The sequence below is a fragment of the Pseudoxanthomonas sp. z9 genome, assembly GCF_006542425.1.
Classification (GTDB): Bacteria; Pseudomonadota; Gammaproteobacteria; order Xanthomonadales; family Xanthomonadaceae; genus Pseudoxanthomonas_A.
In genome coordinates this window covers 224,716-338,249 of sequence record NZ_VFID01000012.1, presented here as the reverse complement: position 1 = coordinate 338,249, position 113,534 = coordinate 224,716, and the positions used below count along the sequence as shown (strand labels likewise).

The following is a 113,534-nucleotide window of genomic DNA, read 5'->3' as shown; positions in this document are numbered from 1 at the left end:
CGGTACCAGCCGCAGCGTGTCCCATACGATCCGTTGCCGCGGCTCGTCGCCCCAGCGGGTGGTCAGGCGCAGACGCAGCAGTTCCGGCGCCGAAGGATCCCGGATTGGCGTCAGCGCCTTGATCGGATCGTCATAAGGCGCGATCTCCAGTTCCCAGCGATAGCGGCCGTTCTCGAACTCGCCCTCGCGGTGGCCCGGCTGCAGGAACTCGCCCACGCCGATCTGCGCCAGCAGCGACTGGGTATGCAGCGAGGCGCGGGTCGCGTCATCGGCCGCGCGGATCTGGCGGGTGGCGCCGGACAGGGAGCCCAGCAGCAGCGTCAGCGCGAGCGCCATCAACGCGAACGCCACGATCACCTCCAGCAGCGTGAACCCGTGCGGACGCCTCATGTGCCACCGCCTCCGCGCACCACCTGGACCTCGCCGGTCAGCCACGCCACGTCGACGCGCCACACGGCCTGGCCGCTGCTCAGCCGGATCTGGCCGCCGCTGGAACCACCGTCATGGAAGAACATGATCGCGCCCACGCCCGGCTTGGGCTGGACCTGGCGCGCGCCGACGAAAGCGATGCGCAGAGAAGCCGGTACCGTGCCGCGATGCTGGTTGGGCGCCTGCCAGCGGCGGTTCTCCGGATCGATGACGAAGCGCTGCGGCTTGCCGGTCGCCATCGCCTGGGCGCGCGTATAGCGCAACTGCGCGGCGATCTCGCGCACTTCCGAACGCAGGCGCATGCCGTCCAGCCCACCGGTCAGCACCATCGCCGCCAGCGTGCCGGCGATGGCGATCAGCATCACCACCAGCAGCATTTCCAGCAGCGACACGCCGCTGGCGTCGCGCGGCGTGCGGAAGCAAGTGCGAAGACCGCCGCGCATCGCGCCGAGCCTGGTTTACTGGAACCGGATGTCGGCGTCGTAGCTTTCGCCGCCGGGTTTGCCATCCTTGCCGTAGCTCATCAGATCGAAGGGCTGGGATTCGCCCGGCGCGCGATATTCGATCACATGGCCCCACGGGTCCTTCAGTTCAGCCGGCTTGGCATAGGGCCCCAGCCAGCCTGCGGTATTGGCCGGCGCTGTCACCAGATCGTCCAGCCGGGACGGCAGGCTGCCGGTGTCGAGCTGATAGTTCTCGACCTTGCCGGCCAGGGTCTGGATCTGGGTCTTGGCGAGGTTTGCCTTGCCGCGATCGGCACCCCCCAGCAGGCGGCTGCCGACCAGCGCCATGATCCCGCCGATCAGGATCAGCACGATGATGATTTCCAGCAGGCTGAAGCCGGACTGCGAGGCCGGCGAACGGAAACGGGGGCCGGAACGGGTTCGGAAGGGCTGGCGCATCGGTGTATTCCTGTCGTACGCGTTGATGGAGTGAAGGGAAAAAGTCTGGTGGATGGTGCCTGAACCGGTTGTTCGGCCAACCGGGCTCAGCCGATGGCGTTGGTCAGACCATACAACGGCAACAGCACCGCCAATATGACCAGGCCCACGACCAGCGCCAGCACCAGGGTGATGACTGGGACCAGCAGCGCCAGCAGTCGTTCCATCGCCTGCCCGGTTTCCTGCTCGAAGGTATCGGCGGTCTTGAGCAGCATGCTGTCCAGCGCGCCGGATTCCTCGCCGACCTGGATCATCTGCAGGGCCAGGCGCGGGAAGCGTTTGCCCTTGCCCAGCGAGGCAGCCAGCCCATGGCCGTTCTTGACCTGGTCGGCGGCGGCGTCCACGTCCGCCCACAGCGCCCGGTTGAACAGCACGTTGCGGGAGATGCCCAGCGCGGCCAGCAGCGGCACGCCGTTGCGCAGCAGGGTGCCGAGGGTGCGCGCCAGGCGGGCGGTCTCCAGCCGGGCCACCAGCGGGCCGACCAGTCTCCGTTCGAGGATCCAGCGATCGAAGCGATCACGGAACGCCGGATCCCGGCGCTTGCGGTCGAACCAGAGCAGCAGCACGGCGGGCACCGCAATCAGCACGAACCAGCCCTGTTGCACGAACGCACCCGTCGCCATCACCCCGCGGGTGAACCAGGACAGTTCGACGTCCAGGCTCTCGTACATCTGCGAGAACTGCGGCACCACGTAGCCCAGCAGGAACAGCAGCGCGAACCCGACCACCACCACCAGAATGGCGGGATAGATCAGCGCGTTGATCACGCGGCCGCGCAGGTTGCGGCTGCGCTCCAGGTAATCGGCCAGCCGGGCCAGGGTGTCCTGCAGGCTGCCTCCGGCCTCGCCGGCGCGGACCATGTTGATGTAGAGCCGGCTGAACACGCCATGCTGGCGTTCCAGCGCCACCGACAGCGGCGCGCCGCCGCGCACCGCGTCGCGCACGTCGGCGATGATGTCTCGCGCGCGTCCTTCTTCCGGCATGTCCAGCAGGATCGACAACGCCCTATCCAGCGGCTGCCCGGCACCCAGCAGGGTCGCCAGCTGTTGGGTGAACTGGACCAGGCGATCCCCGGCCAGCGGCTGCTGGCGCAGCAAACCGCGCAACGACGTCCCGCCGCGCACTTCGGAAGCCAGCCGCGCCTCGACCGGCAGGTGCCCCTGTTCCTGCAGGCGCGTCGCCACTTCGGCGTCGCTGCTGGCCTCCATCTGGCCTTCCAGCAATTCGCCGCGCGGGTTCAGGGCCTTGTAGCGGTACAGGGGCATCGGCAGGGGCTTCCTTGGCGTCCGAGCCCCTAAGCATACGCGCGCAGGATTTCCGCGCTACGGGATCGGAACCGCTTCGCTCAGGGAAGAGACCCCGTTCTCATCGAACGCCTCGACCGCGACGTGGTACGGGACACCGGCGTTCAGCGCCCGGATCTCCAGCCGCGTCGGCTGGTCCGCGAACACCTGGTAGGTGGAATGCAGGCGATCCGCGGCGATGCCCCAGCGCACGTTGTAGCCCACCGCACCGGCCACCGGGCGCCATTGCACGGTCATCTGGCGTGGATCGGCATCGCGCCTGGCCTGTACCTGTTGCGGGGTCGCGGGGGATTTTCCGTCTGCATGGCCGAACACCCGCAAATCGCTGATCGCCAGGTGCGCGGCGCCGACATGCCCATGCACGTAACGCACGTGCCGTGCGCGTACCGGCGCGGCCAGGGGAAGGTAGGCATTGGGGCGATCCCGGCGTGGCCCGTCGGTGGCGGCCAGTGGCTGCCAATGGCGGCCGTCGAGCGAGTACTCCAGGCGAAATTCGGTATAGATGTCATCAGAATCGCCATAGAGTCCGGACTGGTAGTCGGCGAAATTGACCTGCACCGCACGCACGCTGCGTACGCCGCCCAGATCCACGCTCAGTGTCTGCCCTGCCGCGTTGTCCGCGGCGACCCAGAACGTGCGCGGATTCTCGTCGGTAACGTTGGCTGCGGCGAAATCCCCGTGCATCGACGATGCAGTGGCGCGCTTGCGGTAGGACAACAGCATCCAGCCGGTGAACAGGCTTTCGGGATCGGCATTGGCGGCGTCGGGCACGTAGTGCGGGAAGTCGCCGAAACGCGTGGAGACGGACATTTGCCCGTCCGCGCCGAACGCCGCCGGGAACATCGCGATGCGCCGCTCGAAGTTCCAGTTGTAGCCCAGCCAGGGCGTACCGGTATTCCACCAGTTGCCATGCGCGTCCTGGAAAGTGGAGCCGTGGCCGGCGCCATGCACGAACCCGCCGGGCTTGTAGCCCACCGGGTTGTAGGGCGCGTACTCGAACGGCCCCAGTGGACCGTCGCCGACGTAGACGCCGGTCGCGTAGGCGTTGTATTCGGTGCCGGGCGCGCCGTATTGCAGGTAGTAGCGGCCGCCGACCTTGTTCATCCACGCGCCCTCGATGTAGCTGGGGCTGTTCTCCTCGCGATGGTCCTGGCCGAAACGCTCCCAGCCATGCCGCTTCGGATCCAGCAGGATCAGCGCGCGTGGCTTGCCGATGTAGCGCATGCCGCGATCCATGTCGAGCTCGATGCCGTAGAGCGGGAACGTATCGGAAGATCCCCAATACAGGTACCAGCGGCCATCGTCGTCCTTGAAGAAACTCGGATCCCACGGTCCGGGCGGAACCTCGGTGGGTTGCGGATCGCCGACATGCCAGGGTTGCATGAACTGATCCATGCCGGGGCGCACCGCGTTGGGCAGCTCCGGCGTCCGGCGGGTGAAGAAATCGAAAACGCCATGTTCCGGATCACGACTGACCAGCACCGCGCCGGGATCGAACATCGAGCGCATCAGCAGCAGGCGGTCGCCATCGGAAATCGCCGCCGGCGCGACCATGCTGTCGAAGGGCCAGCGACTCGGCTCGATGAAGCGCCAGTCCACCAGATCGGTCGAGCGCCAGTAACCATCAGCCAGGGTCTGGAACAGGTAGTAGGCATCGCCATGCCGGACCACCACCGGATCGGCGCCGGTACGATAGGAAATTCCCTGGTTCAGCTGTTCGAAGTTGTAGCGGTAATCGATATCGATCGGATTGGCATAGGTCCGCCTCCCCTCCACCGCCGGGGACGCCCCGGTCGCCTGGGCCGCCGCGGCCAGTGAAAACAGCAGGGCGCCGGCCAGCCGGCGGGAAGCGGTGCGTGCCACGACTCCTCCAGGAACGAACGCTGAAAACGTTTTCACGCCCGGAGTATTCCCTGCCCGCCCATCCGGGGAAAGCCGCAGTGCAGCGAAGAGGCCCGCGTCCGCATGGAAGCCCGGGCAAGGCCCGCGGCGGGCCTCAGGCAGGAAGAATGCGCCGACAGGGTCAGGATCCGGCCCGACAGAGGACGCGGCCCGCGGGACGAAAACCCGCTGCGCGGCGTTGCGCCCGGAGATTTCAGATTCGGCGCTGGACCGTGCGCCCCGACCGGGACGCGGCGCCGCCCGTGGCGGCGCTCAGGCTTCCTCGGTGACCCGCAGGACTTCCTCGATCGTGGTCTGCCCGGCCAGCGCCTTGGCGATGCCGTCCTCGTACATGGTCTGCATGCCGCCGGCCCGCGCGATCTCCTCGATCTCGCCCATGCCGGCATGGCGCATCACCGCGCGCCGCAGTTCGTCGTTCATCACCAGGAATTCGACGATCGTGGTCCGGCCCAGGTAGCCGGTCGGCGCGGCGGCCGACGGACGCGGCCGATACAGGACGATGTCGCCTTCCGGCTGGAAGCGGCGCAGGCCGAACTTCTCGATTTCCTCCGGCGAGGCGCGGTACGGCTCGGCGTGGGTGGGTTCCAGCCGGCGCACCAGACGCTGGGCGAGGATGCCGTTGATGGTGGAGGTGAGCAGATAGTCCTCCACCCCCATGTCGAGCATGCGGGTGATGCCGCCGGCGGCGTTGTTGGTGTGCAGCGTGGACAGCACCAGGTGGCCGGTCAGCGCGGACTGGATCGCGATGCGCGCGGTTTCCAGATCGCGCATTTCACCGATCATGATGATGTCCGGATCCTGGCGGACGATGCTGCGCAGCGCATGCGAGAAATCCAGGCCGATTTGCGGCTTTGCCTGGATCTGGTTGATGCCTTCGATCTGGTATTCGACCGGATCCTCGACGGTGATGATCTTGACGTCGCTGGTGTTGAGCTTGCTCAGCGCGGTGTACAGCGTGGTGGTCTTGCCCGAGCCCGTCGGCCCGGTCACCAACAGGATGCCGTGCGGCTGCTCCAGCACCTTCTGGAACTGCGGCAGGAACGCGTCGGTGAAACCCAGCCGCTTGAAGTCAAACACCACGGTCTCGCGATCCAGCAATCGCATGACCACGCTCTCGCCGTGCGCGGTGGGCACGGTGCTGACGCGCAGATCCAGTTCCTTGCCCTGCACGCGCAGCATGATGCGGCCGTCCTGCGGCAACCGGCGTTCGGCGATGTTGAGCTTGGCCATGATCTTGATACGGCTGATCACGGCGGCGGTAAGGTTGGCGGGCGGGCTCTCGGCTTCCTCCAGCACGCCGTCCACGCGATAGCGGACCTTCAACCGGTTCTCGAACGGCTCGATGTGCACGTCCGAAGCGCGCAATTCCACCGCGCGCTGGATGATCAGGTTGACCAGCCGGATCACCGGCGCCTCGGAGGCCAGATCGCGCAGGTGTTCGACGTCGTCCAGATCGCCGGCGGTCTCGCCGTCGGCATTCTCCACGATGGCGCCCATCGCGCTGCGTCCCTGGCCGAAGTAGCGTTCGATCAGATCGTCGATTTCCGAACGCAGCGCCACCTGCCGGCGCACCGCCTTGCCGGTCGCCAGTTGCACCGCCTCGACCGGGTAGCCGTCCTGCGGATCGGCCACCAGCAGATCCACGCCGGCCTCGTCCTCGCCCACCGGGCAGACATGGAACTGCTTGAGGAAGCGCACCGACAACGGCGTCGCCTCTGGCGGAAGTTCGGGCAATTCCTTGACGCTGACCAACGGCAGGCCCAGCACATCGGCGGCCGTCTCGGCATGATCGCGCTCGGACACCAACCCCAGTCGCGACAGCAGCGACAGCAGGCTGCCGCCGGTCTCCTCCTGCACCCGCCGCGCCCGCGCCAGATCGGGCTCCTTGAGCTTTCCACGCGACAGCAGCGCTTCGACCATCCGCTCCTCGGCGCCGGCTTCGGTGGTCTGGGATTCAATCAGGGCGTTCACGTCGCACTCCCGTTGCAGGCGTCCACTTTACCAATGTCTACCATCGACCGGAGTCGCCCGCGTGACCGGCCACCGGCGGCGGCGGGCAGCGACAGTCCAGCCGGCTAGGCCTTCGCCGACGCCACCGCCATTGTCCCGACCAGCCCGGCGATCCGGGTCACCACGTCCCGTGACAGGACGGTGTGGCCCAACCGGCGATGCAGGGCTTCACGCGCCACCGCGAAGGCAATGGCCTGGCCGAGAATGGCGTGCGCCCGCAGGATGTTCTCGTCCACTTCCGGTTGTTCGCCACGGAGCACCGCCACCAGGCGGGTGACCGTTTCGTGCAACGGCCGGAACAGAAGGAGGTAGATCCTGTCGAAGCTGCCGGTCGGCTGGAGTTGCTCGCGTACGAGCAGCAGGCTGTGCGCCGCCGATGTGTCGGAATCAAGCAGCGCCGAGACGAAGTCCTGCATCAGCTTGCGCAATGCTTCCTCCGCCGCCGCGGCCGAGGTGACCGATAGACGAGGCAGGCCGAGCCTGCCCGCAATGCTTTCAGCGGTGCGTTCGAGCACCGCTGCGTACACACCTTCCTTCCCGCCGAAGTGATAGGGAATGGCCGACTGGTTCACCCCGGCCTCCTCGGCAAGCTGGCGCGTCCGCACCCCTTCCAGACCTTGGCGGCTGAACAAGACCAGGCCCGCGCGGATGAGTTGCTCCCGCGTCTCCGTCGCGCGTTCGTTGGGGGTTTCCCTGTCCTGCGTCGTCACTGTCTCGCTCCCTTGCCGCCTTGGCACGGCTATGCGTGCGCGTGCATCAATCGCGTCGAATTCTCGTTGAGTGCCACGCCCTCGTGTTCGCCGACGATGACGGTGCCGCCGATGTTGGCGAGATGACGACCGAACGCACAGTTCGGTTCGAACGCGAAGCACATGCCCGCCTGCAACGGCAATTCCCGGCCCACCGTGGGCAACCGACTGAGCTGCTGGTAGGCAGCCGCCTCGGGCAACGATTCTATGCCAGGCGCAGTACCGAAACCGACGGGACCATAGGGGTTGATGCTGTGGACCAGCGGATGGACATGCCAGCCACCCGATGCAAGCAACGGGGCTTCCATGGCATCCACCAGATCGCCGAACGTGTTGCCAACGCGCAACGCCGCGAGGCCGGCCTCGTAGCTCTCGCGCGCCACTTCGGCGGCGCGCAGGATGTCCGTATGTACGTCGCCGATCGCGACGGCGGCCTGATGCTGGGTTTCCAGCATGCCGTAAAGCGCGAAGATCTCGGACAGCACGACATCGCCTTCCCGCAGGACCCGCGGGCGCTGCGCGCGGTATTGCCACGCCGGCGGCCCCCAGCCGACGTAGTCCGGGCCGGAGCCCAGCAGGATCTCGGCCGTGTAACCGCCCATGGAGAAACAGGTGCTGGTCACTGCGGCCACCAGTTCGGCTTCGGAAACACCGGGCCGAGCGGTTGCCCTGAGCGTTTCGCTCATCGCCTCGCCGATATGCGCCGCGTAACGCACCAGGCCCAGCTCTTCCTCGCTCTTGATCGACGCACGCTGGAAGAACGGGCGATAGACCGGCACGAATTCCGATCGCGGCAGCGCCTCGCTCAGGCCTTGCATGGTCCGGGCCGGCAGCGCACCGTCGAAATAGAACGGCGGATAGGGTTCCAGGCCGATCACGCCAATGCGCGCACCATCCAGTTTCCGGCTGGCCAGCCAGACGCCGACATCGCGACCGGTCTTGCCTACGAACAGTTGCTCGGGCGGCACCCATTGCAGGTCTCCACGCAAAGCCGCCTGGATGTGATCGGCCACCATGAGTGAAGCGAAGGTATGGACCCGGGGCGCCTCGTCGCCGACGAACACCACGATCGAGCCTGGCCTGTCGTTGGTGAAATAGCAGTCGGGCGAGAAGTTGGCGGGTGCGGCGGCTTCCCGATCTCCATAGACGATCAACGCTTCGAGGCGCTCGGCCTGCATGAGTGTTCGTGCGAGGTTCCAGCGCCGGTCCCGCTCTGCGAGCGACAGGGGTTCGGGAATGAGGGACATCGTCTTGCTCCGTTCGTGGGTATCGGGATCCGAAGATTAATTCATTTGAATGAATTAAACAAAGCGCCTGTTGTTCGCTGGATTTGCTCCCATTGCAATCTGCGCCGTGCAGGGACTGCTTTCCCGTCCTCCGGACGGCAAAGCGGCGCCTGCGGGCGCCGCTTTGTCATCGCGATGACGGGACTGGATCACCCCGACCTGTGTGCCGGATGCCCGGACAGCCATCCGCCGGGGGTCGGTTACTGGCGGACCTGCAGGTTGACTCCGCTGAAAGGGGTTTCACCCACCACCAGGACGTAGTAGGTCCCCGCACGGGCTTCGGCGGGCGCGATGCGGATGGTTTCGACCGTGCCGGGACGCCGCGAACCGTACTGGTGCGCGCTAGCGGTCGGCACCCGGCCGAAGCCCGCGTACACCGAAACATCGCCCTGCCCGCCGTAACTCATGATGCTGATCAACCGTCCGGGCGCCGCCTCGAAGCGGTACAGCCGCTGACTGCCGGCACCGCCATTCATGCCGGTCACCGGCACCCGGTTCCGCACCGGGCTAGCCTGTGGTCCGCAATCCACGCACGCAGGCTTCAGCGCCTCATCCAGCGCGGCACGCGCATCCAGCAGACCGATCCCGATGGGCGTTGTCGCCGGTATCCGCGCGGGAAACGGGCGCGCGGTCCTGAGCAGCAGGCTCTCCATTTCCGTGGGTGTAAGCGGAACCCGACCCGCCTGCGCGCGCGCCCCCTGGACCAGGGCCGCCACTGCGGAAACGTGTGGCGTGGCCATGGAGGTTCCGATCTTGCCGAAGTAGCCGTACTCGCCCGCGGCCGGCTCCGTCCTGCTCGAGGAACCGGCCTGGAGCACATACCCATCCCAGCCGGAATTGCCAGTGTCCTCCACCCCGCCACCACCCGGCGCCGCGATATCGACCGCCGCGCCGAAGTTGGAGTAATAGGCCTTGCCACCGGTGATGCGCGAGGCGCCGACGGTGATCACGCCGTGGCAGCTGGCCGGGCTGAAACCCGCCGCGTCGGCGTTGCTGTTGCCCGCCGCCACCACCACCACGCTGCCGTTGGCGGTCGCGATGTCGATGGCATCCTGGGTAACGCGCGGACACGAGCGACTTCCTCCCAGGCTGAGGTTGATGACTTCGGCGGGATGGGGATTGTCGGGTACGCCCGGAACCTGCCCGCCCGAGGCCCAGACGATTGCGTCCGCGATGTCCGAGGTCAGGCCGCCGCAACGACCCAGCACCCGGACCGGAAGCACCTTGGCCCGGTACGCGACGCCCGCGCCGCCCAGCCCGTTGTGGGTGACTTCGGCGATGGTGCCGGCCACGTGGCTGCCATGCCAGGTGCTGTTGCGCACCGGCGAGCCGCCGTAGCACTCGCCCGCCACCGGACTCCAGTCCCCCAGATCCAGCGCGCCCGCCACCCGGGCGTCGGTGGGTCTGCGCGATATCCAGGCATTGCTGATGAAGTCGTAGCCGGGCAACAGGTTCGCGGACAAATCCGGATGATCGGTCAGCACCCCGGTATCGAGCACCGCGACCACCACGCCCTCACCCTGCGCGATGTCCCAGGCCCTCGGCGCGCCGATGCCTCCCACCGGATGATGGAAATGCCACTGGAGGTCGAACAGCAGGTCATTCGGCGGGTCATTCGGTGCGTACAGCGGGTACATGCGTTCGTCCGCCTCCGCGAGCAGCACGCCGGGATCGGATCTGAGTTCAGCCAGCAACCGCGCCATTTCCGCCTGGGAAAGCGCACGCGAGAGCGAGAACGCGTCGCCGCCGCTGGCCAATGGATGCAGCATCCTGACGCCAAGCATGCCGCCATTCCCGCGCTGCCGTGGCGGTGTATCCAACAAGCGTGCGCGCGCCACGGCCGCGCGCACGACCGCAGCCTTGTCGTGGCTGCGCGTGCCGGCGATACGCTGGCGCACGATGATGCGGTCTCCCTCGATGCGCCTTGGCGGCGTCGACTCGACTTCCGCCGTCCGCGCCAGCGGAATCGCCGCCAGGCTCGACTCCGCCACCATCACCCAGACCAGCACCGCGATGGCGGTCATGATCCCCTTCACTTTGCATTTCATGTTCGTGGTTCCTTCTTCAAGAGTCGCCCGACGCGGTGTCGTGTATCCATCACCGTCACCAGCCGAAACCGGCGCCCATGCCGACCGAGCGTTCGTCCCCGCTGAGTGCGCCGCCCAGACTGAGCGTCGCCCGTTCGCCGAAGGCGCGCTGGTAGCCCACGGAGAGCGCACGTTCGCCACCCTGGAAACCCACGCCCACGCCGACCCGGTTGTCGGCGCGAACGCCCGCGGCGCTGACCGCCATGTTGAGCATGGCCGCGCCCATCGCTCCCTGCCGATCGATGCGGCGGTCCTGGGCATGGAAGCGGCGATCCAGGTCCCCCTTGAACCGGCTGAAGTCGTCGTTCCAGGCGGCGAACCGGGTATCCGTATAGGCGTTGGCGCTGGCCAGGGTCTTCGTCGCGGTGGCCTCGGTATGGGCATTCGCATTCGCCTCTGCCCGCGCTCCCGCCGCGTCGGCGTGCGCGTTTGCATCGGCCAGCGTCCGCACCGCGCGCGCATCGGTGTAGGTGTTCGCATTCACCTCCGCACGCGCTCCCGCCGCGTCGGCGTGCGCGTTTGCATCGGCCAGCGTCCGCACCGCGCGCGCATCGGTGTAGGTGTTCGCATTCACCTCCGCACGCGCTCCCGCCGCGTCGGCGTGCGCGTTTGCATCGGCCAGCGTCCGCACCGCGCGCGCATCGGTGTAGGTGTTCGCATTCACCTCCGCACGCGCTCCCGCCGCATCGGCGTGCGCGTTTGCATCGGCCAACGTCCGCGCCGCGCGCGCATCGGCGTAGGTGTTCGCGTTCGCCTCCGCACGCGCTCCCGCCGCATCGGCGTGCGCTCGCGTGTCCGCCAGGCTGGCGTCCATCTGGCCCTTGTTGACGGCGTCGGTTTCCACTACACCCGCTGCCACATGGACAATCTGTCGTTCCTGGCCGATGCGTCCCACCGACACGCTGTTGCCGCGCTCACTGACCGCACCGGCACCCAGCGCCACGCTGTTCTCCGCCAGGCTCCGCGCGCCATTGCCGATGGCGATGCTTCCGTGTCCGGTGGCCTGGCTGGCGCTTCCCATCGCGGCGGCACCATTGCCGGAAGCATGGGCATGGCTGCCGGCCGCCGTCGAACCCTGTCCATCCGCGAGGGCGCTGTAACCCGTGGCTGTGGCATCGTCCGCAAGCGCACTGGCACCGTTGCCTGAGGCGGACGCGCGCTGGCCATAGGCGGAACTGGTTGCGCCCAGTGCGACCGAATAATCGCCCAGCGCCGCCGCGTCGGAACCCAACGCCACCGCATCCTCACCTTCCGCATAGGCCAGGCCGGACCCATTGGACTGGACGTGATGTTGAATCGCGACCGCCATCGGACCGGCACCGAACATGGTTGTTCGGGAGTTGCTCCCCTGCACCGGCGATGACTCCACGGGAGTCCGGCCTTCGGTTCCGGTCGCCAAGGCGTTCCCCGCCATCAACAACGATGCGAACGCGATTGCGAACGTCGAGGCCCAGCGCGCTCCCCATGACGACGAACGGCGCGCCTCTGCCGGGGAAGTCGGGCTGTGATTGCCCGTGGTGTGGTTCCGGCGAATGGCAGGCATGGAATGGCGCATCTCTGAGACTCCTTTTTCTTGGGCAAAAAAAAACCGCGACCACCGGATGCGCCGGTTGCCGTTTGTCATAGGCGTAAATGAACCCCCAGGTGGACGGAAACACGCTTCGGCGAGGTATCCGTTGCAGGCTCGGGTAGCGGATCCTTCAAACCTGTGCCGTCGGATAGTCCGCAGACGGGATGACGCCGTCAACTAACATTGACATTCCGTCGGCATCGCGCAGGCCACCAAGCCATGCGCAGCATCCGGACGGTGCCGTGGCGGATAAAAAAAAAGCGGCGCCGAAGCGCCGCTTTCCCATCAACGCGATGAAGGCGTCGCTCAGCCCACCCAGACCCGCGCATTGCGGAACATCCGCAGCCACGGCGAGTCCTCGTGCCAGTCGGACGGCGCCCAGCTCAGGTTGACACTGCGCGGGGTGCGCTCGGGATGCGGCATCAGGATGGTGGAACGTCCGTCGTCGCTGGTCAGGCCGGTGATGCCGTCGGGCGAGCCGTTCGGATTGAGCGGGTACTGCGTGGCTGCATTGCCATCGCCATCGATGTAGCGCAGCGCGACCCGCGCCGCGGCCTGGTCGACGGCGCTGTCGAACTCGGCGCGTCCCTCGCCGTGCGCGACCGCGACGGGGATGCGCGAACCGGCCATGCCACGCAGCAGGATCGAAGGCGACTCCAGCACTTCCAGCAGCGAGGTGCGGGCTTCGAACTGTTCGCTGCGGTTGCGCAGGAAGCGCGGCCAATGCGTCGCGCCGGGAATGATGTCCTTGAGCTGGCTCAGCATCTGGCAACCGTTGCACACGCCCAGCGAGAAGGTGTCGCCGCGCGCGAAGAATGTGGCGAACGCGTCGCGCAGCACGGCCCGCTCCAGCACCGAGGTGGCCCAGCCGCGCCCCGCGCCGAGCACGTCGCCATAGCTGAAACCACCGCAGGCGGCGAAGCCCTTGAAATCGGCCAGCGACACCCGGCCGGCGATCAGGTCGCTCATGTGCACGTCGTAGGCATCGAATCCGGCGCGATCGAACACCGACGCCATCTCGATCTGCCCGTTGACGCCCTGCTCGCGCAGGATCGCGATCTTCGGACGCGCGCCGGTGGCGATAAACGGCGCGGCGACGTCCTCGGACGGATCGAACGCGAGCTTCGGCTTGAGTCCGGCGGCGGTGAACTGGCGCGCCACGTCGCGCTCCTGATCGGCCGCCTCCGGGTTGTCGCGCAGCTTCTGCATCGCGTGGGTCACCGACCACCAGGCATCGAACAACGCTTCCCAGCGCCATTCACTCAGGGTCTCGCCGTCCTGCTGCACGCGGATCACCGAAGCCGTGCTCGGGCGGGCGATGCGCTGCGCGCATTCGGTAAGCGCATGGCGCTCGACCAGATCGGCGAACGCCGCGCGATCCTCGTCGGCCACCTGCACCACCGCGCCCAGTTCCTCGGCGAACAGGGTGCGGAACGGATCGTCGCCCCAGCCGTCGAGGTTGATGTCCAGTCCCAGGTGCGAGGCGAACGCCATTTCGCACAGGGTCGCGAACGCGCCGCCATCGCTGCGGTCATGATAGGCGAGCAACAGGCCGGCCTCGCGCGCGTCGCGGATCAGCGCGAAGAAATCACGCAGCCGCTGCGGATCGTCCAGATCCGGCACGCCGTCATCGGCTTCGTCGCCAGCGAACGCCGGCAGCCCGTCGCGATGGCCGGCTTCCGGATGGACCTGCGCCAGGATCGAACCACCCAGCCGCTTCTTGCCCGCGCCCAGGCCAATCAGCCACAGATCGCTGGCCTCCTCGCGCTGCAGCAGCGGAGTGAGCTGCCGGCGCACGTCGGTCACCGGCGCGAACGCGCTGATCACCAGCGACACCGGCGACACCGATTTCTGCGGGCCGTCCGCGCCCTGCCACTGCGCCTGCATCGACAGCGAGTCCTTGCCGACCGGAATGCTCAGGTCGATGTCCGGGCACAGTTCCATGCCCACCGCGCGGACCGCGTCGAACAGCAGCGCGTCCTCGCCGTCATGGCCGGCGGCGGCCATCCAGTTGGCGGACAACTTGATCCGGTCCAGTGATTCGATCGGTGCGGCGCACAGGTTGGTGATCGCCTCGCCCACCGCCATGCGGGCGGCGGCGGCGGCGTCCAGCAGTGCCAGCGGCGTGCGTTCGCCAATCGCCATCGCCTCGCCACTGAAGCGGCCGTAGTCCGACAGGGTGATCGCGCAGTCGGCGACCGGCATCTGCCACGGACCGATCATCTGCTCCCGTGCGGTCAGGCCACCGACGCTGCGATCGCCGATGGTGATCAGGAATTGCTTGGCCGCCACGGTGGGATGCGCGAGTACGCGCAGGCCGGCATCGTGCAGGTCGAGCTTCGCCGTTTCCAGCGCCGGCCACGGCGCGGGCGCGGGATGACGGGCTTCGCGATGCATCTTCGGTGCTTTGCCGAACAGTACGTCCATCGGCAGGTCGATCGGCGCGTCGGCGGGAATCGCATCGACGGTCGCACCGTAGGCCACCACCAGGCGTTCCTCGGTCGTCGCCACGCCGACCGCCGCGAACGGGCAGCGCTCGCGCGCGCACAGCGCCGCGAACTCGGCCAGGCGCGCCTGCGGCACGCCGAGCACGTAGCGTTCCTGGGATTCGTTGCACCACAGCTGCATCGGCGACAGCGAGGGATCATCGGTGGGCACCTTGCCCAGATCGATCACGCCGCCGACGCCTGAATCATGCAGCAGTTCCGGAATGGCGTTGGACAGGCCGCCCGCGCCGACGTCATGGAACCACAGGATCGGATTGTCCTCGCCCATCGCCACGCAGCGATCGATGACTTCCTGGCAGCGCCGCTCCATTTCCGGGTTGTCGCGCTGCACGCTGGCGAAATCCAGTTCCTCGGCGCTCTCGCCGGAGGCAACCGAACTGGCCGCGCCGCCGCCGAGGCCAATCAACATGGCCGGACCACCAAGCACGATCACCGCGTCTCCGGCGGACAGCGTCTTCTTCTGCACCTGGCTGCGATCGATCGCGCCCAGGCCGCCGGCCAGCATGATCGGCTTGTCGTAGGCGCGCGCCAGCGCGTTGCCCTGCGCCAGCTCGAAGCTGCGGAAGTAGCCCAGCAGGTTGGGCCGGCCGAATTCGTTGTTGAACGCGGCCCCGCCCAGCGGGCCGTCCAGCATGATTTCCAGCGCGGGCGCCATGCGCGGATTGAGCGCGCGCTCGGCTTCCCATGGCTGCGGCAGCGTGGGGATGCGCAGGTGGGAAACGCTGAAGCCGGTCAGGCCGGCCTTGGGCTTGCCACCGCGGCCGGTCGCGCCTTCGTCGCGGATCTCGCCGCCGGCGCCGGTGCTGGCGCCGGGGAACGGAGCGATCGCGGTGGGATGGTTGTGGGTCTCGACCTTGATGCAGAACGCCGAATCCAGGGTCGCCTCGACCCGGTAGCGGCCTTGCCCGTCCGGGCGGAAGCGGGCGGCCGGATAGCCTTCCACCACGGCCGCGTTGTCGCGGTAGGCCGACAGCGTGTACTGCGGCGTCTGCGCGTGGGTGTGCTTGATCATCCGGAACAGCGACTGCGGGCCGCCGTTGACCAGCATGTCCTTGCCGTCAATGGTCCAGGACGCGTTGAAGATCTTGTGCCGGCAGTGCTCGGAATTGGCCTGCGCGAACATCATCAATTCGACGTCGGACGGATTCCGGCCCAGTTCCCGGTAACGCTCGCGCAGGTAGGCGATCTCGTCGTCGGCCAGGGCCAGGCCCAGGCGGGTGTTGGCGGTTTCCAACTGGTCCAGCGGGATGCGTTCCAGCTCGCCGCGCGCCGGCGTGGTGAACAGCGCCGCCGCCTGCTCGCGGGCGGCCAGCAGGGATTGCGTCATCGGGTCGTGCAGCGCCTTGGCCAGCGCGGGCATGTCGTCGGTCCAGCCTTCCAGATCGATGCGCATGCCGCGTTCGACCCGGTGCAGATCCAGACCGGCGCCGCGCAGCAGTTCGGTGGCCTTGCTGGCCCACGGCGACAGGGTGCCCAGACGCGGCACGACGAAGCGGGAGACCCCGCCCGCGGCCAGTGGCTCTGGCTGTTCATGCGCCTGCAGGATGCGGCACAGGGTCGCTTCGTCGAGGCTTGCCGAGGCATCGGCATCGATGAAATAGACATGCCAGGCACCGCGGATGCGGACGTGGGGGACCAGGGACTGGAGCTTGCTTTCGAGCCGCGCGCGGCGGAATTGCGACAAGGCCGGCTGGCCTTCGAGGACGATCATGTCCGGAACCGTGGGAGCGTGCCGTCAGGACGGGGCCCGCTATTGTAACGGAGGCCGGGTTCCCGGACCCGACCCAGCCCGGATCCGGCTCCTGGCCGGACCTCTGGCGCCCGCGGGCCGGCGCCCGGGCATGAAAAAGGCCGGCCCCTGCAAGGGGACCGGCCTTCGGGCATCCCAAAAGACGGGAGCTTCGGTCAGGGCGCGCCGCCGGCCTTGGCCTGCTCGGCGGCCAGGTCGTCCAGTGCCTTGCGCAGGGCGGCCGGCGGCAGGTAGCCGCCCAGTTGGGTGCCGTCGGCGGCGAAGATCGCCGGGGTCCCGTCCACGCCTACCCGCTGGCCGATGTTGTATTCCATGGTGACCGGATTGGTGCAGTCGCGCGACTGCACCGGGCGGCCGGACTTGGCTTCCGTCAGCGCCTTCTTGCGATCGGTCGAGCACCAGACCGAGATCATGTCCTTGTGGTCCTGGCTGCCCAGGCCCATGCGCGGGAACGCCAGGTACTCCACCGCGATGCCCTGCCGGTTGATCTCGGCAATCTCGCTGTGCAGCTTGCGGCAGTAGCCGCATTCGATGTCGGTGAACACGCTGACCGTGTACTTGGCGTTCGGCGGCGAGAACACGATGCGATCGGCGTGCGGCACCGACTTGAGCAGGTCGGCACGATAGCGCGCCATCGCCGGGCTGCCCTTCATCAGTTCGCGGTTGCCACCCTGCAGGTCGACCACCGCGCCCTGCACCAGGTAGCGGCCATCGTCGCTGATGTAGACCAGCTGGCCGCCGGCGATCACTTCGCGGAAGCCTGGCAGCGGCGCCACGCCGACATATTCGACGCTGATCTGCGGATTGAGCCGCTTGATCGCCTCGCGCACCTTGGCATCGGCAGGACCGCCGCTGGAAGCCGCGTTGGCGGAAGCCGGCGCGGACTTGTTGTCGGCGCCCGGCGCCTGCGGTGCCTGCGCGCATGCGGTGAGGCTGAAAGCGCCCAGCAGCGCGATGGAAAGAAGGCGGGTCATCGGCATCTCGTTTCAATTCCGCCAGGGCGGTCAGTCAGGATGCGGGCAATTCTCGCACAGGCCCGAGTCAGTTCGATTAACGGGTCTCAGGCGCGCGGATGGTGCTTGCCATGCAGTTGTTTCAGATGCTCGCGGGCGACCAGGGTGTAGATCTGGGTGGTGGACAGCGAACTGTGGCCCAGCAGCAATTGCAGCGCACGCAGATCCGCGCCGCGATTGAGTAGATGGGTGGCGAAACTGTGGCGCAGACCATGTGGGCTGATCCGGACGGGATCGATGCCGGCCACGGCGGCGTAACGTTTGACCAGGGTCCAGAATTGCTGGCGGCTCGGCGCTTCACCCTGCGGCGTGAGGAACAACGCCGCCAGGCTGCGCTTGTTGGCGAGCGCCGGACGCGCCTGCGCCAGATAGGTTTCGAGCCAGTGCTGCGATTCCTCGCCCAGCGGCACCAGCCGCTCCTTGCTGCCCTTTCCGGTTACCCGGATCACGCCCTGGCGCAGATTGACCGCAGTGGCCGGCAGATTGACCAGTTCACTGACGCGCAGCCCGGCGGCGTACATCAGTTCCAGCATCGCGCGATCACGCAGGCCCTCGGGCGTGTCGGTCAGCGGCGCGGCCAGCAGTGCGTCGATCTCAGACTCGGCCAGCGCCTTGGGCAACGAGCGCGGCAGCTTCGGGGGATCCAGCAACGCGGTCGGGTCATCACCGCGATCGCCGCGACGCAGGCGATGGGCGAAGAAGGCGCGCAGCGACGACAGCAGGCGCGCGTTGCTGCGCGGCGAATAGCCTTCGCGGGTGCGCCACGCGAAATAGTCGAACAGGGCGGCGCGATCGGCCTGCGCCAGGCCGCCATGCGCACCGTTGCGCCAGCGCGCGAAGCCCTCCAGGTCCCGCCGGTAGCTGTCCAGCGAAGGACGCGCCAGGCCGCTCTCGGCCCACGTGGCATCCAGGAACGCCGCGATGACCGCGGCGTCGGCATCCGGAACGGGCGGCAGCGCCTGCACTTGCTGGCGACGTTCGGCGGGCGTGCGGGAAGTCATCGTGCAAGCTTAGGCCAGATTCGCGTATGGACGCATGCGGGAATGCGGGTCCATCGCACCGCGCGCGTGGCGGCGCGCTATCCTTTTGCGATGACCGCGTCCGCCGCACCCGCCGAAAGACCCCGCGCCCTGATCGGCTGGCGCCTGCTGTCGCTGCTCTACGACGTATGGCCGGTCCTTGCGCTGTGGATGCTCATCTCCCTGGCCTTCACCCTTGGCTACACCTTCCTGGGTCACCACGGCGCGCGCGAGAACATCGCGCCCTACAGCCCGCTGCAACTCCTGCTCTGGCTGTGCTGCTGGAGCGTGGCCGGGCTGTACGCCACCCTCAGTTGGGCCCGTGGCGGACAGACCCTGGGCATGCGCCCGTGGCGGCTGAAGGTGGTGGACATGCAGGGCGGACCGCCAACGATGCGCGCGTTGTGGCTGCGGTTTGCCGTCGCCACGCTGTCGCTGGGATTGGGCGGATTGGGGTTCTGGTGGGGCTGGGTCGATCGGGACCGGTTGACGTGGCATGACCGCATCAGCGGCACGCGGCTGATCCGGCTGCCCAGGCAGAAGCGCTGACATTTCCTTTCACCGGCGCGCTGCGGCGCGTTCGATACCCCGTCACGGAAAGTGGGTCGGGGCGCGGCATGACCGCATCAGCGGCACGCGGCTGATCCGGCTGCCCAGGCAGAAGCGCTGACATTTCCTTTCACCGGCGCGCTGCGGCGCGTTCGATACCCCGTCACGGAAAGTGGGTCGGGGCGCGGCACGACCGCATCAGCGGCACGCGGATGATCCGATTGCCGAAGCAGAAGCGCTGACGCATTGTTTTCCCGGCGCGCTGCGGCGCGTTTGATACCCCGTCACGGAAAGTGGGCCGGGGCGCGGCGCAAATGCTATGCGCTGCGCCGTCGGAACATCCAGGCCGACACCGCCAGCAGCAGGATCGGCGGCATCGCGTAGGCGAGGCGGAAATCCATGTGGAACGCGCTGGCCAGGCGCACGAACTGCAATTGCAGCGCCCAGAAGCTGACCGCGAAGATGATGCCCAGGAACAGGCGCTTGCCCATGCCGCCACTGCGCAGGCTGCCGAACGCGAACGGGATCGCGGCCAGGCACAGCGCCAGCACGTTGAGCGGATAGAACCAGCGGCTCCAGTACAGATCCTCGTACTCGCGCGCATCCAGCCCGTTGCGCTTGCGGTAGTCGATGTTCTGGCCGAGTTCGCGGGTCGGCAGGTTGCGCGCCTTGGTCAGGCCGGACGACAGCACCGCCGCGTCGAGCTTGGATTCCCAGCGCTCGCCCAGCACCTGCTGCTGGGTTACCGAACGCGCGTGGAAGGTGGTCCGGCGCACGTTCTTCAACAGCCAGTGGCCTTCCAGGTGCTCGGCGGTCGCCGCGTGGGCGATCGAGGCCAGGCGGCCGTCGGGAGCCAGTTCGTACAGGCGGACATCGCGCAGCTGCAGCCAGTTGCGGCCGTCTTCCTTGCGCTCCTCGCCGCTCTGCGCGTACATGAAGGTATTGCCCTCGCGCGCCCACAGGCCGGAGAAGCGGTCCACCGCCACGTCGCCGCTGCGGGCGCTGTTCTTCAGCACGTCGGCCTGGCGCTGGCCCCACGGGCCCAGGGTCTCGCCGCTGAACACCATCAGCGCGGTCAGGATGCCGAGCGCGGCCGCCACCGAGATGCTCAGGCGTCGCCGCGACAGGCCCAGCGCGCGCAGCGCGGTCAGCTCGGAGCTGGCCGCCAACTGGCCCAGACCCATCAGCGAACCGATCACCGCCGCGGTCGGGAACATCGTGTAGGCGCGGCGCGGCACCGTGTAGGCCAGCCAGGCCACCGCGTGGCCGAAGGTGTAGTTGCCCTTGCCGATGTCGCTGACCTCGTTGGACAGGGCCATCACCAGGTCCAGGCCGACCAGCACCGCCCAGGTCAGCAGCACCGTGGCCAGCACCACCCGGCCGACGTACAGGTCGTGCAGATTCGGACGCAGCCTCATGCGCGCGCCCTCGGCCGGCCCAGCTTGCCGTCACGCAGATAGAACCAGATGGCCGCGGCCAGCAGCGGCAGGGTCAGCCACCACAGGCCGACGAAGCCCGGCAGCTTGCCGTCGGTCAGCAACTGGGTGCCGTTGAACATCAGGCTGACGCCGACCAGGTAAGCCAGGAACCCCAGCATGACCCGCCCGTAGCGTGCCTGCCGCGGCGAACTGCGCGACAGCGGCAGGGTCAGCAGCGCGAACGCCAGCGCCAGCAGCGGCGGGGTCAGGCGGGCATGCAACTGGGCATTGGCACCCGGCCGGTCGTCGCCCAGCAGGGCCGGCGTGGACAGCACCTCGGGATCGTTCTGGTCCAGGGTGTCGGTGCGATCCGGCAGCGCCGATTCGTTGCTGGCATAGCGCATCAGCCGGTAATCCAGGCCCTCCCCGGCCGGGCCCTCGACCCGGAATCCGTCGGTCAGGCGCAGATAACGCTTGCGCTGGCCCTCGAAGAACATCTGCCCGTGCTGGGCGGTGACCACGTCCAGGCGGTCATCCTTCTGCCGGTGCATGAACACGCGTTTCAGGGTGGTGCCGTCGGCGGAAATGCCGCTGACGTAGACCACGGTGCCGTTCGACAGCACGGTGAACTTGCCCGCCTCCAGCCCGGACACGACCAGGCTGCGATTGGCCTGGTCCAGCATGTTCTCGGCGGTCCGCTTGGCCCAGGGGCCGAGCCACAGCGAGCACAACGCCACCGCGGCCACCACCGGCACGACCAGCAGCAACAGCGGCCTCAGCAGGCGGCGCGGGCCCACCCCGGTGCCGGTGAACACGGCCATCTCCGAGTCGCGATAAAGGCGGGAAAAGGCCAGCAGCAGCCCCAGCATCAACGCCAGCGGCAGGATGTAGGGCAGATAGCCCAGGAACTGCAGCCCCAGCTGGGACAGCAGCAGCCGGGCCGGCACCTTGCCGTCGGCCACCTTGCCCAGGATGTCGGCCATCACCCCGCCCACGCTGACCATCAGCAGGATGATCAGGGTGGCCAGGAAGCTCTGGGTGAATTCTCGGAACAGGTAGCGGTCCAGCTTCGGCATCGTGCTTGTTTTACAATCCGGGGTTCGTTCGCTGGCGTCGGCAGACGGCGGTCTTGCGCTTCCGCACGGGAAGCCCGCCCTTCGACAGGACCCGCGATTGTACGGAACTGGCCATGGAATCTGCTCAATGACCCTGGAATTCACCCTGAACCATGACGCCCCGGCCAGCGCCGGCGTCGATTGCGTGGTGGTTGGCGCCTATGGCGACAAGACCCTGACCCCGGCCGCCCAGGCCATCGACGCCGCCAGCGGCGGCCGTCTGGCGGCCCTGGTCGCGCGCGGCGACATCAGCGGCAAGACCGGCAAGACCGCGCTCCTGCACGACCTGCCGGGCGTGGCCGCGCCGCGCGTGCTGGTGGTGGGATTGGGCGAGGCGGCGAAGTTCGGGGTGCCGCAGTACCTGAAGGCGGTCGGCGACGCCGCCCGCACGCTGAAGGCCGGCCCCTCGGCCAGCGCGCTGTTCACCCTGGCCGAGGTCGAGGTCAAGGACCGCGACGCGGCCTGGAAGATCCGCCAGGCGGTGATCGCCGCCGACCACGCCTGCTACCGCTACACCGCCACCCTGGGCAAGAAGAAGAACGACGAACCCGGCCTAGCCCGTTTCGCCATTTCCGGCGAAGACGCGCAGGCGCTGGCGCAGGGCGCGGCGATCGCGGCCGGCGTGCAGTTCACCCGCGAGCTGGGCAACCTGCCGCCGAATATCTGCAATCCCGCCTACCTGGCCGAGCAGTCGCAGAAGTTCGCCGCCGGCAACGGCGCCGAATGCGAGGTGCTGGACGAGGCGCAGATGGAAACCCTCGGCATGGGTTCGCTGCTGGCGGTGGCCCGCGGCTCGGCCAACCGGCCGCGCCTGATCGTGCTGAAGTGGAACAACGGCGGCGACGCCAAGCCCTTCGTGCTGGTCGGCAAGGGCATCACCTTCGATACCGGCGGCGTCAACCTGAAGACCCAGGGCGGCATCGAGGAGATGAAGTACGACATGTTGGGCGCCGGCAGCGTGCTCGGCGCCTTCGTGGCGGCGGTGAAGATGCAGCTGCCGCTGAACCTGGTGGTGATCGTGCCGGCGGTCGAGAACGCCATCGACGGCAACGCCTACCGCCCGTCCGACGTCATCACCAGCATGTCCGGCAAGACCATCGAAGTCGGCAACACCGACGCCGAGGGCCGCCTGATCCTGTGCGACGCGCTGACCTACGCGCAGCGTTTCGAACCGCAGGCGCTGGTCGACGCCGCCACCCTGACCGGCGCGTGCATCGTCGCCCTCGGCCGCTACGCCACCGGTCTGATGAGCAAGCACGACGATCTGTCCAACGAACTGCTGGCCGCCGGCGAACAGGTCTTCGACCGCGCCTGGCGCCTGCCGCTGTGGGACGAGTACCAGACCCAGCTGGATTCCACCTTCGCCGACGTCTACAACATCGGCGGCCGCTGGGCCGGCGCGATCACCGCCGGCTGCTTCCTGGCCCGCTTCACCGAAGGCCAGCGCTGGGCCCACCTGGACATCGCCGGCGTCGCCAACGACGAAGGCAAGCGCGGCATGGCCACCGGCCGCCCGGTCGGCCTGCTGGCGCAGTGGTTGCTCGACCGCGCCGCAGGCGCGGCCGGGAATTGATCAACGGGAATAGAGAATCGTGAAAGCAAACTCCTGCACGACTGGAACGACCGGCGCACGCGTGCTGCTTACCGCTGTTCTCCGATTCCCGATTCTCCATTCCCGATTCCCGGCCTGATGCGCGCCGATTTCTACCTCATCGCCAAGCCCCGGTTCCTGGAGGAGCCGCTGCGGCTGGTCTGCGAGCTGGCGCGCAAGGCTTACGACGGCAACCACTGGACGCTGATCCTGGCACGTGACGCCGCGCAGGCCGAGGAACTGGACGAGCTGTTGTGGGCATTCGACGAGGAAGCCTACATTCCGCACCAGATCGCCGGCACCGACGACGAGGATGATCTGACTCCAGTGCTGATCGCCACGCCGGACTTCGATGCGCCATCGCGCGCGCTGGTGATCAACCTGCGCGACGATGCCTACGCCGGCGCCTGCGAGCGGGTGCTGGAAGTGGTGCCCGCCGACCCGACCGCACGCGATCCGCTGCGCGAACGCTGGAAGCAGTACAAGGCGCGCGGCTTCGACGTGAACAAGTACGACATGTAGCACGGGAATCGGGCATCGAGAATGGAGAATCGTCAAAGCAAACAGCCGATTCCCCGCTCCTTCCCATTCCCCATTCCCTATTCCCGATTCCCGCCCCAATGACCGATCTCGCCTCCAGCTACGACCCGAAAACCTTCGAATCCCGCCTGTACACCGAGTGGGAAAGCGCCGGCCATTTCAAGCCGCGCGGCGAAGGCGAGCCGTACACGATCCTGCTGCCGCCGCCGAACGTCACCGGCACCCTGCACATGGGCCATGCGTTCCAGCAGACCATCATGGACGCGCTGATCCGCTACCACCGCATGCGCGGTTTCGACACGTTGTGGCAGGTCGGCACCGACCACGCCGGCATCGCCACCGAGATGGTGGTGGCGCGCAACCTGAGCCAGGAAAACCTGACCCGCGACGGTCTGGGCCGCGAAGGCTTCATCGGCAAGGTGTGGGAGTGGAAGGCCGAATCCGGCGACATCATCGAGCGGCAGATGCGCCGCCTGGGCACCTCCGGCGACTGGTCGCGCAGCACCTTCACCATGGATCCGGAGCCCTCGCGCGCGGTGATCGAAGCGTTCGTGCGCTGGCACGAGGAAGGCCTGATCTATCGCGGCCAGCGACTGGTCAACTGGGATCCGGTGCTGAAGACGGCGATTTCCGATCTGGAAGTGGAGAACGTCGAGGAAGACGGCTTCCTGTGGTCGATCGCCTATCCGCTGGCCGATGGCAGCGGCAGCGTGACCGTGGCCACCACCCGCCCGGAAACCATGCTCGGCGACGTCGCGGTGATGGTGCATCCGGAAGACGAGCGCTACGCGCACCTGATCGGGAAAAGCGTGAAGCTGCCGCTGACCGATCGCGAGATCCCCGTGATCGCCGATGACTACGTGGACCGCGAGTTCGGCACCGGCGTGGTCAAGGTGACCCCCGCGCACGATTTCAACGACTACCAGGTGGGCGTGCGCCACGAACTGCCGCTGATCAACCTGTTCACCCCCACCGCCGCCATCAACGACAACGCGCCGGAGAAGTATCGCGGCCTGGATCGCTACGACGCGCGCAAGGCGGTGCTGGCGGACCTGGAGGAAGCTGGCCTGCTGGTGGAAACCAAGCCGCACAAGCTGCAGGTGCCGCGCGGTGATCGCACCGGCCAGGTGATCGAGCCGTACCTGACCGACCAGTGGTTCGTGAAGATGGACGACCTGGCCCGCCGCGGCCTGGAACTGGTCGAGAGCGGCGAAGTGAAGTTCGTGCCGCCGAACTGGATCAACACCTACCGCCACTGGATGGAGAACATCCAGGACTGGTGCATCAGCCGCCAGCTCTGGTGGGGCCACCGGATTCCGGCCTGGTTCGACGCAGAAGGCCGCTGCTACGTCGGCCGCGACGAAGCCGAAGCGCGCGCCAGGGCCGGGTTGTCCGCCGACGTGGCGCTGACCCAGGACAGCGACGTGCTGGAAACCTGGTTCTCCTCGCAGCTGTGGCCGTTCAGCACCCTGGGCTGGCCGGATCCGGAGGCGATGGCTGCGCGCGGTTATGACCGCTACCTGCCCTCCTCGGTGCTGGTCACTGGCTTCGACATCATCTTCTTCTGGGTCGCGCGCATGGTCATGGCGACCGACCACTTCACCGGCAAGGTGCCCTTCCGGGACGTCTACATGACCGGCCTGATCCGCGACAAGGACGGGCAGAAGATGTCCAAGTCCAAGGGCAACGTGCTGGATCCGCTCGACATCATCGACGGCATCTCGCTGGAGGATCTGGTCGCCAAGCGCACCCGCGGGTTGATGCAGCCGAAGATGGCCGAGAAGATCGAAAAGGCCACCCGCAAGGAGTTCCCGGACGGCATCGCCCAGCACGGCGCCGACGCGCTGCGCTTCACCATCGCCGCGCTGGCCACCCATGGTCGCGACATCAAGTTCGATCTCGGCCGCGCCGAAGGCTACAAGAACTTCTGCAACAAGCTGTGGAACGCCAGCCGCTTCGTGCTGATGAACACCGCCACCTTCACTCTTCCCCCGCAAGCGGGGACCGTTCCGCCTGCTCTTCCCCCGCAAGCGGGGACTGTCCCCCCTGCTCTTCCCCCGCAAGCGGGGGAAGATGCCCGAAGGGCAGATGGGGGCCACCCGGCAGCAATCCCCACTCCCGTCACCGACGCCGAAAAGTGGATCCTCGCCCGCCTCGCCACGGCAACGGCCGAAGCCGAGACCCACTTCGCCAACTACCGTTTCGACCTGCTGGCGCAATCCCTGTACGAGTTCGCCTGGAACGAGTTCTGCGACTGGTTCGTCGAACTGGCCAAGCCGGCGCTCAACGGCAGCGACGCGGCGGCCGCCGACAGCACCCGCCACACCCTGCTGCACGTGCTGGAAACGTTGTTGCGCCTGCTGCACCCGCTGATTCCCTTTGTCACCGAGGAACTGTGGCAGCAGGTGGCGCCGCGTCTGGGCATCACCGATGAAACGATTTCGCTGCGTCCGTATCCCGCCGGCGCCGATTTCGCCGGCCAGGACTTCGGTCGTGCCGAAGCGGACGTCGAGTGGCTGAAGACCATGGTCACCGCGCTGCGCCGCGTGCGCAGCGAACTGAACGTCGCGCCCTCGCGCAGCGTCCGCCTGCTCCTGCAGGCCGGCATCGCGCAGGATCGCGAGCGGATCGAGCGGCATGCCTCCTCGCTGTCGTTCCTGCTAAAGCTCGAAGCCATCGAATGGCTGGCGGTGGACGCCACGGCCCCCGCCTCCGCCGCCGCGATGGTCGGCGAACTCAAGCTGCTGGTGCCGCTGGAAGGCCTGGTCGACCTGGACGCCGAACGCGCCCGCCTGGACAAGGAAATCAAGCGCGTGGAAGCCGAGATCGGCAAGTGCAACGGCAAGCTGGGCAATGCCACCTTCGTGCAGAACGCGCCGGCGGCAGTGGTCGAGCAGGAGCGGCAGCGCCTGGCCGAATGGACCACCCAGCTCAACGGCCTGCGCGAACAACGCGCCAAGCTATAGCCCGGCGGGGTGGGCCAAGGCCCGCCCTACAGCGGCGGCATCTTCTCGATGTCGTCGGCGACCAGTTCGATCGCCATCACCAGCGCATCCTCGCGCCCGTCGCGGGCGGGGTAATAGCGCGGCCGCCGGCCGATCTCGTTGAAGCCTTCGCTGTGGTACAGCCGGATCGCGCCCAGGTTGGACGGGCGGACCTCCAGGAATACGCGGCCCGCGCGCAGATCGCCCGCCTGCTTCACCAGCGCGCGCAGCAGGTACCGGCCCAGGCCACGTCCCTGCCGTTCGGGCGTCACGCAGACATTGAGGATATGGGCTTCGTCGGCGGCGATGCTGATCAGGCCATAGCCGATCACCAGGCCATGCTCGACCATCACCCAGGCCGGATAACCGGCCTTGAGGCAGTCACGGAAAATGCCACGGGTCCAGGGAAACGGATAGGCGCGTTGTTCAATCGCCATCACCGCGTCGAGATCGCCATCGCGCATCGGCCGCAACGAGGCCGACGGGGCGATGCCCGGCTCGACGCTGACCGCGCTCACGGTGCCGAGGGCCGGCGCAATGCCCGCAACCGCGGCCACAGGGCGCGCTTGGCGGCCGGGTTGCCGCGCAGTTCCGAGGAAGCCGGCCACTGCGCGAAGATCTCCGCGGCGCCTTCCGCGTTCGGATTGCAGCCCGATGCGCGGATCAGGGCGAAATGCAGCCGGTCCGGCAGGCGCGATGCCGGACGCGGGCGGACCGCCGGCGCCCGCGGACGTTCGCTCGCAGGTGCCTGATCGAACGCGGGCGCCCTGGGTGACGCGACGTCGCGGCGCGGCACGTGCATCGGGGGTGCCGGCGCCACCGTTTCGGACACCGTCGCCGGCGCACCCGCATGCGTGGCGACCACCGGCTCCGGTTCGTCGGTCGCCGCGTCCCCGGCCAGCCACACCGTGTAACCCAGCGCTGCCAGCCAGCCCTGCTGCTCGGCCGACCAGGGCGAGGCTTGCGGCGACAGGCTCACGCCCGCGCCTCGCCGCGCCGGGAACGCTGCCACAACCAGTAGCCCGGGCCGGACAACGCGTACACCACGCCCACCGCGAACAGTACGCGGGGCAGATCGATGAACAGCACCGCGATCGCCACGGCCACCAGGAACAGCGCCACGAACGGCACCCGGTCCCCGCGCGCACCGCCTTCGCCGCTGCCCTTGAAGCTCCAGAAGCGGATCCGGCTGACCATCAGCAATGCCGCCACGATCGTCACCGCCAGCGCCACGTAGCGCAGTTCGTCGCCGTTCCAGCCCAGGCTGCCATCGGCGAAGGCCCACACGAACGACATCATCAGCCCGGCCGCGGCCGGACTGGCCAGGCCGACGAACCAGCGCTTGTCGACCGTGCCGACCTGGGTATTGAACCGCGCCAACCGCAGTGCCGCGCAGGCCGCATAGAGGAATGCCACCGCCCAGCCCACCCGCCCCATCGCGGCGTTGTCCAGCTTCAGCGCCGAAAGCGACCAGTGATACATCACCAGCGCCGGTGCCAGGCCGAAGCTGACCAGATCGGCCAGCGAGTCGTACTGCACGCCGAACGCGCTGCTGGTGCCGGTGAGGCGGGCGACGCGGCCGTCGATGCCGTCCATCAGTCCCGCCACGAACACCGCGATGGCGGCGTTGACGAACTGGCCGTCGGCGGCGGCGATGATCGCGTAGAACCCCGCGAACAGGCCGGCGGTGGTGAACAGGTTCGGCAACAGGTAGATGCCGCGGGAGCGCGGCGGCGGCTTGATTTCGTCCATGCGTCCCAGTTTAGCCCAAGCCCCCCCGCCTCCGGCTTGCCAGGCCGGCGGGGGGATGCTGCAATCCGGTTCCTGCCGTTTCCGCCTGGAGCCGACCGTGCGCGCACCGCCCCGACTGTCCACCGGCCTTCTGCTGGCCCTGGCCGCGGCCAGCCTGCCGTGCCTGGCCACTCCGGTCTACCAGTGGAAAGACGCCAAGGGCGTGACCCACTATTCGGACAAGCCTCCTGCCGGACAGCAATACCAGGACCGCCGCATCGCGCCGCGCGGAGAACCGGTTCCCCAGGCCGACGATGCCGCGGGCAAGTCCGTCGAACACCCGCAGTGCACCACCGCGCGCAGGAACCTGGAAATCCTGCGTGGCAGCGGCCCCGTGCTGCAGGCGGATGCGGACGGCAAGCCCGGGCAGGCGATGGACGAGAGCCAGCGCGCCAACCAGCTGGCGCTGGCCCAGGCGGCCGAAAAGGCGTACTGCGTCCCGCCCGCGAATTGATCTTTCGCCGCGCCGCGGCGCCATTGCCGACAGCGCAGGAAGCCGCGCCACCACCATGGGCGCGGGCGCGGACTGCGCAAGGCTGGCAGAATAGGCCGCTCATTCCCCCGAAAAACCGAATCTCGATGCGCCTGTCGCAATTCCATCTCCGCACCGCCAAGGAAACCCCGGCCGACGCCGAACTGGTCAGCCACCAGTTGATGCTGCGCGCCGGCATGATCCGCAAGCTGGCCGCCGGCCTGTACACCTGGTCGCCGCTGGGCCTGCGGGTGCTGCGCAAAGTGGAAACTGTCGTGCGCGAGGAGATGAATCGCGCCGGCGCCATCGAAATGGTCATGCCGACCATCCAGCCGCGCGAGCTGTGGGACGAAAGCGGGCGCTGGGACAAATTCGGCGATCAATTGCTCAAGCTCAAGGATCGCAAGGAGCAGGAGTTCTGCTACAGCCCCACCGCGGAAGAGGCCGTCACCGACTTCGCCCGGCAGGAGCTGAACAGCTACAAGCAGCTGCCGGTGAACTTCTACCAGGTCCAGACCAAGTTCCGCGACGAAATCCGCCCGCGCTTCGGAGTGATGCGCGCGCGCGAGTTCATCATGAAGGACGCCTACTCGTTCCACCTGACCGACGAGGATCTGGTGCGCGAGTACCGCAACATGCATGCGGCCTACACCCGCATCTTCACCCGCCTGGGCCTGGACTTCCGCGCGGTGCAGGCCGACAGCGGCGCCATCGGCGGAGACGCCTCGCAGGAATTCCACGTGCTGGCCGAATCCGGCGAGGACGCACTGGCCTTCTCCACCGGTTCGGACTACGCCGCCAACGTGGAAGCCGCGCAGGCCGCGGCGCCCGGGCCGCGTCCGGCCGCTGCGGAAGCGCTGCGCAAGATCGACACACCCACCCAGAAGACCTGCGAGGACGTGGCCGCGCTGATGGGCATCGCGTTGCAGCGCACGGTCAAGTCGGTCGCGCTGATGACCGAGGGAGGCTTCGTGCTGGCGCTGGTGCGCGGCGATCACGCGGTCAACGAAATCAAACTGGCGAAGGTGGCCGGCATGACCGGATACCGCCTGGCCAGCGAAGCGGAAATCCTGGACCACCTGGGCAGCGAGCCGGGTTTCCTCGGCCCGATCAATCCGCGCCAGGCCATCCGCGTGATCGCCGACCGCGACGTCGCGGCCATGGCCGATTTCGTGGTCGGCGCCAACGAGGCCGGCTTCCACCTTGCCGGCGTCAACTGGGACCGCGATCTGGCCGAACCTGAAACCGTCGCCGACATCCGCAACGTGGTCGAGGGCGAAGCCGCCGCTGATGGTGGCCAGATCCGCCTGGCACGCGGCATCGAGGTCGGCCACGTGTTCCAGTTGGGCCGCAAGTACAGCGAGGCCATGCAGTTCACCGTGCTGGATGAAAACGGCAAGGCGGCGACGCCGGCGATGGGCTGCTACGGCATCGGCGTGAGCCGCATCGTCGCCGCGGCGATCGAGCAGAACCATGATGCCAACGGCATCATCTGGCCGGCGCCGATGGCGCCCTGGTCGGTGGCGGTCTGCGTGATCAATCCCAAGAACGATCCGGCGGTGGCCCAGGCGGCGAATGAATTGCTGGCGGAGTTGATCGGCGACGGCGTCGACGCGGTACTGGATGATCGCGGCCTGCGTCCGGGCGCGATGTTCGCCGACATCGAACTGATCGGCATTCCGCATCGCGTGGTCGTGTCCGAACGCGGACTTGCGGCCGGAACCTATGAATATCGCTTCCGCAAGGCCAGCGAAGCGGAAAATCTCGACAAATCGGAATTGATTCGCCGCCTCGCGGGCTGAACGATAATCCGGATGACGTTCGGGGCGGATATATGTCGACTCACTGACATTATCCGCCCCGATTTGTTTCTGCAAAGCCGCATGGCTAAGATGCAACTCCCGCCATGGACAGGTGATATTCCCTTTCCATACATCCGGAGAACTAGATGTCGATTGATTTGCGTGGCCTGTCGGCCAAAGAACTGGGCAGCCTGATCGAGAAAGCCCGCCAGCAGCAGACGAAACTGGCCAAACGCACTCCCATCGCTGCCATTCGCAGCAGAATCACCAAGTTCGCCAAGGCCGAGGGTTATACGATCGAGGAACTGTTCGGTACGGCAGGCAAGGCTCCCGCGGCACGTGGCCGCAAGGCCGCCGCCAAGTCCGCTCCGCGCGCCGGCCGCAAGCTCGGCAAGGTGGCACCCAAGTACCGCAACCCCGCCAATCCCAAGGAAACCTGGACTGGTCGCGGCAAGCAGCCGCGCTGGCTGGCCGCGCATACCGCCAAGGGCAAGAAGCTGGAAGACTTCCTGATCAAGAAGAAGTAATCCGCTTCACCGCAAGACAGGAACGCCACGCGCTTCGGCCCGTGGCGTTTCTTGTTTCTGGGGGCTGATTCTACGCGCCGATGCACCGCCCTGCCGGAGTCCCGGCGCAAACCGGCTACCGTTCAGATTCAGAGATTCTTGCGTGCCGATACCACCAGGTTGCCGAACAGCAATCCCGCGATCAGCGCCATCACGATGTTGGTCACGCCCAGCAGCGCCGACTGGCCGACGCCGACGTCCTGCTGCTGGACCAGCGTCATCAGCCCACGCAGGCTCGCGCTGCCCGGGACCAGCATGAGGATGCCGGGCACCCGGATCAGCGCGCCGGGCCGGTTGGCCCAGCGCGCGAAGGCGTTGCCCGCGGCGGTTAGCACCAGTGCCGACAGGAAGATGCCCACCGGCGCACCCCATGCCTCGCCGGCGAAGCGCGAAATGCCGTAACCGGCGAAAGCGGCGGCCATCACCCAGGGGTAATCGCGGCGATGCGCCTTGAACAGCACCGCGAATGCGTACGCGGCCAGCACCATCGACGACCATTCCACCCATTCCGGCTGCGGCCGCGACGCACGCACCTCCGGATACAGGCCCACCAGTTCCGCCAGCGTGACCGCGATCAGGCTGCCGACGGTAAGTTTCAGAATCGTCGCCATCGCACCCGCGAAACGGGCCACGCCGGACACCAGATGCTGGCTGGTCAGCTCGTTCACCGAATTGGTCAGCGCCATGCCGGGCAGCAATACGATCAGCGATGCGATGATGACCGTGTTGAGATTCAGCGGCGCGATGAAGTTGGCGATCAGGATCGCCACGAAGCCGGCCAGCAGCGCCGAGAGCGCATCGCTGGCCTCCTTCATCTGCGGCCGTCGCGCGATCAGATGGCCCAGCAGGCCAATCAGCAGGCCGATCAGGCCGGCGGTGGCGATGTCCAGCCACGGCAGCCGCCACAGACCGGCGACCGCGCCGGAGGCCAGCCCCGAGGCCAGCACCTGCATCGCCCGCCAGCGGGCGCTGGGCCTGCGATCCAGCGAGCGCAGCGCGGTATGGCCCTCGGCCACGCTCATTCGCCCGGCGACCACGTCCTCGGCGATCCGGTCGGCCTCGCTCAATTTGTGCAGATCGTTTTCACCGGGCGCCAGCCGGATTACCCGGGTGGTATCGCTGGCGCCCAGCGGACGTGCCGGATCGTTGAAACTCAGGATCAGCCCGGTCGGATTCGACCATGGCTCGCAATCCAGCCCGAGCCGCTGCGAAAGCGCGGCCACCGCCGCTTCCAGGCGCTGGGCGGTGGTGCCGTAGCTGTGCAGGCGGCTGGCGATCTCGCAGACAAAGGCGATGCGCTGGGCGTAGGTGGCGGAGGCCGAATTCTCTGACATGTCACAAAGGTTGGAGCCGGCTTCGCCGGGGATGGGCCGCATGGGGATTGCGTAAACTGATCGCGGTCGGCGCAGCATAAAGGTGGACGTTGAGTATTGGTATCGGCGAGGCGCTGGCGCTCGGCAGCGCGGCCGCCTGGGCGGTGGGCGTGATCCTGGCGCGCCAGTTGGGCGCGACCCTGCCGCCGCTGGCGCTCAACCTGATGAAGAACGGGCTGATATTGGCGCTGCTGGCGCCGGTAGTCCTGTTCCTGCACGCCGGCCAATGGCCGCAGATGCCGATGCGCGACGTCGCGCTGGTGCTGGCCAGCGGCGTGCTTGGCATCGCCATCGCCGACACCCTGTACTTCCGCGCGCTCAACGAACTGGGTGCCGGCCGCATGGGCGTCATCGGCAATCTCTACAGTCCGCTGGTGCTGTTGATGGGGTTCCTGTGGCTGGACGAGCGCCTGGGCGCGCGCCAATGGCTGGGCTTCGGCCTGGTCGGCCTGGGCGTGCTGCTGGTCACCCGCCCGCCGCGGGAATGGCGGACGCATCCGGCCCACACCTTGCGCGGCGTGCTGATTGGCATGAGCGCGATTGCGCTGATGGCGCTCGCGATCGTGATGGTCAAGCGGATCCTCGAGGAACAGCCGCTGCTCTGGGTCACCGTGCTGCGCCTGGTCGGCGCGGTCGCCGGCCTGCTGCTGATCGCCGCCCTGCCCGGCCTGCGGCGCCATCGCGCGTTCGATCCCGGCAAGGTGCCGTGGCGCCGGCTGATCCTCGCCGCGGTGATCGGCCAGGGGCTTTCAATGGTCCTGTGGCTGGGCGGCTACAAGTACACCTCGGCCTCGGTGGCGGCCATCCTCAACGAATCCGCGTCGGTGTTCCTGGTGATCCTCGCGGCGGTCTGGCTGCGCGAGCCGCTGGGCCGGCGCGGCGCGGTCGGCGTCCTGCTTACGTTCAGCGGCATAGCCTGTATGCTGCTGGGCCGAGCGACGCCATGACCCGAACCGACGCACGCCCGCAGTTCCAATCCGACCCCTCCGAACCCTCGCGGGTGCGGCTGGAAGGCGATTGGACGCTCGCGACCGCCCTGAAAGTCGCCGATCGCCTGCGCGAAGTCCCCGAAGGGGTGACCGAACTGGACGCCACCGGCATCGCCCGCATCGATTCGGCCGGCGTGCTGCAACTGCTGCGCTTCGCCAGTCGGCGCAAGCTGGCGCCGGAGGCGCTGCTGTTCCGCGAGGATCACCAGGCGCTGGTATCGACCATCGAGGACGTCGCCGACGATCGGCCGCCGCGCAAGCGCGACTATGGCTTCCTGGCCGCGTTGTCGCGCCTGGGCGAACGGGTCAGCGAGAACGGGCACGAAATCGTCGCCCTGCTCAGCTTCACCGGCGAGAACCTGGTCAAGCTGGCGCGAATGGTCAAGGAACCGCGCCGTTTCCGCGCCATCGCTACCGTTTCGCACATGGAGCAGGTCGGCCTGGACGCCGTACCGCTGGTCATCCTGCTCTCGTACATGGTGGGTGCGGTCATCGCATTCCTCGGCTCGACCGTGCTACGGGACTTCGGCGCCGAGATCTTCGTGGTCGAACTGGTCAGCATCGCCTTCCTGCGCGAGTTCGCGGTACTGATGACGGCGATCGTGCTGGCCGGACGCACCGCATCGGCCTTCACCGCCCAGATCGGCGCGATGAAGAGCCGAGAGGAAATCGACGCGATCCGGACCCTGGGGCTGGATCCGGTGGATCTGCTGGTGATTCCACGGCTGGTCGCCCTGCTGGTGATGCTGCCGCTGCTGACCTTCATTTCGATGATGGCCGGCCTGGCCGGCGGCGTGACGGTGGGTGCATTCGACCTGGGCATTCCTCCGCAGATGTATCTGGCCCGGATGCACGACACCATGGAGGTGCGGCATTTCCTGGTCGGCCTGTCCAAGGCGCCGGTGTTCGCGCTGGTGATTGGCCTGATCGGCTGCCTGCAGGGACTGCAGGTCACCGGCACCGCGCAATCGGTCGGCGAGCGCACCACCTCCAGCGTGGTGCAGACGATCTCGCTGGTCATCATCCTCGACGCGCTCGCCGCGTTGTGGTTCATGCACATGGGCTGGTGACGCGATGGCCGATGCAAGTGACGACGCGATCATCCAGGTCCGCGGACTGGTCAATAGGTTCGGCGAGCAGGTCGTGCACGATGGCCTGGACCTGGACGTGCGGCGCGGCGAAATCCTCGGCGTGGTCGGCGGCTCGGGTACCGGCAAATCGGTGCTGATGCGGGCCATCCTCGGCCTGCGCGCCCCGCAGGCCGGCAGCATCCGCGTGCTCGATACCGATGCGCTGTCCGAAGACCCGCAGGCGCGCCTGCATATCGAACGCAACACCGGTGTGCTGTTCCAGGACGGCGCCCTGTTCTCCTCGCTGACCGTGGGTGAGAACGTGCAGGTGCCACTGAAGGAACATCACGGCGAATTGCCCGACAGCTGGCGCTATGAACTGGCGCTGCTGAAGATCAAGCTCGCGGGCCTGCCGGCCGACGCGCTCAACAAGCTGCCCGCGCAACTGTCCGGTGGCATGCGCAAACGCGCCGGCCTGGCACGCGCACTTGCGCTGGACCCGCCGCTGCTGTTCCTGGACGAGCCGACCGCCGGCCTGGACCCGATCGGCGCGGCCGCATTCGATCGCCTGATCAAGACCCTGCAGGAAGCGCTGGGCCTGACGGTGTTCCTCATCACCCATGATCTGGACACCCTGTACGCTATCTGCGACCGGGTCGCGGTACTGGCCGATCGCAAGGTCGTGATTACCGCGCCGCTGGCGGAAGTGGAGCGCTTCGATCACCCTTGGGTCCAGGAGTATTTCCATGGCCCCCGGGCCAGGGCTGCCCGTGGCGAGCCCGAACAAGAGGAAGCCTGAAGCATGGAAACCCGAGCCAACTACGTCCTCATCGGCGCCTTCACCCTGGTGACGGCGGCGGCGCTGCTGCTGTTCGGCCTGTGGGCGGCGAAGTACTCCTCCGAGCGCACCTGGCAGCAATACCAGATCGTGTTTCGCGAAGCAGTCACCGGCCTGTCCGTCGGCAGCCCGGTGCAGTACAACGGCATCGCCGTCGGATCCATCACCAAGCTGTCGCTTGCTCCCAATGACCCGCGCCAGGTGGTGGCGAGCATCCGGGTGGAGTCTTCCACCCCGATCAAGACCGACACCCGTGCCAAGCTGGCCATCACCAGCCTGACCGGCCCCACCATCATCCAGCTCAGTGGTGGTACTCCACAGGCGCCGGCGTTGACGTCGGTGGACAAGCGCGAAGCGCCGGTCATCCAGACCGCGCCCTCCGCGTTGCAGAACATCACCGACACCGCCAACCGGATCGTCGAGCGCCTGGATGAAGTGTTGAGCGACAAGAACGTCGCCAGCATCGCCGCGACCCTGCAGAACCTGGAGAACATCAGCGGTTCGCTGGCCAATCGCGACGAGGGCCTGCAGGCGCTGATCGTCAGCGCGCGCGACGCGGCGAAGAAACTGGATGCGACCCTGACCACCACCAACGGCGCCATCGAGCGCATCGATCAGAACCTGGTACGGCAGTTGCCGCCGCTGCTGAACAAACTGGACGCCACCCTCGCCAAGCTGGATTCGGCCGCCGGCAACGCCGACGCCATCCTGGGCGAGAACCGCGCCGCCATCAACAGCTTCGCCAACGATGGCCTGGGCCAGTTGGGTCCGACCCTGACCGAGTTGCGCGGCCTGGTCCGCGACCTGCGCCGGGTCAGTGACCGGCTGGAAGGCAACCCCACCCGCTACCTGCTCGGCCGCGACGCACCCAAGGAGTTCGAACCCAAATGAAGGCGCTGCGCATTTCCCTCATCCTGTCGCTGGCCGCGCTGGCCGGCTGCTCCTCGATCCTGGGCAGCGGCCCACGTGAGCCCACCACCATCTATGCGCCGGAAGTCCGGGTCGCGGCCGACCCGGCCTGGCCGACGGTGGCCTGGTCGCTGGTCATCGCCAAACCCACCGCCGCGCGCGTGGTCGACAGCCCGCGCATCTCGGTGCGGCCGGCGCCGGGCGAGTTGCAGGTCTACAAGGGTGCCTCGTGGTCGCAGCCGGCGACCGAACTGCTGCAGGACGCGGTGCAGCGTACGCTGGAGGATTCCGGCCGCATTCCCGCCGTCTCCAGCGCCGATGCGGGCATCCTGGGCGACTACCGGCTGGTGATGGACGTGCGTCGCTTCGAGGCCGACTACGCTGGCCAGGCTGTCCCGGCTGCCACCATCGAGGTCAATGCCAAGCTGGTGCAGAATCGTAGCCAGCGCGTGGTCGCCTCACGCACCTTCCAGCAGATCCGGCCGGCCGGTTCGACCGACGTCGCGCAGGTGGCGGCCGCGTTCGAGCAGGCGCTGTCCACCCTGACCGGCGAGGTTGCCGGCTGGGTGTTGGTCAGTGGACAGGCCGACGCCAGTCGCCCCTGAGCACTGTTCCGGCCTGTCCGCGCGTACCGGGCCGCTATCTGCGGGCGGACACCGGATGGATGAGGCGGAAAGTCAGATTGATCCGCTCGCCCACCGGCCGCGCCGTGCGCGGCAGGGCATGCCGGTAGTGGCGCTGGGTATCGCCGGCCATCAGCAACAGGCTGCCATGCGGCAGATCCAGCGCCAGCCGGGTTTCCGCCCGTTCACGGTGCTTCAGCGCGAAGCGGCGGGTGGCGCCCAGGCTGATCGAGGCGATTGCCGGCGCCTCGCCCAGTTCCGGCTCGTCATCGCTATGCCATCCCATCGCATCGCGCCCGCCGCGGTAGCGATTGAGCAGCACGCTGTTGAACGGCGTTCCCAGATCATCCCGCAGGCGTGAGGCCAGCCGTTCCACGTCCGGATGCCAGGGATGCGGCTCGAACAGCGCCCCGGAATAGCGATAGCGCGCTTCCGGATCCCCCATCCAGCAACTGAGCCGGGGCGAATCGACTTCCCGTCCGAACAGGCGGATGCGATGCACCTCCCACGGAACCTCGGCGATCAGGCGAGCCATCAACACGTCGGCCTCCTCCGGCGCCAGCCATTGCGGCCACAGGCGCAGGTGCGCGCCCGGCAGGTCAATGGTTCCATCCGGCAGCAACGGCAGGGGTATGGTCATCGCGCGCCATGCTCGCGGATTTGCCCCACCCCGCGCAAACCCCGAAAATAGCCGCAGCCTAACGCCACGAGGAAGCCCAGCCATGTCCGAAGCCGAACGCGATGTCATGGAGTACGACGTCGTCACCGTCGGTGCCGGTCCCGCGGGCCTGGCCTTCGCCATCCGCCTGAAACAGCTGAATCCGGAAATCTCGGTCTGTGTGATCGAGAAGGCCAGCACGGTCGGCGCGCAGATTCTGTCCGGTGCGGTGATCGAACCGGCGCCGCTCGACGCCCTGCTGCCCGGCTGGCGCGACAATCCGCCGCCGGTCTGCGTGCCGGCGAAGGACGACGAGTTCTGGTTCCTCAACAAGACCGGCGGCCGCAAGGCGCCCATCGTCCCGCCCGGCATGCGCAACCACGGCAACTTCATCGTCAGCCTCGGCGCGATGTGCGCCTGGCTGGCGCCGCAGGCCGAGGCGCTGGGCGTTGAAATCTATCCCGGCTTCGCCGCCGCCGAGACCCTGCATGACGAAAGCGGCAAGGTGGTCGGCGTGCGCATCGGCGACATGGGTGTGGCCAAGGATGGTTCGCACAAGCCCGGCTACACCCAGGGCATCGACATCCGCGCCAAGGTCACGGTGCTGGCCGAAGGTGCACGCGGCCACCTGACCAAGCGGCTGGTCAAGCGCTTCGGCCTGGACAAGGACAGCGACCCGCAAGGCTACTCGATTGGCATCAAGGAACTCTGGCAGGTGCCGGAAGGCCGGGTCAGCCCCGGCAAGATCGTGCACACGATGGGCTGGCCGGCGGATGGCAGGATCTACGGCGGCAGCTTCCTCTATCACCTGGACAACAACCAGATCGCCTTGGGCTACGTCAGCGGGCTCGACTACACCGATCCGGAGTACAAGCCGTGGGAGGCCTTCCAGCAGTGGAAGAACCACCCGATGATCAAGCCGCTGCTGGAAGGCGGCAACATCCTGTCCGCGGGCGCTCGCGCCATCGTCACCGGCGGCTGGCAATCGCTGCCCAAGGTGGAGATGCCGGGGGCGCTGCTGATCGGCGACACCGCCGGCCTGCTCAACGTACCCAAGATCAAGGGCACCCACCAGGCGATCCGCAGCGGCATGCTGGCCGCCGAACACCTGGCGGGCAACGGCCTGGAGCCCGCCGGCTTCGACGCCCGCCTGCGCGCCTCAGATGCGATGAAAGAACTGAAGCAGGTCCGCAACATCAAGCCCGGCTTCAAGAAGGGCATGTGGTTCGGCCTGCTCAACGCCGCCTGGGAAACCGCGACCGGCGGACTCTCGCCGTGGACGCTCAAGGTCAAGCCGGACTGGTCGTCGCTGGACAAGATCGGCCAGTATGAGGAACCCCGTCGCGACTACGTCGAGCGCACCCTCGCCCCGCGTGACCGCCTGCAAGGCGTCTACTACGCCGCCACCGAGCACGACGAGGACCAGCCGGTCCACCTGAAGGTCGCCGACACCTCGATCTGCGTCACCCGCTGCGCGGAGGAATACGACAACCCCTGCACCCGCTTCTGTCCCGCAGGCGTCTATGAAATCGTCGACGACACCATGGCGGATGGAAGCAGCGGCAAGCGCCTGCAGATCAACGCCGCCAACTGCGTGCACTGCAAGACCTGTGACATCAAGGACCCCTACGAGATCATCACCTGGGTGACCCCGGAGGGTGGTTCGGGACCGAACTATCAGAATCTATAGAACCGTCGGTTGTCCGGTGGGACATGAGTAAGCAAAAAGAAGCCCCGCAACTGCGGGGCTTCTTCATTCACTGGGCCAAAATGCCAGACTTTACCTGGCAGGCTGCGGCATCCACGCCCGGTCAATTGTGGAAACCGCTTGTTGAGTAGTTGCGTTCGCGGACTTCCAAATGGTGCTATTGCTGGCATTGCGCCAGAGAATGTCGGCATTGCCGTCACCGTCATAGTCACCGATGTCCACAACTTTCCAATACGAAGCAACGGAGCTGACGCTTTGCTGCTGCGTCGCGATTGCACTTCTCCAGATGACGTTACTGCCCGCCGAACTGCTGTTGCGCCACAAAATGTCGGCGTTGCCATCACCGTTGAAATCACCAACGCCAGCCACGAACCAATAGGTCGCGACCGAGGTCACGGCTTGGGTAGAGCTGGAACTGGCGGAACGCCAGATGACATTGGCGCCAGTAGTTGGATTACGCCAGAGAATGTCGGATCGACCGTCTCCGTTGAAATCGGCAATTCCGGCGACCCGCCACACGGCATCCAGCTTACCTACGGCTTGTTGTGACGATGCAACACCTCCCTTCCAGATGGTGTTGTTGCTACCGTTACGCCAGAGAATGTCCGACTTTCCGTCACCGTCAAAATCACCAATGCCGACAACTTTCCAATAAGTCGCGACAGAACTGATCGTCTGTTGGGTTGTTGCGTTCCCACTTTTCCAGATGGCATTTGCACCGGTGGTCAGATTTCGCCACAGGATATCGGCCTTGCCGTCACCGTCAAAATCACCGATACCGACAACCGTCCAAGGAGCATTCAAAGAATAAACATGCTGCTGCGTTGACGAGTTGGCTGTTTTCCAGATGACGTTGCCTGCGGTCGATGAGTTCCGCCAAAGGACGTCCGACCTCCCGTCGCCATCAAAGTCATTGGCCGTACCGCGGAAGGGAACCACCGTCGCCCGGAACTGCGCCACCACCGGAATCGTCTGGTTCAAGCTGCGCGCATTGTCGGCCGAGTTCGCAACTCCACAAGCGCTGGCTGGGGTTCCACAGGTCGTGAGGTTCGGATTGGAGAACAGGCGGTACGGCGTCTGGCCCGCATCACCATAAGCCATGATGGTATAGAAGTTGCCGGCTGTGTTCTTGTATCCGTACGAGTAGGGGTAGCGACCCGACGTGTTGTTGGAATTGGCTTGGTCATGGGCAGAGCCCAGCAGATGGCCAACCTCATGCACCATACTTTCGGGCGCACAGTAATAACTGTTGCCATCCGCGCCCAAATCATCGCCGAAGCTGACCACGCCATAACCCCACTTGGCATCCTGAGCCGGGGTCACGGTCGCACCGTTGGCGCCAATCAACCAGGCAATACCGCATCCCTGGTGCTCAGGCTGCTGGAATCCACGAACCAAAAGCGCGACATCGGCGCCGTACTGATCACGCGCGGTACGCAGCGGGGTCAGTGTTGCAGGAATGGTGACGTTGCTGGCGCCATTGCTGCCGGTGAGTTCATACAGGGCCGTCTGATTTGCGTTGGTGTCCGTATAGGAGACTTCCTGGGCGTTCACTAGTCGCAGATAGCCATTGACCTTGCTGTTGCTGAGGCCTTGGTTCGCGACCTGCAACAGGAAGGTCAGTGCCGTCGTCACGGACTGCTGCTTCAGGGCCGCCTGGTTGCGGAAGCCAGCGGTGTAACCCACCGCCACGTCAATCGTATTGACTCCGGTCGGAGGAGCCGCCATGGCGACAGCGTTCTGCGCAACCTGCGCCTTGGCCGCCAGCGCCTGGCTCATAGCCGTGTCCACTAGGCCACTGGCCTCCGGAATCGCCATGTCGTTATGACCAACGTTCGGTGAACGCACCTTGGTCGGATCCATCTGGACCGCATAGAGGCCGGTACCACGCGTGCGGATGCTGAGCGGTGGTTTGCCGTTGCCCTGCGGAATGGAGGCGAAGACAGCTTCCTCACCGAAGGTGATGATGGCTTCCTGCATGGGATCACCACCTTCCACGCGGCCAACCCAGGTCCAGTTGCCGTCGATGCCCTCGTCGTGGCGTTCGTACTTGAGCTTGACTTCGCTGCCATCCGGCAGGGGTACGGTCATATGGCCGGTCACCACACCCTTGAGCGCGTGTTCCTCGCTCATGCTCACCGGGTAATAGGTGAACGCGCCCTCGCGCTTCACCGGCTTCCCCTGGTTCTGATAGGCCATCAGCGTCCCGCGATCGGGAGCGTTGGCAATCGAATGATGGACATCGCGGCCGGATGGGGTCATCCCCGCCCGGGCCTGTGCCTTCAGTGAATCGCCTCCTGCGGAGCCATGCAGCGCAGCCATCTGGCTGTCGGACTTCTGGCCGCTGCAGGCGGCCAACAAAACTACGGCGGCGCATGCGCCGAGGCGAAACTTCATGCGAACCCTCAATCTGGCTGGTGTTGCCCCTGAATCGGGAAATATAACCCAGCTCGCTGCTTCCCGGCCGTGAAGCCTGATTTCACACGCCGGGAGGGGCGGCACCGTACAGGTTGTCTTAAGCCGCCCCTGCCCCACCCTTTTTCAGGGGGTCCGGATGGGTACGCCGGTCTTGTCCCTGAGTTCGTCAAGGGTGACGCCGTCCGCAGTTTCAACCAGGGCCAGCCCCGCCGGGGTGACGTCGAACACCGCCAGGTCGGTGATGATCCGGTTCACCACCCCCACCCCCGTCAACGGCAGGTCGCACTGGGGCAGGATCTTGTGGCTGCCGTCCTTTGCCACGTGTTCCATCAGTACCACGATGCGCTTGACCCCGGCGACCAGATCCATGGCCCCGCCCATGCCCTTCACCATCTTACCGGGCACCATCCAGTTGGCCAGGTCGCCCCGGTCGGTGACCTGCATGGCACCCAGCACCGCCAGATCGATGTGGCCGCCGCGGATCATGCCGAACGAATCGTGGCTGCCGAAGTAGCTGGCGCCCGCCCGGGCGGTGACGGTCTGCTTGCCGGCGTTGATCAGGTCGGCATCCACCTCGTCCTCGGTCGGGAACGGGCCGATGCCCAGCAGGCCGTTCTCGGATTGCAGCCAGACGTCGATGCCGGCGGGAATGTGGTTGGCGACCAAAGTCGGCAGGCCGATGCCCAGGTTCACGTAGGCGCCATCGGTCAGCTCGCGCGCCGCGCGCTGGGCCATCTCGTCACGGGTCCAGGCCATCACTTGTCTCCTTGGCGCACGGTGCGCTGTTCGATGCGCTTCTCGGGATTCGGGTTGTGGACGATACGGTCCACGTAGATGCCCGGCAGATGGACGTGATCGGGGTCGATCTCGCCGATCTCGACGACCTGCTCGACCTCCGCCACGCAGATTTTTCCGGCCATGGCGCAGGCGGGGTTGAAGTTGCGCGCGGTCTTGCGGAACACCAGGTTGCCGGCCTTGTCGGCCTTCCAGGCCTTGACCAGCGATACGTCGGCCACCAGCGCGGTTTCCATCACGTACCAGTGCTCGCCGAACTGGCGGGTCTCCTTGCCTTCGGCGACCACCGTGCCGTAGCCGGTGCGGGTGAAGAAGGCCGGGATGCCGGCACCGCCGGCGCGCAGCCGTTCGGCCAGCGTGCCCTGCGGGTTGAATTCCAGTTCCAGTTCGCCGGCCAGGTACTGGCGCTCGAATTCCTTGTTCTCGCCCACGTAGGACGAAATCATCTTGCTGATCTGGCGGGTCGCCAACAGTTGCCCCAGGCCGAAGCCATCGACACCGGCATTGTTGGAGATGGCCGTCAGCCCCTTCACCCCGCTGTCCCGCAGCGCGGCGATCAGCGCCTCCGGAATGCCGCACAGGCCGAACCCGCCGACCGCCAGGATCTGGCCGTCCGCCACGATGCCATCCAGTGCCGCGGCGGCGCTGGGAAAGAGTTTCTGCTTGCCCGTCTTGGGGGCCGCGTTCGCGGTTTCGGCCATCGGCATGATCCATCTCGGAAATGTCCGCCATTCTACCCATGCCCCCACGAGGCGACAGGTACTTTCGGGCAATGGCAACATCCCCGCGGCTCTGCCCCTACACTGCCCGCATGACCACGATCGCCCTCGTCACCGCCATCTCGGCCACTGGCCATGATGAAGACCTCCCGCCCCTGCAATCCGCCTGCGAACGCGCCGGGCTGACCGCCCGCGCACTCGCCTGGGACGACGCTTCGGTCGGCTGGGGACGGATGGGCGCGGCGCTCCTGCGTTCTCCATGGGACTACACCGAACGCCTGCCGGAATTCATGGCCTGGTGCGAGCGGACCGCGCACGCAGTACCGCTGCTCAATCCCCTGCCGGTCATCCGCTGGAACACGGACAAGCACTACCTGGCGGATCTGGCGGCCGTCGGCATCCCCGTCGTGCCGACCGAGTTCGTCGAGCCGGATGCCGAACCGATGGAAGCACTGCAACGCTTCCTGGCGGCCCACGATGCGGCGGAGTTCGTGGTGAAGCCGGCGGTCAGCGCCGGCGCCCGCGATACCCAGCGCTACCAGCGTTCCCAGGAGTTCGCCGCGGGCAACCACCTGGCCCGCCTGCTGGATGCCGGCCGCAGCGCCCTGCTCCAGCCCTACCTGCCCGCCGTCGACGCGGACGGGGAGACCGCGCTGATCCATATCGACGGACGTTACAGCCACGCCATCCGCAAGGGCGCGCTGCTCAAGATCGGCGACACATCCCCCCTGGATCCGCACGCCTTCGGCGACATCCGGAACCGGGAGCCGGCCGAGGACGAACGACGCCTGGCCGACCAGGTCCTCGCGGCGGCCTCCCGACTGCTCAAGCTCGAGCAACCCCTGCTGTATGCCCGGATCGATCTATTGCGTGGTGCCGACGGCGCTCCCCGCTTGCTGGAGCTGGAACTGACCGAGCCTTCGCTGTTCTTCGCCCAGGCCCCGGAAGCCGCGGATCGGCTGGCGCAGGCGCTCCTGGCGCGGCTCGCGGACGGTACCGTACGGACTCGCACGGATATCGGCTGACCGCTAGAATCAGCGTTCTGCCCTCGGCCAGCCGCCGCGGCCGGGCCTCTCCGTAGCACTAAGGAATTCCCAGAGGATGAAGATTCTCGTCGCCTACAAGCGCGTGGTGGACTACAACGTCCGCATCCAGGTCAAGCCGGACGGGTCCGGCGTGGTCACCGACGGCGTCAAGCTCTCGGCCAACCCCTTCGATGAAATCGCGTTGGAAGAAGCCCTGCGACTGCGCGACAAGGGCATCGCCACCGAGGTCGTGGTCGCCACCATCGCGCCGGCCGACGCCCAGGCGCACCTGCGCAACGGCCTGGCCATGGGCGCCAACCGCGCCATCCACGTGGTCACCGACCAGCCGATTCAGCCGCTCACCGCCGCGCGCACCCTGCTCAAGCTGATCGAGAAGGAACAGCCGCAGCTGGTCATCCTGGGCAAGCAGGCCATCGACGACGACGCCAACCAGACCGGCCAGATGCTGGCCACCCTGTGGGGCCGTCCGCAAGCGACTTTCGCGTCCAAGCTGGAAATCGGCGGCGACAAGGCCACCGTCACCCGGGAAGTGGACGCCGGCCTGGAAACCCTGGAAGTCGACCTGCCGGCGGTGGTCACCACCGACCTGCGCCTCAACGAACCGCGCTTCATCAAGCTGCCGGACATCATGAAGGCCAAGAGCAAGCCGCTGGAAACCCTGCAACTGGCCGATCTCGGCGTGCAGGCGGCCGATACCTTGAAGACCACCCATTACGCCGCCCCGGCCAAGCGCAGCAAGGGCGTGATGGTCAAGGATGCGGCCGAACTGGTCGCCGCGCTCAAGGCCAAGGGCCTGCTGTAACCCATCGTTCCCTCTTCTTCCGGGAAGAGGGTCGCGGCGATGGCGCGACGCGGAAACGCAGGCGCGCCACCGCCAGAATTCTGGAGATTCCGCTATGTCCAAAGTCCTCGTCATCGCCGAACACCTGGACGGCAAGCTCAACAGCGCCACCGCCAAGACCGTCAGCGCCGCCCAGGCCCTGAAGCCCGACAGCATCGATGTCGTGGTGCTGGCCGCCGATCCGGCCGGCATCGCCGCCGAAGCGGCGCAGGTCGCCGGGGTCGCCCGCGTCCTGACGGTCGCCAATCCCGCCAACGCGAATGCCATCGCCCAGGTGCTGGCTCCGCAGATCGCGCGGTTGGCCGCCGGCTACACCCACGTCTTCGGTCCTTCCACCACCTTCGGCAAGGATCTGATGCCCTGCGTCGCCGCGCTGCTGGGCGTGGCCCAGGTGTCGGACGTGATGAGCGTCGAAGGCAGCCACGTGTTCAAGCGCCCGATCTACGCCGGCAACGCCATCATCACCGTCGAGGCGCCGGCCGACCAGACCGTCGTCGCCACCGTCCGCACCGCTTCCTGGCCGGAAGCCGCCAAGGGCGGCAGCGCCAGCATCGAAGCGGTCACCGCCGAGGCCGCCCTGCCCGCGCACACCCGCTACCTCGGCCTGGCAGCGGGCAAGTCCGACCGCCCGGACCTGCAGAGCGCCAAGCGCGTGGTTTCCGGCGGCCGCGGCGTCGGTTCGGCGGAGAACTTCAGGATCATCTACGACCTGGCCGACAAGCTGGGTGCGGGCGTCGGCGCCTCGCGCGCCGCGGTCGACGCCGGCTATGTCCCGAACGAACTCCAGGTCGGCCAGACCGGCAAGATCATCGCCCCCGAGCTGTATGTGGCCGTCGGCATCTCCGGCGCCATCCAGCATCTGACCGGCATCAAGGACGCCGGCACCATCGTGGCCATCAACAAGGACGCGGAAGCCCCGATTTTCGAGATCGCGGACATCGGGCTGGTGGGGGATTTGTTCAAGTTGCTGCCGGAACTGGAAGCGGCGCTGTGAGCGCGCGGTAAAGCATGATGAAGAAAGTGATGGTGGTGTTCGGCACGAGGCCGGAAGCGATCAAGATGGCGCCCGTGGTACACGCACTCAGGGCTCACCCTCTGTTGCAGCCACAGGTGGTGGTAACTGCGCAACATCGCCAGATGCTTGATCAGGTGCTGGATATCTTCCAGATAGAGCCTGACCAGGATCTCGATATCATGCGCCATGGACAGACTCTGCCGGAGCTAACGGCACGAATCGTCAGTGGCATGTCACCCTTGATCAGCGCCATGGCCCCGGACATTGTCCTGGTCCATGGAGATACCTCGACAACACTATCGACAGCGCTGGCGGCGTTCTACGCCAAGGTTCCAGTTGGCCATGTAGAAGCAGGACTGCGGACCGGGGACATGCATGCCCCCTGGCCAGAGGAAATGAACCGGCGGCTCACTGCGCCGCTAGCCAATCTCCATTTTGCGCCAACTGCCCAATCCCGGGAAAATCTGCTTCGCGAAGGAATTCGCGCTGACAGCGTGCACGTAACGGGCAATACCGTCATCGATGCACTACTAGCCGTTGATTCCCGGCTGCGTACCGAGCCGACACTCTCCGCCCGGATGCAGGAACTATTTCCATTCCTCGACCCCAACCGCAAGCTGCTACTAGTGACGGGGCATCGTCGAGAGAACTTCGGTGATGGCTTCGAACGCATCTGCAAGGCGATCTCGAATCTGGCGGAACGTGATGATCTGCAGATCGTCTATCCCGTGCACCTGAATCCCCACGTCCAGGAGCCTGTAAATCGCCATCTTTCAGGGTCATCAAACATCCATTTGATTGCTCCCCAGGACTATCTTCCATTCGTCTATCTGATGCAGCAATCACATGTAATTCTCACCGACTCCGGTGGTGTCCAGGAAGAAGCACCTTCTTTGGGCAAGCCCGTATTGGTCATGAGAAACACTACCGAACGCCCAGAGGCTGTGGAGGCGGGCACCGTCACGCTAGTCGGGACGGATACGGACAGAATCCATGCGCAGGTATCGCAATTACTCGATGATCCCGCTCGCTACGCTTCCATGTCGCAGGCACACAATCCATACGGGGACGGTCTCTCAGCAACCCGTATAGCGTCGATTATTGCAGATACCCTTCACTAGTGGTTCGCGACATCAGACTCAGCTGATCATTGCCTCTGCGTAATTTTCGCGAGTTCGGCCACCGTGTGGTCGTAATATGTCTGGGTGAAGTGATAAGGAGCCTTGCCCCACCGATGGTTGGGGTCTGCACGCACAACCGACTCCGGATAATCGATGTATCGAAGTGACCAATGCTTCTCCAACGCATCATACAGTCGCGAGAGAATCTCATTGTTATCCTTAATCCAACGGATACTAGAGGCATCGCTGCCATCCTCGAACTTTTCTGCCCAGAACGCTCTGTTTATCACGAGCTTGCTTCGATCGACACTCCCAAGCAAGCGACTCACGCCCGCCAACCAGAGAGTGAGAAACTCTTCAGAATCTGGGGTAAGCAGCACTCTTCCTTCCGACTGGAATCCAGCGTGCTCAAGTTCACCCGACAGACTGAAGCAAGTATTCCCCGCCAGAACGAGCTTGAATCTCTCGTCAATGAAATCCAGCAGCAGGATATCGTGCGGATTCCCCGCTAATAATGTCCCAGTGGTTTTGTCGAGGTCATTGAAAAGCATCCTCCGCTGGAAAGGGCTTTGCAAGGAAGCGACCAAATCCCGTACCTGGACCTCGCTAACTGGATCCAGACCAAAACTAGCCATGGATGTTCGCGCTACGTACTGCCGAATCGCGAATAAATCCTCATTTCCCTCCAACGCGTCCCTGGACACACAGCTCCCTAGGATGAATACGTTGCGTGCTTTGTTATGCATGGATGCTGCAACCTTCGTTGACTACTGCTTCAGCGCTGACGCTCAACAATGAAACAAAACTGCCCGCACACCGTCAGTTTCTGGTAAGCCAACTGCTGCACGCTCCAGCCTGCCTCTTTCGATTTCTGCTCTATTTCCTGGTTCAACGGGGATTCTTCCGCAAACCAACGGTTGAAAGTCGGATCATTGCCTCGATACAAACGGGTAATCAAGGTGATTGCATCGATGCCAGGACGAATCTCACGCAACCTCAGCCCGGCAGCCTCCACCAGTTTCTTGAAACCGAATGGCGTGAAGTTCCAGTAGCTGTACGAGTGATATGGCTCCAGGTGCGATGTTGAACCAGCGAAACAACCATCCACTTTCAGCACGCGCGCTATATCCGAAAGCAATTTCTCAGGATGGCGGACGTGCTCGAAAACCTGACGGCTATAGATCAGATCGACACTGTCACTTTCCACCGGAATGTTAACGCCATCGAACGTGCGAACCTCGCCATCCGTACGCGTTCGCGCTCTTACTTCGGGAGAATCCTCGATATCGACACCAATCCACTTCGCGGTCGGCGCCGACTGACGAAAAATATCCAAAGAGACACCCGTTCCGCATCCGAGATCGACAATGGTCGCGTTCTCGCGAAGTTTCCGACCGAGCGCCCATGCATATTCCGTCGCCTGGAACTGGCGCGCAGTGTCAATCGGCAAGCTGTCTTTGAGTTCATTCCACATCGCGTTCCCCACTCCCGTTGAGCATGCCGACAAACGGCATGCCCAGACCATGATCTCAGTCGTTCCAGACCATGTAGATCGTACCCTTGGCTCCCTCTGACAGAGCAAGACGGCCATCCGCGGGACTGACCGTCACCGTCACGCGACGTTCGGGTCTTGCGTAGTCACCCACGATCTCGGCTCCCCGCGACAAGGTCTTATATCGCCGGTACCCCTTTCCAGCCAGCGACACTTCCAGCGCGCTATCAACTTCGGCGACATCGACATCCATGAACTCGATCACCGCCCGGTGAATGACCTTGCCGTCGACCTGCTCCTGTCCAGTGGACCTGATCTTGTGCGGAAAGGTGAGCTGCAAACCAGCGGGGAGCATCGACGGAGCCGCCGCGCCGGCGGCCGGCACCTGCGGCTGTGTTGCGGCCTGGTTTTCCGCCGTGGCGGCAGCCCCGGTCGATTCCGGATTTTCGGGTGGCTTGCATCCGCTCAACAACAAGGCCCCGAATATCAGCGCATAAATTTTCATCGTATTTTTCCCTGAAAAATTGATAAGGCAGATCACACTCACCGTCAGAAGAGATCTGCAACCTCTCGTCTGAACCTACTCACGAAAGCACTCATTGTGTAGTTTTCACGCAGGAAATTCCTGCCTCTCAGCGCCGCCTCCTTGAACCGCGAGTAGTCCTGATGTTCGACGATATGGGCTTTGATGGCGTCCAAATCGGGGAAAATGGTCTCGGATTGATAAATATACTCGACCCCCCGCCAGTCGAGAAAAACCCCTTGCGCCCCTGCCGCGAATCCATCCGCCGGTGCGATATGAAAGCTCTCCGGGAGTTCACTGTCATCACTGACCGAAAGGACAAAGCCCGTATTGCTAAGTGCGACGGTCAAGTCACTGTATCCCTTCTGATGAACATGACTCGCCAGACAATTTCTCTCGAGATAGTTTTGACATTCCTCAAAATAAGCATCTTCTTCCTGGTTCCGGGTGGTCCAGCTAGTATCGGAGTATGACTTCCCGTAAACGGACAGATTGTAACGGGAGTCCAACTCCACCAATGCCTTCAATAGTTCGAGCGAACGCAGGTATCCCTTACGGGAAGGCAACGTGCCGATAATGGCGAGATTGAATACTCGGGCGGGGTCATCGTTGGATGCATAACTATCTAGGTTGATGTAGTTCGGGACAAGACGGATTTTCTTGCGCGCGTAGCCGAAGCGCTCGATCAACATCTCGAAGTAAAACAGTGATACCGCGATATACAGGTCAACTGCCGCATCGTTCACCCGATTTCCCAGGTCCCGCGCAAGCTCGAAACGATGAGCCCTGACGATTAACTTCTGATCCGGTCGCTTGTTGTTCGAATACCATACCGCGTTTCCGAGAAGCCACTCGCAGAATATTACTTCTGCCCAATCCAGGCACTCCTTGGACCGCGCCAGGTCATGCGTCGCATGTCCGGTCCATTCATCGATTCGAATGCTGAAGTACTCCGAGAGGCCAGGCAGCGCCTTTTCGATGAACTGGAGCCCATACCCTGCTACAAGCAACCGCGGTTTCACCTGCTCCTTGAAAACCGAAAAATCGCCCGCCCTTATCGACTTCACCAGATCCTTCAGGCGCGTACCGTAGTTGAACTTCTCTATAGCCGACCAGTGCTCGTTGATGAAAACGCTAAAATCACCAAAAAGCGACTCATCAATGTCCCAGCGATTGAACTTTATCAACGACAGCAACGCCGTCTGCAATCCTACTTGCAGGCGCATCGATACATAGCTCAATCCGATGGTTTTCAACTTCGCGTCTGCCGATTGCCATACCCGAAGATGATTGCGCAACTCGCGCGCGCCGTACTGCCTGGTGGATGAGGCTATCCGCGTGGCCACCTTGTTATACACAAAGGTAGGATGATCGATGTAGCCAATCCTCTTTGCAGCCAGAAGTACCTCGATCAGGTAGAGCGTGTCCTCCCCCATGCGCAGCACCGGATCCCAGCGGATCCCCTTCGAGACCAGCAAGGATCTGCGTATCAGGCTCGGCACGGTGGTGCTTTGCTGACGAATTATCCCCTCGATGATTGACTTCTTTGGCGTGCCGGCAGAAAAACCCTTAATTCTGTTGGCATCTGTGAATGAACTGCCATCGAATACTCTCAAATACCCGCGCAAGACACAGAGATCCTGATCGATTGCCTGGCGCGTGTGCCGCTCTAACGTATCTGGCAGGATCTCGTCGTCGCAGTCGAGATAGAAGATATATTCGCCTCTGGCGGCATCGACACCCATGTTCCGTGGCTCAGATGGAGAACCGCTGTTGGAGACCCTGCGGATGACCCTCCACCTCGTTCCGTCCACGACCTCCGTTTGCCGCAGAAGGTAGTCGGCCGTCCCATCGCTGGAGCAATCGTCGACAAAAATAACTTCATACTCACCGACCGGCATCGTCTGCTTTCGCAGCGATGCCAAACAGCGCTCTATCTTCCCAATCGCATTGTGGCAGGGGATGATGATGGATACTTTCATTTCGAGGTTCAGACCAAGTAGAACAGTGCAGAGGCCCGGCGCCCGCGCATTTTCATCAACCATGGCAAAAAGCTGGCGGGCGCTATGACTTCATCGATGAGGGCCTCTTCCACCTGTACGTACTTCCTGTCGGATCCGGGCACGATCACGACGTTTTCTGCATAAGAGGCATGCAGCACCGCTTTTTCCAGATAGTCGACCGGTCGAACCTTGCGGTAGTCAACCAAGGCAAGGTAGTCCGTTTCTATTACTCGGCCCGGCTTGTTTGCATAAGAAAGCAGATAGTGCTCTGAAACGACAGTTACTCCGTTGCGATTATATGTCTCGTAATAGTCCTTAAGACTGCTCGCCTCAATGGACCTGTCCAGGACAAGGAGCAATGGAGCCCCCTTTTCCGCAACGTTCTGTGCCTGGTAGTAGGCGATTGCTTTTTCGATGTCGTCGTCGCATGCCACGATGCAGCAGACCGTCGCGGCGAAGCTCTCCTGCGCCAAGGCCACCCCGAGCTTCTCAGCAACGAACCGGAATCTCTGCTTGTACGTATGCTCCCTTAGCACGTGATGCAGCGCACGATCCCTCATGCTCGCCAGTTCATCTTCGCCCAAATCTGGCAACCCTCGTGATTCCCGATCGGCGAAAAAAACGAGATCGCCAAACATGTCGTCCATTCCTTTGGAGTAGTTAGATACGCACAATGTATTGCTGGACATGAGTTCGTACACCCTACGCGCAAACATGGTCGGCGAACTCGTCTCGGTATTGAAATTCAAGCCATACTGGCTCGACTTGTAGACATTGCCTATCTCGGCATGAGGTACGGCCGCCTTCAAGTAGCGATGATACTTCTGAGGGAATATGTGATTCTTATCGCTGGTTCCGAAGTGCCGGTCGTATATTTCCAGCTCCAGGCCATCTTCGATGAACTTGTCCAGCATCGCCTCCATCGCCTTGCAGCGTTCCTGATGGTACGCATACCAACTTCCGGCGAATACAACTTTTCTCGAGCGAGCGCCTTCCACCTCGATTGGATTGAAATAGCGCGGCTGCGTCGCAAACGGTAGACAGTAGGCGTTCTTGATCCCGTGTTCCTTCTTGTACCGCTCGACGCATTCCGATGCAGTAGTGAAGACCACATCAAAAAGCTTTGCCGTACTTACAAAGTCATGCACCTTGTCTTCATAGTGCGATGGGTCCTCCTTGTTCCAGAAGGCGGTTGGAATTTTATGTTCCTTGCAATAGTCCAGAATCGCGAGAAGTTCTCCGCGATTTTCTTTAGTAAAGTTCGAGCTGGCATAAACTCGTCCCTTCCACGGCCGCGTCTCGGAATCAACGCCCGACCAGGCGGATTCACAGAAGAGCAGCTCCGGGCGTTCGCTCTCCATTCGTTCACGCCAGCTTCCTGGCTCCAGCACGACGGGAACAAATTCTCCCTTGAAACTGTTGTAAGTAAATTCATCGCAGATGAGCGCGACTTTCAGCCGGCGCAAGGATTTCTCGCACTCTACCGAAGCTGACTTCTCGCCCCCCTCCCCCCAATTGTAGGCGACTACCTGTTCATTGATCGGAGTAAGAAGAGTACGCCAGATCGGCAGTAATGCTTCCGGACCGAAGCTTGATTTTACGCCATCAAGCGCCCGTTCCTTTATCTCCACATGACGCTCTTTTGCGAGGATGAGTTGCGCCGCGGCTTCCGCTGATTCAACCAAGGGGATGCCTGGGTAGATCTCCCCAGCGCCCTCCCAGTTCCAAACCACAGGAAGTGCCGCGGAGGCCACGCCTTCCGCGACGGCCACATGAAAGCTCTCGAAATCCGACGGCGACAAGACGGAACCGACGAGTCTCAGCCACTGTTCGACATCCTTTCCAGCCGGGTCGAAGATGACGCGGTGGCGCAACACCGGCGAGGCGTTTATCCGCTTGAACAGGCTGACATAGTAGTCGCGTTCCTGATCCTGCTGCCACAGCCAATCGACCGCCGCCGGGTTCTGTCCCTTAATCCGCAACCGGAAGCGGTCATCCGCCCTGACAAGCAATTCAAGTGTATCCAGGGCGAGATCCAGCCTCTTCCTAGCGGGTAGAACACCGATCATGCCCAAGGTTCGCTCGTGCCCTGGCAGCTTTTCACGATTGAAACGCTCGTGCTCGATCAGGTTTCCTACAACCCGGCATTTCTCGGGGGGAATGGAGAATTTTTCTACGCATTCGCCAAGGATATGAGCGCCAACGAAGACAAGGTCGTCAACCGCGCCATAGTTGATATCGTTGGGAAAACTCGTCCTCCTTTCTTGAAGATGCCAACGTATAACCAGTTTCTGGTCTGGTCGCTTGTTGCGAGAATAGAAGACCGCATTGCCAAGCGCCCACTCCGCAAACAGGACATCGGCCCATTCAATCAACTCTCGCGACAACTTTTCGTCGTGATCTGCGTGGCCACTCCATTCGTCGATACGGAAATCGAAGTCCCCTGTCTGCTCCAGCTGTAGTTGTATCGGCGTCCAGAACTTGAGGTCGTGGCCACTCACACCCACGCGTGTCTTTCTTTTCTTCATGGAGTTACCTTGTCCGCCCTGTAGTGACTAGCGGGCGCCGTATTTTTGGGTCATTCATCAGCCATCATCCGGATGGCAAGCACGTCCGTTTCGTCCTTCAGCACCAGTTTCTCACTGGTGCCGTCCGCGAATGCAAATGCCGCGTCACAGACCTCTGGGTCATCACTGTTGATAAGAAGACAAGTTCTCGCTATCGCACCACCAAGCCTGTATTCGTCTTCCGGAATCACCGCCATTCCGATCAACCCTGCACGGGAGTAGCGTGACGCCTGGAGGAGGTCCTCTATCTGGTGTGCATCCTGTCCCTGATGGCCAACCGCCAGAACCAGTTGTTCATCCGATGCGCGCGTTGCCTTTACGAGTTGGCGGAAAGCCATTCCAGGATCACCATCCACACTGTCAAATCCGACCTTCTCAGTTCCAGCAGGTACATTTCCCAGCACCGTGATCTGCGGACTTTCGCCATTGCACATGCGCTGTTCCCTGATCCAGGAGATAGTCTCGGGATTTACCCCATCCTGATTCGCGAGTAGTACGACCCTGACACGCTGTGGTCGCGTCGCCGTCTTGCTGCCCCCCATGACTGTCCGCATCACCTGTTCCATCCGGTGGCGATAGGTATGTCTTGACATGACAGCGCGGATACCTGCAGCGCTCCTGCGCCGGAACTCTTTGTCATCATTCAGCAAAGTGTCAATTGCGTGCCGTGCCTCTTCTTCCGTGGCGACCTCCCAGACCACGTCCGGTCCGAATGTCGCTGCGAATCCCGGCGACGGCGTACTCACGACCGGAGTACCGCAGGCGAGAAGCTCAAATACGCGGCGGGAGAACATAGTGTCAGAATCCTGGATGCTGTTGACATTCAGGAATACACGATACTTTCGATAGACGTCACCAATCTCCGAATATTGGATCTTTCCGCGCACGAACCGTTGATGACGTTCCGGAAACTGATATTGCGAATCGAGAGAACTATCCGAATAGTTCCTGTCAAAAATATCAAGGTCAAAGCCGGACGCTGCATCCAGAAGCATGGTCTGCTGGTGAGACCGTTCTTCCAGACTTGGATAGAAGCTTCCTGCATAGCAGACCTTGGATTCACGCGGACTGCCTGACTGGATAGGGTTGTGAATTGCTTCCTGAGCAGCGAACTGAAGCAGGTCAACGGACCTAACGTCAGCGTCCACCGCGTAGCGAGGCTTGGCTTCGATCGAAGTCGTGAATATGCAGTCAAAATGGGCCGCTGCTTGGATGAAATCCCCATAGTGCAATGGATCCTCCTTGTTCCAGAACACAGTAGGAATTCCCTTCAATTTGCATGCTTCCACCAACTCAACCAACTCAGCACCCGGCATGTACTCACTCCGAGCGACGCGATATTGCCAAGCCTGATGGTTGCCATTCCAAGCGGATTCGACAAACAGCAAGGTTGGCTGAAACTTCTCCAGTAGTCCGCGCCAGTTGTCCGGGCGCGGCAGCAACCAGTCAGCCGTCGGTTGCAGGCAATTGAGGGTGAATTCGTCAAGAATTCCCATCAATAGAGGCTTTCCGGTACGTACCTCTTCCCATCCGTCGATGGATAATGCGTCCACCTCTTCATTTCTTTCCGCTTGTGGATTCGCGACCACCGCAAAATCATCCACCACCTTTTTGGGATCGGGAATGTGTACATGTCGTAGCTTCGGCAAGCTAAGTGCTTGTGATTGATGGTTCGACGTTCCGCGCCTGCGATAACGAAGCAATATGGCCGCGACCGCCTTTGGGAATCCAACGATTCCACGTGGACTCTTAAGAGCAATCAGTGCCTGGCCTAGAGCAAGTGCAAGCGAGTTCCGGTACAACTGATTGTCATTGTGGAGCGACTCGCACAGTTGTATGAGTTCCTGCGCGCGCGCACGCTCGGCTTCAAGCTTGGCCCAATGGCTAGAGCGCTTGTGCTGCGCATCGACGAGGGTTTCTTGCAGCGTCTTCATCCGGAGTTTCAGCTCGGTTAATTCCTCATTGATCGTCGAGATGATGTCCTTCTGCCGCTTGTCCCTCGCCTTCCAGCCTTCCTCCATTCTCTTAATGGTGGCCTTGTGGTCCCTGTCCTTGGATCCCAGTAGGCGCAGCGACGCGCGGGCACGCTCCAATTCGCGCTCACGCTTTGATAGTTCCTCGTGTCCTTGCTTTACCTCTTCACCAAGTCGACCTACTTCGGCCTGAAGAACGGACAGTTGTTCCCTAAGCAGAGCACTCTCATGATTGGATACCTGGATTCCGCGGCCCAATTCATCAACGACGGACTTTTGCTCCGCCGCTTCCCGAATCCAAACTTCCGAACGTAGCCGCAGAGCAGCAAGCTCTTCGCTGAGGTTGACAATGGTTTCGCTTGACCTTTTGTGGAGCGCACGTTCCACGGTCAGTTCGCTCGATGCGTTACCCCGCTTTCCCGCCTCCGCCTTGTAATCCGCGATTACTTTTTTTGCATCGCTCAAGGAGGCGCTAAGCTCGATATTTCGCTTCTGCACTTCCCATGCCCCAGCTTCCGTAGCCCCGATCGCCATTGCCAAGCTGTTTTCCAGAGACGGCTTTGTCAAAATCCGGTTCGCCACACATCTGATATAGCCATCAACCACATCAAGGACCGAGATTTCAAACGTCTCGCGAAGCGCATCCAGCAAGTCATCCGGGAAAACCGTGGCCTTGTGGTCCGGCCATGGGTGATATCCGAACGGAACGGTAATGACGATTCGTCCTTCCGGAGCGCAAAGATCAACGGCCTGGGAGATGAACGCGGGAACATCCGTTTGATGTTCGATGACCTCGCCCATCAGGATGGTGTCGAACTGCATGCCCTTGAGCGCAGCAAGCTCTGTGCAACGGAACTCTACACGATCCTGTACTGACTGGATTTCCTTCGCTCTCTCGTCGTTCGCATAGTCGATGGCCGGCTGGAAGATATCGATGGCCAGCACGTGTTTCCCTTCTCGTGCCATGAGAATGGCTGCAATACCTTGGCTACAGCCTACATCCAATGCTCTTCCAGGCTTGGCCTGCGAACACATCCAATTAATTCGTGCGCGAGTCTGTCGACCAAACGTCTCCCCCATATGATCGTAGTAGGCCTCGTTTACCCGATCCGGCCATGGGTTGCTGCTCTTCCCGGAAGCCTGTCCATGGGTACCTTCATGTGCGTGGTCGTCGTGCATGACTACTGTCTCCGCTGAGGTTCCAACCCGTTACTTCCAGAATCCGATGGTGTCAACCACCTTCTTGCCCTGCGGTTTGGGAAGCCGTCGGAAAGATGTATGTCCCACGAGAACCACCACCACATCCGCGGACGCGATGGCAGACGCCGCATCCGCTGAAACCAGCCCCGATATACCGTGTACCGATTCGAGCACATCAAAGAAGGGATCGGCGCAACGTACGTTGCCGGCATAACGTTCCGATAGTGCGAGCGCGATGTCCAGGGCAGGACTCTCCCGGAAATCATCAACATCTGCCTTGTAGGTCAATCCCAGACAGCATATGGAGGGATTCTCCAATCCTGCTACTGCTGCCTCAACCTGTGCCAGCACATAACCGGGTTTCGAATCATTGACTTGTCGGGCCGTGCTGATGAGCTGTGCCCGCTCCTTTGCACCCGCCACGATGAACCAGGGATCCACTGCGATGCAGTGCCCCCCGACGCCGGGTCCCGGATTCAAGATGTTCACTCGTGGATGATGATTGGCCAAGCGAATGACATTCTGCACATCGATTCCGAGATCACCGCATATCATGGAAAGCTCGTTGGCAAATGCGATATTCACATCTCGAAATGAGTTTTCCACCAGCTTGCAGAGCTCAGCCGTCCGGTCGTCGCTCCCAATGCAGCTCCCCCGGACAAAGGAACGATAGAGCGAGGACGCGCGCTCAGTACATGAGGATGTCATTCCTCCGACGATGCGATCGTTCTCGACCAGCTCCTGCAGCATCCTCCCCGGAATGATCCGTTCCGGACAGTACGCCATGTTTACATCGGGAACATCATGCGAATCGCCGGTGGGGAACTTTAGGTCCGGCCGAAGTTCCGCCAGTAGCCGGGCCAATCTGGCTGTGGTGCCAACCGGAGACGTCGACTCGAGTACGATCAGGTTTCCCCGGCCTATCACCGGCGCTAGAGAACGTCCTGCAGCTTCGACGAAGCTGATATCGGGCTCGTGGTTTCCGTGGTCGAGCGGGGTCGGAACGGCGATTACGAAAGCATCCGCCGGGATAGGTGTCGGCATCGCACGCATGCGTCCGCTTCCAACGGATTCCTCCACGAGCTCCGACAGGCCCGCCTCTTCGAAGTGCGCCTCGCCTCCATTCACGGCATCTACGATTCGTTTCGAGATATCCACGCCGGAAACGCGCTTTCCAGCGGAGGCGAACATGGCGGCGGTGGGCAATCCAATGTAGCCCAGACCGATTACACAAACATGTTCGTCGCGATCCTTCTGCTGCATGGACTCGCTCATACTGACTCCTTACTAAGATTATTCTGTGCCCTACTTGAAGTTGTTCCGCCAGCTTCGAGCAGATCTGCTAACTGCAATGCCAATGACTTCCAGGAATAGCGCAGGCGCCCATCATCGACTACGGTACTTGGCTCCTGAGGCGCGAGCCGTTTCTTGTGGAGGGCATTCCGGAGAACCGTTTCAATGGCTGTCGCCTCCGCCGCAACCGGGTTGCCGGCACCTGTTTCTTCCAAAAGAATCCTGGCGGCATCCGCGCGGTCACCGCCAATATGCAGTATTGGCCGATGAGCTCCCAAATACTCGTAGAGCTTTCCAGGAACTTGCAATGGGTTCGCATTGGCGATATTGACCAGCATGTCGCATTGCCGCTGGTACGACAAAGCGAGGGTATGTGGCAGGAACCCAAGTAGCCTTATGCAGCCACCGCTGTCTCGCGCAGCTTCTGCGACACCGTGCGGTGCAGCGATCGTTGCAATGTTCAACCGGACACCGGGCACCCTGCGCACGGCCTCCAACAGTGAGGACGGATCACGAAATGCGTAGAAGCTTCCTGTATAGAGCAACTCGAGCACTTCCGGATCGAAAGGCCCATTCGAACGCAGGTGCGGTCCGCAGTGCGATGTTCCATCGAATCCTTGTGTCAGCAACTTCAGCTTCGAGGCGTGGACATCATGGCGCTTCTGCATATCATGGATAGCGTGCTGGCTGGTCAGCAGCACGAGCTCCGCGCGCTTGCAGATCTCCTCTTCCAGCTCCCATGCCGTTTTCCGCCAACGCTCAGGCGTATACGGCGCAAGCACCGGATCCCCCAGATCAGCAACCCATCTGAATCCGAGTTTGTTCGCATAGATTCCCAGCGGAATCGAGTTCGCAGGTTCATGCGATGTGATAACAACATCCGGCACCATCTCACCAAGAAGATGCTTGAGCCTGCGTCGCGCCCATGGCAGCCACTCTGCTCGGATATCCGGAAACATCACTCGTCCAAGTGCGTCGGGAACAACCGTGTGCAAATTGAAGACACGCCGGTTCAATCGACGAATGCGTTCGACGATTCTTCCTTTCCAGTTCAACTTGAGCTGCGGGTGTCGGGTATCGGCATAGCCGGCATTGCCTTCCAGCAAATCATTGAATCCATGCGGCTCCGGCGAGGCTTGTGATCCTGTCTGGCGTTGCGGCTGCCTGCGTCGCGCCAACCAGGTCAACGTGGCCGCATAGGGGCCGGGCCAGACCCTGTGCACTTTGACGTTCGCCGGGAGTTCGGGCAGTCCCCCGGATCCGTACCCGGCAACATCCGGCGCAAGCACGCGCACCTCATGACCCGCATCGGCCAGTTCCCGGACCAAGTAGGCCCAGCGCAGAGACTGCGGAGAGGGTATAGGAGGAAAATCATAGGCGATCAGCAGAACTCGCATCTTTCATGCTGCCGTCTGAGGTGGCCCGCCGCTCTTCAGCAGCTTGTCGTACTCAATCAAGGTGCTATTGATATCGCCAAAGAACTCAACCCTGCCTCCGACCATCAACAGTCCTTTTGTGCACACGTCGCGCATCAGCTGAAAATTATGACTGGCAAGCACGACAACCTTGGCGCCATTCACGCGGCTTGCCATTCTCTCCTTGGCTTTGGAAATGAACGAAGCATCTCCTGCGCCGATCCACTCATCCATTACCATGATGTCGTGTTGCACTGCGGTTGCAATCGCAAAGCCAAGCCTCATCCTCTGACCAGAGGAGAGCGTCTTCAAACGATGATTGGCCTTGTCGTGCAATTCCGAAAAATCGAGGACCGGCTCGACAAGATCGACAAGTTGGCTGGCTCTGAGGCCCATCGCGGTTCCCCGCAGATAGATGTTTTCCTTGAGCGTGGCTTCGTTATTGAAGCCCAATGAAATATTTAACAGGGCTTGCCGTGTTCCTTGGGACTCGAGCCAGCCTTCAGTCGGCTGGTAAGCACCGGCCAACACCCTGAGCAAGGTCGATTTGCCCGCTCCGTTCCTGCCCACAATTCCGATTCGGTCGCCTTCCTGGGCAGAAAAATGAACATCATCAAGGATCGTCCTGAACTCGCGACGGGGACGCTCTATGGCTGCCTTGGCCAGCATCGCCAACCAAGAGCGCGCGGAGCGGTCGCTCTGCAGATAAATAGGCAAACGTAGCGAGATGTGGTGTGCAACAAGCCGAACCGTCATGACTTTTCAAACCCAAAGTGGAACGAAGCGCGCATAGCGTCGATAGAGGATTGACGTAATGATCCAGCCGGCGACAGTGAAAACAGCCAGGTAGACATAGCTCATCGTCTCCATGGGTTCTCCAAGCAATGGCGCACGTACCAGTTCTATCAAATGGAACAAAGGATTAATCCTCATGAAGGTGCCATGGATTGTTCCCATCGGCGCCGCCGAAGCACTCCACAGAATAGGCGTGAGAATAAAGCCAAAGATAAACACGCTGGCCATCAGCTCGTGGATATCCGGGAAGCGCGCACCCAGCAGTGCTACGGCCATGCCTATCCACACTGCATTTATCAACAAGAGCAGGGTCGCGGGAAGCACAGTGGCTAACCCGATAACCTGGAATTTCGGAGAGAGCAAGAGCGCTACGAGAAGCACGGGGATGGCGACGACAAAGTAGAAAATTCCTTTCGCCACCACACGCATCACGAAATCCGTTAGCCGCCCATGGCCATCCAGAATGAAACTGGAGTTGTTCGTGAGGATGCTGCACGATTCAACGATGACCGTCATCAGCAGGCGGAAAAGAAGATATCCCAAGCCCAGATGCGGGATGAAATCCAGCGGCGGAATCCCCTGCAGTTTGGAGAAGTAGAACCCAACTCCCAGCACATAGATTAGCGGCGGAATGAGAAGCCAAAGCAGACCAAGCCTTGAGCGACGATACTTGGTCACGATATCCAGCCAACATGAGTACGCCCAGAATTCCGGCTCCTTCAAGCTGGCCAACAAGTCTTTCCACATTGAATTCAAGAGAACACCCGCTGAAGTTCATTCCTGAGATCTTCGATGATCTCGATACCCACGCTTAAGCGCACCAATCCATCGCTTATCCCCAATGCGGTGCGTCGCTCCAACGGAATCGACGCATGTGTCATCACTGCCGGATGATTGATAAGGCTCTCCACACCACCGAGTGATTCCGCAAGGGTAAACAGGTGAGTACCTTCGCAGACCTTGCGCGCGGCCTCGAAACCTCCCTTCAGTACGATCGACATGATGCCGCCATAGCCATGCATCTGTCGGCTGGCCAATGCGTGCTGAGGATGTGACTTCAAGCCGGGGTAGATGACTTTGTCGATTACCGACTGGCCTTGCAGCCACTCGGCCAATGCCATCGCGTTCTCGCAATGCGTCTTCATGCGCAGATGCAGAGTCTTCAGGCCACGCAGGGCCAGGAAGCTGTCGAACGGTCCCTGCACCGCGCCGATGGAGTTCTGCAGGAACGCCATCTGCTCGGCGAGCGCGTTGTCGTCTCCAACCACGGCGATGCCACCGACCATGTCCGAGTGGCCATTGAGATACTTGGTGGCCGAATGCATGACGATGTGCGCGCCGAGTTGCAACGGTCGTTGCAGGATTGGCGAGGCGAAGGTGTTGTCCACCACCACGATCAGCCCGCGCTTGCGGGCGGCCTCGGCGATCGCCTGGATGTCGACGATCTTGAGCATCGGGTTGGTCGGGGTTTCGATCCAGACCATCCGGCTGTTCGGGCGAATGGCAGCCTCGAAGGCGACGGGATCGGTCAGGTCGACAAAACTGAACTCAAGCCCTGCACTGCGCTTGCGCACTCGCTCGAACAACCGATAGCTGCCTCCATAGATATCGCCCATGGCGATTACATGGCTGCCACTGTCCAGCAGTTCCAGCACCGTGGAGGTGGCGGCCATGCCGGAGGCGAAAGCGAAACCGCGGGTACCGCCTTCAAGCGCGGCTACGCAGCGCTCGTAAGCGAACCGGGTGGGATTGTGGGTCCGTGAGTACTCGAAGCCCTGGTGCACACCCGGGCTGGCCTGGGCGTAGGTCGAGGTGGCGTAGATCGGGGGCATTACCGCCCCGGTGCTCGGATCGGGAGCCTGTCCGCCATGGATGGCCAGCGTGCCGAGGGCGTAGGAGGCTTCTCCCCCGCCATTGGGCTTGGAGTCCGACATAGTTGTTCCTTTCAAACCGACCGCGAATTCTAGCAGTCGCGGCTTAACGTACCGTCCTTTTCACGCGGTTCCGGGAGACCCCGGGCGGCTACTGCGCCCGGCGCCTCAGGTAGTTCAGCAAATCGATCCGGGTAATCAGGCCCAGGAAGGTGTCGCCGTCGGTAATGATGGCCACCTGGCCGCGGTCGAACACCGGCAGCAGGGCTTCGATGGGGGAGCGGACGTCCAGGCGATCCAGCTTGCTGACCATGGCGGTGGACACCGGGTCGCGGAAGCGGGCCTCGTCGCCGTAGACGTGCAGCAGCACGTCGCTTTCGTCGACGATCCCGGCCAGTTTGTCGCCTTCCATGACCGGCAGCTGGGACACGTCGTACAGCTTCATCCGCTGGTAGGCGGTGGTGAGCAGGTCGGTCGGGCTGACCACCACGGTGTCCCGCTGGCTGTAAGGGCGCAGGATCAGGTCACGCAGGTCGCCGTACTGGGGGCGTTCGATGAAGCCGTTGTCCAGCATCCAGTAGTCGTTGTACATCTTGGACAGGTACTTGTTGCCGGTGTCCGGCACCAGCACCACGACGCGCTTGGGCGTGGTCTGCTCGCGGCAGTACTTCAGGGCCGCGGCCAGCAGGGTACCGGTGGAGGAGCCACCGAGGATGCCCTCTTTCGCCAGCAGTTCCCGGGCGGTCAGGAAGCTTTCCCGATCGCTGATGGAGTAAGCCTTCTTCACCCGGCTGAAATCGGAAATCTGCGGCAGGAAATCCTCGCCGATGCCTTCCACCAGCCAGGTACCGGACTTCTCGCTGAGGGTGCCTTCGTTGATGTACTGGGTCAGGATCGAACCGACCGGATCCGCCAGCACCATTTCGACACCCGGGGCATCCTTGGCGAACGCGCGCGACAGGCCGGTCATGGTGCCGGAACTGCCGCAGCCGAATACCAGCGCATCCAGCTTCCCCTCCATCTGGGCCAGGATTTCCGGACCGGTGCCGAATTCGTGCGCGGCCGGATTGTCGGGGTTGCCGAACTGGTTGATGAAGTAGGCGCCGGGCGTCTCGCTGGCGATGCGGGCGGCAAGATCCTGGTAATACTCCGGATGTCCCTTGGCCACGTCCGAGCGGGTCAGTACGACTTCCGCACCCATCGCCTTGAGATTGAAGATCTTTTCCCGGCTCATCTTGTCCGGGACGACGAGGATCAGCTTGTAGCCCTTCTGCTGGGCGACCAGCGCCAGGCCGATGCCGGTGTTGCCGGCGGTGCCCTCGACCAGGGTGGCGCCGGGCTTCAGATCGCCGCGCTTTTCGGCGGCCTCGATCATCGACAGGCCGATGCGATCCTTGATGGATCCGCCGGGGTTGGCGCTTTCCAGCTTGAGGAACAGCTCGCAGACGCCGGTATCGAGGCGCTGGGCCTTGATCATCGGCGTGTTGCCGATCAGCTGGAGAACGGAAGATTGAATCGCCATTGCGGACTCGCGCTCACGGATCGTGATGGAGCCCGGATTATCGCATCGAGTGACGCGGGCGGCGACGGCCGACGAGGAGGCCGCCGCCGCCCGCGACGATGGAGCGGGTCGTGGGTCAGTGCGGCTTCGCGTCGTAGATGCGGATCAGTCGTTCCTTGGTCGCGAGCTTCTCGCGCTTCATCTGTCCCAGCAGATTGTCGTCGATGGGCAGCACGCCCAGCTCGGCATCGGTGACCTTCTTGTCGAGTTCGCGATGGCGCTGGTACAGCTGCTTGAATTCCGGGTCGGTCTTGATCAGTGCGTCGATTTCAGTCTGCGGTTGACCTTCGAACATGGGGAGTACCTCCTTCAGCGGAAAAACGAACGCCCCGGCCTGGGCAGGCTCGGGGCGTTGGCTTGGGAGCGGAACGTCGAAGCGGGATGGCGGGCGCCTCCACCGGGAACACCCGCACGGACCTGGCCGTCGGGGGCGTTCTCCTCTGGGGCTTTGGACAGCGTCATCGGCTCGACTCTCCGGTGAGCCAAGCGACGGGGGTCGCTTGGGTATATGACCCTACTCCTCGTCTCCATACCCGACAAGCCCCTTCACAAGTCCTTGATCCGACAGGGCAAGAACGGCAAACGGGGCGTTCAGACTGTTCGTCCGGAACGCCCCATTTTTCGTGCAGGTCTTTGTTTTTAAAAACAAAACTACTGCGTGACCACGATCTCCGCCGCCTTGCTGCTGGAACCGTTGCCCTTGCCGGCGGCCTGGATCCGGCCCTTGGACACGCCTGCCGCGACCAGGGCATCGCGCAAGGCGTCGGCGCGGCGCTGGCCGGGGGTCTGCTTGTCGCCGAAACCCTCGATCCGGGCCTTGGCCTTGGGGCTGGCCTGCAGGTAGGCGGCCAATGCAGAGGCACTGGACTGGCCCGCTTCCGACAGCTTGGCCGAGCCGCCGGCGAACGCACTCGCAGGCAGGGTGAAGACCTCGCCGCGCGCCTCGAACTTCGAAGCCGGCAGCTTGGTCCCGGACACCAGTTCGGCTTCCTCGCGGGCCAGCCGCGCTTCCTTCTGCCGGGCGGCGCTGAGTTTGGCGCTCTGTTGCCCGGCCACGCTGGTCAAGGCCAGTTCGGCGTCCTGACGGGCCAGGGTTTCGGCTTCGGCGGCCTGGCGCAGGCGCTCGGCTTCCTCGGCCTGGATCTGCGCCTGGATGCGCATGCGCTCGACTTCCTGCCGGGCGCGTTCGGCCTCGCGCCGGCTGGCTTCCACCAGCAGCTCGCTGCGGGTGCGATCGAGGCGTCCGGCTTCGCGCTGCGCGGCCTGGGTGCGGGTGGCGATTTCGGCGATCTCCACCCGCCGCTCGGCCACGTACTGGGCCCGCTCGCGGACACTGCGCCGGGCCTCGGCCAGCTCGCTGATGGCCTGCTGGGCCTGCAGGCGTTCGAAGGCCGCCAATTCGGCGTATTCGGGATTGGCGCGCAATGCCGCCAGGCGCTGGCCCAGTTGGATGACGACGGGATTGTCCGCGGCCAGCAATGCGCCGGCCGGCAGCGACAGCAGCAGGATCAACAGGCCCGCTCGGCGTGGGTTGCGGTTCATTGGCCGCCCTCCATGCCGAGCTTGCGCTGGAGATCCGCGATTTCGGCGCGTCGCTGCTGCAGGTCGGCGTTCGCCACCGCCTCCAGGCTCAGCGCGCGCGCCACGTCGGCATCGGCCGCCGCACGGATGGCCAGGTCCAGGGCCAGCTTCTTGTCGCGGCTGCTCTGCGCGGCCTGGGCCTGGGCGAGCAACTGGCGTGCGATGGCCATGCGGTCCGGAGCGTACTGATCGGCGTCGGCCTGGTCCGCGCGCTCCACCGCCTGACGCGCGGTTTCCAGTTCCGGCGTGGTCGCCGTCTGGGCCCGGATCGGGAACGCCGCCCCGCCAGCGACCGTGAGTGCGGCCACCATCACATACAGGGGCAAGCGGATTTGTGCGAAGCTACGAATCATCTGGGTGCCGTGACGTATCAGGGGATCGCGCGGCCATTGTCGGAAGCCTGCGCCCCCGTTGCAACGGTGGCCGCCACAAATGGGGATGCTCGCACATGGACATCGGCTACTTCCTGAAGCTGATGACCGAGAAAAACGCCTCGGACATGTTCCTGACCACCGGGGCGCCGGTCTATATCAAGATTGAGGGAAAGCTTTATCCGCTGGGCAATACCGGCCTGCCGCCGGGCATGGTCAAGAAGATTGCCTACTCGCTGATGGACGAGGGCCAGGTGCCCGTGTTCGAGCGCGAGCTGGAACTGAACATGGCCATCGCCCTGCAGGACGCAGGTCGCTTCCGCGTCAACGTGTTCAAGCAGCGCGGCGAGGTCGGCATGGTGATCCGCGCCATCCGCAGCGTGATCCCGTCCATCGAGGACCTGCACCTGCCGCCGGTGCTCAAGGACATCATCATGACCCCGCGCGGGCTGGTCCTGATCGTGGGCTCCACCGGCTCGGGCAAGTCGACCACGCTGGCGTCAATGATCGACCACCGCAACAGCAACACCACCGGGCACATCCTCACCATCGAGGACCCCATCGAGTACCTGCACAAGCACAAGCAGTCGATCGTCAACCAGCGCGAGGTCGGCCTGGATACCCATGCCTTCCACAACGCGCTGAAGAACGCGATGCGCGAAGCGCCGGACGTGATCCTGATCGGCGAAATCCTGGACGCGACCACGATGGAGGCCGCCATCGCCTTTGCCGAAACCGGCCACCTGTGCCTGGCGACGCTGCATTCCAACAACGCCGACCAGACCATCGAACGCATCCTCAATTTCTTCCCGGAAAGCGCGCACAAGAACGTGCTGATGAACCTGGCGCTGAACCTGCGCGCGGTGGTGTCGCAACGCCTGGTCAAGGGCGTGGACGGGCGCCGCCTGCCGGCCGCGGAAGTGCTGATCAACACGCCGATGATCCGCGACCTGCTGCGCCGCGGCCAGGTCCACGAGATCAAGCAGGCGATGGAGGAATCGCTGGAGGAAGGCATGGAGACCTTCGACCAGTGCCTGTTCCGGATGGCGAAGGAAGGCCAGATCGAGCAGGAGGAGGCGCTGCGCGCCGCGGACTCGCGCGATGGGCTGGCGTTGAAGTTCCGCCTTTCGGAAGGCAGCCAGGGCGAACACGATCCGTACGCGGACTACGAGAATTCCACTCCGGGCGCGTCCTCGTCCCCGCGCATCACCCACGGCTTCGGCTGACATGGGGCGGAGCTCGCTCCGCCAATGCGCGTCACCCGCCGTTCGGGGGAAACCCGCGCTCGGCCGCCTCAGGGCTGCGCGTCGGGCTGCTTTTCCGGGCGCGCCAGGTCAAAGGCCGGCAGCGCGAGGCAGGCCTGTTCGATCCTGACCAGGGTCGGGAACGCCTCCATGTCCACGCCGAACCGGCGGGCATTGAAGATCTGCGGGATCAGGCAGCAATCGGCCATGCCCGGCGTCTGCCCGTGGCAGTAGGCGCCGGTCGCCGCATCCCCCGACAGCAGCGTCTCCATGGCGGAAAACCCTTCCAGGATCCAATGCTTGATCCAGTCGTCGCGCTCGGAATGCGGGACGTGCCAGGTGTTCTCGAAGTACTGGAGCACGCGCAGGTTGTTGAGCGGATGGATGTCGCTGGTGACCATCTGCGCGAGCGCGCGCACCCGCGCGCGATCGCGCGCGGTCATCGGCAGCAGCCGCGGGGACGGCCAGGCCTCGTCGAGGTATTCGAGGATCGCCAGCGATTGCCGGATCACCCGGGTCCCGTGCAGCAGGGTGGGTACCAGGTGCTGCGGATTCTTGGCGACGTAATCGGGATGGTGCTGTTGCCCGCCTTCGCGGACCAGATGGACCGGAATCGTCTCGTAGGCCAGGCCCTTGAGATTCAGCCCGATGCGGACGCGATAGGCCGCACTGGAGCGCCAATACGAATAGAGCTTCAGTTGCTCACCCATGGCGGAAACTCCGTTCCGCCTCATTTCGCCTTCCCTGTTGCCGAACGCCCATGAGCCCCCCTACGCGACAGTCTGGTCCATTTGCGCTCGCCGGCCGGCTCAAGGCAAGGACTGGGGCTCGATGCGCTGCTCGATTGCGCCAAAAATGGAATCGCCGTCACTGTTCAGCATTTCAATGCGAACCACGTCACCGAACTTCATGAACGGCGTGCTCGGCTTGCCGTCCCGCAGGGTCTCCACCGTGCGCCGCTCGGCAAAGCAGGACGCCCCCTTGGAGACATCCTCGTTGGCGATCGTGCCCGAACCCACCAAGGTCCCGGCCGACAGCGGGCGGGTCTTGGCGGCGTGTGCGACCAGTTGGGCGAAATCAAATTGCATATCCACGCCGGCCTCCGGCGCACCGAACCACTCGCCGTTGATATGGGTCAGCAGCGGGAGGTGCACCTTGTTGCCGCGCCACACGTCACCGAGTTCGTCGGGCGTGACGAACACCGGCGACAGCGCCGAACGCGGCTTGGACTGCAGGAAGCCAAAGCCCTTCGCCAGTTCCGGCGGAATCAGGTTGCGCAGCGATACGTCGTTGACCAGGCCGATCAGCTGGATGTGTCCTGCGGCCTGCTCGGGAGTGACCGCCATCGGCACGTCGTCGGTGACCACGAGGATTTCCGCTTCCAGATCGATGCCGTAGTCCTCGCTGACCACCCGGACCGGATCGCGCGGGCCGTGGAAGCCGGCGCTGGTGGCCTGGTACATCAGCGGGTCGGTGTAGAAGCTTTTCGGCACTTCGGCGTTGCGGGCACGGCGGACGCGTTCGACATGCGGCAGGTAGGCGCTGCCGTCGACGAATTCGTAGGCGCGCGGCAGCGGCGCGGCCAGCGCCTTGTGATCCAGATCGAACACCCCGTCGGCGTCGCCATGGTTGAGCGACTCGGACAGGGCATTGAGGCGCGGCGCCACGTTGGACCAATCCTCCAGCGCCTGCTGCAGGGTCGGGGCGATGCCGGTCGCGCGCACGGCGCGGGCCAGGTCACGGGACACCACCACCAGCGTGCCGTCGCGGCCGCCTTCCTTCAACGAACCCAGTTTCATCGCTCTGCGGACCTCTACTGATTATGGTTTCAATTGTAACTACCCGTGCGCCACGCTGTCAGTCGCCCTGGAAGCCATCCGCGCGGAAAGTCAGTACCAGCGTATCGCGGTGACCCGCCTGCCCTTCAACGGGCTGGATGGGGGTGGATTCGTGGATCACCCGGGCATCATCCAGGAACATCAGTGACCAGGGCGCTTCCAGGGTGAAGCGCTGCCCGTCCGGGCCGGCCGCCTCGAACACGCGGGTTTCGCCGCCCTTGATGCCGACCCGATCCACCAGCATCACCGCCACGAAATCCACGCCGTCGCGGTGGGCGCCCTCGGGCGTGGGGCGGCCGATGCCGTCGGTGGTGTCGATGCGGAACTGGTGGGCCTCGACATGCCAGGCACGCGCACCTTTCAGCTCGGAGCAGACCCGGCCCAGCGCCATCAGCAGGTGTCGCCACAACGGGTGGCCTGCCGTCTCCGGGCGCATCGGCTCGAACCAGCGGCGCATGCCGCCGTGCAGTGCGTTGTAGTCCAGCGACTGCCAGTGCGCGCGATGCGGCACCTGGCCCAGTTCGTCGCCTTCGACGACGAAGCAGGAATGCCGCCGTCGCCGGTAGCGGCCGCCGTCCTTCAGGTACTCATCGACCGCCAGGTGGTCCCAGTCCGGCTTGAACACGTCCAGGGCCGGGACCGGAAAACCGCACAGCTCGCCGACGGCAGCCGGTTCGAGCACGGCATAGCCGCGCTGGCGCATCTGCGGCAGCAATTGCGCGGCGGGGATGAAGGGCGGCAGGAACGTCGCGACCATCGCAAGGTCCTCGGCAAAAGCAAAAACCCGCACGAGGCGGGCTTTTGCTGGATTCCGCTCCCCTGGCGGAGCCAGGGTGAGCGGTCTTCGAATTGGCAGCCCCGGATGGATTCGAACCACCGAATGCCTGAGTCAGAGTCAGGTGCCTTACCGCTTGGCGACGGGGCTGTAAAACGTGTGGAGCGTAGTTTAGCGCTTCGAGAACTGGGTTGCACGACGTGCTTTGTGCAGACCGACCTTCTTGCGCTCGACCTCGCGGGCGTCGCGGGTCACGAAGCCGGCCTTGCGCAGCTCGGTCTTCAGGGTTTCGTCATATTCCACCAGCGCGCGGGCGATGCCCAGGCGGATGGCGCCGGCCTGGCCGGTGGTGCCGCCGCCGGAAGCGGTGGCGACGATGTCGAAATTCTCGGTGTTCTTGGTCAATTCCAGCGGCTGGCGCACGATCATGCGCGCGGTCTCACGGCCAAAGAACTCGTCCAGCGGACGGCCGTTGACGGTGATGTTGCCGGTGCCCTTGCGCAGGAACACGCGGGCGGTGGAAGACTTGCGACGGCCGGTGCCGTAGTTCTGAGTGATAGCCATGATTAGATGTCCAGGACCTGCGGCTGCTGAGCGGCGTGCGGATGATTCGGGCCGGCGTAGACCTTGAGCTTGCGGTACATGTCGCGGCCCAGCGGACCCTTCGGCAGCATGCCCTTCACTGCGGTTTCAATCACGCGCTCCGGATGACGTTCCAGCGCCTGCGCCAGGGTTTCCGTCTTCAGGTTGCCGATGTAACCGGTGAAGCGGTGATACTTCTTGTCGGCCAGCTTGTTGCCGGTCACCGCGATCTTCTCGGCGTTGATCACCACGAGGTAATCGCCGGTATCGACGTGCGGGGTGTAAACGGGCTTGTGCTTGCCACGCAGGCGGCGGGCCAGTTCGGTGGACAGACGGCCAAGCGTCTTGCCGGTGGCGTCGACGAGATACCAGTCGCGCTGGACGGTCTCGGACTTTGCGGTGAAGGTCTTCATGACGTAACTCTGAGGTGATTGGTCGGGCGGATTGCGCCGGCGGAGCCGACGGAACTTTGCCGCGCGTTGTGAAGGGTGGAACGAAAGAAGCGGGATTGTACTGCCCGGATGACCGGCATGCAAGTCGGCCCTGGCCTCATCCTGGCGGCGGCGCGGGCCGGGTTGGCAGGGGAAGCGGCGGGGGCGAGAATCCGCCCACCCCTCACTGCCGCCCCGCCCCCCATGCGTCCGCTCCGCCTGCATACCCCGCTGGACCAGTTCCTCATCGAGACCCAGCGCGCGCTGGAAACCGTGTTCGGCAACCCGCCGGCACACCGGTCCAACCCCGCTGGCGACACCCCGGAGGTCGAACTCGACGCCGGCGAACGCCGCCACGCGGCCGGACTGATGCGGATCAACCATGTCGGCGAGGTCTGCGCGCAGGGGCTGTATTTCGGCCAGGCCGCCGTCGCACGCGACGAGGCGACCAAGGCCCATCTGCTGGAAGCCGCCCAGGAAGAGACCGACCACCTGGCCTGGTGCGCCGATCGCCTGCGCGAACTGGACAGCCGGCCGAGCCTGTTCAATCCGCTCTGGTACGCCGGCAGCTATACGCTGGGGGCACTGGCGGGCCTGCGCGGCGACGGCTGGAGCCTGGGGTTCGTGGTGGAAACCGAGCATCAGGTCGAAGCCCACCTGGATGAACATCTGGAAACCTTGCCGGAAGCGGACCTGCGCAGCCGCGAAATCCTCAAGGTGATGAAGGCCGACGAGGCGCGCCACGCCGAACACGCCGAGCACGCCGGCGCCCGGGTGCTGCCGCAGCCCATCCCCAGTCTGATGGCGGCCGCCTCCCGGTTCATGAAGACGGTCGCCTACCGCCTGTAGGGCGGCCCCCGGCCCACCGGAACGCGGTTCCCCGCTCCCGGTCGAGGCCGGGAGCGCGAGGCCGGCCGGCTGACCTATCCGTTCGAGGTCAGCTTCAGGCCGGCGATGCCAGCGACGATCAGACCGATGCAGACCAGCCGGGCGACCGTGGCCGGCTCCTTCAGCACCAGCATGCCCAGCAGGGCGGTGCCGACCGCGCCGATGCCCACCCAGATCGCATAGCCGGTACCCAGCGGGATCTGCTTGAGCGCCGTCGCCAGCAGCCAGAAGCTGGCCACCATCGCGACCACCGTGATCAGGCTCGGCCACAGCCGGCTGAAACCTTCCGAATACTTCAGGCCCATCGCCCACACCACTTCCAGCAGGCCGGCCAGCACCAGATATACCCACGCCATGCGTCTTTCCTCCAGGTTGTGCCCGAGCCGCCAACGAAAAAGCGGCCCGGAACTTTCGCTCCGGACCGCCGTCGGTCCTGCTTTCGCGGCTTGCGGGCCGCGGGCGGGTCGTCCCGCCTGATTTGCGCGCCAGTGTGAACCCGCGCCCCCGAACCGGATGTAACCGGCGCGGGCCCGCCGATTACTCGGACAGGTTGCGCCCGTGGAACAGTTCCTCGATCTCGCGCTTGAGCAGCGCTTCGATCTTCATCCGTTCCTTGAACGACAGGTTCTTGGCCTTTTCCTCGAACAGGTACTGATCCAGGTCGAAGTCCTTCAGGTGCATCTTCGTGTGGAAGATGTTTTCCTGGTAGACGTTGACGTCGAACATCTCGTAGCGCGACTTGATGTTGTTCGCCAGGAAGTTCTGGATCGAGTTGATCTTGTGATCGATGTAGTGCTTCTTGCCCTTCACGTCGCGGGTGAAGCCGCGCACCCGGTAGTCCATGATGACGATGTCGGACTCCAGGCTCTCGATCAGGTAGTTCAGCGCCTTCAGCGGCGAAATCACCCCGCAGGTGGCGACGTCGATGTCGGCGCGGAACGTGGCGATGCCGTGCTGCGGATGGGTCTCCGGATAGGTGTGCACGGTGATATGGCTCTTGTCCATGTGCGCCACCACCGCATCGGAGATGATCTCCTTGCCTGCCTGCTTCTTGTCGATCACCGGTTCTTCGGAGATCAGGATCGTCACCGACGCACCCTGCGGGTCGTAGTCCTGGCGGGCCACGTTGAGGATGTTGGCACCGATGATCTCCGCCACATCCGTCAGGATCTGGGTGAGGCGATCGGCGTTGTACTCTTCGTCGATGTATTCGATGTAGCGCTGGCGCTCGTCTTCGGAAACGGCGTAGCACACGTCATAGATGTTGAAGCTCAGCGCCTTGGTGAGGTTGTTGAAACCTTGCAGCCTGAGGCGAGGCAGTGGTTTTACCACGGCAGCGGTCCCTCTCTGGGGGTCATGGGGAAGGGGCGGAATTATGGGGCAAACGACGTGACAACGAAATGTCCGGGGCCGACGGCCGGCCGACGCGGGTTTGGCCCGGCGCTTGCATGGCCCGGGTTTGCCGTCCGGGGCGTATTGGGACTAAGCTTCCTGAATTCACCGCCCCGACCATCATGAGCCCTGGCCTGCCTCTTTCCGCCCCCGCTCGCACCGCCGCCAGCCCGCTGACGCCGGATGCAGCCACGATCGAGCGTTTCCTCGCCCACAGCCATCGCCGACGCTATCCCGCGCGGGCCGATGTGTTCCGCCCGGGGGATCCCGCCGGCACACTCTACTATGTGGTCAGCGGTTCCGTGAGCATCATCACGGAAGAAGATGACGACCGCGAGCTGGTGCTCGGCTATTTCGGCGGCGGCGAGTTCGTCGGCGAGATGGGGCTGTTCATCGAGTCCGACCGGCGGGAAGTCATCCTGCGCACCCGGACCCAGTGCGAACTGGCCGAGATCAGCTACGAGCGCCTGCACCAGCTGTTCCTGGGCTCGCTGTCCGCGGACGCGCCCAAGCTGCTCTACGCCATCGGCGCGCAATTGTCGCGCCGGTTGCTGGATACCAGCAGGAAAGCCAGCCGGCTGGCGTTCCTGGACGTCACCGACCGCATCGTGCGCACCCTGCACGACCTGGCCCGCGAACCGGAGGCAATGAGCCATCCGCAGGGCACCCAGCTGCGCGTGTCGCGCCAGGAACTGGCCCGCCTGGTGGGCTGCTCCCGCGAGATGGCCGGCCGCGTGCTGAAGAAGCTGCAGGCCGACGGTACGCTGCACGCCCGCGGCAAGACCGTGGTGCTGTACGGAACGCGCTGACGGGTCACATTGATTGCTCCGCCGGGTCCGGATGGACCCGGTCTCCCCGCCTCCGGTTATCCTGACCCCGCAAACGGGCATTCCTGCCCCACGGGAAGCGCTGGATGGCGTTTGGAAGCGAGTTCTACTGGTTCATCCTCATCGGCCTGGGCGCGCAGCTGGTGGATGGCGCGCTGGGCATGGCCTTCGGGCTGGTCTCCTCGTCGATCCTGCTGGGCATGGGCCTGCCGCCGGCGGCGGTGAGCGCGAGCGTCCACACGGCCGAAGTCTTCACCACGGGCGTCTCGGGCGCCTCGCACGCCTACTTCCGCAACATCGACAAGCGCCTGTTCTGGCGCCTGACCGTGTCCGGCGCGGTCGGCGGAGTGATTGGCGCCTACGTGCTCACCCGGCTGCCGGGCGAGGCCATCCGCCCCTTCGTCTACCTGTACCTGCTGCTGCTGTCGATCCTGATCCTGCTGCGCTCGTTCGGCCGCTTCATGCCGAAGAAGCAGATCCAGCGGGTGCCGGTGCTGGGCTTCTTCGCCGGACTGCTGGATGCCAGCGGCGGCGGCGGCTGGGGCCCGTTGGCGACCTCGACCCTGCTCGCTGGTGGCGGCAAGGCGCGCACCACCATCGGCACCGTCAACGCGGCCGAGTTCGTGATCACCCTTGCCGTCTCGCTGACGTTCTTCCTGACCATCGGCCTGCAGCACCTGGAAATCGTGCTGGGCCTGCTGATTGGCGGCGTGCTCGCCGCACCCCTGGCGGCCTACCTGGTGCGCCATGTGCCCGAGCGGGTCGTGCTGACCGTGGTCGGGGTGCTGGTCCTGTGCATCAGCCTGTACCACATCGGCGCGGCCTGGCTGTTTTGAGTGCTGGGCAAGCCGGGCGGCGCCCGCTAACGTATCCGCCACGTTTCCCGCCGCGAGCCACCCCGCCATGCAATGCCCCAAGTGCCACCACGCGATGGAACGGTTGAACCTGCCCGAGGCCGACGTGCATCGCTGCACGCACTGCCGGGGATTGTGGTTCGACATGCATACCCACGAGCTGCTGAAGGAACGCGCCGACGAGATCGACACCGGCGATCCGGCGATGGGCGAAAAGTGCAACGAGGTCGACCGGATCAAGTGCCCGGTCTGCATCGGCCAGTGGGACCTGGTGCGGATGGTTGACCCGCAGCAGCCGCACATCTGGTTCGAAAGCTGCAAGAACTGCTACGGGCGCTTCTACGACGCAGGCGAGTACGAGGACTTCGTCCACCACGACCTGGCGGACCTGATCAGGGACTGGAAGACGCCGGAAAGACTCTGATCGGGCGGTCGAGGTCCCGCTCAGGCCACCGGTTCGCCGCCGCGATCCCGGCAGCCCCAATTGAGGATTGGCGTGCCCGCCGGTAACACGCGCCGGAACATCTCGATGCGGGCCGGCTTGGGGTTCACCACCACCGGCGCACGCGCGGCCTTGAGCAACGGCAGGTCGGCGCTGCTGTCCGAATAGGCCACGGCGACTTCGCCATAGCCGCGTTCGCGCAGCATCCGCATCTTTTCCTCGTTGTGGCAATGGCGGGTCGCAACCACCGCGCCCAGGCGCGGCCCCACCGCGGTGCCGACCACCGGCACGTCCTCGTGGGCAACGAAGCTGAGGATCGCCCGCGCCAGTTCCGGCGGCGCGCCGGTGGCCACCACCACCCGGTCACCGGACGCGCGATGCTGGCGGAACACCTCCAGCGCCACCGGCAGCAGCCGCTGCCGCACCTCGTCGCGATGGGTGGCGACGTAGCGATCGATCAGCGAGTCGAAACTTCGGCGACCGTGCAGGCCGAACGTGCCGATCCAGATATAGCCGGAAATCCCGTAGCGGCGGGTGGGCAGGAAGGCCACCATCGGTCCCAGCACCACCGAGGCCAGGATCGCCACGGTCGCACGCAGGGGGTTGCGCCGGAGCAGCCAGGTCACCAGATGGCCGCCGGAATCGCCGGCGTAGAGGGTATGGTCGAAGTCGAACACCACCAGCGGCGCGTCCGCGTGCGGCTTCGGATAGGGCTGGTCGCTCATGACGCGAAGAATAGCTGACGCAACGCCTCGCCCGGTTCGTCCGCGCGCATGAAGGTCTCGCCGACCAGGAACGCGTTGACCCCGGCCGCGCGCATCCGTGCCACATCGTCCGGCACCAGGATGCCGCTCTCGGTCACCAGCAGCCGGTCGCGCGGCACCGCGTCCTTCATCGCCAACGTGGTCTCCAGCGAGACTTCGAAGGTGCGCAGGTTGCGGTTGTTGATGCCGACCAGCGGCACCGGCACCTGCAGGGCACGCTCCAGCTCGTCGATATCGTGCACTTCCACCAGCACGTCCATGTCCAGCTGCATCGCCAGGCCGGACAGATCGACCAGTTGGTTGTCATCCAGCGCGGCGACGATCAGCAGGATGCAGTCGGCCCCCAGCACGCGCGCTTCGTATACCTGGTAGGGATCGATGGTGAAGTCCTTGCGCAGGACCGGCAGCGTGCAGGCCTCGCGTGCCTGCCGCAGGTAGTCGTCGGCGCCCTGGAAGAAATCCACGTCGGTCAGCACCGACAGGCAGGCCGCGCCGCCGAACTCGTAGCTCACCGCGATGTCGGCCGGGCGGAAGTCGGGCCGGATCACGCCCTTGGACGGACTGGCCTTCTTCACCTCCGCAATCACCGCCGGGTCGCCCTGCGCGATCATCGCGTTGAGCGCATCGGCGAAGCCGCGCGTGTCGGGCACGTCGGCGGCACGCGCGACCAGTTCGGCCAGCGGCACGCGGGCGCTGCGCTCGGCGATTTCCCCGGTCTTGCGGGCGAGGATGGTGTTGAGGATGTCGCTCATGGGGTTCCGATCAATGTCCAGTCTTCGGTGGTGCGGCGGCGCGGGAAGTCCTAGCCGCGATCCCAGCCGTAGGCGCGTTCCACCTTGGCCACGCGCAGTTCGAAGTGATCGTACCAGTCGCGCCGGCCCTGCTCCCGCGCCGCGGTGTGCTCGGCATGCTGCCGCCAGGCGCGGATCGCGTCCTCGCTGTCCCAGTAGGCCACGGTGATGCCGAAGCCGTCGGCCCCGCGGGTGGATTCGACGCCCAGGAAGCCCGGCTGCTGCGCGGCCAGTTCGACCATCCGCTGGGCCATCGCACCATAGCCCTCGTCGTCGCTGGCGTTGCGCTGCGAGGAGAAGATCACCGCGTAGTACGGCGGCTTGGGGAGCTGGGCGAAACCGTTGCCTGCCATGTCTACTTCCCTTCCCCGGCCAGGCGCCGGGTGGTCTCGACGAAGGATTGCAGCCGCGCGGCCGCGCGACCGTCGGTGATGGCTTCACGTGCGCGGACGATGCCGTCCTCGATGCTGTCGGCCACGCCGGCCACGTACAGCGCCGCCCCGGCATTGAGCGCGACGATATCGCGTGCCGGTCCGGGCTTGTTGTCCAGCACGCCCAGCAGGATCGCCTTCGACTCGGCGGCATCGGCCACGCGCAGGTTGCGGCTGGCGGACATGGCGATGCCGAAATCCTCCGGATGCACTTCGTATTCGCGCACCACGCCATCGCGCAGTTCGCCGACCAGGGTGGCGGCGCCCAGCGACAATTCGTCCATGCCGTCCCGGCCCCACACCACCAGCGCACGCTCGGCGCCCAGTTCGTGCATCACCCGCGCCTGGATGCCGACCAGGTCGGGATGGAACACGCCCATCAGGATGTTGGGCGCGCCGGCCGGATTGGTCAGCGGACCGAGGATGTTGAAGATGGTGCGCACGCCCATTTCGCGGCGGACCGGGGCGACCACCTTCATCGCCGGATGATGGACCGGCGCGAACATGAAGCCGATGCCGGCCTGTTCGATGGAACTCGCCACCTGTTCCGGTTGCAGTTCGATCGCCGCGCCCAGTGCTTCCAGCACATCGGCGCTGCCGGACTTGGACGACACGCTGCGGTTGCCGTGCTTGGCGACCTTGGCGCCGGCCGCGGCCGCCACGAACATCGAGCAGGTCGAAATGTTGAAGGTGTGCGAGCCGTCGCCACCGGTGCCGACGATGTCGACCAGGTGGCGGGTGTCGGCGATCGGCACCGGTCGCGAGAACTCGCGCATCACCGTGGCGGCGCCGGCGATCTCGCCTACGGTTTCCTTCTTGACCCGCAGGCCGGTAAGGATGGCCGCGGTCATCGTCGGCGACACGTCACCGCGCATGATCTGGCGCATCAAGTCGACCATCTCGTCGTGGAAGATTTCGCGATGCTCGATGGTCCGTTGCAGCGCTTCCTGGGGAGTGAGGGGCATGATGTGGTTCCCGCGTGGCTGGTTGGCGGCGTGGGACGGCCGGCCGGTGGCGCTATCGTTCAAGGAAATTCTTGAGCAGGGCGTGGCCATGCTCGGTCAGGATGGACTCAGGGTGGAACTGCACGCCTTCGACCGGGAACTCGCGGTGCCGCAGCCCCATGATCTCCTCGAACGAGCCGTCCTCGTTCTCGGTCCAGGCGGTGATTTCCAGCGCGTCGGGCAGCGAGCCGCGTTCCACCACCAGCGAGTGGTAGCGGGTGGCCTCGTAGGCATCCGGCAAACCGGCGAACACGCCCCGACCCTCGTGACGGATGCGCGAGGTCTTGCCGTGCATGATCTGGCCGGCACGGATCACCTTGCCGCCGTAAGCCTGGCCGATGCCCTGGTGGCCCAGGCACACGCCGAGGATGGGGGTGGCCTGTCCGAGCCGCTCAATCACTTCCAGCGAAACCCCGGCCTCGTTGGGCGTGCACGGGCCGGGTGAAATGACGATGCGTTCCGGCCGCAGGCGGGCGATCTCGTCCACCGTCAGCGCATCGTTGCGCACCACCTTCACCTCGGCGCCCAGCGACTGCAGGTACTGCACGAGGTTGTAGGTGAAGCTGTCGTAGTTGTCGATCATCAGGAGCATGGGAGACTCCCCTCTTTCGATGGAAAGAGGAATGCGGGGCTAGGGGGCGATCAGGAAGATCGCGTACACGTTTTCGGTGAAGGTGAGGGTGCCGGCCGCGAGGCTTTCCGCCTGCAGCGGCGGTGCCGCGGGAGCCGGCGGCAGGTAGGTATCGGCCGGCCTGGGCTCCATGGCCGCCACGGGACCACTGGGCCATGTTCCCGCTTGCACGCCATAGGCAAAATCCGGAGCCACATCGGAAATGCTGTACAGGCCACGAATCCGGGTACCGTATGCCTTGGCCAGCTGCTCGGCCGTATGCCGGGTTTGCTCACCGGCTTCGCGTTTGAGCTGCCCGCGCAAGCCGGCCTCTGCGGAGTAGCCCGGTTCGAGACTGGCGATCTGGAGCTCGGGACTGGCCTTGATTTGCGCCAGGAAAGCCTGCGTATCTTCCAACCGGGAAAAGGTTCCAAGGACCTTCCGGCGCACCTGGCTTCCCTTGAACTCCCGCTTGTTGTCGCGCCAATCATAGTCAGGGGAAACACTCAGGGAGGATGCCTGCAGGGAGTCTTCGATCACCTGGTTGCGCTTGAAGGCCTCGATGACCTGGGCGGCGCTGGCCTGCACCTTCCGCCTGGCGGCGTCGGTGTCCAGGTCAGTCACCTGCAGGTCCAGGGAAACAGTGAAGCGATCCGGCACCACCGTGCGCGTGCCCTGCCCCTTGACCAACAGATGCGGCAGGGCCGGCAAGGCATTCATCTGCGCGGCGGCCAGCATCGGGGCGGACAGGAACACCATCGCCCACAACAATCGATTCATCATTCGCATCGGTACAACTCCTTCGTCCCGTGGATTCTCACAATCCCTTCGCCGCTTCGGCCACCGCGCGGAACAGCGCGCGGCCCTTGTTCATCGTCTCGTCCCATTCCTTGTCCGGATCCGAGTCGTAGACGATGCCGGCGCCGGCCTGCACGTGCAGGCGGCCGTCCTTGATCACCGCCGTGCGGATGGCGATGGCGGTATCGGCATCGCCGTGCCAGCCGATGTAGCCGATGCTGCCGGCGTAGACGTTGCGCTTGATCGGTTCCAGCTCGCGGATCACTTCCAGCGCGCGGATCTTCGGCGCGCCGCTGACGGTGCCGGCCGGGAAGGTCGCGCGCAGCACGTCGGCATAGCTCAGGCCCGGCAGCAGCCGGCCGGTCACCTCGCTGACGATATGCATGACGTGGCTGTAGCGTTCGATGACGAACTGCTCGCCCACCTGCACGGTTCCCGCCTCGGAGACGCGACCGGCATCGTTGCGGCCGAGATCGATCAGCATCAGGTGTTCGGCGCGTTCCTTGGGATCGGCCAGGAGTTCGGCTTCCAGCGCCAGGTCCTCGTCGTGGGTGCGGCCGCGCGGACGGGTGCCGGCGATCGGACGCACGGTGACTTCGCCTTCCTGCAGGCGCACCAGGATTTCCGGCGACGAACCGACCACCTGGATGTCGCCCACATCGAGGAAGTACATGTAGGGCGACGGATTCAACGCGCGCAGGGCGCGGTAGACGTCGACCGGGCGCGCGCTGAACGGCACGCTCAGGCGCTGCGACAGCACCACCTGGAAGATATCGCCGGAACGGATGTAATCCTTGGATTTCTCCACCGCGGCGATGAAGCCCTCGCGGGTGAAACCGGAAACGAAATGGCTCTCATCAAGCACGTCGCGGGTGATCGGCACCGGATAGCCCGCGCCGGGCTGGCGCAGCTTGGCGGTCAGCGCGTCCAGGCGCGCCTGCGCGTGTTCCCAGGCGCCGTCCTCGCGCGGATCCGCGTGCACGATCAGGTACAGGCGACCCTTGAGGTTGTCGAACACCGCCAGTTCTTCCGACAGCATCAACAGGATGTCGGGCGTACCGAGCTCGTCCGGCTTGTCGCCGCCACTCAGGCGCGGCTCGATGTAGCCGATGCACTCGAAGCCGAACCAGCCGACCAGGCCTCCGGTGAAGCCCGGCAGACCGTCCAGTCGCGGCACGGTATGCGCGGCGCGCAGGGACTCGACCTCGGCAAAGGGGTCGGCCACTTCGCGGCGTTCCACGAGTTCGCCGCGTTCGTGGATTTCCAGCGTGTGCCCGTGGAAGCTGATCACCCGCCGCGCCGGCAGGCCGATGATCGAATAGCGGCCGAAACGCTCGCCGCCTTCCACCGATTCAAACAGGTAGGTATGCGGGGCGTCGGCGAGTTTCAGGTAGACCGAGAGCGGCGTGTCCAGGTCGGACAGCACTTCACGGACAACGGGGATGCGGGTGTGACCTTCAGCGGCGTGGCGCTGGAACTGCTCGAGCGAAATCAAGACGGCTTTCCTTCCGGGACGCGGGGGCATGGCAGACGACGGCAACGGGCCACCATCGCCAGCAGCGGCGTGCGGAAGAAACGGAAAGCGGGGTCGTCTGGCTGAACACGGGGCTACTCTACCCGATGGCCGGGCCAGGCGGCCAGTCCTCGTGGTCGTGGATCACTGGGCAAGACGAGCCCCGCCCGCGCGGGGACGGCGCTCAGGAACTTCTGACCTCCATGCCAGCGAAGTCCGGGTATGGCCGAGCGGCCGGAGCCGCCGTCATCGGCGAAAGCCCGGATCCATCGGCCTCTGCCTTGATCCGTTCGCCCGAAGGCCCCCTGAAGCCGGAAGCAAAATAGGTCCCGGCTTTCGCTGGGACGACGGGGAAGGTTCCGGATGTCGTCGTGGTGGAGCGTGTTGCTCCCTCAAGCGTCCGCCGTCATCCGACAGACGCCGGATCAGGTGCGCGCCAGCAGCGGGCAATCGGGTGGCAGGTGCATGCGCAGACGGCCGGGGACGCAAGTGATGCGGAAATGCCGCGAACGCACCGGTTCGCCGTCGAGGTTGAGGGTGACGGGTTCGGCCGCCGACAACTCGACCCATGGCAGACGCGCATGCGTGGCGATCCGCTCCAGCGCCTCGCGCTTGCCCTGGGTCAGCAGGGTTCCCACGGTCGCGCCCACTTCTCCGTTGAGCGTCGGCACGATGGTCAGATCGAGTTGCCCGTCGTTGGCGAGGGCATCCGGACACAACGCCTGTCCGCCGCCGGCCTGGCGCCCGTTGCCGATGCCCAGGGCGATGAATTCGCCGCCCCAGGCGAAGTCCGGGCCGCGCAGTTCCGCCACGGTCGGCTCGATGCGGCCGAGACGGGCAACCCCCGTGACCAGATAGGCCAGCCCGCCCAGCACTTTCTTCAGGCCTTCATCGGTTTCCACGGTCACTTCCGTGCCAAAACCGCCGCTGGCCAGGTTGGCGCACCAGTGGACCTCGTCGCCGGCGTCGATCCTCAGCAGATCGATCGCCACCGCGGGTTCGGCGGCCGCCAACCCCAGCGCGTCCGCGGGCTCGGGCGGGATGCCGGCGGCGGTGGCGAAGTCGTTGGCCGTGCCCATCGGCACCAGGGCCAGCGTGGGGAGCGCGTCGGCGGTTTCCTCGCGATGGGCCAGCGCGGTCGCCACCTCGCTCAGGGTCCCGTCGCCTCCGGCGGCCACCAACGTGTCCACGCCTTCGGCGATTGCTTCGGATACGTGGCGTTCGGCGTCACCGGCTTCCCAGGTCACCCGCACTTCCAGCGTGATCCCGCGCTCGCGCCAGTGCGCGACCGCCGCGCGCAGGGCATCGTCGCCCGCCGCCTTGCCATTGAGGATGAGACGCCAGCGCGCTGTCTGCATGAAAAACGAAGATGAAGAAGAGGATGGCAAACGCTAGCAGGTCGCGTGCTCCGCCGGGTTAACGCGCGGGTGCCGGGAGGATGCGGAGCGCCGGCTCGACAGCGGTCGCAGGCCGTGGTGCGGGTCCGTTGCTGTCCTTGCCGACTCCCGCTCCGGTCAATCCCGGTACACGTCGCCGCGACCGCGGGACCTGCCGTGGCGACGCCCGATTGTCATCCGGATGTCATCCGGCGCCGGTAGCTTGGAAAGTCATAGCAGGGACGACGGGCGGAGGCAGGATCAGCCTCCAATCTTCTGGAAGGCGGTGGCCGTTGGTCACCGCCTTTCTTTCATCCGGCATTCGCGCGTGGAGCCGAGCTTGCTCGGCGGCTCTTCGCCGGAAGCCATCGAACAGCGGAGCGAGCCCCGCTCTACTCAGCGGGCGGCGGCGACGGCTTCGCGCATGCGGCGGATGACGTCGGCATAGTCGGGCGCGTTGAAGATCGCCGAGCCGGCGACGAAGGTGTCGGCGCCCGCGGCGGCGATTTCACCAATGTTGTCAGCCTTCACGCCGCCATCGATTTCCAGGCGGATGGCCTTGCCGGAGGCGTCGATCTTTTCCCGCACGGCGCGCAGCTTGTCGAGCGCGGAAGGAATGAACGCCTGCCCGCCAAAGCCCGGATTCACCGACATCAGCAGGACCAGATCCAGATCCGCCAGCACCCAGTCCAGCACGTCCACCGGCGTGGCCGGATTCAGCACCAGGCCAGCCTTGCAGCCGTGCGATTTGATCAGTTGCACCGTGCGATGGACATGGCGCGAGGCCTCGGGATGGAAGCTGATGATGCTGGCACCGGCCTCGGCGAAGTCCGGGATGATCCGATCCACCGGCTCCACCATCAGGTGCACGTCGATCGGCGCGGTGACGCCATGCTTGCGCAGTGCCTGGCAGACCATCGGGCCGATGGTGAGGTTGGGGACGTAGTGGTTGTCCATCACGTCGAAGTGCACCCAGTCGGCGCCGGCGGCGATCACGTTGTCGACTTCCTCGCCCAGCCTGGCGAAGTCGGCGGACAGGATGGAGGGGGCAATCAGGCAATCGGACATGGGACTCTCGTCGGGTCGGTGCGGCGGGAAGGCGCGGACGCGGTCAGCGCCGGCGCAGGGTCTTGATGCGGTCGTAGGCGGCGTTGATTTCGCCGGCCTTGCGCTCGGCCTGGCGGCGCAGTTCCTCGGCGGCGCCGGCGTACTTGTCGGGGTGGTACTGGGAAATCAGCCGGCGGTAGGCCTGGTCGATCTCGGCGTCGGTGGCGTCGCTGGTGAGGTTGAACACCCGGTACGGATTGTCCCGGGACAGCTTGAACCAGTCCTCGTCGAAGGCATGGCCGATCAGCAGGCCGATCAGGCCGCCCACCGGGTGCCGCATCAGCAGCCAGCCGGCGATGAATCCGAGCAATTTCCCGTACCAGCGCTTCATCCGGGTGGGGTTTCCCTGAAATTGGCGGCCATTTTACGGCACAGCGGCCCGGCATCGCCGTACACTACGCGGCCCGGCCGGGTCCCGGGCACGCCCAGGCGGCTTGCGGGACACGGGAGCGGGGGAGGACTCCGGGTGCGCTGCGCGCGCCCTTCCGACCGAAATCCGGACTCCCCGAGGAGTATTTGTGCCGACGACGTTGCTTCAATCCGATCTGCCCGGCCTGCCGTTGCGCCACCGCGGCAAGGTCCGCGATGTATTCGACATCCCCCGCGAGCGCCTGCCCGCCGACGCGCCGCCCGGCGACTACCTGCTGATGGTCGCCACCGATCGCCTCAGCGCGTTCGACGTGGTGCTGCCGGATCCGATTCCCGGCAAGGGCGAGATGCTCTGCCAGATCTCCAACTTCTGGTTCGCCAAGACCGCCCACCTGCTGCCCAACCATCTGACCGGCATCGACGTGGCCAGCGTGCTGCCGGCAGGCGTGGATCCCGCGCTGTACGCGAAGCGCGCGGTGGTGACCCGCCGGCTCAAGCCGGTGCCGGTGGAAGCGATCGCCCGCGGCTACCTGATCGGCAGCGGCTGGAAGGACTACCAGCGCACCGGCAAGGTCAGCGGCATCGAGCTGCCTGACGGCCTGCGCCAGGCCGAGCGGCTGGCCGAACCGATCTTCACGCCCTCCACCAAGGCGGCGGTCGGCGACCACGACGAGAACATCGATTTCGACGCGATGGTCAAGACCGTGGGCGCCGAGCTGGCCGAGCGCGTGCGCGACGCCACCCTGCGCATCTACCGCTACGCCGCCGAGTACGCGGCCGAGCGCGGCATCCTGCTGGCCGACACCAAGTTCGAGTTCGGCACCGACGCCGATGGCCGCCTGTACATCATGGACGAGATGCTGACCCCCGATTCCTCGCGCTACTGGCCGGCGGATCAGTACGAGGTCGGCACCAGCCCGCCGAGCTACGACAAGCAGTTCGTGCGCGACTACCTGGAAACGCTGGACTGGAACAAGACCGCGCCGGGTCCCCATCTGCCCGCCGAGGTCATCGAGCGCACCCGCGCCAAGTACGCCGAAGCGCTGCTGCGGCTGGCCGATCTGCAGTTGGATTGATCCCGGCCAAGGCGCGCGGCAGGCGGCCGCTCCTGCGGGAGCGGGCCGCCCGCCGGTCGGGTGGCGTTCACCGCGGCGTGGGCTAGCATCCCGGTCCCGTGCCACGCACGCTGCCTGTCCCGCCGCCATGAATCCGGGTTACCTGTACCTGGCCGTCGCCATCGTCGCCGAGGTCATCGCCACCAGCGCGCTCAAGTCGGCGGAAGGTTTCACCCGCCTCGGGCCCTCGCTGCTGGTGGCGGCCGGCTACGGCATCGCCTTCTACTGCCTGTCGCAGGTGATGAAGACTGTTCCGGTCGGGGTCGCCTACGCGATCTGGTCCGGCGCCGGCATCGTCCTGATCGCCCTGGTCGGCTGGCTGGTACTCAAGCAGGCGCTCGACCTGCCCGCCGTGCTCGGCATGGGCCTGATCGTGGCCGGGGTCGCGGTCATCCAGTTGTTCTCGCGGGTCTCCGCCCACTAGTCCGCCCACCCGGGGCCGGGTGGCGACGCGCGCCGCCCGCGCCTGCGCTATGCTCCATACCCTGCCGCATCGACATCCTCGGGAGGGATGCATGAACGCGACCGCGCAACGCCCGGTGGACCGCTGGTTCGCCAGTTATTCCGGCGACCACCAGAACGTCACCAACCAGAAGATCCACCTCTTCGCCGTCCCCGCCATCCTGTGGACGGTGGTCGCGCTGCTGTGGTGCATCCCGGTGTTCGGCACCTGGATGAAATCCGGCATCTGGGCGGCGCTGGCGATGTTCGGCGCCTGGATGTTCTACAACCGGATGTCGCGCCCGCTCGGCCTGGGCATGCTGGCGATCTTCGTGGCGATGGCCTGGCTGACCCGCTGGCTGGAAGGCGTGCTGGGGGTGGCCAATCTGTTCTGGCTGGCGCTGGGCGTTTTCGTGATCGCCTGGGTCGCGCAGTTCATCGGCCACAAGATCGAAGGCCGCAAGCCGAGCTTCCTCACCGATCTCACCTACCTGCTGATCGGCCCGGCCTGGGTGCTGGCCAAGTTCTACCGGGTGATGGGCTGGCGCTACTGAATGCGACGCCCGGCGCTCACGGCGGCAGCATGCCGGCATCCGGCTTGAAGACGCGCGGCGCGTAACCGAAATCACGCTGCGCCGGTCCGGCGTCGAACACCAGATCCCCGCGCATGCGGGCCACCGCCGCGCCACTCAATCCCTGCAGGCGTCCGCTCCACCGCGCCGCCGCGACCACGACCGCGAACACCGACGGCGGCAGCACGATCAACCGTGGCGCGGGCCGCAGCGCCGCCAGCGTCCTGCGCACCATCTCGCGATACTCCAGCGTCTCGCCACCCGGCAGCGCATAAGCGCGCCCGTGCGTCGCCGGCGTGTCCACCACCGCCTGCGCCGCCGCGGCCAGATCTCCTACATGGACCGGCTGGCGCCGGCCGCGCGCGTCGCCAGGCAGCACGAAGAAACCACTGCGGCGCGCCATCGCCGCGATCCGCGACAGGGTCTGATCACGGCCCGCGCCGTACACCAGGGTGGGACGCAGCAGTGTGGCCTGCGCATCGCGCGCCTGCGCGGCGGCGAACACCCGCGCTTCGGCGTCGCGCAGGCGTCCGGCCAGATCGCGCTCGCCGGCATCGGCCGACGCCTGCTTGGTTTCCACGCTGGTCGATCCGAACGCCACCACCCGCGGACAGGCGAGTGCCGCGTCGGCATACCAGCGGGAAAACCGATCCAGCGGACCGGTGCTGAAAATCGCATCGACGCGATCCGGAAGTGGCGGCATGTCATCGAACTCACCTTGCAGCCAATGCACGCCATCGTCATCCGCCGCCTGCGCTTGCCGCGACACCGCCAGGATCCGCCAGCCATCGGTCCGCAGCCGCGCCAGCAGCGCCCGTCCGATCTGGCCGGTGCCACCGAAAACCAGGGCGTTGCGGGTGGGCTGGGACATGGGAGGCGCGTTTCCTTGTGGGTGAACGGGATCGCCGCGATCGGCCGCACAGCATAGCGAAGCCGCCATTCCACGTGCATTGCCCTGTTAAACTCGGGTCAACACCCGCCATCGAAGTCCGACGAGTGTCCGCATCTCTCGACCTGCTCCTGTGCCTGCCGTTCCTGATCGCCCTGCTCATCGCGCTGTGGCGACCCAAGTCGCGCAGCATGGCGGCATGGCTGGCCGGCGCGGCGCCGCTGCTCGGCCTGGGCCTGCTGGCGACGATGACGCCGGAGATCCTGCAAGGCGGCGTCGTCCGCGCCGAACATCCCTGGATTCCCCAGATCGGCCTCGCCTTCGGCCTGCGCCTGGACGGCCTGGCCTGGACCTTCGCCGGACTGGTGCTGGCGATCGGCGCGCTGGTGGTGATGTACGCGCATTACTACCTGAGTCCACGCGATTCGGCGGTGCGCCTGTATGCGTACCTGCTGTTGTTCATGGGCTCGATGCTCGGCGTGGTGCTGGCCGGCAACCTGATCCTGCTGCTGGTGTTCTGGGAGATGACCAGCATCAGCTCCTTCCTGCTGATCGGTTACTGGCACCAGCGCCAGGATGCCCGCGAGGGCGCGCGCATGGCGCTGGCGATCACCGGCGGCGGCGGCCTGGCGCTGCTGGCCGGTGCGCTGCTGCTGGGCCATATCGTCGGCAGCTACCAGCTGGACGACGTGCTCGCGGCCGGACCGCAGATCCGCGCGCACGCGCTGTATCCGCTGACCCTGGTGCTGGTACTGATGGGCGTGTTCACCAAGAGCGCGCAGTTTCCGTTCCACTTCTGGCTGCCGCACGCGATGGCCGCGCCGACGCCGGTCTCGGCCTACCTGCATTCGGCGACGATGGTGAAGGCCGGCGTGTTCCTCCTGGCGCGCCTGCATCCCGCCCTGGCAGGCAGCGAACTGTTCTTCTACCTGGTCAGCGCGATCGGCGCGGCCACGCTGCTGATCGGCGCCTGGCAGGCGATCTTCCAGCAGGACATCAAGGGCCTGCTGGCCTATTCGACCATCTCGCACCTGGGCCTGATCACCTTGCTGTTCGGCCTCTCCACGCCGATGGCGGTGGTCGCGGGCCTCTTCCACATCCTCAACCACGCGGTGTTCAAGGCGTCGCTGTTCATGGCCGCGGGCATCATCGACCACGAAACCGGAACCCGCGACATGCGCCGGCTCGGCGGCCTGCGCCACTACCTGCCGTTTACCAGCGCGCTGGCAATCATCGCCAGCCTGGCGATGGCCGGCGTGCCGTTGCTCAACGGCTTCCTGTCCAAGGAAATGTTCTTCGCCGAGACGCTGGACATGAGCGACGCGCACGCGACCATGCGCTCGGCGATGAGCCTGGTCGCGGTGCTGGCCGGCATCTTCGGCGTCGCCTACAGCCTGCGTTTCGTCCACGACACGTTCTTCGGCAAGGGCCCGCGCGCACTGGAACACGAACCGCACGAGCCCGCGCGCTGGATGAAGATCCCGGTCGAGATCCTGGTGGTGCTGTGCCTGATCGTGGGCATCGTCCCGGCCTGGACCATCGCCCCGGTGCTGGAGGCTGCGGTGCGCGGCACGCTCGGCGCCGCCGCGCCGACCTACAGCCTGGCGGTCTGGCACGGCTTCAACCTGCCGCTGCTGATGAGCGTGGTCAGCCTGGTCGGCGGCGTGGCGCTGTACTTCGGCCTGCGCCGGTTGCTGGATCTGCACGCGATCGTCCGCCAGTCGCTGGGGCGGCGCATCTTCCTGTTCAACGTCGAGGCGCTGTTCGCGCTGGCGCAGCGCCTGACCCGGCGCCTCGCCAACGGCAGCCTGCAGCGCAGCCTGGCCTGGCTGGTGCTGGCCGCGATCGCGGTCGGACTGGCGCCGTTCCTGTCCGGCGGCGCTTCCATCGAATGGCGCGCGTCGCAACCGATGCCGCCGCTGGGCTGGGTGCTGTGGCTGGTGCTGGCGGCTTGCGCGATCACCTCGCTGCGCTGGTACCGGCAGCGCCTGGTGGTGCTGATCCTGCTGGGCGGCGCGGGGCTGGCGGTCAGCCTGACCTTCGTGTTCCTGTCGGCGCCGGATCTGGCGCTGACCCAACTGCTGGTGGAAATGGTCAGCCTGCCGCTGCTGCTGCTCGGCATGCATTACCTGCCGTTCCGCTCACCGCCGGAGCGCAATGCCGCGCGGCGCTGGCGCGATATCGTGATCGCGCTGGTCGCCGGTACCGGCGTGGCGGTGCTGGCCTACGCGGCGATGACCCGGCCGGCCGGCGGCATCGGCGAGGAGATGCTGGCGCGCTCGCTGCCCGAAGCGTTCGGCCACAATGTGGTCAACGTGATCCTGGTCGACTTCCGCGGCTTCGATACCTTCGGCGAGATCACCGTGTTCGGCATCGCCGCCCTGCTGGTGCACGCGCTGCTGCGGCGCGCGCGGATGGCGCCGGAGAAGATCATGCCCGGCCCGCCGATTCCACTGCCGGTGCCGGCGGATCTGGCCCAGATCATGTTCCCGCTGACACTCACCGTCTCGTTCTTCCTGTTCCTGCGCGGGCACAACGCCCCCGGCGGCGGCTTCGTCGCCGGTCTGGTGCTGGCGGTGCCGCTGCTGATGCAGTACGTCATGCAGGGCGCGGCCTCGGTCGAGTCGCGCTTCGGTTTCGATTACGTGCGCTGCATCGGCGTGGGCCTGCTGGTGGCGGGGCTGGGCGGGGTCGCGCCGCTGCTGCTGGGGTACCCGTTCCTCACCAGCGGCCACGTCGTATGGACGCTGCCGCTGATCGGGGACCTGGAGCTGACCAGCGCGATGGTGTTCGACACCGGTGTCTACCTGGTGGTGTTCGGCGGCGCGATGCTGATTCTCTCGATGCTGGGCACGATCAAACCCTCGCGCACGCGGGAAGCGCGCGATGGTGTCATCGATCTTGACCGGCGCTCACTCCGGACCGGCGAGGTGGAACGCTGATGGAACTCGCCCTGGCCTGCGCGATTGGGCTGCTCACCGCCTCCGGCGTGTACCTGCTGCTGCGCGCGCGCACCTTCGACGTCATCCTCGGGATGACCCTGCTCTCCTACGCCACCAATCTGCTGATCTTCGCCGGTGGCCGGGTAGTGGCCGGCAAGCCGCCGGTGCTGCGCGACGGCGTGGCGACCACCCTCGCCTACTACACAGACCCGCTGCCGCAGGCGCTGGTGCTGACCGCGATCGTGATCGCGTTCGCGATGACCGCGGTCAGCATCGTGCTGGCGATCCGCAGCCGCGCCGACAACGGCAGCGATCACGTCGACGGCGCCGCCGGCGAACGCCTGCACGAGGCGCGCGTGGACAGCTACCACGAAGACCGGCGGAGGAAGGCATGAGCCACCTGCCGCTGCTGCCGATCCTGATCCCGCTGTTCGCCGCGGCGCTGGCGTTGTTCGCCGAGCACCGCCGTTTCGGCATGGTGCCGCAACGTTTGATTGCCGGTGTCTCGCTGGCCGCGCAGGTGCTGGTGGCCGTGTGCCTGCTGCGCGCGGTCGCGGACGGCACGGTGCTGGTCTATCTGCTGGGCGACTGGCCGGCGCGGCTGGGCATCAGCCTGATGGTGGATCGCCTGTCGGCGATGATGGTGCTGGTGTCCGCGCTGCTGGCGGTGGCCTGCCTGCTGCACGCCGGCGCCGGCTGGGATCGGCGCGCGCCGCATTTCCACGCCTTCTTCCAGTTCCAGCTGATGGGCCTGAACGGCGCGTTCCTGACCGGCGATCTGTTCAACCTGTTCGTATTCTTCGAAGTGCTGCTGATCGCCTCGTACGGACTGATGCTCAGCGGCGGGCGCGGCGATCGCATGCACGCCGGTTTCCACTACGTCAGCGTCAACATCGCCGCCTCGACCCTGTTCCTGATGGCGCTGGGCCTGCTTTACGCGCTGCTCGGCTCGCTCAACATGGCCGAGATGTCGACGAAGATCGCGCAGGCGCCGACCGCCGATCTGCCTCTGATCCAGGCCGCCGCCGGCCTGCTGCTGCTGGTGTTCTGCACCAAGGCCGCGCTGCTGCCGATGTACCTGTGGCTGCCGCAGACCTACACCCACGCACCGGCCGCGGTCGCGGGACTGTTCGCGATCATGACCAAGGTCGGCCTGTACGCGGTGCTGCGGGTATGTCTGCTGCTGTTCGGCGCGTCGGCCGGCGCGCTGGCCGGATTCGCCTGGGACTGGCTGCTGCCGGCCGGCGTGATCACGCTGGCCCTGGCCTCGCTGGGAGTGATGGCAGCGGTCAGGCTGCGCGCACTGGCGGCCTACCTGGTGCTGGTGTCGGCGGCGACCTTGTTCATCGCCTTCGCACTGGCCCGCGAAGGCACCATCGGCGCGGGACTCTACTACCTGGCGCACAGCACCTTCGCCGGCGCGTCGCTGTTCCTGATCGCGGATCTGGTCCGGCGCCAGCGCGGCGCCGATGGCGATCGCGGGGATCGCGGACTGCCGGTGCCGTCCAAGACCCTGCCCGGCCTGATGTTCCTGATCGCGGCGGTATCGCTGGCCGGCCTGCCGCCGCTGTCGGGTTTCATCGGCAAGCTGGTGCTGCTGATGGCCACGGTCGAACAGCGCTGGATCTGGGCGGCACTGCTGGTGAGCAGTTTCCTGGTCCTGGTCGGCATGGCGCGCGCGGGCACGCGGCTGTTCTGGCGGGTGCCTCCGGGCGCCGAGGTTCCCGCACCATCGGGCATGATCGCCGCGCCGGCGCGCACGCTGGAAACCGCCGCCACCGTGCTGCTGCTCGGCTACGGCGTGGCGATGGTGCTGGCCGCTGCCCCGATCCTGGATTACACGCGAGCCGCCGCCGCCCAGTTGTTGTCGCCGGCCGACTATGTGGAACAGGTGCGCGCGCAATTGCCGGTGATGAGGAAGCCCTGATGAAGCGCTGGATTCCTTCCTGGCCGCTGAGCCTGACGATCTTCTGCTTCTGGCTGCTGATGAACTCGGCGCTCAGCTGGGGGCACGTCGTGCTGGCGGTGGTGCTGGCGATCGTCATTCCGCTGTTCGCCGCGCGCCTGGATCGCGAGTTCGCCCGGATCGGCCGCCTGCGCCAGGTGCCGCGCATGCTGTGGGTGCTGGGTTGGGACATCGTCCGTTCCAACATCGAGGTCGCGCGCCGCGTGCTGGGACCGGAGTCGGCGATCACGCCCGGCTTCGTCTGGGTGCCGCTGGACATCGGCAACATCCACGGCATCGCCGCGCTGACCAGCATCATCACCCTGACACCCGGCACGTTGTCGGCGGTGCTGTCGGATGACCGCCGCCACCTGCTCGTGCACGTATTCGATCTGAAGGATCCCGAAGCGGTCATCGTCCAGATCAAGCACCGCTACGAAGCGCCCCTGATGGAGATATTCCCATGACGCCCGAATCCATCGTCGCCGTGGCCATCGTCGGCTCCATGCACGTGGTCGGCCTGGCCATGCTGCTGGCGCTGTGGCGCCTGCTGCGCGGGCCGACCGTGCCCGACCGTATCCTCGCGCTGGACACCCTGTTCGTGGCCGGCATCGCCGAACTGATGCTGTTCGGCATGCACCTGGACACGCCAATCTACTTCGAGGCCGCGTTGATCATCGCGATGCTCGGCTTCGTCGGCACCGTGGTGCTGAGCAAGTACATCCTGCGCCGGGACATCGTCGAATGAACATGCTGATCGCCGTACTGCTCGCGACGCTGCTCGCCGTCGGCAGCTTCTTCATCCTGGTCGGATCCTACGGACTGGCCAAGCTCTCGGATTTCTTCAAGCGCCTGCATGGCCCGACCAAGGCCAGCACGCTGGGCGTGGGTTGCGTGCTGCTGGCCTCGGTCGGCTACCACGCTTCACTGGGGCACGATCCGCAACCACGCGAACTGCTGGTCACCGCGTTCCTGTTCATCACCGCGCCGATCAGCGCGCACCTGATGGCCAAGGCCGCGCTGTCGCTGAAGATGGCCACGCGCCCGCCCGAGCCGGGCCAGGCGGACACGCACGCCGAAGACGAGCACGCCTGAAGAGGCGATCGACCCTGAAGCCGATCAGGCCAGCAGCGCGATTTCCAGCACCACCCAGGCCACGAACGCCAGTGTCAGCAGCGCGCCCTCTCCGCGGCTGATGCGCAGGTCGCCGCGCAGCATCGGCAGCAGGATCACCGCGAAGGCGATCGCCGCCGGCAATTCCAGGCGGACGAAGGAGGTCGGCAGCGGCAGCGGGCGGAACACCGCCATGCCGCCCACCACCACCAGCAGGTTGAACAGGCTGGAGCCGATCACGTGGCCGGCCACCATGTCGCCCTGCCCGCGCCGCGCCGCCGCGATGGCGGCCGCCACTTCCGGCAGGGCGGTGCCAATCGCCACCGGCAACAAGCCGGACAGCAACGGCGTCAGGCCCAATCCGGCGCCGAGCGTGGTCGCGGACTGGACGATGAATTTCGAGCCGAAGTACAGCAGCGCGATGGCGATAGCCAGGCGCAGCAACGCCTGCCACCAGGCAACCACAGGACCGGCATAGGCGGCGACATCGGCACGCACCGCCTCGTCCTCGCGCGCGCCACGCGCCAGCAGGAAGGCGAGCATGGCGACAAAGGCCAGCAGCAGCACGCCGCCTTCGACGCGACCGATCACGCCATCCAGGCCGAGCACGATCAGCGCCAGCGTCGCCGCCACCAGCAACAGCAGCAGCGGCGACAGCAGGCGCATCCGCACCACCAGCGGCGCGCACAACGCGGCCAGGCCCAGGGTCAGGCCAAGATTGGCGATGTTGCTGCCGACCACGTTGCCCAGCGCCAGGTCCTGTGCGCCCACCCAGGCCGCACGCGCGTTGACCGCCAGTTCCGGCAGCGAGGTGCCGAAGGCAATCAGCAGCAGGCCGGCGACGAAGGGCGAGGCCCCCAGGCGCTGCGCCAGCGCCGAGGCGCCCTTGACGATGGAATCACCACCCAGTGCCAGCAGCACCAGGCCCAGCAGGAAAAAGCCCCATGCTTCCATCCGTGCGCCTCCTCGCGTCGATGGGCGATTCTATGCCCGCGCGACGGCCGGCCACCAGCCACCGTCGGCGGAGGGAAACTCAGGAGCAGCCTTCCACGTAGTCGGCCTGCGGGATCAGGCCCACTCGCCAACGGGTGACCTTGCCGTCGGCGCCCACCTCGAACACCAGCTTGCTCGGCGCCACTCCGCTGGCAGCCATCGACAGGTAGCGGCCACCCTCGACGTACTTGTGCGGCGTGGGTTGCAGGCCGCCGTTGTAGAGCTGCTGCAGTGCGTCGGCCTGCATGCCGACCTTGCCGCCGCCGGGCGCGGTCTCCTTGTCGTTGCCGACGTCGTAGCGGACGAACTTGCCGTCCTCGATCATGAAGGCCAGTTCGTTGCCGTCCTTCGCCCACTTCGGCAGCAGATAGTGGCAGGTACTGCCCTCGCCCGCCGGCAGCGACTTGAGCTCGCCGCCCCAGGCAGCCTTGGCCTCGTCTTCGCTGCTGCCCAGCTTCATGTCGCCGAAACCCGCCAGCCCGGCCTGGGCCAATGCGGGCGGCGCGGCGGGATCGGTGGCGGGCGGAGTGGTGGATTCGGCGGGAACGCTCGCGGCCGGCGGCGGCGCGGGAGCCGGTGCGTCCGCCTCGGCCGGTGGCTGCGCGGCCGGCGGCTTGCAGGCGGCCAGCGCCAGCGTCAGGGCGAAAGTCAGCAGGACGGGCTTGGGGGCGAACGTCATGGCGGCGGCTCCGTGGGAAAGCCCGCAGCCTAGCGTGTCGCCGTGAACCTGTCGCGAACGGATCAGTCCGGTTTGCGGAAGTGCTTCTGCAATCCGGCCCAGCAGGCCAGGTAGTCGCGCTGGCGATGCCCGGCTTCCAGCGCCTGCGCCGCGGGGCGGATCACCGCGCGCGTCTCGAACATGAAGGCCATGGTGTCGCGGATGACGTCCGGCTTGCTGAGGTCCGCGGCGCTGGCCTTCTCGAAAGTGGCTGCGTCCGGGCCATGCCCGGTCATGCAGTTGTGCAGCGATGCGCCGCCGGGCGCGAAGCCATCCGCCTTGGCGTCGTACACGCCGGTGATCAGTCCCATGAATTCGCTGGCGATGTTGCGGTGGAACCAGGGCGGGCGGAAAGTATCCTGCGCCACCAGCCAGCGCGGCGGGAAGATCACGAAATCCAGGTTGGCGGTGCCGTGGGTGTCGCTGGGCGAGGTCAGCACGGTGAAGATCGACGGATCCGGGTGATCGAAGCTGATCGACCCGATGGTGTTGAAGTGGCGCAGGTCGTAGCGGTACGGCGCGTAGTTGCCGTGCCAGCCGACCACGTCCAGCGGCGAATGGCCAATCGACGCGCGCCACAGGTGGCCCTGGAACTTGGCGATCAATTCGAACTCGCCTTCCACTTCTTCGTACGCCGCGTGCGGCGTTTCGAAATCACGCGGATTGGCCAGGCCGTTGGCGCCGATCGGCCCCAGGTCGGGCAGGCGCAGCGCGGCGCCGAAGTTTTCGCACACGTAGCCGCGCGACGGGCCATCCGGCAGCTCGACGCGGAAGCGCACGCCGCGCGGAATCACCGCGATCTGCTGCGGCTCCACCTCGACCACGCCCAGTTCGGTGGCGATGTGCAACCGCCCCTGCTGCGGCACGATCAGCAGCTCGGCATCGGCATCGTAGAAAAACCGGCCCTGCATCGAGCGGTTGGCCGCATACAGATGGACCCCGACGCCGTGCTGGCCGGCGGCCGAACCGTTGCCGGCCATGGTGTACAGGCCCTCGACGAAATCGGTGGACGCCTCCGGCAGCGGCAGCGGATTCCAGCGCAGCTGATCCGGGGTCACCGGCCCGGTGCCGAAATCATTGTGGAAGCGCGGCTGGTTGAATGCCTCGAAGTTCGAATGCATCGCCGCCGGCCGGATCCGGTACAGCCAACTGCGGCGGTTCTCATTGCGCGGTGCAGTGAACGCCGTGCCCGAGAGCTGCTCCGCGTACAGGCCATGCGCGACCCGCTGCGGCGAGTTGCGTCCAATCGGCAGCGTGCCGGCCACGGCCTCGCTGGCGAAGTGGTTGCCGAAACCGGTTTGGTAGCCGCTGCTCTTCATGGTGCCTGCCTGTGGCCGCGACGTCGTCGCGGCGATGCCGATGACGCGATTTTGCCTGAACTGGGGAGCGGCGCCAGGCGCCGCCCGGGTTCAGAGCACGCCGCGGCGCATCTGGTCGCGTTCGATGCTCTCGAACAACGCCTGGAAATTGCCTTCGCCGAAGCCTTCGTTGCCCTTGCGCTGGATGATCTCGAAGAAGATCGGACCGATCGCGTTCTGGGTGAAGATCTGCAGCAGTTTGCGCTTGTGGGTCTCCGGATCGGCGTCGATCAGGATCTTGTTCTTCGCCAGCCGCGGCACGTCCTCGCCATGATCCGGCACGCGCTGGTCGATCACGTCGAAATAGGTGTCCGGAGTGTCGAGGAACTCGACGCCCGCATCGCGCATGGCCTCCACCGTCTCGTAGATGTCGTCGGTGAAGCAGGCGATGTGCTGGATGCCCTCGCCCTTGTACGCGTCCAGGTATTCGTTGATCTGCGACTTCGGATCAGAAGATTCGTTGAGCGGGATGCGCACGATGCCATCCGGCGCGGTCATCGCCTTGGACAAGAGGCCGGTCTTGGCGCCCTTGATGTCGAAGTAGCGGATCTCGCGGAAGTTGAACAGGCGCTCGTAGTAGTCCGACCACTTGTCCATGTTGCCGAAGAACAGGTTGTGGGTCAGGTGATCGATGAAGGTCAGCCCGAACCCCTTCGGGTTCTGCTCAGCGCCCTGCACCGGCAGGTAGTCGCCGTCGTAGATGCTGCCGGTGCCGCCATAGCAATCCACCAGGTACAGCATGCAGTCGCCGATGCCCTTGACCACCGGTGCGGACACCGCGCGGGTTTCCGGCTTGTGATCAATCGCTTCGCCACCATTGCGGAGGACGGTGTCGAACACCTGCTCCGCCGGCTTGCTGAAGCGGATCGCGAAGCCACAGGCGCAAGGACCGTGCGCGCGGGCGAAATCCGCTGCGAACGAATCCGGATCCTCGTTGACCAGGAAGTTCACTCCGCCCTGGCGGTACACGGTGATCGGACGGGTCTTGTGGTGCAGCACGGCGGTGAAGCCGAGCCGGCGGAAGTAGTCGTGCAGGGCCTCGCCCTGGCCATCCGGGGCGGCGAATTCGACGAATTCGAAGCCGTCGATACCCATCGGGTTCTCGAAGGTGGTGACCTGCATGCCAAGGTTGGGTTGTGCGTTCATGGAGCGCCTCGCTAGGCTTGCGGTGGGACAGCCTGCTTTATAGTTTCAATTGAAACTACTTGCAAGCTGCGCCGCGCCATCTCCTTTCCGAACCGGCCCCATGAACGACCCCAACCCGACCCCAGACGCCCCGCCCGCCCCCCTCCCGGCCGAGCATCCCCATGCCGTGCTGGAACTGGAGCGCTTCCTGCCCTACCGCCTGAGCGTGCTGTCCAACCGGGTCAGCCAGACCATCGCCCACCTGTACGACCAGCGCTTCGGCCTGGCCATCACCGAGTGGCGGATCATGGCGGTGCTGGGGCGGTTCTCGGACCTGTCCGCCGGCGAGGTCGCCGAGCGCACCGCGATGGACAAGGTGGCGGTCAGCCGGGCCGTGGCCAAGCTGCTGGAACGCGGCCTGATCAAGCGCGATACCCATGGCGACGACCGCCGCCGCTCGGTGCTGGCGCTGTCGGAAGTCGGCTACTCGGTCTACGACGAGGTCGCGCCGATGACCCTGGAATGCGAGCGCCGGCTGCTGTCCGGATTCAGTCCGGAAGAGCGGGAACAGATCAGTCGCTTGATCGACAAGCTGTCCGACGGCGTGGTCCACATGACCGGCTCCACGCCGTGGAAGCAGTCGGACTGAAACCGGAACCTCGCCGCCGCATGATGGCGTGCAAGAAAAAAGGCGGCCCGCGGGCCGCCTTTTTCATGCCTCGCAGTTGTCGCCTTACTTCACGCCATGCATCAGCTTCTGCACCAGCGGCGCGATCAGGAACAGCAGCACGCCGAAGCCGAGCAGGGTCCAGAAGCCGAAGGTATAGCCGGACAGCGCCGAAGCGGTGGTCATGCCGGTCTCGCCGCTGACGTGGCTGGCGAAGATGCCGGACAGGTTGTTGCCGATACCGGTGGACAGGAACCAGCCGCCCATGCCGAAACCGACCAGGCGCACCGGGGCCAGCTTGGTCACCATCGACAGGCCGATCGGCGACAGGCACAACTCGCCGATGGACTGGATCCAGTACACCGCGAACAGCGTCCAGAACGGAATCTTCAGGCTCTGCGGATCCACCAGGCTGGACAGCGCGAACATCAGCAGCAGGAAGGCCAGGCCGTTGAAGATCAGGCCCAGGCCGAACTTGCGCGGAATCGACGGATTGGCGCGACCCATCTTGACCCACAGCCACGCCATGATCGGCGCGAGGGTGATGATGGCGACCGAGTTGACCGACTGGAACCAGCCGACCGGGAAGATCCAGCCGTTGAAGTCGCGGTTGACGATCTTGTCGGCCAGGAAGCTGAAGGAACTGCCCGCCTGTTCGAAGAAGCACCAGAACAGGACATTGAAGGCGAAGATGATCAACATGGCGATGACCATGTCGCGCTGCTTCGGCCCATTGCGGATGCCTTCTACCAGCAGCAGGATCGCCAGGCCGACGAACATCGCGGTGAGGATCCACTGCAGCGAATCCGCGCCGAGGTTCAGCAGGAAATAGAACACCGGGATCGCCGCGATTGCGCAGACCGCCGTGATGGCCAGCCGCGCCATGCTCTCGCCACCCGCCGGCGGCACGCCGATGCCCTTGAGCTGGGCGCGCCCGAACCAGAACCACACCAGGCTGATCAGCATGCCGATGCCGGAGGTGATGAACACGATTTTGTACACCGGCATCGTGTCGGTGCCGAACACCTTCTCGGCCAGCCAGCTGGTCAGCAGCGGCGAGATCATCGCGCCCAGGTTGATGCCCATGTAGAACAGGGTGAAGCCCGAATCGCGGCGCTCGTCGCCGACCGCGTAGAGCTTGCCGACCATAGTCGAGATGTTCGGCTTGAACAGGCCATTGCCGGCGATGATGGTGGCCAGGCCGACCTTGAAGATGTTCTGGTCCGGCACGGCAATCATGAACAGGCCGGCCGCCATGATGGCCGCTCCCAGCAGGATCGAGCGCTGGTAGCCGATGATCCGGTCCGCCACGTAGCCACCGAAGATGGCCGCCGCATAGACCAGCGCCAGGTAGGCGCCGTAGACCTGGTTGGCCGGCGTCTCGCCGGTGCCGCTGCCGCCGTAGAACTGCGCCACGATGTACAACACCAGCGCCCAGCGGATGCCGTAGAAGGCGAACCGCTCCCAGAATTCTGTCATGAACAGCATCCACAATGGACGCGGATGGCCCAGGGCCTGCTGGAATTCCGGTATCGGTTGCACCGGGTTTTGCGTATCGACGGCACCGCTCATGCGGTCTCCCCCCTCGTTATTCAGGAATGACAAATCCACGCGAAAGTCGCGCGGGACGGGGGAGAATTACCGACGCCCGCGGCTCCGTCAATGCCGTTTTTCCTGAATACGGGGGCCGGTGGGCCAGCGGAAAGCCCGGAAAACCCGCGGATTTCCTGCGGGGGCCGAGCTGGGAGGCTCAGGGCGACGCCGGTCGGTCGCCGTCGATGGAGGTCCGGACCTCGAACAGTTCCGGGAAGAACGACAGTTCCAGCGCCTGCTTGAGGAAGCCCACGCCGCTGGAACCGCCGGTGCCGCGCTTGAAGCCGATGATGCGCATCACCGTGCGCATGTGGCGGAAGCGCCAGAGCTGGAACTGCGATTCCAGATCCACCAGGTCCTCGCACAGCGAGTACTCGCGCCAGTAGCGGTCGGTGTCCTCGTAGATGCGCTCGAACACCGGCAGCAGCGCCGAATCCGACACGTGCGGCTGGCGCCAGTCGCGTTCGCGATGCTCCTGCGGCACCGCGTGGCCGAAACGCGCCAGGTAGCGCAGGAACTCGTCGTACAGGCTGGGCGCCTCCAGCATCTGCTGGAGCTGCGCCTGTCCTTCGGGATCGTGGGCGAACACCTTGAGCATCGCGGCGTTCTTGTTGCCCAGCAGGAACTCGATGGTGCGGTACTGCAGCGACTGGAAGCCGGATGACGGCCCCAGCAGATCGCGGAATCCCATGTATTCGGAAGGCGTCAGCGTTTCCAGCACCGACCATTGCTCGGTCAACTGGCGCAGCACCTGCTTGGCGCGCGCCAGCACCTTGCGGGTCTGCCACACCTCGTCGCGCTGCAGGTGCACGGTGGCCGCGCGCAGCTCGTGGATCATCAGCTTCATCCACAGCTCGGAGACCTGGTGCTGGATGATGAACAGTAGCTCGTCATGGTGGGCCGGGCTGGACACCGGTTGCTGCGCCGCCAGCAAACGGTCCAGGCGCAGGTAGCCGCCGTAGGTCAACCGGCCTTCCAGGTCGGTGTGGATGCCGGCTTCCAGGGCGCGTTCGTTCTTTTCTACGGACATCCGTCGACAGGCGGGGCAAGGCTGCGGGTGCAGCGGGGTCGCCAGCGTAACCGATACCGCCGACCGCGCCCTCCCCGGCCGGCGGTCGCCTGCAAAAACCGGGACTTATGTCATCGCCATGCAATGCACGGGCCGGAGGCTTCCGCTACATTGCGCCAACCGGAGCCGGCCACGGCAGCATCGGGCAGCGGCGCACGCATTCACGGTCAGGGAGAGTCTGTTGATGGGCATGCCTCGAAACCGCCGCATGGCGGTCTTGCTGTTTTCGGTCTCCACCCTGCTGCTTGCCACCACGGCGCAGGCGCAGGTGGTGGTCAGCCAGGTCTACGGTGGTGGCGGCAACAGCGGTGCCACGCTGAAGAACGATTTCATCGAACTGCGCAACAACGGCGCCAGCGCGGTCAGCCTGGACGGATGGAGCGTGCAGTACGCCTCCTCCACCGGCACCACCTGGAGCCGCACCAACCTCGCCGGCAGCATCGCCCCGGGCGGCTACTACCTGATCCAGCAGGCGCAGGGCAACGGCGGTACCGTCGATCTGCCGACACCTGACGCCACCGGCACGCTCACCCTGTCCGGCACCGCCGGCAAGATCGCCCTGAGCCGCAGTACCGCCACGCTGTCCGGCGGATGTCCGCTCACCGACGCCAACCTGGTCGACTTCGTCGGTTTCGGCAGTGCGGCCAACTGCTTCGAGGGCGCGGCCCCGACCGGCACGCTGGGCAATACCACCGCCGCGCTGCGCAATGGCGAAGGCAGCATTGACACCCAGAACAACGGCGCCGACTTCAGCGTCGGCACGCCCAATCCGCGCAACAGCGGCGCGGCGCCGCCGGATCCACCGGTGGCCCGCACCATCCCGCAGATTCAGGGCAATGGTCTGGCTTCGCCCTACGTGGAGAAGCGGGTCATCACCGAAGGCGTGGTCACCGCACTCAAGTTCAACAACGGCTTCTTCCTGCAGGCCGCCAACGACGATGGCGATCCGGCCACGTCCGAAGGCCTGTTCGTGTTCACCGGCAGCGCGCCGCCGGCGAGCGCCGCGGTCGGCAACCGCGTACGCGTGACTGGCACCGTGGCCGAGTTCGTGCCTGCCTCCAATCCGCACCAGCTGACCATCACCCAGATCACCGGTCCGACCGTGGAGGTGCTGGAAGCCGGCGTGGCGTTGCCGGCGCCGGTCGAACTGGCGGCCGCCGATCTGGCACCCGCCGCCCTGCCCGGCACGCTGGAACGCCTCGAAGGCATGCGCGTGAGCGTGGCTCGCGCGGTGGTGGTGGCACCCTCGGGGGGCAGCATCGACGAGAACGACGCCACCGCCAGCAGCGACGGCGTGTTCCACGTGACCCTGCCCGAGGTCGCGCGTCCGTTCCGCGAACCCGGCATCGGCGTCATGGACATCATCCCGATTCCCGGCGACAAGCATCCGCCGCGCTTCGACACCAACCAGGAACGCCTGATGGTGCGCAGCCGTGGGCAGGTCAACGCGCAGCCGCTGTCGGTCGACACCGGTGCCGACGTCACCGGGCTGTCCGGCGTGCTCGACTATTTCTCCGGCACCTGGGCGCTGCTGCCGGATCCGGCGACGTCGCCGACGGTGAGCGGCGGCATGGCGCCGCGCGCGGTCCCGGATGCGCGCTACGACGAGGCGACCATCGGCAGCTTCAACCTGCTGCGCCTGTTCGATGAGGTGGCCGACGGCAACGGCGCGGTCACCCTGACCCCGGCCGCGCTGGACAAACGCCTGGCCAAGGCGGCGCTGGCGATCTGCGACTTCCTGAAGACGCCGGACATCCTCGGCGTGGTGGAAGTGGAGAACACCCGCGTGCTGCAGTTGCTGTCCGAGCGCATTGACGCCACCTGCGCCAGCCGCCCGGGCTATGTTCCCTATCTGCAACCGGGCAACGACGTCGGCGGCATCAACGTCGGCTTCCTGGTCAGTTCCCGCGCCACCGCCGGCGGCGCGCCGCGGGTGGAAGTGCTGGAAGTGGCCCAGTTCGGCAAGAACACCCCGCTGGCCAATCCCGACGGCAGCACCAGCCTGCTCAACGATCGCCCGCCGCTGCGGCTGCGCGCGCGCATCCACCAGGACGGTGCGGCCGGCTATCCGGTCACCGTGATCGTCAACCACCTGCGTTCGCTCAACGACATGGACGACACCGCACCGGGCAGCAACGGCTGGCCGACCGGTGGCGATCGCGTGCGGGCCAAGCGCGCCGCGCAAGCCGCCTACCTGGGCGGACTGGTGCAGCAGATGCAACAGGCCGATCCGAACGAGAAGATCGTGCTGGTCGGCGACTTCAACGCGTTCGAGTTCAACGACGGCTACGTCGACGTGATGGGCATCCTGCGTGGCGACGCGGCGCCGGCCGATCAGGTACTGACCTGGGCCGCCAGCCCGGTGACCACGCCGCTGATCGATGGTTCGCAGCTGATCGCCGATCCCGCGCAGCGCTACTCCTATGTCTTCGGCGGCAACGCGCAGACCCTGGATCACGTGCTGGTCAACGAGGCGCTGGTAATGGGTGCGGACGTGCAGGTGGATCACGCGCGCATCAACGCCGATTTCGGCGTGGACAACTTCGGCGACGCCAGCGTGGCGCTGCGCTCCTCGGATCACGATCCGGTGCGCCTGGCCATCCGCGTGCCGGGCTTCGCCCGCGCTGATCTGTCGGCGACGGTGAGCGCGGATCGCGCCAGCGCGGTGGTCGGCGATACCGTGTCCTACACCGCCACCGTCCGCAACGCCGGTCCGGGCGCGGCGGCGCCCGCCGCAGTCGCCTTCGTGTTCGCCGCGGACGTGACACCGGTGCTGGGCACCATCGCCCCGGGCTGGAACTGCGAAGCGCCGGTGCAATCCGGCGGCAGCACCCGCCTGGCCTGCACCACGCCGTCGCTGGCCAGCGGTGCCGAAGCGGGCTTCAGCCTGCAGGTCGCTGTGCCGGCCAGCGTCGCCGGCGGCGCGCTCGGCCTGGGCGTGTCGGCCAGCTCGCCGGTGCCGGATCCCGCCAATGCCGACAACACCGCCGCCGTGGCGGTCACGGTGGCCGCGCTGCCGCAGGCCGACCTGTCGGTACGCCTGCTCGGCGGGGCGGCGACGTTCCGCCGCGGCGCCGTCGCCACCTTGCTGGTGCCGGTGCGCAACGCCGGCCCGGATTCCGCCGAACAGGTGAAGGTGGTGCTGGCCAGCAATGTCGAGGCACGCCACATGGCGGTGGCAGCGCCGCGCGGCTGGTCGTGTGGCCGCGCCGCCGACACCGCCACCGGCTCGGCCGCGCAATGCACGCGCAGCACGCCGATGGCCTCCGGTTCGACGCAGGTGCTGGCGTTCGCGCTGGTGGTTCCGAACCGGCCCAAGCGCGGCACGGTGTTCGCCTTCACCGCCCAGGTGGAGAGTGCCACCCCGGACCCGGACACCGGCAACAACCGCGCGCAGCTGATCCGCTGACGCGGCACCGGTGATGGATGAACAAGGGCGCGGCCTGGCCGCGCCCTTGTCGTTTCCACGCTTGGTTTTCCGCGTACGCCCGCCCTGTGCACCTTCCCCGCGTGCGCGTCAAGCCGGGGTTTTTCCGCGCAGAATCGCGCTGGTCCAACCTCCGGACAATTCCCGCGCGGGCGCCGCGCGGCCGGCGCCAAGCGCCTGACGCGCCAGCGTTTCCCGGTATTTCCGCGCACCGTGCGGATCTGTGTTGTTGCAGCGCAGGAAGGCCGGTCGGCTCCGGTTCCTTAACATTGGATCCTTCAACATTCGCCGCAACATCCGCAGAGTGACACCCGGCATGACCATCGCCGCAAAGTTCGAAATCGAGTTCCTCCAATACCTCGGCCCGGACGGCAAGCTCGTCCGCGACGACCTGCCCGAAGCCGGGCGCGACACCCAGCGCCTGCGCGAGCTGTTCAAGCAGATGCTGTTCGTGCGCACCTTCGACACCAAGGCCATCGCGCTGCAACGTACCGGCAAGCTGGGCACCTACGCCTCCTGCCTGGGCCACGAGGCCACCCACGTCGGCATCGGCGCCTCGATGAAGCCCGAGGACGTGTTCGCCCCCAGCTATCGCGAGTATGGCGCGCAGTTCATGCGTGGCGTGCAGCCGCGCGACGTGCTGATGTACTGGGGCGGCGACGAACGTGGCAACGATTTCAAGATCGCCCGCCACGACTTCGCCTGGAGCGTGCCGATTTCCACCCAGTGCCTGCACGCCGCCGGCGCCGCGCTGGCGTTCAAGCTGCGTGGCCAGCCACATCTGGCGGTCGCCACCTGTGGCGACGGCGGTTCGTCCAAGACCGACTTCTACGCCGCGCTGAATTCGGCCGGCGCCTACGAGCTGCCGCTGATCCTGTGCGTGGTCAACAACGGCTGGGCGATCTCGGTGCCGCGCAAGGCCCAGACCGGTGCGCAGACGCTGGCGCAGAAGGGCCTGGCCGGCGGCCTGCACTGCCTGCAGGTGGACGGCAACGATCTTATCGCCGTGCTGGAAGCGATGCGCCGCGCCGGCGAGCGCGCGCGCAAGGGCCAGGGTGGCACCGTGCTGGAATTCGTCACCTATCGCCTGTCCGACCACACCACCGCCGACGATGCCCGCCGCTACCGCGACGACGCCGAAGTGAAGGCGGCCTGGGAACGCGAGCCGATGACCCGCCTGCGTACCTGGCTGGTCGCGCAGGGTGCCTGGAACGAGGCCGAAGAGGCCAAGTGGAAGGAGGAATGCGGCGCGCGCGTAGACGAGGAAGTGAACGCGTACCTCAACACCCCGGTGCAGCCGGTCGAAGCGATGTTCGACTATCTGTACGCGGATCCGCCGCCGGAACTGCTGGCGCAACGGGCCGCCGCGCTCGCCGCGGAGGGCCGCTCATGAGCACCGTGATGGAAAACAAGACCACCGCCAACCACAAGGCGGCCGACACCGTGGCGGCGCCCACCGCGATCACCCTGATCGAAGCCATCACCCAGGCGCTGGCCTGGGAAATCGCGCATGACGACTCGGTCATCGTGCTGGGCGAGGACGTGGGCGTGAACGGCGGCGTGTTCCGCGCCACCGCCGGCCTGCAGCAGCGCTTCGGCGCCGACCGCATCCTCGACACCCCACTCGACGAAACCACCATCGCCGGCCTCACCGTGGGCCTGGCCGTGCAGGGCATGAAGCCGGTCGCCGAAGCGCAGTTCGACGGTTTCGTCTACCCGATGGTCGATCACATCATCTGCCACGCCGCGCGCATGCGTTACCGCACCCGTGGCCGCCTGCACTGCCCGATGGTGCTGCGCGTGCCGTGGGGCGGCGGCATCCGCGCGCCGGAGCACCACAGCGAGGCCAACGAGGCTATCTTCACCAACGTGCCCGGCTTGCGCGTCGTCCTGCCGTCCTCGCCGCAGCGTGCCTACGGCCTGCTGCTGGCGGCGATCCGGGATCCGGATCCGGTCATCTACATGGAGCCCAAGCGCATCTACCGCCAGTACAAGGAAGTGGTCGCCGATGACGGCGAAGCGCTGCCGCTGGACGTGTGCTTCGTGCTGCGTGATGGCACCGACGTCACCCTGGTGACCTGGGGCGCGCAGGTGAAGGAAGCGCTGGAAGCCGCCGACAAGCTGGCCGCCGAAGGCATCAGCGCCGAAGTCATCGACGTGGCCACGCTGCGTCCGCTGGACTTCGACACCATCGCCGAATCGGTGTCCAAGACCGGCCGCTGCGTGATCGTGCACGAGGCACCCCGCACTGCCGGCTTCGGCGCCGAAATCGCCGCGCGCCTGGCCGAGCATTCGATGTACGACCTGCTCTCGCCGGTCGAGCGCGTCACCGGCTATGACACCCACATCCCGCTGTTCCGCCTGGAGATGAAGTACCTGCCGAGCGTCGACAAGATCGTCGCCGCGGCCAAGCGCACCCTGGCCAACGGCTGATGGAACGCGCGCGGGTCATCGCGACGCACCGCGCGCCGGATCGCCCGGCCATCCGGATCGCCCCCGGCGATCCGGTGACGCTGGGCGAACGCGACACCGACTGGCCGCAGTTCGTCTGGACCAGCCTGGCCAGCGGACTGGGCGGCTGGATTCCGGTCGCGCTGTTCGACGCCGAGCATGGCGCGGCCACCGCGACGGACGAATACGACACGCGCGAACTGGATGCGGAGAAGGGCGAAATCCTGACCCTGCACCACGAGATGGCGGACTGGTGGTGGGCCGAGAACGCACTCGGCCGCACCGGCTGGATCCCCGCGCGCAACCTGGAACCTTTCCAAGCAACACCTGCACAAGAGAAATCCGAATGAGCGACAGCAAGACCTTCAATCTTCCCGATCTGGGCGAAGGCCTGCCCGATGCCACCATCGTCGAGTGGTTCGTCAAGGAAGGCGACGTGATCCGGCTCGACGAGCCGCTGGTGTCGATGGAAACCGCCAAGGCGGTCGTGGAAGTGCCGTCGCCGGTCTCCGGCAAGGTGCTGAAGCTGGCCGGCGGCGCGGGCGACGTGGTGGTCACCGGCAGCATGCTGGCGGTGTTCCAGCCCGATCCCAGCCTGCCCCAGCGCGCGGAAGGCCAGGACACCGGCCATCACCACGGGCCGGCCAAGCCGCATGCGCCTGAACCTGTTCCCGCAACTCCGGCCGCCGCAGCGCCCGCACCCGCACCCGCACCCGCCGAAGCCGAACGCGACGACGCCGGCACCGTGGTCGGCGCGATGCAGACCTCCAACGCCGTGCACACCGAGCAGGCGGTCGCGGTCGGCGGCGTCAAGGCGATGCCGGCGGTGCGCGCGATGGCCAAGAAGCTCGGCGTCGACCTGGCCCGCGTGCGCGCGACCGGCGCCGATGGCGCGGTGACCATGGCCGACGTCAAGCAGGCCGCCGCCGACGGATCGGCCCGTGTCGGCGCGGCGCCGGCCGCACCGGTGCGCGCCGCCATGGCCGAAGCCGCCCCGGCGCCGGCTCCCGCAGCCGCGCAGCGCACCACGCTGTCCGCCTCCGGCAAGCCGATGCGCACCCAGCCGCCGGGCGTGGCGGTCACCGGCCAGCCGGAACAGCTCAAGGGCGTGCGCCGCAACATGGCGCGGGTGATGGCCGACGCGCATGCCAAGGTCGTGCCGACCACGCTCAGCGACGATGCCGACGTGCATGCCTGGACGCCGGGCAACGACGTCACCGTGCGCCTGATCCGCGCCATCGTCCGCGCCTGCAAGGCGGTGCCGGCGATGAACGCCTGGTTCGATGGCGACAAGCTCAGCCGCACCCTGCATCCGCAGGTGGACGTGGGCATCGCGGTGGATACCGACGACGGCCTGTTCGTGCCGGCCCTGCGCAACGCCGACATCCTCGATGCGCGTGGCGTGCGCGAAGGCATCAACCGCCTGCGCGCGCAGGTCGAGGACCGCAGCATCCCGGCTTCCGAACTGAGCGGCTACACGATCTCGCTGTCCAACTTCGGCATGTTCGCCGGCCGCTACGCCACGCCGGTGGTGGTACCGCCGTGCGTGGCGATCGTCGCCGCCGGCCGCGCCCGCCACCAGGTCACGCCGGTGATGGGTGGCTTCGAGTCGCACAAGATCATCCCGCTGTCGGTCACCTTCGATCACCGCGCCTGCACCGGCGGCGAAGCCGCGCGCTTCCTCAAGGCGCTGATCGACGATCTGGCATTGCCGGTGTAAGCCGGCCTCCACCCGCCGCCCCACGGCGGCGGGTCGCGTTTCCTCCCACGTCGCGGAGAACGGAACATGGCCCATCGCAGTCGGCTGGCTGGCTTCATCATCGATTGCCAGACCCACGATCACGAAACCGCGGCGCAATTCTGGAGCCAGGCGCTGGGCCTGCCGCGCGGTGAAACCTACCAGGATGGCGAAGCCCACTACGCCGAACTGGAAGGCGCGCCGGGCGGCTTGCATGTAGAGGTGCAGCAGGTGGCGCACGCCTCGCGCGTGCATCTGGACATCGAGGCCGACGACGTGGATGCCGAAGCCGACCGGCTGGAGAAACTGGGTGCCAAACGCATCGGTTTCGTCAAACGCTGGTGGGTGATGGAAGCGCCGACCGGGCAACGTTTCTGCGTGGTACGCATGCGCCATCCCGAGCGCGGCGTCGAGCCGAACCATTGGGATTGATGCTTCCCGCCAGCGGACGTTCAAACCATCCTTCCCGGAGCATCGACATGGCCCACCACAGCCGCCTCGCCGGATTCATCATCGATTGCCAGACCGACGATCTGGATGCCGCCTCCTCGTTCTGGAGCCGCGCGCTCGGGCTGCCGGTGGTCAGCGCCGACGATGGCGGCGTCGGCCTGTACGACCGCCTGAAGGATGCGGCCGGCGGACTGCACGTGGAGGTGCAGAAGGTCGATCATCCTTCCCGCGTGCATCTGGACATCGAAGCCGACGATCTGGAAGCCGAGGCCACGCGCCTGGAACAACTCGGCGCGCGCCGGATCCGCTTCGTCCATGACCGCTGGTGGGTGATGGAAGCCCCGACCGGGCAGCGCTTCTGCATCGTGCCGATGGGCGGAGGTGAACGCGAGGGCGTGAACCGCTGGGATTGATCAGCGGCGATCCCGATCCAGCCAGCAGGCCAGGCCCTGCGCGTTGAGTTCGATATCCATCTCCAGCACCCGCGTCACGCCGGCATCGTCCAGCGGACAGCGCAGCGCGCGGGCGCGTTCCTGGTACAGCGCGGTCAATCCGGCGACCATGGCGCGGTGCCTGTCCGGCTTGCCGTCGCATTGCCGGGCCAGCGCGGACATCGCATCGATCTGCTCGAACAGATCCGCCGCCAACCGGTCCGGCTCTTCCACCCGCCCGTAATGGGTGAGATACATGGCCTGCGGCCGGTACGCGAGCAATCGCGCGATCGACGTCTTCAGTGCCTCGGGCTCGAACTGCACCGGCGAGGAGGTCGGCAGTATGAACGGTCCATGCGGGCCATCCATCTCCCGGTACGACAGGCCGAAGGTGTCGCCGGTGAACCAGCTGCGGCTGCGCTCATCCCATACGCAGTAGTGATGGCGCGCGTGCCCGGGCGTGTCGATGCATTGCAGGCGGCGTCCGGCCAGTTCCAGCGCATGGCCGTCCTCGGCGACGACCACGCGTTCCTCCGGCACCGGCCGGATGGAACCGTAGCTGCGCGCCATCTCCGCTTCTCCGTAGACGGCGGTGGCGCCGGCAATCAGTCTGGCCGGATCGATCAGGTGGGGGGCGGCTCGCGGATGCGCGACCAGGCGCGCATGCGGCAGCTGCGCCATCAACTCGCCCGCGCCACCGGCGTGATCCAGGTGCGCGTGGGTGACCAACACCCAGTCGATGTCCGCCGGAGCCAGTCCCGCCCGCCGCGCGGCGTCCAGCAGCCGCGGGACCGCATGGTTGGTACCGGTGTCGATGAAAGCGCCACGTCCCTGCTCGACGATCAGGTAGGCGGCATCGAAATGATCCCGCTGGAACGCGGTATCGATGGTGTGGATGCCAGTGGTGTCCATACGCTTGTGGGGTAACGCGAGGATGAACCGATTCTACCGATGCGACAGCGCCGCCACGATGCATCTTTGGTCGCAGAAGCGCCCCGGATGCCTCACTGTGGGAGCGACGTGAGTCGCGAATCGGAACCCCTCAGTATCGTGTTCATGCCCCTGCTGTCGCGAGGCGCCTGAATCAGAGAACTCTTCGCGACTCACGTCGCTCCCACATCGGGGGTATCGGTGTCTCCGGCCGGCGCGCTCAGCGCTCCAGCCACCACGATCGCAGCAGTACCGCCACGGTCAGCACGAACAGGAAACCGCCATAACCGACCAGCGTCGCCAGCACCTGCTTCCAGATTGCGCCGGTGCCGATGTCGGCCAGCCCCAGCGCGTAGCCCCAGTACATGCCCAGCATGCTGAGCACGAACGCCACCGCCAGGCTGATGGTGTCGAACGCCTTGCGCCGGCCGTTGCGGGGTTGCCGGGGAAACAGCCAGAACAACGTGCCCAGCAATGCGAACCAGGGCAGGAACAGCACCATCGCCAGGAACGGCATCTCAGGCCTCGGCGTCGCGCAACTGCTTCAATGCCGCCAGCACCTCCGCGGCGGCAACCTGCAGCACGATCTCGGTGGTTTCCAGCTGATCCGCGCGCTCGGCCTGCTTCAGCACGGCGATGATCTGGCCGGCATCCTTGGGCGCGTCGAAGCCATTGCTCTGGATCAGCAACTGGCCATCGGCGTCGGTGAACTTGAAGTAGAACCGCGCATCCTTGTCGCGATATTGCTTGAACTGCGGCAACGCGGCCTTGGCCGCGGCGGTCTTCGCTGGCGCCGCCGGCTGCTCCGCCAGGTTGCGCAGGCCGACCGCGTGGCGCAGTTCCGCCAGCAACGGGATGGCGTATTTCGTGCGCAGGCGCTGCGCGCCGTCGCGCAGGATCGCTTCGATCTCCTCGGGCCGCGCCATCAGTGCCAGGTATTTTTCGCGCAGTGGACTGATTTCCGCGTCGATGCGCTCGAACAGCTTCTGTTTCGCATCGCCCCAGCCAATGCCATCGGCGAAGGCCTGGGCGAAGGCGGCGGTTTCCTCCGCGCTGGCGAAGGCCTGGTACAGCTGGAACAGTGCCGAGCCCTCGGTGTCCTTGGCCTCGCCCGGCCCACGCGAATCGGTGAGGATCGAGAACACCAGCTTCTTCAGCTCCTCGCGCGGCACGAACAGCGGAATGGTGTTGTTGTAGCTCTTGCTCATCTTGCGCCCGTCCAGGCCGGGCAGCGTGGCGACGTTGTCGTCGATGAGCACTTCCGGCAGGGCGAAATATTCCTTGCCGTAGACGTGGTTGAAGCGCTGGCCGAAATCGCGCGCCATCTCGATGTGCTGGATCTGATCGCGCCCCACCGGGACCTGGTTGGCATTGAAGATCAGGATATCGGCGGCCATCAGCACCGGATACATGAACAGTCCCGCCGTGACCGCGGCATCGTCGTCCTCGCCGTCGGCGCGGTTCTTGTCCACCGCCGCCTTGTAGGCATGCGCGCGATTGAGGATGCCCTTGCTGGCCACGCAGGTCAGGAACCAGGTCAGCTCGGTGATCTCGGGAATGTCGCTCTGCCGGTAGAACCACACCTTGTCCGGCTCCAGGCCCGCCGCCAGCCAGGTGGCGGCGATTTCCAGCGTCGAACGCTGGGTGCGCGCCGGATCCTGCGCCTTGATCAGGCTGTGCAGGTCGGCCAGGAAATAGAAGCTCTCCACGCCCGGGTTGCGGCTGGCGGCCACGGCGGGGCGGACCGCGCCGACGTAGTTGCCCAGGTGGGGGGTACCGGAGGTGGTGATGCCGGTCAGGACTCGGGTGGTCATTGCGTTTTTCTGAAGTCTGAACACGGCCAGTTTAACCGCTGGCGGCGCAAACCCCATCCGCGGCAGCGACGCGTTGACATGCACGTCCCTTCCGGAGAACCGCCATGTTCCGCGCCTGCCTGCTCCTGCTTGCCTCGCTGTTCCCGCTGGCCGCCTGTTCCCGCGCCGAAGCCGGGCCGCTGGTGGACGTGGCGGTGGTCGATCGCGACACCGGCCAATGGCTGCCCAGCTATCCGCATCGCGGCGATCGTTGGGTCGCCGGCCAGCCCGGCCACCGCTACGCCGTACGCCTGACCAATACCACCGGCGAGCGCGTGCTGGTGGTGCTGTCGGTGGACGGTGTCAATGCGGTCACCGGCGAAACCGCCGCGCCCTCGCAGGCCGGCTACGTGCTGGATCCCTGGGAGACCGCCGAGATCGCGGGCTGGCGCAAGTCGCTGGACGATGTCGCCCAGTTCGTGTTCACCGATCATGGCGACAGCTATGCCACGCGGACCGGACGTCCACGCAATGTCGGCGTAATCGGTGTCGCAGCATTCCGTGAAGCGCGGCCCTACTACTCGCCGCGCTATCCGGTCCATCCAACGCCGGCCCCCTACCCGCCTTATGCCGGTTCCGGCGCGCAATCGGAAAGCGCCGACGCGAAGGCTGGCGCGCCGGCAGCGGCCGAATCCGCCAGCGACGCGATGGCCAGCCGGCAGCGCATCGGCACCGGGCACGGCGAACGCGAATGGGCGCCGGTGGGTTCCACCGACTTCGTGCGCGCCCGGCGCACACCCGACCAGGTCAGCCAGATCCGCTACGACGAACCGCGCCGGCTGGTGGCCCTGGGCGTCCTGCCGCCGCCCTACCGCCCGTCCTATCGCGAACCCGCGCCGCAGGCGTTCCCCAACGGTTTCGTCGCCGATCCGCCGCGCTGGCGCTGAACGCCCGAACCATCGAACGCCATGAAAAACGGGCCGCTCGCGCGGCCCGTCGTCGTTTCCGGTTGTCCAGCCGAATCAGTGCTTCATGTCCGAGCGCAGGCTGCGCTCGAATGCCTTCACTTCATCGTGGGCCCGCTCGCGGCCCCAGCCGTAGCGTTCCTGCAGGCGTCCTTCCAGGTATTCGGCATTGCCTTCGGCAATCTGGAAGTCGTCGTCGGTCAGATCGCCCCATTTGGCCTGGATGCGGCCCTTCAGCTGTTTCCAGTTGCCGGCGATGATGTCCTGGTTCATGGGATTTCCTCTTGGTCTCGCGGCGGGGAACACCGCGCGACCAGCATCGCAACCCGGCCATTCCCGCACGATCAAGGCGACGTCAACGCCACATTATTTCGGCCGGATTTCCTAGCGCCAAACGCGCCGCGAAAACTCCGGAGACCCGATTTCCCGACGTCGGTTCCACAACGGAAAAAGGCCGGCGGATGCCGGCCCTTCCCTTCCCGCCCGCGCCAGCAAGTGGCTGCCGGTGCACGCGGCCCGGCGCTTACTTGCCGGAGGCGTCCTCGACCTTCTCGCCCACTTTCTGCACGTCCTTGCCGAACCCCTTGACGGTGTTGCAGCCGGACAGCGC

At 65.6% G+C, this 113,534-nt stretch carries 105 protein-coding genes, 1 tRNA gene and 2 pseudogenes (2 of these 108 only partly in view); 40 read left to right on the top strand and 68 right to left on the bottom strand.

Features of this window, described 5'->3' with window-relative positions; genetic code table 11:
• The 13 genes from FG323_RS15605 to xerD all read right to left on the bottom strand — a co-directional run.
• On the bottom strand, positions 1–390 hold the 5' portion of the coding sequence (locus FG323_RS15605) for a prepilin-type N-terminal cleavage/methylation domain-containing protein (protein ID WP_141455623.1). 33 nt of this gene lie to the left of the window's left edge; 390 of the gene's 423 nt are visible here — the first part of the coding sequence; it begins with the start codon at positions 388–390; its stop codon lies beyond the left edge, outside the window.
• Positions 387–872: a GspH/FimT family pseudopilin gene (locus FG323_RS15600; protein WP_141455622.1), complete on the bottom strand. Its 486-nt coding sequence runs from the start codon at positions 870–872 to the stop codon at positions 387–389. The genes FG323_RS15605 and FG323_RS15600 overlap by 4 nt, the downstream gene beginning before the upstream one ends.
• Before the next feature lie 15 nt (positions 873–887).
• Positions 888–1,331 (bottom strand): type II secretion system major pseudopilin GspG, encoded by a 444-nt coding sequence (gene gspG / locus FG323_RS15595; protein ID WP_141455621.1) that lies wholly within the window; start codon positions 1,329–1,331, stop codon positions 888–890.
• An 86-nt stretch (positions 1,332–1,417) separates the two neighbouring features.
• On the bottom strand, positions 1,418–2,635 hold the full coding sequence (locus tag FG323_RS15590) for a type II secretion system F family protein (RefSeq protein WP_141455620.1): 1,218 nt from the start codon (positions 2,633–2,635) through the stop codon (positions 1,418–1,420).
• A gap of 57 nt (positions 2,636–2,692) precedes the next feature.
• Positions 2,693–4,537, bottom strand: coding sequence for a family 43 glycosylhydrolase (locus FG323_RS15585; RefSeq protein ID WP_220094185.1), 1,845 nt, complete (start codon positions 4,535–4,537; stop codon positions 2,693–2,695).
• 291 nt (positions 4,538–4,828) lie between these two features.
• Positions 4,829–6,496, bottom strand: coding sequence for a type II secretion system ATPase GspE (gspE, locus tag FG323_RS15580; RefSeq protein WP_141455654.1), 1,668 nt, complete (start codon positions 6,494–6,496; stop codon positions 4,829–4,831).
• A 155-nt stretch (positions 6,497–6,651) separates the two neighbouring features.
• On the bottom strand, positions 6,652–7,296 hold the full coding sequence (locus FG323_RS15575) for a CerR family C-terminal domain-containing protein (RefSeq protein ID WP_141455619.1): 645 nt from the start codon (positions 7,294–7,296) through the stop codon (positions 6,652–6,654).
• A 29-nt stretch (positions 7,297–7,325) separates the two neighbouring features.
• Positions 7,326–8,582, bottom strand: a complete 1,257-nt coding sequence (locus FG323_RS15570; protein WP_141455618.1) for a M24 family metallopeptidase — start codon at positions 8,580–8,582, stop codon at positions 7,326–7,328.
• 239 nt (positions 8,583–8,821) lie between these two features.
• Complete coding sequence (locus tag FG323_RS15565; RefSeq protein ID WP_255470205.1) at positions 8,822–10,669, bottom strand: S8 family peptidase; 1,848 nt, start codon at positions 10,667–10,669, stop codon at positions 8,822–8,824.
• Positions 10,670–10,724: 55 nt separating this feature from the next.
• Positions 10,725–12,263, bottom strand: coding sequence for a YadA-like family protein (locus FG323_RS19950; protein ID WP_181444257.1), 1,539 nt, complete (start codon positions 12,261–12,263; stop codon positions 10,725–10,727).
• A gap of 321 nt (positions 12,264–12,584) precedes the next feature.
• Complete coding sequence (gene purL, locus FG323_RS15555) at positions 12,585–16,496, bottom strand: phosphoribosylformylglycinamidine synthase (protein ID WP_141455616.1); 3,912 nt, start codon at positions 16,494–16,496, stop codon at positions 12,585–12,587.
• 194 nt (positions 16,497–16,690) lie between these two features.
• On the bottom strand, positions 16,691–17,509 hold the full coding sequence (locus tag FG323_RS15550) for a thioredoxin fold domain-containing protein (protein WP_141455615.1): 819 nt from the start codon (positions 17,507–17,509) through the stop codon (positions 16,691–16,693).
• An 86-nt stretch (positions 17,510–17,595) separates the two neighbouring features.
• Entirely contained in the window at positions 17,596–18,549 is a 954-nt protein-coding gene (xerD, locus tag FG323_RS15545; RefSeq protein WP_141455614.1) for a site-specific tyrosine recombinase XerD, read from the bottom strand.
• 90 nt (positions 18,550–18,639) lie between these two features.
• On the opposite strand from xerD, the gene FG323_RS15540 reads away from it, so the two are divergent.
• Positions 18,640–19,116 (top strand): RDD family protein, encoded by a 477-nt coding sequence (locus tag FG323_RS15540; protein WP_141455652.1) that lies wholly within the window; start codon positions 18,640–18,642, stop codon positions 19,114–19,116.
• A gap of 317 nt (positions 19,117–19,433) precedes the next feature.
• Here the strand turns inward: FG323_RS15540 and lptG are convergent, their stop codons facing one another.
• Both lptG and lptF read right to left on the bottom strand, forming a co-directional pair.
• Positions 19,434–20,534 carry an LPS export ABC transporter permease LptG gene (gene lptG / locus FG323_RS15535; protein WP_141455613.1) on the bottom strand — a complete coding sequence of 367 codons (1,101 nt, stop codon included), beginning with the start codon at positions 20,532–20,534 and terminating at the stop codon, positions 19,434–19,436.
• Positions 20,531–21,610, bottom strand: coding sequence for an LPS export ABC transporter permease LptF (gene lptF / locus FG323_RS15530; RefSeq protein WP_141455612.1), 1,080 nt, complete (start codon positions 21,608–21,610; stop codon positions 20,531–20,533). The genes lptG and lptF overlap by 4 nt, the downstream gene beginning before the upstream one ends.
• Positions 21,611–21,737: 127 nt before the next feature.
• Between lptF and FG323_RS15525 the strand changes: the two genes are divergently transcribed.
• From FG323_RS15525 to FG323_RS15515, 3 genes are all read left to right on the top strand, one after another.
• Positions 21,738–23,222 carry a leucyl aminopeptidase gene (locus FG323_RS15525; RefSeq protein WP_141455611.1) on the top strand — a complete coding sequence of 495 codons (1,485 nt, stop codon included), beginning with the start codon at positions 21,738–21,740 and terminating at the stop codon, positions 23,220–23,222.
• Between the two features lie 114 nt (positions 23,223–23,336).
• Positions 23,337–23,762 carry a DNA polymerase III subunit chi gene (locus tag FG323_RS15520; protein WP_141455610.1) on the top strand — a complete coding sequence of 142 codons (426 nt, stop codon included), beginning with the start codon at positions 23,337–23,339 and terminating at the stop codon, positions 23,760–23,762.
• A 98-nt stretch (positions 23,763–23,860) separates the two neighbouring features.
• On the top strand, positions 23,861–26,746 hold the full coding sequence (locus FG323_RS15515) for a valine--tRNA ligase (RefSeq protein WP_141455609.1): 2,886 nt from the start codon (positions 23,861–23,863) through the stop codon (positions 26,744–26,746).
• A 26-nt stretch (positions 26,747–26,772) separates the two neighbouring features.
• Here the strand turns inward: FG323_RS15515 and rimI are convergent, their stop codons facing one another.
• The 3 genes from rimI to pssA are packed head-to-tail and all read right to left on the bottom strand — an operon-like array spanning position 26,773 to position 28,516.
• A complete protein-coding gene (gene rimI, locus FG323_RS15510; RefSeq protein WP_141455650.1) occupies positions 26,773–27,228 on the bottom strand; it encodes a ribosomal protein S18-alanine N-acetyltransferase in 456 nt (151 codons plus the stop codon).
• Between the two features lie 50 nt (positions 27,229–27,278).
• Positions 27,279–27,737 (bottom strand): alanine acetyltransferase, encoded by a 459-nt coding sequence (locus FG323_RS15505; RefSeq protein WP_141455651.1) that lies wholly within the window; start codon positions 27,735–27,737, stop codon positions 27,279–27,281.
• A gap of 2 nt (positions 27,738–27,739) precedes the next feature.
• Positions 27,740–28,516: a CDP-diacylglycerol--serine O-phosphatidyltransferase gene (pssA, locus tag FG323_RS15500; RefSeq protein WP_141455608.1), complete on the bottom strand. Its 777-nt coding sequence runs from the start codon at positions 28,514–28,516 to the stop codon at positions 27,740–27,742.
• Between the two features lie 115 nt (positions 28,517–28,631).
• On the opposite strand from pssA, the gene FG323_RS15495 reads away from it, so the two are divergent.
• From FG323_RS15495 to FG323_RS15485, 3 genes and pseudogenes are all read left to right on the top strand, one after another.
• On the top strand, positions 28,632–29,009 hold the full coding sequence (locus FG323_RS15495) for a DUF4124 domain-containing protein (RefSeq protein ID WP_255470208.1): 378 nt from the start codon (positions 28,632–28,634) through the stop codon (positions 29,007–29,009).
• Between the two features lie 125 nt (positions 29,010–29,134).
• Positions 29,135–30,829, top strand: a complete 1,695-nt coding sequence (locus tag FG323_RS15490; RefSeq protein ID WP_141455606.1) for a proline--tRNA ligase — start codon at positions 29,135–29,137, stop codon at positions 30,827–30,829.
• A 146-nt stretch (positions 30,830–30,975) separates the two neighbouring features.
• A pseudogene (locus FG323_RS15485) lies at positions 30,976–31,353 on the top strand (H-NS histone family protein); the annotation flags it as partial.
• Between the two features lie 131 nt (positions 31,354–31,484).
• On the opposite strand, the gene FG323_RS15480 reads toward FG323_RS15485, so the two are convergent.
• Positions 31,485–32,729 (bottom strand): threonine/serine exporter family protein, encoded by a 1,245-nt coding sequence (locus tag FG323_RS15480; RefSeq protein WP_141455604.1) that lies wholly within the window; start codon positions 32,727–32,729, stop codon positions 31,485–31,487.
• An 89-nt stretch (positions 32,730–32,818) separates the two neighbouring features.
• On the opposite strand from FG323_RS15480, the gene FG323_RS15475 reads away from it, so the two are divergent.
• The 5 genes from FG323_RS15475 to FG323_RS15455 are packed head-to-tail and all read left to right on the top strand — an operon-like array spanning position 32,819 to position 37,179.
• Entirely contained in the window at positions 32,819–33,715 is an 897-nt protein-coding gene (locus FG323_RS15475) for a DMT family transporter (RefSeq protein WP_141455603.1), read from the top strand.
• Positions 33,712–34,827, top strand: coding sequence for an ABC transporter permease (locus tag FG323_RS15470; protein ID WP_141455602.1), 1,116 nt, complete (start codon positions 33,712–33,714; stop codon positions 34,825–34,827). The genes FG323_RS15475 and FG323_RS15470 overlap by 4 nt, the downstream gene beginning before the upstream one ends.
• Before the next feature lie 4 nt (positions 34,828–34,831).
• Positions 34,832–35,626 (top strand): ABC transporter ATP-binding protein, encoded by a 795-nt coding sequence (locus FG323_RS15465; RefSeq protein WP_141455601.1) that lies wholly within the window; start codon positions 34,832–34,834, stop codon positions 35,624–35,626.
• A gap of 3 nt (positions 35,627–35,629) precedes the next feature.
• Positions 35,630–36,556 carry an MlaD family protein gene (locus tag FG323_RS15460; RefSeq protein ID WP_141455600.1) on the top strand — a complete coding sequence of 309 codons (927 nt, stop codon included), beginning with the start codon at positions 35,630–35,632 and terminating at the stop codon, positions 36,554–36,556.
• On the top strand, positions 36,553–37,179 hold the full coding sequence (locus tag FG323_RS15455; RefSeq protein WP_141455599.1) for an ABC-type transport auxiliary lipoprotein family protein: 627 nt from the start codon (positions 36,553–36,555) through the stop codon (positions 37,177–37,179). Before FG323_RS15460 ends, FG323_RS15455 begins: the two co-directional genes overlap by 4 nt.
• Before the next feature lie 34 nt (positions 37,180–37,213).
• On the opposite strand, the gene FG323_RS15450 is transcribed toward FG323_RS15455, so the two are convergent.
• Positions 37,214–37,837: an alpha-ketoglutarate-dependent dioxygenase AlkB gene (locus tag FG323_RS15450; RefSeq protein ID WP_141455598.1), complete on the bottom strand. Its 624-nt coding sequence runs from the start codon at positions 37,835–37,837 to the stop codon at positions 37,214–37,216.
• 82 nt (positions 37,838–37,919) lie between these two features.
• On the opposite strand from FG323_RS15450, the gene FG323_RS15445 reads away from it, so the two are divergent.
• Positions 37,920–39,545 (top strand): electron transfer flavoprotein-ubiquinone oxidoreductase, encoded by a 1,626-nt coding sequence (locus tag FG323_RS15445; RefSeq protein WP_141455597.1) that lies wholly within the window; start codon positions 37,920–37,922, stop codon positions 39,543–39,545.
• 90 nt (positions 39,546–39,635) lie between these two features.
• On the opposite strand, the gene FG323_RS15440 is transcribed toward FG323_RS15445, so the two are convergent.
• The 3 genes from FG323_RS15440 to FG323_RS15430 all read right to left on the bottom strand — a co-directional run bounded on the left by FG323_RS15440 (position 39,636) and on the right by FG323_RS15430 (position 43,477).
• Positions 39,636–41,960, bottom strand: a complete 2,325-nt coding sequence (locus FG323_RS15440; protein ID WP_141455596.1) for an FG-GAP-like repeat-containing protein — start codon at positions 41,958–41,960, stop codon at positions 39,636–39,638.
• A gap of 144 nt (positions 41,961–42,104) precedes the next feature.
• Positions 42,105–42,737, bottom strand: a complete 633-nt coding sequence (locus FG323_RS15435) for a CoA transferase subunit B (RefSeq protein WP_141455595.1) — start codon at positions 42,735–42,737, stop codon at positions 42,105–42,107.
• On the bottom strand, positions 42,737–43,477 hold the full coding sequence (locus tag FG323_RS15430; protein ID WP_141455594.1) for a CoA transferase subunit A: 741 nt from the start codon (positions 43,475–43,477) through the stop codon (positions 42,737–42,739). Before FG323_RS15430 ends, FG323_RS15435 begins: the two co-directional genes overlap by 1 nt.
• A gap of 110 nt (positions 43,478–43,587) precedes the next feature.
• Here FG323_RS15430 and FG323_RS15425 point away from each other — a divergent pair, with 110 nt between their 5' ends.
• The 4 genes from FG323_RS15425 (at position 43,588) to wecB (ending at position 47,518) form a co-directional block, all read left to right on the top strand.
• Positions 43,588–44,520 (top strand): hypothetical protein, encoded by a 933-nt coding sequence (locus FG323_RS15425; protein ID WP_141455593.1) that lies wholly within the window; start codon positions 43,588–43,590, stop codon positions 44,518–44,520.
• Positions 44,521–44,596: 76 nt separating this feature from the next.
• Positions 44,597–45,343, top strand: a complete 747-nt coding sequence (locus FG323_RS15420) for an electron transfer flavoprotein subunit beta/FixA family protein (RefSeq protein WP_141455592.1) — start codon at positions 44,597–44,599, stop codon at positions 45,341–45,343.
• Between the two features lie 94 nt (positions 45,344–45,437).
• A complete protein-coding gene (locus FG323_RS15415; protein WP_141455591.1) occupies positions 45,438–46,376 on the top strand; it encodes an electron transfer flavoprotein subunit alpha/FixB family protein in 939 nt (312 codons plus the stop codon).
• Between the two features lie 17 nt (positions 46,377–46,393).
• The gene (gene wecB, locus FG323_RS15410; protein ID WP_141455590.1) at positions 46,394–47,518 is read left to right on the top strand and encodes a UDP-N-acetylglucosamine 2-epimerase (non-hydrolyzing); all 1,125 of its coding nucleotides are present in this window, start codon (positions 46,394–46,396) and stop codon (positions 47,516–47,518) included.
• 26 nt (positions 47,519–47,544) lie between these two features.
• On the opposite strand, the gene FG323_RS15405 is transcribed toward wecB, so the two are convergent.
• The 15 genes from FG323_RS15405 to FG323_RS15335 all read right to left on the bottom strand — a co-directional run bounded on the left by FG323_RS15405 (position 47,545) and on the right by FG323_RS15335 (position 66,145).
• Positions 47,545–48,264: a DUF6270 domain-containing protein gene (locus tag FG323_RS15405; protein WP_220094184.1), complete on the bottom strand. Its 720-nt coding sequence runs from the start codon at positions 48,262–48,264 to the stop codon at positions 47,545–47,547.
• 29 nt (positions 48,265–48,293) lie between these two features.
• Positions 48,294–48,992 carry a class I SAM-dependent methyltransferase gene (locus FG323_RS15400; RefSeq protein ID WP_181444256.1) on the bottom strand — a complete coding sequence of 233 codons (699 nt, stop codon included), beginning with the start codon at positions 48,990–48,992 and terminating at the stop codon, positions 48,294–48,296.
• A gap of 55 nt (positions 48,993–49,047) precedes the next feature.
• Complete coding sequence (locus tag FG323_RS15395) at positions 49,048–49,515, bottom strand: hypothetical protein (protein ID WP_141455587.1); 468 nt, start codon at positions 49,513–49,515, stop codon at positions 49,048–49,050.
• 44 nt (positions 49,516–49,559) lie between these two features.
• Positions 49,560–51,515: a glycosyltransferase gene (locus FG323_RS15390; RefSeq protein WP_181444255.1), complete on the bottom strand. Its 1,956-nt coding sequence runs from the start codon at positions 51,513–51,515 to the stop codon at positions 49,560–49,562.
• Positions 51,516–51,523: 8 nt separating this feature from the next.
• Positions 51,524–54,064, bottom strand: coding sequence for a glycosyltransferase (locus FG323_RS15385; protein WP_141455585.1), 2,541 nt, complete (start codon positions 54,062–54,064; stop codon positions 51,524–51,526).
• 50 nt (positions 54,065–54,114) lie between these two features.
• Positions 54,115–57,255, bottom strand: a complete 3,141-nt coding sequence (locus tag FG323_RS15380) for a glycosyltransferase (protein WP_141455584.1) — start codon at positions 57,253–57,255, stop codon at positions 54,115–54,117.
• 30 nt (positions 57,256–57,285) lie between these two features.
• Positions 57,286–58,551, bottom strand: a complete 1,266-nt coding sequence (gene wecC / locus FG323_RS15375; protein WP_255470204.1) for a UDP-N-acetyl-D-mannosamine dehydrogenase — start codon at positions 58,549–58,551, stop codon at positions 57,286–57,288.
• A complete protein-coding gene (locus FG323_RS15370; RefSeq protein ID WP_141455583.1) occupies positions 58,548–59,966 on the bottom strand; it encodes a glycosyltransferase family 4 protein in 1,419 nt (472 codons plus the stop codon). Before FG323_RS15370 ends, wecC begins: the two co-directional genes overlap by 4 nt.
• Positions 59,967–59,969: 3 nt before the next feature.
• Positions 59,970–60,740, bottom strand: coding sequence for an ATP-binding cassette domain-containing protein (locus FG323_RS15365; protein ID WP_141455582.1), 771 nt, complete (start codon positions 60,738–60,740; stop codon positions 59,970–59,972).
• Positions 60,741–60,746: 6 nt separating this feature from the next.
• Positions 60,747–61,511, bottom strand: a complete 765-nt coding sequence (locus FG323_RS15360; RefSeq protein ID WP_181444254.1) for an ABC transporter permease — start codon at positions 61,509–61,511, stop codon at positions 60,747–60,749.
• 20 nt (positions 61,512–61,531) lie between these two features.
• Entirely contained in the window at positions 61,532–62,713 is a 1,182-nt protein-coding gene (locus FG323_RS15355) for a PLP-dependent aspartate aminotransferase family protein (RefSeq protein WP_141455580.1), read from the bottom strand.
• Positions 62,714–62,801: 88 nt separating this feature from the next.
• Positions 62,802–64,172: a pyridoxal-phosphate dependent enzyme gene (locus tag FG323_RS15350; RefSeq protein ID WP_141455579.1), complete on the bottom strand. Its 1,371-nt coding sequence runs from the start codon at positions 64,170–64,172 to the stop codon at positions 62,802–62,804.
• Between the two features lie 115 nt (positions 64,173–64,287).
• On the bottom strand, positions 64,288–64,506 hold the full coding sequence (locus tag FG323_RS15345) for a YdcH family protein (protein WP_141455578.1): 219 nt from the start codon (positions 64,504–64,506) through the stop codon (positions 64,288–64,290).
• 356 nt (positions 64,507–64,862) lie between these two features.
• Positions 64,863–65,753 carry an OmpA family protein gene (locus FG323_RS15340; RefSeq protein ID WP_141455577.1) on the bottom strand — a complete coding sequence of 297 codons (891 nt, stop codon included), beginning with the start codon at positions 65,751–65,753 and terminating at the stop codon, positions 64,863–64,865.
• The gene (locus tag FG323_RS15335) at positions 65,750–66,145 is read right to left on the bottom strand and encodes a DUF4398 domain-containing protein (RefSeq protein ID WP_141455576.1); all 396 of its coding nucleotides are present in this window, start codon (positions 66,143–66,145) and stop codon (positions 65,750–65,752) included. The genes FG323_RS15340 and FG323_RS15335 overlap by 4 nt, the downstream gene beginning before the upstream one ends.
• A gap of 95 nt (positions 66,146–66,240) precedes the next feature.
• On the opposite strand from FG323_RS15335, the gene FG323_RS15330 reads away from it, so the two are divergent.
• Entirely contained in the window at positions 66,241–67,389 is a 1,149-nt protein-coding gene (locus tag FG323_RS15330; protein WP_141455575.1) for a PilT/PilU family type 4a pilus ATPase, read from the top strand.
• Positions 67,390–67,457: 68 nt separating this feature from the next.
• Here FG323_RS15330 and maiA read toward each other — a convergent pair whose 3' ends face one another.
• The 6 genes from maiA to rplM form a co-directional block, all read right to left on the bottom strand.
• Positions 67,458–68,117, bottom strand: a complete 660-nt coding sequence (gene maiA, locus FG323_RS15325) for a maleylacetoacetate isomerase (protein WP_141455574.1) — start codon at positions 68,115–68,117, stop codon at positions 67,458–67,460.
• A gap of 99 nt (positions 68,118–68,216) precedes the next feature.
• The gene (locus FG323_RS15320) at positions 68,217–69,206 is read right to left on the bottom strand and encodes a fumarylacetoacetate hydrolase family protein (protein WP_141455573.1); all 990 of its coding nucleotides are present in this window, start codon (positions 69,204–69,206) and stop codon (positions 68,217–68,219) included.
• Positions 69,207–69,264: 58 nt separating this feature from the next.
• Positions 69,265–70,002, bottom strand: coding sequence for a 2OG-Fe dioxygenase family protein (locus FG323_RS15315; RefSeq protein WP_141455572.1), 738 nt, complete (start codon positions 70,000–70,002; stop codon positions 69,265–69,267).
• A gap of 93 nt (positions 70,003–70,095) precedes the next feature.
• Positions 70,096–70,170, bottom strand: a tRNA-Gln gene (locus tag FG323_RS15310).
• 21 nt (positions 70,171–70,191) lie between these two features.
• Positions 70,192–70,584 carry a 30S ribosomal protein S9 gene (gene rpsI / locus FG323_RS15305; RefSeq protein WP_141455571.1) on the bottom strand — a complete coding sequence of 131 codons (393 nt, stop codon included), beginning with the start codon at positions 70,582–70,584 and terminating at the stop codon, positions 70,192–70,194.
• Positions 70,585–70,586: 2 nt separating this feature from the next.
• The gene (gene rplM / locus FG323_RS15300; RefSeq protein WP_141455570.1) at positions 70,587–71,015 is read right to left on the bottom strand and encodes a 50S ribosomal protein L13; all 429 of its coding nucleotides are present in this window, start codon (positions 71,013–71,015) and stop codon (positions 70,587–70,589) included.
• Positions 71,016–71,237: 222 nt separating this feature from the next.
• Here rplM and coq7 point away from each other — a divergent pair, with 222 nt between their 5' ends.
• Positions 71,238–71,882, top strand: coding sequence for a 2-polyprenyl-3-methyl-6-methoxy-1,4-benzoquinone monooxygenase (gene coq7 / locus FG323_RS15295; protein WP_141455569.1), 645 nt, complete (start codon positions 71,238–71,240; stop codon positions 71,880–71,882).
• A gap of 74 nt (positions 71,883–71,956) precedes the next feature.
• Here the strand turns inward: coq7 and sugE are convergent, their stop codons facing one another.
• Both sugE and speD read right to left on the bottom strand, forming a co-directional pair.
• On the bottom strand, positions 71,957–72,277 hold the full coding sequence (gene sugE, locus FG323_RS15290; protein WP_141455568.1) for a quaternary ammonium compound efflux SMR transporter SugE: 321 nt from the start codon (positions 72,275–72,277) through the stop codon (positions 71,957–71,959).
• A 181-nt stretch (positions 72,278–72,458) separates the two neighbouring features.
• Positions 72,459–73,253, bottom strand: a complete 795-nt coding sequence (gene speD / locus FG323_RS15285) for an adenosylmethionine decarboxylase (RefSeq protein WP_141455567.1) — start codon at positions 73,251–73,253, stop codon at positions 72,459–72,461.
• A 182-nt stretch (positions 73,254–73,435) separates the two neighbouring features.
• On the opposite strand from speD, the gene crp reads away from it, so the two are divergent.
• The 3 genes from crp (at position 73,436) to FG323_RS15270 (ending at position 75,418) form a co-directional block, all read left to right on the top strand.
• Positions 73,436–74,122, top strand: coding sequence for a cAMP-activated global transcriptional regulator CRP (crp, locus tag FG323_RS15280; RefSeq protein ID WP_141455566.1), 687 nt, complete (start codon positions 73,436–73,438; stop codon positions 74,120–74,122).
• 104 nt (positions 74,123–74,226) lie between these two features.
• A complete protein-coding gene (locus FG323_RS15275; RefSeq protein WP_141455565.1) occupies positions 74,227–74,976 on the top strand; it encodes a sulfite exporter TauE/SafE family protein in 750 nt (249 codons plus the stop codon).
• Positions 74,977–75,043: 67 nt separating this feature from the next.
• On the top strand, positions 75,044–75,418 hold the full coding sequence (locus FG323_RS15270) for a zf-TFIIB domain-containing protein (RefSeq protein ID WP_141455564.1): 375 nt from the start codon (positions 75,044–75,046) through the stop codon (positions 75,416–75,418).
• A 20-nt stretch (positions 75,419–75,438) separates the two neighbouring features.
• On the opposite strand, the gene FG323_RS15265 is transcribed toward FG323_RS15270, so the two are convergent.
• From FG323_RS15265 to FG323_RS15220, 10 genes are all read right to left on the bottom strand, one after another.
• Positions 75,439–76,161, bottom strand: a complete 723-nt coding sequence (locus tag FG323_RS15265) for a haloacid dehalogenase-like hydrolase (protein WP_141455563.1) — start codon at positions 76,159–76,161, stop codon at positions 75,439–75,441.
• The gene (gene trpC, locus FG323_RS15260) at positions 76,158–76,952 is read right to left on the bottom strand and encodes an indole-3-glycerol phosphate synthase TrpC (protein ID WP_141455562.1); all 795 of its coding nucleotides are present in this window, start codon (positions 76,950–76,952) and stop codon (positions 76,158–76,160) included. The genes FG323_RS15265 and trpC overlap by 4 nt, the downstream gene beginning before the upstream one ends.
• 50 nt (positions 76,953–77,002) lie before the next feature.
• The gene (locus FG323_RS15255) at positions 77,003–77,344 is read right to left on the bottom strand and encodes an antibiotic biosynthesis monooxygenase (RefSeq protein ID WP_141455561.1); all 342 of its coding nucleotides are present in this window, start codon (positions 77,342–77,344) and stop codon (positions 77,003–77,005) included.
• 2 nt (positions 77,345–77,346) lie between these two features.
• Positions 77,347–78,387 carry an anthranilate phosphoribosyltransferase gene (trpD, locus tag FG323_RS15250; protein WP_141455560.1) on the bottom strand — a complete coding sequence of 347 codons (1,041 nt, stop codon included), beginning with the start codon at positions 78,385–78,387 and terminating at the stop codon, positions 77,347–77,349.
• 52 nt (positions 78,388–78,439) lie between these two features.
• Positions 78,440–79,018 carry an aminodeoxychorismate/anthranilate synthase component II gene (locus FG323_RS15245; RefSeq protein WP_141455559.1) on the bottom strand — a complete coding sequence of 193 codons (579 nt, stop codon included), beginning with the start codon at positions 79,016–79,018 and terminating at the stop codon, positions 78,440–78,442.
• Positions 79,019–79,057: 39 nt separating this feature from the next.
• Complete coding sequence (locus FG323_RS15240) at positions 79,058–79,816, bottom strand: SIMPL domain-containing protein (RefSeq protein WP_255470203.1); 759 nt, start codon at positions 79,814–79,816, stop codon at positions 79,058–79,060.
• A 37-nt stretch (positions 79,817–79,853) separates the two neighbouring features.
• Entirely contained in the window at positions 79,854–81,329 is a 1,476-nt protein-coding gene (trpE, locus tag FG323_RS15235; protein WP_141455557.1) for an anthranilate synthase component I, read from the bottom strand.
• Positions 81,330–81,772: 443 nt separating this feature from the next.
• On the bottom strand, positions 81,773–82,705 hold the full coding sequence (yegS, locus tag FG323_RS15230; RefSeq protein ID WP_141455556.1) for a lipid kinase YegS: 933 nt from the start codon (positions 82,703–82,705) through the stop codon (positions 81,773–81,775).
• Positions 82,706–83,119: 414 nt separating this feature from the next.
• Positions 83,120–83,791 (bottom strand): ribulose-phosphate 3-epimerase, encoded by a 672-nt coding sequence (gene rpe / locus FG323_RS15225; RefSeq protein ID WP_141455555.1) that lies wholly within the window; start codon positions 83,789–83,791, stop codon positions 83,120–83,122.
• 43 nt (positions 83,792–83,834) lie between these two features.
• Entirely contained in the window at positions 83,835–84,161 is a 327-nt protein-coding gene (locus FG323_RS15220; protein ID WP_141455554.1) for a DnaJ domain-containing protein, read from the bottom strand.
• A 187-nt stretch (positions 84,162–84,348) separates the two neighbouring features.
• Between FG323_RS15220 and FG323_RS15215 the strand changes: the two genes are divergently transcribed.
• From FG323_RS15215 to FG323_RS15205, 3 genes are all read left to right on the top strand, one after another.
• Entirely contained in the window at positions 84,349–85,275 is a 927-nt protein-coding gene (locus FG323_RS15215; protein ID WP_141455553.1) for a phosphoribosylaminoimidazolesuccinocarboxamide synthase, read from the top strand.
• Between the two features lie 127 nt (positions 85,276–85,402).
• Complete coding sequence (locus FG323_RS15210) at positions 85,403–85,738, top strand: SMR family transporter (protein WP_141455552.1); 336 nt, start codon at positions 85,403–85,405, stop codon at positions 85,736–85,738.
• 91 nt (positions 85,739–85,829) lie between these two features.
• Complete coding sequence (locus FG323_RS15205) at positions 85,830–86,309, top strand: Mpo1-like protein (protein ID WP_141455551.1); 480 nt, start codon at positions 85,830–85,832, stop codon at positions 86,307–86,309.
• Between the two features lie 16 nt (positions 86,310–86,325).
• Here the strand turns inward: FG323_RS15205 and FG323_RS15200 are convergent, their stop codons facing one another.
• Complete coding sequence (locus tag FG323_RS15200) at positions 86,326–87,198, bottom strand: NAD-dependent epimerase/dehydratase family protein (RefSeq protein WP_141455550.1); 873 nt, start codon at positions 87,196–87,198, stop codon at positions 86,326–86,328.
• Positions 87,199–87,323: 125 nt separating this feature from the next.
• Between FG323_RS15200 and FG323_RS15195 the strand changes: the two genes are divergently transcribed.
• The 6 genes and pseudogenes from FG323_RS15195 to FG323_RS15170 all read left to right on the top strand — a co-directional run.
• The gene (locus FG323_RS15195; RefSeq protein WP_141455549.1) at positions 87,324–90,158 is read left to right on the top strand and encodes a monovalent cation/H+ antiporter subunit A; all 2,835 of its coding nucleotides are present in this window, start codon (positions 87,324–87,326) and stop codon (positions 90,156–90,158) included.
• A complete protein-coding gene (locus FG323_RS15190) occupies positions 90,158–90,553 on the top strand; it encodes a Na+/H+ antiporter subunit C (RefSeq protein WP_141455548.1) in 396 nt (131 codons plus the stop codon). The genes FG323_RS15195 and FG323_RS15190 overlap by 1 nt, the downstream gene beginning before the upstream one ends.
• The gene (locus tag FG323_RS15185; RefSeq protein WP_141455547.1) at positions 90,550–92,085 is read left to right on the top strand and encodes a monovalent cation/H+ antiporter subunit D; all 1,536 of its coding nucleotides are present in this window, start codon (positions 90,550–90,552) and stop codon (positions 92,083–92,085) included. Before FG323_RS15190 ends, FG323_RS15185 begins: the two co-directional genes overlap by 4 nt.
• Positions 92,085–92,570: a Na+/H+ antiporter subunit E gene (locus tag FG323_RS15180; RefSeq protein WP_141455546.1), complete on the top strand. Its 486-nt coding sequence runs from the start codon at positions 92,085–92,087 to the stop codon at positions 92,568–92,570. The genes FG323_RS15185 and FG323_RS15180 overlap by 1 nt, the downstream gene beginning before the upstream one ends.
• Positions 92,567–92,851: a K+/H+ antiporter subunit F gene (locus FG323_RS15175; protein ID WP_141455545.1), complete on the top strand. Its 285-nt coding sequence runs from the start codon at positions 92,567–92,569 to the stop codon at positions 92,849–92,851. The genes FG323_RS15180 and FG323_RS15175 overlap by 4 nt, the downstream gene beginning before the upstream one ends.
• A pseudogene (locus FG323_RS15170) lies at positions 92,848–93,132 on the top strand (Na+/H+ antiporter subunit G); the annotation flags it as partial. The gene FG323_RS15175 and the pseudogene FG323_RS15170, both read left to right, overlap by 4 nt.
• Before the next feature lie 90 nt (positions 93,133–93,222).
• Here the strand turns inward: FG323_RS15170 and FG323_RS15165 are convergent.
• The 4 genes from FG323_RS15165 to hppD all read right to left on the bottom strand — a co-directional run bounded on the left by FG323_RS15165 (position 93,223) and on the right by hppD (position 97,431).
• A complete protein-coding gene (locus FG323_RS15165; protein ID WP_141455543.1) occupies positions 93,223–94,170 on the bottom strand; it encodes a calcium/sodium antiporter in 948 nt (315 codons plus the stop codon).
• Between the two features lie 79 nt (positions 94,171–94,249).
• Positions 94,250–94,888: a lectin gene (locus tag FG323_RS15160; protein ID WP_141455542.1), complete on the bottom strand. Its 639-nt coding sequence runs from the start codon at positions 94,886–94,888 to the stop codon at positions 94,250–94,252.
• A 62-nt stretch (positions 94,889–94,950) separates the two neighbouring features.
• Positions 94,951–96,246 carry a homogentisate 1,2-dioxygenase gene (hmgA, locus tag FG323_RS15155; RefSeq protein ID WP_141455541.1) on the bottom strand — a complete coding sequence of 432 codons (1,296 nt, stop codon included), beginning with the start codon at positions 96,244–96,246 and terminating at the stop codon, positions 94,951–94,953.
• Positions 96,247–96,336: 90 nt separating this feature from the next.
• Positions 96,337–97,431, bottom strand: a complete 1,095-nt coding sequence (hppD, locus tag FG323_RS15150; protein WP_181444253.1) for a 4-hydroxyphenylpyruvate dioxygenase — start codon at positions 97,429–97,431, stop codon at positions 96,337–96,339.
• 100 nt (positions 97,432–97,531) lie between these two features.
• On the opposite strand from hppD, the gene FG323_RS15145 reads away from it, so the two are divergent.
• Positions 97,532–98,059 carry a MarR family winged helix-turn-helix transcriptional regulator gene (locus tag FG323_RS15145; RefSeq protein ID WP_141455540.1) on the top strand — a complete coding sequence of 176 codons (528 nt, stop codon included), beginning with the start codon at positions 97,532–97,534 and terminating at the stop codon, positions 98,057–98,059.
• 84 nt (positions 98,060–98,143) lie between these two features.
• On the opposite strand, the gene FG323_RS15140 is transcribed toward FG323_RS15145, so the two are convergent.
• Positions 98,144–99,649 carry an oligopeptide:H+ symporter gene (locus FG323_RS15140; protein WP_141455539.1) on the bottom strand — a complete coding sequence of 502 codons (1,506 nt, stop codon included), beginning with the start codon at positions 99,647–99,649 and terminating at the stop codon, positions 98,144–98,146.
• A 178-nt stretch (positions 99,650–99,827) separates the two neighbouring features.
• On the bottom strand, positions 99,828–100,700 hold the full coding sequence (locus FG323_RS15135) for a tryptophan 2,3-dioxygenase family protein (protein WP_141455538.1): 873 nt from the start codon (positions 100,698–100,700) through the stop codon (positions 99,828–99,830).
• A gap of 247 nt (positions 100,701–100,947) precedes the next feature.
• Here FG323_RS15135 and FG323_RS15130 point away from each other — a divergent pair, with 247 nt between their 5' ends.
• From FG323_RS15130 to FG323_RS15100, 7 genes are all read left to right on the top strand, one after another.
• On the top strand, positions 100,948–104,148 hold the full coding sequence (locus FG323_RS15130; protein ID WP_181444252.1) for a lamin tail domain-containing protein: 3,201 nt from the start codon (positions 100,948–100,950) through the stop codon (positions 104,146–104,148).
• Positions 104,149–104,482: 334 nt separating this feature from the next.
• Positions 104,483–105,559 carry a pyruvate dehydrogenase (acetyl-transferring) E1 component subunit alpha gene (gene pdhA / locus FG323_RS15125; protein WP_141455536.1) on the top strand — a complete coding sequence of 359 codons (1,077 nt, stop codon included), beginning with the start codon at positions 104,483–104,485 and terminating at the stop codon, positions 105,557–105,559.
• 8 nt (positions 105,560–105,567) lie between these two features.
• Entirely contained in the window at positions 105,568–106,599 is a 1,032-nt protein-coding gene (locus tag FG323_RS15120) for an alpha-ketoacid dehydrogenase subunit beta (RefSeq protein WP_141455647.1), read from the top strand.
• The gene (locus tag FG323_RS15115; protein WP_141455535.1) at positions 106,599–106,967 is read left to right on the top strand and encodes an SH3 domain-containing protein; all 369 of its coding nucleotides are present in this window, start codon (positions 106,599–106,601) and stop codon (positions 106,965–106,967) included. Before FG323_RS15120 ends, FG323_RS15115 begins: the two co-directional genes overlap by 1 nt.
• Positions 106,964–108,337, top strand: a complete 1,374-nt coding sequence (locus FG323_RS15110) for a dihydrolipoamide acetyltransferase family protein (RefSeq protein ID WP_141455534.1) — start codon at positions 106,964–106,966, stop codon at positions 108,335–108,337. Before FG323_RS15115 ends, FG323_RS15110 begins: the two co-directional genes overlap by 4 nt.
• A gap of 66 nt (positions 108,338–108,403) precedes the next feature.
• The gene (locus FG323_RS15105; RefSeq protein ID WP_141455533.1) at positions 108,404–108,787 is read left to right on the top strand and encodes a VOC family protein; all 384 of its coding nucleotides are present in this window, start codon (positions 108,404–108,406) and stop codon (positions 108,785–108,787) included.
• Positions 108,788–108,834: 47 nt separating this feature from the next.
• Complete coding sequence (locus FG323_RS15100) at positions 108,835–109,218, top strand: VOC family protein (protein ID WP_141455532.1); 384 nt, start codon at positions 108,835–108,837, stop codon at positions 109,216–109,218.
• Here the strand turns inward: FG323_RS15100 and FG323_RS15095 are convergent, their stop codons facing one another.
• The 3 genes from FG323_RS15095 to FG323_RS15085 form a co-directional block, all read right to left on the bottom strand.
• Positions 109,219–110,148, bottom strand: a complete 930-nt coding sequence (locus FG323_RS15095) for an MBL fold metallo-hydrolase (protein ID WP_141455531.1) — start codon at positions 110,146–110,148, stop codon at positions 109,219–109,221.
• Between the two features lie 238 nt (positions 110,149–110,386).
• Positions 110,387–110,683, bottom strand: a complete 297-nt coding sequence (locus FG323_RS15090) for a hypothetical protein (RefSeq protein ID WP_141455530.1) — start codon at positions 110,681–110,683, stop codon at positions 110,387–110,389.
• Position 110,684: 1 nt separating this feature from the next.
• Entirely contained in the window at positions 110,685–111,980 is a 1,296-nt protein-coding gene (locus tag FG323_RS15085; protein ID WP_141455529.1) for a tryptophan--tRNA ligase, read from the bottom strand.
• A gap of 104 nt (positions 111,981–112,084) precedes the next feature.
• Between FG323_RS15085 and FG323_RS15080 the strand changes: the two genes are divergently transcribed.
• Positions 112,085–112,906, top strand: a complete 822-nt coding sequence (locus FG323_RS15080; protein ID WP_141455528.1) for a hypothetical protein — start codon at positions 112,085–112,087, stop codon at positions 112,904–112,906.
• A gap of 75 nt (positions 112,907–112,981) precedes the next feature.
• On the opposite strand, the gene FG323_RS15075 is transcribed toward FG323_RS15080, so the two are convergent.
• Together FG323_RS15075 and FG323_RS15070 are read right to left on the bottom strand one after the other, a co-directional pair.
• On the bottom strand, positions 112,982–113,197 hold the full coding sequence (locus FG323_RS15075; RefSeq protein ID WP_141455527.1) for a CsbD family protein: 216 nt from the start codon (positions 113,195–113,197) through the stop codon (positions 112,982–112,984).
• Positions 113,198–113,447: 250 nt separating this feature from the next.
• Positions 113,448–113,534, bottom strand: the 3' portion of a protein-coding gene (locus FG323_RS15070; protein WP_141455526.1) for an entericidin A/B family lipoprotein. It continues 48 nt past the right edge of the window; only the last 87 of its 135 coding nucleotides appear in the window; its start codon lies off the right edge, out of view; it ends in the stop codon at positions 113,448–113,450.

Coding starts and splice junctions, on each gene's coding strand:
- FG323_RS15435 (WP_141455595.1), bottom strand. CDS start 42,737: ATGGCCTGGACCCGTGACGAGATGGCCCAGCGCGCGGCGCGCGAGCTG.
- FG323_RS15450 (WP_141455598.1), bottom strand. CDS start 37,837: ATGACCATACCCCTGCCGTTGCTGCCGGATGGAACCATTGACCTGCCG.
- crp (WP_141455566.1), top strand. CDS start 73,436: ATGAGCCCTGGCCTGCCTCTTTCCGCCCCCGCTCGCACCGCCGCCAGC.
- gspG (WP_141455621.1), bottom strand. CDS start 1,331: ATGCGCCAGCCCTTCCGAACCCGTTCCGGCCCCCGTTTCCGTTCGCCG.
- FG323_RS15420 (WP_141455592.1), top strand. CDS start 44,597: ATGAAGATTCTCGTCGCCTACAAGCGCGTGGTGGACTACAACGTCCGC.
- FG323_RS15415 (WP_141455591.1), top strand. CDS start 45,438: ATGTCCAAAGTCCTCGTCATCGCCGAACACCTGGACGGCAAGCTCAAC.
- FG323_RS15600 (WP_141455622.1), bottom strand. CDS start 872: ATGCGCGGCGGTCTTCGCACTTGCTTCCGCACGCCGCGCGACGCCAGC.
- sugE (WP_141455568.1), bottom strand. CDS start 72,277: ATGGCGTGGGTATATCTGGTGCTGGCCGGCCTGCTGGAAGTGGTGTGG.
- trpD (WP_141455560.1), bottom strand. CDS start 78,387: ATGCCCCTCACTCCCCAGGAAGCGCTGCAACGGACCATCGAGCATCGC.
- FG323_RS15470 (WP_141455602.1), top strand. CDS start 33,712: ATGACCCGAACCGACGCACGCCCGCAGTTCCAATCCGACCCCTCCGAA.
- FG323_RS15130 (WP_181444252.1), top strand. CDS start 100,948: ATGGCGGTCTTGCTGTTTTCGGTCTCCACCCTGCTGCTTGCCACCACG.
- maiA (WP_141455574.1), bottom strand. CDS start 68,117: ATGGGTGAGCAACTGAAGCTCTATTCGTATTGGCGCTCCAGTGCGGCC.
- FG323_RS15320 (WP_141455573.1), bottom strand. CDS start 69,206: ATGAAACTGGGTTCGTTGAAGGAAGGCGGCCGCGACGGCACGCTGGTG.
- FG323_RS15400 (WP_181444256.1), bottom strand. CDS start 48,992: ATGTGGAATGAACTCAAAGACAGCTTGCCGATTGACACTGCGCGCCAG.
- FG323_RS15245 (WP_141455559.1), bottom strand. CDS start 79,018: ATGCTCCTGATGATCGACAACTACGACAGCTTCACCTACAACCTCGTG.
- FG323_RS15145 (WP_141455540.1), top strand. CDS start 97,532: ATGAACGACCCCAACCCGACCCCAGACGCCCCGCCCGCCCCCCTCCCG.
- FG323_RS15335 (WP_141455576.1), bottom strand. CDS start 66,145: ATGATTCGTAGCTTCGCACAAATCCGCTTGCCCCTGTATGTGATGGTG.
- FG323_RS15460 (WP_141455600.1), top strand. CDS start 35,630: ATGGAAACCCGAGCCAACTACGTCCTCATCGGCGCCTTCACCCTGGTG.
- FG323_RS15190 (WP_141455548.1), top strand. CDS start 90,158: ATGGAACTCGCCCTGGCCTGCGCGATTGGGCTGCTCACCGCCTCCGGC.
- FG323_RS15565 (WP_255470205.1), bottom strand. CDS start 10,669: ATGAAATGCAAAGTGAAGGGGATCATGACCGCCATCGCGGTGCTGGTC.
- FG323_RS15185 (WP_141455547.1), top strand. CDS start 90,550: ATGAGCCACCTGCCGCTGCTGCCGATCCTGATCCCGCTGTTCGCCGCG.
- FG323_RS15100 (WP_141455532.1), top strand. CDS start 108,835: ATGGCCCACCACAGCCGCCTCGCCGGATTCATCATCGATTGCCAGACC.
- FG323_RS15540 (WP_141455652.1), top strand. CDS start 18,640: ATGACCGCGTCCGCCGCACCCGCCGAAAGACCCCGCGCCCTGATCGGC.
- FG323_RS19950 (WP_181444257.1), bottom strand. CDS start 12,263: ATGCGCCATTCCATGCCTGCCATTCGCCGGAACCACACCACGGGCAAT.
- FG323_RS15160 (WP_141455542.1), bottom strand. CDS start 94,888: ATGACGTTCGCCCCCAAGCCCGTCCTGCTGACTTTCGCCCTGACGCTG.
- FG323_RS15340 (WP_141455577.1), bottom strand. CDS start 65,753: ATGAACCGCAACCCACGCCGAGCGGGCCTGTTGATCCTGCTGCTGTCG.
- FG323_RS15440 (WP_141455596.1), bottom strand. CDS start 41,960: ATGAAGTTTCGCCTCGGCGCATGCGCCGCCGTAGTTTTGTTGGCCGCC.
- FG323_RS15180 (WP_141455546.1), top strand. CDS start 92,085: ATGAAGCGCTGGATTCCTTCCTGGCCGCTGAGCCTGACGATCTTCTGC.
- FG323_RS15075 (WP_141455527.1), bottom strand. CDS start 113,197: ATGAACCAGGACATCATCGCCGGCAACTGGAAACAGCTGAAGGGCCGC.
- hppD (WP_181444253.1), bottom strand. CDS start 97,431: ATGAACGCACAACCCAACCTTGGCATGCAGGTCACCACCTTCGAGAAC.
- FG323_RS15165 (WP_141455543.1), bottom strand. CDS start 94,170: ATGGAAGCATGGGGCTTTTTCCTGCTGGGCCTGGTGCTGCTGGCACTG.
- FG323_RS15275 (WP_141455565.1), top strand. CDS start 74,227: ATGGCGTTTGGAAGCGAGTTCTACTGGTTCATCCTCATCGGCCTGGGC.
- FG323_RS15175 (WP_141455545.1), top strand. CDS start 92,567: ATGACGCCCGAATCCATCGTCGCCGTGGCCATCGTCGGCTCCATGCAC.
- FG323_RS15370 (WP_141455583.1), bottom strand. CDS start 59,966: ATGCGAGTTCTGCTGATCGCCTATGATTTTCCTCCTATACCCTCTCCG.
- trpC (WP_141455562.1), bottom strand. CDS start 76,952: ATGAGCGACATCCTCAACACCATCCTCGCCCGCAAGACCGGGGAAATC.
- FG323_RS15105 (WP_141455533.1), top strand. CDS start 108,404: ATGGCCCATCGCAGTCGGCTGGCTGGCTTCATCATCGATTGCCAGACC.
- FG323_RS15200 (WP_141455550.1), bottom strand. CDS start 87,198: ATGTCCCAGCCCACCCGCAACGCCCTGGTTTTCGGTGGCACCGGCCAG.
- FG323_RS15405 (WP_220094184.1), bottom strand. CDS start 48,264: ATGCATAACAAAGCACGCAACGTATTCATCCTAGGGAGCTGTGTGTCC.
- FG323_RS15525 (WP_141455611.1), top strand. CDS start 21,738: ATGACCCTGGAATTCACCCTGAACCATGACGCCCCGGCCAGCGCCGGC.
- FG323_RS15110 (WP_141455534.1), top strand. CDS start 106,964: ATGAGCGACAGCAAGACCTTCAATCTTCCCGATCTGGGCGAAGGCCTG.
- FG323_RS15240 (WP_255470203.1), bottom strand. CDS start 79,816: ATGAATCGATTGTTGTGGGCGATGGTGTTCCTGTCCGCCCCGATGCTG.
- wecC (WP_255470204.1), bottom strand. CDS start 58,551: ATGAGCGAGTCCATGCAGCAGAAGGATCGCGACGAACATGTTTGTGTA.
- FG323_RS15090 (WP_141455530.1), bottom strand. CDS start 110,683: ATGCCGTTCCTGGCGATGGTGCTGTTCCTGCCCTGGTTCGCATTGCTG.
- lptF (WP_141455612.1), bottom strand. CDS start 21,610: ATGCCGAAGCTGGACCGCTACCTGTTCCGAGAATTCACCCAGAGCTTC.
- FG323_RS15265 (WP_141455563.1), bottom strand. CDS start 76,161: ATGAGCGACCAGCCCTATCCGAAGCCGCACGCGGACGCGCCGCTGGTG.
- FG323_RS15140 (WP_141455539.1), bottom strand. CDS start 99,649: ATGAGCGGTGCCGTCGATACGCAAAACCCGGTGCAACCGATACCGGAA.
- xerD (WP_141455614.1), bottom strand. CDS start 18,549: ATGACTTCCCGCACGCCCGCCGAACGTCGCCAGCAAGTGCAGGCGCTG.
- FG323_RS15365 (WP_141455582.1), bottom strand. CDS start 60,740: ATGACGGTTCGGCTTGTTGCACACCACATCTCGCTACGTTTGCCTATT.
- coq7 (WP_141455569.1), top strand. CDS start 71,238: ATGCGTCCGCTCCGCCTGCATACCCCGCTGGACCAGTTCCTCATCGAG.
- FG323_RS15330 (WP_141455575.1), top strand. CDS start 66,241: ATGGACATCGGCTACTTCCTGAAGCTGATGACCGAGAAAAACGCCTCG.
- FG323_RS15425 (WP_141455593.1), top strand. CDS start 43,588: ATGACCACGATCGCCCTCGTCACCGCCATCTCGGCCACTGGCCATGAT.
- rplM (WP_141455570.1), bottom strand. CDS start 71,015: ATGAAGACCTTCACCGCAAAGTCCGAGACCGTCCAGCGCGACTGGTAT.
- FG323_RS15095 (WP_141455531.1), bottom strand. CDS start 110,148: ATGGACACCACTGGCATCCACACCATCGATACCGCGTTCCAGCGGGAT.
- FG323_RS15135 (WP_141455538.1), bottom strand. CDS start 100,700: ATGTCCGTAGAAAAGAACGAACGCGCCCTGGAAGCCGGCATCCACACC.
- FG323_RS15355 (WP_141455580.1), bottom strand. CDS start 62,713: ATGTCGGACTCCAAGCCCAATGGCGGGGGAGAAGCCTCCTACGCCCTC.
- FG323_RS15515 (WP_141455609.1), top strand. CDS start 23,861: ATGACCGATCTCGCCTCCAGCTACGACCCGAAAACCTTCGAATCCCGC.
- FG323_RS15590 (WP_141455620.1), bottom strand. CDS start 2,635: ATGCCCCTGTACCGCTACAAGGCCCTGAACCCGCGCGGCGAATTGCTG.
- FG323_RS15385 (WP_141455585.1), bottom strand. CDS start 54,064: ATGAAGAAAAGAAAGACACGCGTGGGTGTGAGTGGCCACGACCTCAAG.
- rpe (WP_141455555.1), bottom strand. CDS start 83,791: ATGTCCGATTGCCTGATTGCCCCCTCCATCCTGTCCGCCGACTTCGCC.
- wecB (WP_141455590.1), top strand. CDS start 46,394: ATGAAGAAAGTGATGGTGGTGTTCGGCACGAGGCCGGAAGCGATCAAG.
- FG323_RS15570 (WP_141455618.1), bottom strand. CDS start 8,582: ATGTCCCTCATTCCCGAACCCCTGTCGCTCGCAGAGCGGGACCGGCGC.
- FG323_RS15220 (WP_141455554.1), bottom strand. CDS start 84,161: ATGAAGCGCTGGTACGGGAAATTGCTCGGATTCATCGCCGGCTGGCTG.
- FG323_RS15115 (WP_141455535.1), top strand. CDS start 106,599: ATGGAACGCGCGCGGGTCATCGCGACGCACCGCGCGCCGGATCGCCCG.
- FG323_RS15345 (WP_141455578.1), bottom strand. CDS start 64,506: ATGTTCGAAGGTCAACCGCAGACTGAAATCGACGCACTGATCAAGACC.
- FG323_RS15430 (WP_141455594.1), bottom strand. CDS start 43,477: ATGGCCGAAACCGCGAACGCGGCCCCCAAGACGGGCAAGCAGAAACTC.
- FG323_RS15490 (WP_141455606.1), top strand. CDS start 29,135: ATGCGCCTGTCGCAATTCCATCTCCGCACCGCCAAGGAAACCCCGGCC.
- FG323_RS15350 (WP_141455579.1), bottom strand. CDS start 64,172: ATGGCGATTCAATCTTCCGTTCTCCAGCTGATCGGCAACACGCCGATG.
- FG323_RS15480 (WP_141455604.1), bottom strand. CDS start 32,729: ATGTCAGAGAATTCGGCCTCCGCCACCTACGCCCAGCGCATCGCCTTT.
- purL (WP_141455616.1), bottom strand. CDS start 16,496: ATGATCGTCCTCGAAGGCCAGCCGGCCTTGTCGCAATTCCGCCGCGCG.
- FG323_RS15380 (WP_141455584.1), bottom strand. CDS start 57,255: ATGCACGACGACCACGCACATGAAGGTACCCATGGACAGGCTTCCGGG.
- FG323_RS15550 (WP_141455615.1), bottom strand. CDS start 17,509: ATGACCCGCCTTCTTTCCATCGCGCTGCTGGGCGCTTTCAGCCTCACC.
- FG323_RS15445 (WP_141455597.1), top strand. CDS start 37,920: ATGTCCGAAGCCGAACGCGATGTCATGGAGTACGACGTCGTCACCGTC.
- FG323_RS15465 (WP_141455601.1), top strand. CDS start 34,832: ATGGCCGATGCAAGTGACGACGCGATCATCCAGGTCCGCGGACTGGTC.
- pssA (WP_141455608.1), bottom strand. CDS start 28,516: ATGGACGAAATCAAGCCGCCGCCGCGCTCCCGCGGCATCTACCTGTTG.
- FG323_RS15270 (WP_141455564.1), top strand. CDS start 75,044: ATGCAATGCCCCAAGTGCCACCACGCGATGGAACGGTTGAACCTGCCC.
- FG323_RS15205 (WP_141455551.1), top strand. CDS start 85,830: ATGAACGCGACCGCGCAACGCCCGGTGGACCGCTGGTTCGCCAGTTAT.
- FG323_RS15315 (WP_141455572.1), bottom strand. CDS start 70,002: ATGGTCGCGACGTTCCTGCCGCCCTTCATCCCCGCCGCGCAATTGCTG.
- FG323_RS15395 (WP_141455587.1), bottom strand. CDS start 49,515: ATGAAAATTTATGCGCTGATATTCGGGGCCTTGTTGTTGAGCGGATGC.
- FG323_RS15210 (WP_141455552.1), top strand. CDS start 85,403: ATGAATCCGGGTTACCTGTACCTGGCCGTCGCCATCGTCGCCGAGGTC.
- FG323_RS15085 (WP_141455529.1), bottom strand. CDS start 111,980: ATGACCACCCGAGTCCTGACCGGCATCACCACCTCCGGTACCCCCCAC.
- yegS (WP_141455556.1), bottom strand. CDS start 82,705: ATGCAGACAGCGCGCTGGCGTCTCATCCTCAATGGCAAGGCGGCGGGC.
- pdhA (WP_141455536.1), top strand. CDS start 104,483: ATGACCATCGCCGCAAAGTTCGAAATCGAGTTCCTCCAATACCTCGGC.
- FG323_RS15255 (WP_141455561.1), bottom strand. CDS start 77,344: ATGGCAGGCAACGGTTTCGCCCAGCTCCCCAAGCCGCCGTACTACGCG.
- hmgA (WP_141455541.1), bottom strand. CDS start 96,246: ATGAAGAGCAGCGGCTACCAAACCGGTTTCGGCAACCACTTCGCCAGC.
- rpsI (WP_141455571.1), bottom strand. CDS start 70,584: ATGGCTATCACTCAGAACTACGGCACCGGCCGTCGCAAGTCTTCCACC.
- FG323_RS15080 (WP_141455528.1), top strand. CDS start 112,085: ATGTTCCGCGCCTGCCTGCTCCTGCTTGCCTCGCTGTTCCCGCTGGCC.
- FG323_RS15455 (WP_141455599.1), top strand. CDS start 36,553: ATGAAGGCGCTGCGCATTTCCCTCATCCTGTCGCTGGCCGCGCTGGCC.
- FG323_RS15120 (WP_141455647.1), top strand. CDS start 105,568: ATGGAAAACAAGACCACCGCCAACCACAAGGCGGCCGACACCGTGGCG.
- rimI (WP_141455650.1), bottom strand. CDS start 27,228: ATGCGCGATGGCGATCTCGACGCGGTGATGGCGATTGAACAACGCGCC.
- gspE (WP_141455654.1), bottom strand. CDS start 6,496: ATGGTCGAAGCGCTGCTGTCGCGTGGAAAGCTCAAGGAGCCCGATCTG.
- FG323_RS15390 (WP_181444255.1), bottom strand. CDS start 51,515: ATGAAAGTATCCATCATCATCCCCTGCCACAATGCGATTGGGAAGATA.
- lptG (WP_141455613.1), bottom strand. CDS start 20,534: ATGAGGCTGCGTCCGAATCTGCACGACCTGTACGTCGGCCGGGTGGTG.